Annotated in this window: 93 protein-coding genes and 1 pseudogene (2 of these 94 cut by a window edge); 62 read left to right on the top strand and 32 right to left on the bottom strand. The window is 58.9% G+C overall.

Features of this window, described 5'->3' with window-relative positions:
- The 5 genes from ACUXHH_RS00290 to ACUXHH_RS00310 form a co-directional block, all read left to right on the top strand.
- Nucleotides 1–390, top strand: partial view of a TetR/AcrR family transcriptional regulator gene (locus ACUXHH_RS00290; protein ID WP_279788237.1) — the 3' portion only. The gene continues 312 nt to the left of window position 1, outside the view; 390 of the gene's 702 nt are visible here — the last part of the coding sequence; the start codon falls outside the window, past its left edge; the stop codon is at nucleotides 388–390.
- Nucleotides 391–591: 201 nt separating this feature from the next.
- Nucleotides 592–3,387, top strand: a complete 2,796-nt coding sequence (locus tag ACUXHH_RS00295; protein ID WP_458390571.1) for an MMPL family transporter — start codon at nucleotides 592–594, stop codon at nucleotides 3,385–3,387.
- 72 nt (nucleotides 3,388–3,459) lie between these two features.
- Nucleotides 3,460–3,915: a fluoride efflux transporter FluC gene (locus tag ACUXHH_RS00300; protein WP_279790874.1), complete on the top strand. Its 456-nt coding sequence runs from the start codon at nucleotides 3,460–3,462 to the stop codon at nucleotides 3,913–3,915.
- The gene (locus tag ACUXHH_RS00305; RefSeq protein ID WP_279741927.1) at nucleotides 3,915–4,367 is read left to right on the top strand and encodes a fluoride efflux transporter FluC; all 453 of its coding nucleotides are present in this window, start codon (nucleotides 3,915–3,917) and stop codon (nucleotides 4,365–4,367) included. The genes ACUXHH_RS00300 and ACUXHH_RS00305 overlap by 1 nt, the downstream gene beginning before the upstream one ends.
- Before the next feature lie 223 nt (nucleotides 4,368–4,590).
- Nucleotides 4,591–5,232 carry a VanZ family protein gene (locus ACUXHH_RS00310; RefSeq protein WP_458390572.1) on the top strand — a complete coding sequence of 214 codons (642 nt, stop codon included), beginning with the start codon at nucleotides 4,591–4,593 and terminating at the stop codon, nucleotides 5,230–5,232.
- A gap of 133 nt (nucleotides 5,233–5,365) precedes the next feature.
- Here the strand turns inward: ACUXHH_RS00310 and ACUXHH_RS00315 are convergent, their stop codons facing one another.
- The 3 genes from ACUXHH_RS00315 to ACUXHH_RS00325 all read right to left on the bottom strand — a co-directional run bounded on the left by ACUXHH_RS00315 (nucleotide 5,366) and on the right by ACUXHH_RS00325 (nucleotide 8,325).
- Nucleotides 5,366–5,971, bottom strand: a complete 606-nt coding sequence (locus tag ACUXHH_RS00315; RefSeq protein WP_458390573.1) for an aquaporin — start codon at nucleotides 5,969–5,971, stop codon at nucleotides 5,366–5,368.
- Nucleotides 5,972–6,417: 446 nt separating this feature from the next.
- Nucleotides 6,418–7,647: an acetylornithine deacetylase gene (gene argE, locus ACUXHH_RS00320; protein ID WP_458390574.1), complete on the bottom strand. Its 1,230-nt coding sequence runs from the start codon at nucleotides 7,645–7,647 to the stop codon at nucleotides 6,418–6,420.
- 135 nt (nucleotides 7,648–7,782) lie between these two features.
- Nucleotides 7,783–8,325 carry a flavin reductase family protein gene (locus ACUXHH_RS00325; RefSeq protein WP_279741923.1) on the bottom strand — a complete coding sequence of 181 codons (543 nt, stop codon included), beginning with the start codon at nucleotides 8,323–8,325 and terminating at the stop codon, nucleotides 7,783–7,785.
- Between the two features lie 399 nt (nucleotides 8,326–8,724).
- Here ACUXHH_RS00325 and ACUXHH_RS00330 point away from each other — a divergent pair, with 399 nt between their 5' ends.
- The 6 genes from ACUXHH_RS00330 to ACUXHH_RS00355 all read left to right on the top strand — a co-directional run bounded on the left by ACUXHH_RS00330 (nucleotide 8,725) and on the right by ACUXHH_RS00355 (nucleotide 15,876).
- Nucleotides 8,725–10,725 (top strand): DUF6541 family protein, encoded by a 2,001-nt coding sequence (locus ACUXHH_RS00330; protein ID WP_279790819.1) that lies wholly within the window; start codon nucleotides 8,725–8,727, stop codon nucleotides 10,723–10,725.
- 194 nt (nucleotides 10,726–10,919) lie between these two features.
- Nucleotides 10,920–11,663: a glycosyltransferase family 2 protein gene (locus tag ACUXHH_RS00335; RefSeq protein ID WP_279790818.1), complete on the top strand. Its 744-nt coding sequence runs from the start codon at nucleotides 10,920–10,922 to the stop codon at nucleotides 11,661–11,663.
- A gap of 2 nt (nucleotides 11,664–11,665) precedes the next feature.
- Nucleotides 11,666–12,049 (top strand): DUF2304 domain-containing protein, encoded by a 384-nt coding sequence (locus tag ACUXHH_RS00340; RefSeq protein WP_279790816.1) that lies wholly within the window; start codon nucleotides 11,666–11,668, stop codon nucleotides 12,047–12,049.
- A 54-nt stretch (nucleotides 12,050–12,103) separates the two neighbouring features.
- Nucleotides 12,104–12,979, top strand: coding sequence for a glycosyltransferase family 2 protein (locus ACUXHH_RS00345; RefSeq protein ID WP_049345952.1), 876 nt, complete (start codon nucleotides 12,104–12,106; stop codon nucleotides 12,977–12,979).
- Nucleotides 12,980–13,134: 155 nt separating this feature from the next.
- Nucleotides 13,135–14,334 carry a hypothetical protein gene (locus ACUXHH_RS00350; RefSeq protein ID WP_458390575.1) on the top strand — a complete coding sequence of 400 codons (1,200 nt, stop codon included), beginning with the start codon at nucleotides 13,135–13,137 and terminating at the stop codon, nucleotides 14,332–14,334.
- Between the two features lie 249 nt (nucleotides 14,335–14,583).
- Nucleotides 14,584–15,876, top strand: a complete 1,293-nt coding sequence (locus ACUXHH_RS00355) for an MFS transporter (RefSeq protein WP_458390576.1) — start codon at nucleotides 14,584–14,586, stop codon at nucleotides 15,874–15,876.
- An 82-nt stretch (nucleotides 15,877–15,958) separates the two neighbouring features.
- Here ACUXHH_RS00355 and ACUXHH_RS00360 read toward each other — a convergent pair whose 3' ends face one another.
- The gene (locus tag ACUXHH_RS00360) at nucleotides 15,959–16,873 is read right to left on the bottom strand and encodes a shikimate dehydrogenase (protein ID WP_458390577.1); all 915 of its coding nucleotides are present in this window, start codon (nucleotides 16,871–16,873) and stop codon (nucleotides 15,959–15,961) included.
- Between the two features lie 270 nt (nucleotides 16,874–17,143).
- On the opposite strand from ACUXHH_RS00360, the gene ACUXHH_RS00365 reads away from it, so the two are divergent.
- The 3 genes and pseudogenes from ACUXHH_RS00365 (at nucleotide 17,144) to ACUXHH_RS00375 (ending at nucleotide 24,089) form a co-directional block, all read left to right on the top strand.
- Nucleotides 17,144–22,033 (top strand): NAD-glutamate dehydrogenase, encoded by a 4,890-nt coding sequence (locus ACUXHH_RS00365; protein WP_279754430.1) that lies wholly within the window; start codon nucleotides 17,144–17,146, stop codon nucleotides 22,031–22,033.
- A gap of 391 nt (nucleotides 22,034–22,424) precedes the next feature.
- Nucleotides 22,425–23,497 (top strand): annotated as a pseudogene (locus ACUXHH_RS00370) (hypothetical protein).
- Nucleotides 23,487–24,089, top strand: coding sequence for a putative glycoside hydrolase (locus tag ACUXHH_RS00375; RefSeq protein ID WP_458390578.1), 603 nt, complete (start codon nucleotides 23,487–23,489; stop codon nucleotides 24,087–24,089). The pseudogene ACUXHH_RS00370 and the gene ACUXHH_RS00375 overlap by 11 nt, the downstream one beginning before the upstream one ends.
- Before the next feature lie 232 nt (nucleotides 24,090–24,321).
- Here ACUXHH_RS00375 and ACUXHH_RS00380 read toward each other — a convergent pair whose 3' ends face one another.
- Nucleotides 24,322–25,758 carry a glyceraldehyde-3-phosphate dehydrogenase gene (locus ACUXHH_RS00380; protein ID WP_279790801.1) on the bottom strand — a complete coding sequence of 479 codons (1,437 nt, stop codon included), beginning with the start codon at nucleotides 25,756–25,758 and terminating at the stop codon, nucleotides 24,322–24,324.
- Between the two features lie 289 nt (nucleotides 25,759–26,047).
- Between ACUXHH_RS00380 and ACUXHH_RS00385 the strand changes: the two genes are divergently transcribed.
- From ACUXHH_RS00385 to ACUXHH_RS00395, 3 genes are all read left to right on the top strand, one after another.
- Nucleotides 26,048–26,983: a carbohydrate kinase family protein gene (locus ACUXHH_RS00385; RefSeq protein WP_458390579.1), complete on the top strand. Its 936-nt coding sequence runs from the start codon at nucleotides 26,048–26,050 to the stop codon at nucleotides 26,981–26,983.
- Nucleotides 26,984–27,066: 83 nt separating this feature from the next.
- Nucleotides 27,067–27,612: a YbhB/YbcL family Raf kinase inhibitor-like protein gene (locus tag ACUXHH_RS00390; RefSeq protein WP_458391025.1), complete on the top strand. Its 546-nt coding sequence runs from the start codon at nucleotides 27,067–27,069 to the stop codon at nucleotides 27,610–27,612.
- An 85-nt stretch (nucleotides 27,613–27,697) separates the two neighbouring features.
- The gene (locus tag ACUXHH_RS00395) at nucleotides 27,698–28,510 is read left to right on the top strand and encodes an HAD family hydrolase (RefSeq protein WP_279741902.1); all 813 of its coding nucleotides are present in this window, start codon (nucleotides 27,698–27,700) and stop codon (nucleotides 28,508–28,510) included.
- Between the two features lie 299 nt (nucleotides 28,511–28,809).
- On the opposite strand, the gene ACUXHH_RS00400 is transcribed toward ACUXHH_RS00395, so the two are convergent.
- The 5 genes from ACUXHH_RS00400 to ACUXHH_RS00420 all read right to left on the bottom strand — a co-directional run bounded on the left by ACUXHH_RS00400 (nucleotide 28,810) and on the right by ACUXHH_RS00420 (nucleotide 34,434).
- The gene (locus tag ACUXHH_RS00400) at nucleotides 28,810–30,141 is read right to left on the bottom strand and encodes a uracil-xanthine permease family protein (protein ID WP_458390580.1); all 1,332 of its coding nucleotides are present in this window, start codon (nucleotides 30,139–30,141) and stop codon (nucleotides 28,810–28,812) included.
- A gap of 257 nt (nucleotides 30,142–30,398) precedes the next feature.
- The gene (locus ACUXHH_RS00405; protein WP_458390581.1) at nucleotides 30,399–31,484 is read right to left on the bottom strand and encodes an acyl-CoA dehydrogenase family protein; all 1,086 of its coding nucleotides are present in this window, start codon (nucleotides 31,482–31,484) and stop codon (nucleotides 30,399–30,401) included.
- 30 nt (nucleotides 31,485–31,514) lie between these two features.
- Nucleotides 31,515–32,039: a DUF4242 domain-containing protein gene (locus ACUXHH_RS00410; protein WP_458390582.1), complete on the bottom strand. Its 525-nt coding sequence runs from the start codon at nucleotides 32,037–32,039 to the stop codon at nucleotides 31,515–31,517.
- A 310-nt stretch (nucleotides 32,040–32,349) separates the two neighbouring features.
- Nucleotides 32,350–32,703 carry a hypothetical protein gene (locus tag ACUXHH_RS00415; RefSeq protein ID WP_458390583.1) on the bottom strand — a complete coding sequence of 118 codons (354 nt, stop codon included), beginning with the start codon at nucleotides 32,701–32,703 and terminating at the stop codon, nucleotides 32,350–32,352.
- A 270-nt stretch (nucleotides 32,704–32,973) separates the two neighbouring features.
- The gene (locus tag ACUXHH_RS00420) at nucleotides 32,974–34,434 is read right to left on the bottom strand and encodes a peptide MFS transporter (protein WP_279741897.1); all 1,461 of its coding nucleotides are present in this window, start codon (nucleotides 34,432–34,434) and stop codon (nucleotides 32,974–32,976) included.
- Nucleotides 34,435–34,667: 233 nt separating this feature from the next.
- On the opposite strand from ACUXHH_RS00420, the gene ACUXHH_RS00425 reads away from it, so the two are divergent.
- The 5 genes from ACUXHH_RS00425 to ACUXHH_RS00445 all read left to right on the top strand — a co-directional run bounded on the left by ACUXHH_RS00425 (nucleotide 34,668) and on the right by ACUXHH_RS00445 (nucleotide 39,409).
- Complete coding sequence (locus ACUXHH_RS00425; protein ID WP_279741896.1) at nucleotides 34,668–35,000, top strand: rhodanese-like domain-containing protein; 333 nt, start codon at nucleotides 34,668–34,670, stop codon at nucleotides 34,998–35,000.
- 27 nt (nucleotides 35,001–35,027) lie between these two features.
- Nucleotides 35,028–36,608: an anthranilate synthase component I family protein gene (locus tag ACUXHH_RS00430; RefSeq protein WP_458390584.1), complete on the top strand. Its 1,581-nt coding sequence runs from the start codon at nucleotides 35,028–35,030 to the stop codon at nucleotides 36,606–36,608.
- A gap of 65 nt (nucleotides 36,609–36,673) precedes the next feature.
- A complete protein-coding gene (pyrE, locus tag ACUXHH_RS00435; protein WP_005507935.1) occupies nucleotides 36,674–37,255 on the top strand; it encodes an orotate phosphoribosyltransferase in 582 nt (193 codons plus the stop codon).
- Nucleotides 37,256–37,370: 115 nt separating this feature from the next.
- On the top strand, nucleotides 37,371–38,141 hold the full coding sequence (locus ACUXHH_RS00440) for a TrmH family RNA methyltransferase (protein WP_458390585.1): 771 nt from the start codon (nucleotides 37,371–37,373) through the stop codon (nucleotides 38,139–38,141).
- 410 nt (nucleotides 38,142–38,551) lie between these two features.
- Complete coding sequence (locus ACUXHH_RS00445) at nucleotides 38,552–39,409, top strand: hypothetical protein (RefSeq protein ID WP_458391026.1); 858 nt, start codon at nucleotides 38,552–38,554, stop codon at nucleotides 39,407–39,409.
- Nucleotides 39,410–39,615: 206 nt separating this feature from the next.
- Here ACUXHH_RS00445 and ACUXHH_RS00450 read toward each other — a convergent pair whose 3' ends face one another.
- From ACUXHH_RS00450 to ACUXHH_RS00460, 3 genes are all read right to left on the bottom strand, one after another.
- Nucleotides 39,616–40,668, bottom strand: a complete 1,053-nt coding sequence (locus ACUXHH_RS00450) for an ornithine cyclodeaminase (protein ID WP_279788272.1) — start codon at nucleotides 40,666–40,668, stop codon at nucleotides 39,616–39,618.
- Between the two features lie 279 nt (nucleotides 40,669–40,947).
- Nucleotides 40,948–42,543, bottom strand: coding sequence for an amino acid permease (locus ACUXHH_RS00455; RefSeq protein ID WP_279741891.1), 1,596 nt, complete (start codon nucleotides 42,541–42,543; stop codon nucleotides 40,948–40,950).
- Between the two features lie 306 nt (nucleotides 42,544–42,849).
- Nucleotides 42,850–43,236, bottom strand: a complete 387-nt coding sequence (locus ACUXHH_RS00460; RefSeq protein ID WP_279741890.1) for a cobalamin ABC transporter ATPase — start codon at nucleotides 43,234–43,236, stop codon at nucleotides 42,850–42,852.
- A 261-nt stretch (nucleotides 43,237–43,497) separates the two neighbouring features.
- Between ACUXHH_RS00460 and fbaA the strand changes: the two genes are divergently transcribed.
- Complete coding sequence (gene fbaA, locus ACUXHH_RS00465) at nucleotides 43,498–44,523, top strand: class II fructose-bisphosphate aldolase (protein ID WP_012902702.1); 1,026 nt, start codon at nucleotides 43,498–43,500, stop codon at nucleotides 44,521–44,523.
- Between the two features lie 203 nt (nucleotides 44,524–44,726).
- Here fbaA and ACUXHH_RS00470 read toward each other — a convergent pair whose 3' ends face one another.
- Nucleotides 44,727–45,311, bottom strand: a complete 585-nt coding sequence (locus tag ACUXHH_RS00470) for an arsenic metallochaperone ArsD family protein (RefSeq protein WP_279754446.1) — start codon at nucleotides 45,309–45,311, stop codon at nucleotides 44,727–44,729.
- Between the two features lie 337 nt (nucleotides 45,312–45,648).
- Here ACUXHH_RS00470 and ACUXHH_RS00475 point away from each other — a divergent pair, with 337 nt between their 5' ends.
- The 3 genes from ACUXHH_RS00475 to ACUXHH_RS00485 all read left to right on the top strand — a co-directional run bounded on the left by ACUXHH_RS00475 (nucleotide 45,649) and on the right by ACUXHH_RS00485 (nucleotide 48,796).
- Nucleotides 45,649–46,161: a PTS sugar transporter subunit IIA gene (locus ACUXHH_RS00475; RefSeq protein ID WP_279741888.1), complete on the top strand. Its 513-nt coding sequence runs from the start codon at nucleotides 45,649–45,651 to the stop codon at nucleotides 46,159–46,161.
- Nucleotides 46,162–46,503: 342 nt separating this feature from the next.
- Nucleotides 46,504–46,947 carry a glycerophosphodiester phosphodiesterase family protein gene (locus tag ACUXHH_RS00480; protein ID WP_371567888.1) on the top strand — a complete coding sequence of 148 codons (444 nt, stop codon included), beginning with the start codon at nucleotides 46,504–46,506 and terminating at the stop codon, nucleotides 46,945–46,947.
- 187 nt (nucleotides 46,948–47,134) lie between these two features.
- Nucleotides 47,135–48,796, top strand: a complete 1,662-nt coding sequence (locus ACUXHH_RS00485) for an NAD-dependent succinate-semialdehyde dehydrogenase (protein WP_458390586.1) — start codon at nucleotides 47,135–47,137, stop codon at nucleotides 48,794–48,796.
- Between the two features lie 215 nt (nucleotides 48,797–49,011).
- Here the strand turns inward: ACUXHH_RS00485 and ACUXHH_RS00490 are convergent, their stop codons facing one another.
- Both ACUXHH_RS00490 and ACUXHH_RS00495 read right to left on the bottom strand, forming a co-directional pair.
- Nucleotides 49,012–50,121 carry a sucrase ferredoxin gene (locus ACUXHH_RS00490; protein ID WP_458390587.1) on the bottom strand — a complete coding sequence of 370 codons (1,110 nt, stop codon included), beginning with the start codon at nucleotides 50,119–50,121 and terminating at the stop codon, nucleotides 49,012–49,014.
- A gap of 286 nt (nucleotides 50,122–50,407) precedes the next feature.
- On the bottom strand, nucleotides 50,408–51,235 hold the full coding sequence (locus ACUXHH_RS00495; RefSeq protein ID WP_458390588.1) for a UDP pyrophosphate synthase: 828 nt from the start codon (nucleotides 51,233–51,235) through the stop codon (nucleotides 50,408–50,410).
- Nucleotides 51,236–51,583: 348 nt separating this feature from the next.
- On the opposite strand from ACUXHH_RS00495, the gene ACUXHH_RS00500 reads away from it, so the two are divergent.
- The 3 genes from ACUXHH_RS00500 to ACUXHH_RS00510 all read left to right on the top strand — a co-directional run bounded on the left by ACUXHH_RS00500 (nucleotide 51,584) and on the right by ACUXHH_RS00510 (nucleotide 54,307).
- Complete coding sequence (locus ACUXHH_RS00500; RefSeq protein ID WP_458390589.1) at nucleotides 51,584–51,976, top strand: RNA-binding S4 domain-containing protein; 393 nt, start codon at nucleotides 51,584–51,586, stop codon at nucleotides 51,974–51,976.
- A gap of 88 nt (nucleotides 51,977–52,064) precedes the next feature.
- Entirely contained in the window at nucleotides 52,065–53,525 is a 1,461-nt protein-coding gene (locus tag ACUXHH_RS00505; protein WP_458390590.1) for an MATE family efflux transporter, read from the top strand.
- 125 nt (nucleotides 53,526–53,650) lie between these two features.
- Complete coding sequence (locus ACUXHH_RS00510) at nucleotides 53,651–54,307, top strand: NAD(P)H-dependent oxidoreductase (protein ID WP_458390591.1); 657 nt, start codon at nucleotides 53,651–53,653, stop codon at nucleotides 54,305–54,307.
- Between the two features lie 191 nt (nucleotides 54,308–54,498).
- Here the strand turns inward: ACUXHH_RS00510 and ACUXHH_RS00515 are convergent, their stop codons facing one another.
- The 7 genes from ACUXHH_RS00515 to ACUXHH_RS00545 all read right to left on the bottom strand — a co-directional run bounded on the left by ACUXHH_RS00515 (nucleotide 54,499) and on the right by ACUXHH_RS00545 (nucleotide 62,402).
- Nucleotides 54,499–57,009 carry a heavy metal translocating P-type ATPase gene (locus ACUXHH_RS00515; protein ID WP_458391027.1) on the bottom strand — a complete coding sequence of 837 codons (2,511 nt, stop codon included), beginning with the start codon at nucleotides 57,007–57,009 and terminating at the stop codon, nucleotides 54,499–54,501.
- Between the two features lie 192 nt (nucleotides 57,010–57,201).
- A complete protein-coding gene (locus ACUXHH_RS00520) occupies nucleotides 57,202–57,588 on the bottom strand; it encodes a hypothetical protein (RefSeq protein WP_005504270.1) in 387 nt (128 codons plus the stop codon).
- Between the two features lie 29 nt (nucleotides 57,589–57,617).
- Complete coding sequence (locus tag ACUXHH_RS00525; RefSeq protein ID WP_279754460.1) at nucleotides 57,618–57,833, bottom strand: heavy-metal-associated domain-containing protein; 216 nt, start codon at nucleotides 57,831–57,833, stop codon at nucleotides 57,618–57,620.
- A gap of 63 nt (nucleotides 57,834–57,896) precedes the next feature.
- Nucleotides 57,897–58,334, bottom strand: coding sequence for a metal-sensitive transcriptional regulator (locus ACUXHH_RS00530; protein WP_256500171.1), 438 nt, complete (start codon nucleotides 58,332–58,334; stop codon nucleotides 57,897–57,899).
- A gap of 265 nt (nucleotides 58,335–58,599) precedes the next feature.
- Nucleotides 58,600–59,265, bottom strand: coding sequence for a hypothetical protein (locus ACUXHH_RS00535; RefSeq protein WP_458390592.1), 666 nt, complete (start codon nucleotides 59,263–59,265; stop codon nucleotides 58,600–58,602).
- A 499-nt stretch (nucleotides 59,266–59,764) separates the two neighbouring features.
- Nucleotides 59,765–60,475, bottom strand: a complete 711-nt coding sequence (locus ACUXHH_RS00540) for a DUF6318 family protein (protein WP_279741878.1) — start codon at nucleotides 60,473–60,475, stop codon at nucleotides 59,765–59,767.
- Nucleotides 60,476–60,899: 424 nt separating this feature from the next.
- Entirely contained in the window at nucleotides 60,900–62,402 is a 1,503-nt protein-coding gene (locus ACUXHH_RS00545) for a Sau3AI family type II restriction endonuclease (RefSeq protein ID WP_458390593.1), read from the bottom strand.
- A gap of 193 nt (nucleotides 62,403–62,595) precedes the next feature.
- Here ACUXHH_RS00545 and dcm point away from each other — a divergent pair, with 193 nt between their 5' ends.
- Nucleotides 62,596–63,915, top strand: a complete 1,320-nt coding sequence (dcm, locus tag ACUXHH_RS00550; protein WP_458390594.1) for a DNA (cytosine-5-)-methyltransferase — start codon at nucleotides 62,596–62,598, stop codon at nucleotides 63,913–63,915.
- A 77-nt stretch (nucleotides 63,916–63,992) separates the two neighbouring features.
- On the opposite strand, the gene ACUXHH_RS00555 is transcribed toward dcm, so the two are convergent.
- Complete coding sequence (locus ACUXHH_RS00555; protein ID WP_458390595.1) at nucleotides 63,993–65,075, bottom strand: HNH endonuclease; 1,083 nt, start codon at nucleotides 65,073–65,075, stop codon at nucleotides 63,993–63,995.
- Between the two features lie 335 nt (nucleotides 65,076–65,410).
- On the opposite strand from ACUXHH_RS00555, the gene ACUXHH_RS00560 reads away from it, so the two are divergent.
- Entirely contained in the window at nucleotides 65,411–65,848 is a 438-nt protein-coding gene (locus ACUXHH_RS00560) for a hypothetical protein (protein WP_279741876.1), read from the top strand.
- A gap of 147 nt (nucleotides 65,849–65,995) precedes the next feature.
- Here the strand turns inward: ACUXHH_RS00560 and pta are convergent, their stop codons facing one another.
- Together pta and ACUXHH_RS00570 are read right to left on the bottom strand one after the other, a co-directional pair.
- Nucleotides 65,996–68,086 (bottom strand): phosphate acetyltransferase, encoded by a 2,091-nt coding sequence (gene pta, locus ACUXHH_RS00565; RefSeq protein WP_279754465.1) that lies wholly within the window; start codon nucleotides 68,084–68,086, stop codon nucleotides 65,996–65,998.
- 226 nt (nucleotides 68,087–68,312) lie between these two features.
- A complete protein-coding gene (locus ACUXHH_RS00570; protein WP_279741874.1) occupies nucleotides 68,313–68,936 on the bottom strand; it encodes a GNAT family N-acetyltransferase in 624 nt (207 codons plus the stop codon).
- A 140-nt stretch (nucleotides 68,937–69,076) separates the two neighbouring features.
- Between ACUXHH_RS00570 and ACUXHH_RS00575 the strand changes: the two genes are divergently transcribed.
- The 14 genes from ACUXHH_RS00575 (at nucleotide 69,077) to ACUXHH_RS00640 (ending at nucleotide 88,516) form a co-directional block, all read left to right on the top strand.
- Nucleotides 69,077–69,955: a spermidine synthase gene (locus ACUXHH_RS00575; protein WP_279788299.1), complete on the top strand. Its 879-nt coding sequence runs from the start codon at nucleotides 69,077–69,079 to the stop codon at nucleotides 69,953–69,955.
- A gap of 131 nt (nucleotides 69,956–70,086) precedes the next feature.
- A complete protein-coding gene (gene pheA / locus ACUXHH_RS00580) occupies nucleotides 70,087–71,034 on the top strand; it encodes a prephenate dehydratase (RefSeq protein ID WP_458390596.1) in 948 nt (315 codons plus the stop codon).
- A 101-nt stretch (nucleotides 71,035–71,135) separates the two neighbouring features.
- Entirely contained in the window at nucleotides 71,136–72,446 is a 1,311-nt protein-coding gene (gene serS / locus ACUXHH_RS00585) for a serine--tRNA ligase (RefSeq protein ID WP_314078134.1), read from the top strand.
- 15 nt (nucleotides 72,447–72,461) lie between these two features.
- Nucleotides 72,462–72,617: a hypothetical protein gene (locus ACUXHH_RS00590; protein ID WP_193389033.1), complete on the top strand. Its 156-nt coding sequence runs from the start codon at nucleotides 72,462–72,464 to the stop codon at nucleotides 72,615–72,617.
- Nucleotides 72,618–72,914: 297 nt separating this feature from the next.
- The gene (locus tag ACUXHH_RS00595; RefSeq protein WP_458390597.1) at nucleotides 72,915–75,767 is read left to right on the top strand and encodes a hypothetical protein; all 2,853 of its coding nucleotides are present in this window, start codon (nucleotides 72,915–72,917) and stop codon (nucleotides 75,765–75,767) included.
- Between the two features lie 490 nt (nucleotides 75,768–76,257).
- Nucleotides 76,258–77,445 (top strand): alpha/beta hydrolase family protein, encoded by a 1,188-nt coding sequence (locus ACUXHH_RS00600; RefSeq protein WP_458390598.1) that lies wholly within the window; start codon nucleotides 76,258–76,260, stop codon nucleotides 77,443–77,445.
- A 195-nt stretch (nucleotides 77,446–77,640) separates the two neighbouring features.
- Nucleotides 77,641–78,729 (top strand): diacylglycerol/lipid kinase family protein, encoded by a 1,089-nt coding sequence (locus ACUXHH_RS00605; protein ID WP_458390599.1) that lies wholly within the window; start codon nucleotides 77,641–77,643, stop codon nucleotides 78,727–78,729.
- Between the two features lie 630 nt (nucleotides 78,730–79,359).
- Complete coding sequence (locus ACUXHH_RS00610) at nucleotides 79,360–80,496, top strand: acetate/propionate family kinase (RefSeq protein WP_279742242.1); 1,137 nt, start codon at nucleotides 79,360–79,362, stop codon at nucleotides 80,494–80,496.
- A 252-nt stretch (nucleotides 80,497–80,748) separates the two neighbouring features.
- On the top strand, nucleotides 80,749–82,395 hold the full coding sequence (locus tag ACUXHH_RS00615; RefSeq protein WP_458390600.1) for a M48 family metalloprotease: 1,647 nt from the start codon (nucleotides 80,749–80,751) through the stop codon (nucleotides 82,393–82,395).
- A gap of 247 nt (nucleotides 82,396–82,642) precedes the next feature.
- On the top strand, nucleotides 82,643–83,638 hold the full coding sequence (locus ACUXHH_RS00620) for a bile acid:sodium symporter family protein (RefSeq protein ID WP_399536661.1): 996 nt from the start codon (nucleotides 82,643–82,645) through the stop codon (nucleotides 83,636–83,638).
- A gap of 875 nt (nucleotides 83,639–84,513) precedes the next feature.
- Nucleotides 84,514–85,314 (top strand): exodeoxyribonuclease III, encoded by an 801-nt coding sequence (locus ACUXHH_RS00625; RefSeq protein ID WP_279742239.1) that lies wholly within the window; start codon nucleotides 84,514–84,516, stop codon nucleotides 85,312–85,314.
- A gap of 323 nt (nucleotides 85,315–85,637) precedes the next feature.
- Entirely contained in the window at nucleotides 85,638–86,600 is a 963-nt protein-coding gene (locus tag ACUXHH_RS00630) for a metal ABC transporter substrate-binding protein (protein ID WP_458390601.1), read from the top strand.
- Nucleotides 86,601–86,812: 212 nt separating this feature from the next.
- Nucleotides 86,813–87,631 carry a metal ABC transporter ATP-binding protein gene (locus ACUXHH_RS00635; RefSeq protein WP_279742237.1) on the top strand — a complete coding sequence of 273 codons (819 nt, stop codon included), beginning with the start codon at nucleotides 86,813–86,815 and terminating at the stop codon, nucleotides 87,629–87,631.
- Nucleotides 87,632–88,516, top strand: a complete 885-nt coding sequence (locus ACUXHH_RS00640; RefSeq protein ID WP_279742236.1) for a metal ABC transporter permease — start codon at nucleotides 87,632–87,634, stop codon at nucleotides 88,514–88,516.
- Between the two features lie 87 nt (nucleotides 88,517–88,603).
- On the opposite strand, the gene ACUXHH_RS00645 is transcribed toward ACUXHH_RS00640, so the two are convergent.
- The 5 genes from ACUXHH_RS00645 to dacB all read right to left on the bottom strand — a co-directional run bounded on the left by ACUXHH_RS00645 (nucleotide 88,604) and on the right by dacB (nucleotide 97,050).
- Nucleotides 88,604–89,335, bottom strand: a complete 732-nt coding sequence (locus ACUXHH_RS00645; protein ID WP_279742235.1) for a metal-dependent transcriptional regulator — start codon at nucleotides 89,333–89,335, stop codon at nucleotides 88,604–88,606.
- Nucleotides 89,336–89,529: 194 nt separating this feature from the next.
- A complete protein-coding gene (locus ACUXHH_RS00650) occupies nucleotides 89,530–90,150 on the bottom strand; it encodes a recombinase RecJ (RefSeq protein ID WP_279742234.1) in 621 nt (206 codons plus the stop codon).
- A 241-nt stretch (nucleotides 90,151–90,391) separates the two neighbouring features.
- Nucleotides 90,392–91,633, bottom strand: a complete 1,242-nt coding sequence (locus ACUXHH_RS00655; RefSeq protein WP_279742233.1) for an MFS transporter — start codon at nucleotides 91,631–91,633, stop codon at nucleotides 90,392–90,394.
- A 591-nt stretch (nucleotides 91,634–92,224) separates the two neighbouring features.
- Complete coding sequence (locus ACUXHH_RS00660; RefSeq protein ID WP_458390602.1) at nucleotides 92,225–95,299, bottom strand: DEAD/DEAH box helicase; 3,075 nt, start codon at nucleotides 95,297–95,299, stop codon at nucleotides 92,225–92,227.
- A gap of 212 nt (nucleotides 95,300–95,511) precedes the next feature.
- Nucleotides 95,512–97,050 (bottom strand): D-alanyl-D-alanine carboxypeptidase/D-alanyl-D-alanine endopeptidase, encoded by a 1,539-nt coding sequence (gene dacB, locus ACUXHH_RS00665; protein ID WP_314077653.1) that lies wholly within the window; start codon nucleotides 97,048–97,050, stop codon nucleotides 95,512–95,514.
- 319 nt (nucleotides 97,051–97,369) lie between these two features.
- On the opposite strand from dacB, the gene ppa reads away from it, so the two are divergent.
- The 6 genes from ppa to folE all read left to right on the top strand — a co-directional run bounded on the left by ppa (nucleotide 97,370) and on the right by folE (nucleotide 103,388).
- Nucleotides 97,370–97,855: an inorganic diphosphatase gene (gene ppa / locus ACUXHH_RS00670; protein WP_279742230.1), complete on the top strand. Its 486-nt coding sequence runs from the start codon at nucleotides 97,370–97,372 to the stop codon at nucleotides 97,853–97,855.
- Nucleotides 97,856–98,125: 270 nt separating this feature from the next.
- Entirely contained in the window at nucleotides 98,126–98,350 is a 225-nt protein-coding gene (locus ACUXHH_RS00675) for a helix-turn-helix transcriptional regulator (RefSeq protein ID WP_458390603.1), read from the top strand.
- Between the two features lie 31 nt (nucleotides 98,351–98,381).
- Nucleotides 98,382–99,515, top strand: a complete 1,134-nt coding sequence (gene tilS, locus ACUXHH_RS00680) for a tRNA lysidine(34) synthetase TilS (protein ID WP_458390604.1) — start codon at nucleotides 98,382–98,384, stop codon at nucleotides 99,513–99,515.
- 181 nt (nucleotides 99,516–99,696) lie between these two features.
- Nucleotides 99,697–100,248, top strand: coding sequence for a hypoxanthine phosphoribosyltransferase (gene hpt, locus ACUXHH_RS00685; protein WP_279742227.1), 552 nt, complete (start codon nucleotides 99,697–99,699; stop codon nucleotides 100,246–100,248).
- Between the two features lie 364 nt (nucleotides 100,249–100,612).
- A complete protein-coding gene (gene ftsH / locus ACUXHH_RS00690) occupies nucleotides 100,613–102,817 on the top strand; it encodes an ATP-dependent zinc metalloprotease FtsH (RefSeq protein WP_458390605.1) in 2,205 nt (734 codons plus the stop codon).
- Complete coding sequence (gene folE / locus ACUXHH_RS00695; RefSeq protein WP_005504347.1) at nucleotides 102,804–103,388, top strand: GTP cyclohydrolase I FolE; 585 nt, start codon at nucleotides 102,804–102,806, stop codon at nucleotides 103,386–103,388. Before ftsH ends, folE begins: the two co-directional genes overlap by 14 nt.
- 149 nt (nucleotides 103,389–103,537) lie before the next feature.
- Here the strand turns inward: folE and ACUXHH_RS00700 are convergent, their stop codons facing one another.
- Complete coding sequence (locus ACUXHH_RS00700) at nucleotides 103,538–103,738, bottom strand: hypothetical protein (RefSeq protein ID WP_280925884.1); 201 nt, start codon at nucleotides 103,736–103,738, stop codon at nucleotides 103,538–103,540.
- 236 nt (nucleotides 103,739–103,974) lie between these two features.
- Between ACUXHH_RS00700 and folP the strand changes: the two genes are divergently transcribed.
- The 11 genes from folP to ACUXHH_RS00755 all read left to right on the top strand — a co-directional run.
- Entirely contained in the window at nucleotides 103,975–104,934 is a 960-nt protein-coding gene (gene folP / locus ACUXHH_RS00705) for a dihydropteroate synthase (protein ID WP_279788327.1), read from the top strand.
- A 53-nt stretch (nucleotides 104,935–104,987) separates the two neighbouring features.
- Entirely contained in the window at nucleotides 104,988–105,392 is a 405-nt protein-coding gene (gene folB, locus ACUXHH_RS00710; protein ID WP_279742224.1) for a dihydroneopterin aldolase, read from the top strand.
- On the top strand, nucleotides 105,392–105,997 hold the full coding sequence (gene folK, locus ACUXHH_RS00715) for a 2-amino-4-hydroxy-6-hydroxymethyldihydropteridine diphosphokinase (protein ID WP_279742223.1): 606 nt from the start codon (nucleotides 105,392–105,394) through the stop codon (nucleotides 105,995–105,997). Before folB ends, folK begins: the two co-directional genes overlap by 1 nt.
- A gap of 45 nt (nucleotides 105,998–106,042) precedes the next feature.
- Nucleotides 106,043–106,561 carry a DUF3180 domain-containing protein gene (locus ACUXHH_RS00720; RefSeq protein WP_279742222.1) on the top strand — a complete coding sequence of 173 codons (519 nt, stop codon included), beginning with the start codon at nucleotides 106,043–106,045 and terminating at the stop codon, nucleotides 106,559–106,561.
- Complete coding sequence (locus tag ACUXHH_RS00725; protein WP_314077634.1) at nucleotides 106,548–107,246, top strand: PH domain-containing protein; 699 nt, start codon at nucleotides 106,548–106,550, stop codon at nucleotides 107,244–107,246. Before ACUXHH_RS00720 ends, ACUXHH_RS00725 begins: the two co-directional genes overlap by 14 nt.
- Nucleotides 107,246–109,117, top strand: coding sequence for a PH domain-containing protein (locus ACUXHH_RS00730; RefSeq protein ID WP_458390606.1), 1,872 nt, complete (start codon nucleotides 107,246–107,248; stop codon nucleotides 109,115–109,117). Before ACUXHH_RS00725 ends, ACUXHH_RS00730 begins: the two co-directional genes overlap by 1 nt.
- Nucleotides 109,118–109,210: 93 nt before the next feature.
- A complete protein-coding gene (locus ACUXHH_RS00735) occupies nucleotides 109,211–110,173 on the top strand; it encodes a Rossmann-like and DUF2520 domain-containing protein (RefSeq protein WP_458390607.1) in 963 nt (320 codons plus the stop codon).
- Nucleotides 110,170–111,117 (top strand): pantoate--beta-alanine ligase, encoded by a 948-nt coding sequence (panC, locus tag ACUXHH_RS00740; protein ID WP_458390608.1) that lies wholly within the window; start codon nucleotides 110,170–110,172, stop codon nucleotides 111,115–111,117. The genes ACUXHH_RS00735 and panC overlap by 4 nt, the downstream gene beginning before the upstream one ends.
- Before the next feature lie 52 nt (nucleotides 111,118–111,169).
- Nucleotides 111,170–112,753: a lysine--tRNA ligase gene (gene lysS, locus ACUXHH_RS00745; RefSeq protein ID WP_371567960.1), complete on the top strand. Its 1,584-nt coding sequence runs from the start codon at nucleotides 111,170–111,172 to the stop codon at nucleotides 112,751–112,753.
- 691 nt (nucleotides 112,754–113,444) lie between these two features.
- Nucleotides 113,445–113,798 (top strand): histone-like nucleoid-structuring protein Lsr2, encoded by a 354-nt coding sequence (locus tag ACUXHH_RS00750; protein WP_458390609.1) that lies wholly within the window; start codon nucleotides 113,445–113,447, stop codon nucleotides 113,796–113,798.
- 1,020 nt (nucleotides 113,799–114,818) lie between these two features.
- Nucleotides 114,819–115,343, top strand: the 5' end (the start) of a protein-coding gene (locus ACUXHH_RS00755; RefSeq protein WP_279754512.1) for an ATP-dependent Clp protease ATP-binding subunit. The gene runs 2,037 nt beyond the window's last position; 525 of the gene's 2,562 nt are visible here — the first part of the coding sequence; its start codon is at nucleotides 114,819–114,821; its stop codon lies beyond the right edge, outside the window.

Consider the following 115,343-nt stretch of genomic DNA (forward strand, 5'->3'; position numbering starts at 1 on the left):
AAGGTCTTCATGAGCAACACCCTCGAAGAGTACATCGCACCCTTCGTACACCTGCTCTACGCCCTCGAAATGGACAGCCCCGCGAAGTTCGAAGAATACTCGCACGTCATCCTTGAGCGCACCTACGACATCTTCCTCGAACAGTACCTCGCGGCATACCCCGACCTGCCCTACCTGCGCGTGGCAGTCTTCGCCTCCAACCTCTCCGAAACCATTGGTGAAGGCATCTACTACTACCTCACCCGCGCCGAAGAAATAACCGCCAAGGTCTCAGCGGAAGCCCCCGAAAGCATCCACCCCGAAGCGCTCGCCATTGAAACAATGCGCCAGTGCGTACTCGAAGCACTCGATTACCTGGGTCGTCTGGTCCAGGGCGAATTCGCAAGCTAAGCCCCATAGCTTCAACGCTCAAACACTCTCGCTCGGGCAACTCATGTACAGGTCCCCGGGGCGGGGTATTTTTTGCCCAAAACAGGTAGTAGCGTTCGTAGTGCGGGGCAAAACTGCTCGGTAAAACGGCAGGGCAAACACTACACGCACCCAACCACCTCACCGCTCCCTACTCTTCACTCAACTTCAAAGGACTAAATCATGGCTACATGGCTCTACCGTATCGGTGAAGCCGCTGCCCGTCGTGCATGGACTGTCATCCTCATCTGGGCACTCATCATTGCCGGTGTAGCGGGTGCCTATGCCGTGTTCCACGGCAAGCTCAGCAATACCTTCACCATGCCTGGAACGCAGACCCAGCAGCTCTCCGATGAGCTTGCACAGCGCTTCCCCAGCGCCAACCGCGGCTCCGGCCAGATCATTCTTACGACCGGTGATGGCACCGTCCTCACCGAAGAGCAGAAGCAGGCATTCTCCACCGCACTGCGTGCACTGCCCAGTGAGGTACCTTCTGTGGATGCGGTCACCGACCCGTTCACCACCACCTCCAAGCTTGCAGAAGCAAAAACTCGGCTCGACGAGGCGCACGCCAAAATTGACGCCGCCCCCTCCCAGATGGAGGACGGCAAAAAGCAGCTGAATACCGCCGCCTCGCAGCTTGAGGTAGGTATGAAGCAGATTGCCGACAACGAGAAGAAACTCGACGACTCACAAGCACAGATTAGTGCGGGTCAGGAGCAGGTCGCCTCTGCACAGAAGCAGCTGGATGACGCGCAGGCACAGCTGAAGGGCGGCTACGCCCAGGCGGAGGCGGCAGGCTCACCCGCCGCCACGATCGAGCAACTCGATGCTCAGCAAGCGCAGCTGACCGAGCAGCAGGATGCCCTCAATCAGCAACGCGATACCCTGACCGAGAGCCAGAAGCAGGTTGATGCGGGCCGTGCAGAAATTGCCTCTAAGAAGGACGAGCTGGCTGAGGGCCAGAAGAAGCTGGATGAGCAACGCAACCAGCTGCAGAAGACTGAGAGTGAGCTGCCGGCGCAGCGTGAGCAGTTAGAGCGCCAGCAGAAGCTCTACGACTTTGCCTCCGGCTACCGTATGGTCTCTGAGGATCAGTCCACGGCGATTGCGACTGTCTCGTTTAAGAAGAAGATTTACGAGGTGCCTTCCACTGAACTGCAGAAGGTCATGTCCAATCTCGAGTCGGCGAACCTGCACGGGGCGATCATCCAGTTTGACGTGAATCTGAGTGAATCCGCGCTAGGCGGCGGCTCACACACCGGTGAGGTTGCGGGCATGGTCATCGCCTTCATCGTGCTCATGGTCATGCTCGGCACCCTCGTGGCTGCTGGCCTGCCGATTCTCATGTCTCTGGTGGGGGTGGTGGTGGGTGTGCTCGGTACGCTTTCCCTCTCTTCCGTTGTGGAGATGAGCTCCACAGCCTACACCCTGGGCCTGATGCTTGGCTTGGCGGTCGGTATCGACTATTCGCTGTTCATTCTGAACCGCTACCGCACGAACCTGCTGGACGGTATGCCGAAGATCCAGGCAATTGCCCTGGCGAACGGCACGAGCGGTAACGCCGTGATTTTTGCGGCGAGCACTGTGATTATTGCACTCGTAGCGCTAAATGTGACCGGTATTCCCTTCCTGGGCGTGATGGGTAATGCCGCTGCGTTCTGCGTGGTTGTTGCCGCCCTAATCGCGGTGACGCTTACCCCGGCGGTGCTGTCCCTGGCGAGTACCAAAATCATGTCGAAGAAGCTGTGGGCTTCCATAGACACCCCGCAGAAAATTGCGGAACGCCGCGCGCGGGATGCCGAACGTACCGAGAAGCCGAACGGCTGGTTGCGCCTCGTGCTGGCGCGTCCGCTACTGACCCTGGTGGTCGGTACGCTGGCGCTGCTGGCGGTTGCCGCCCCCATGTCTCAGATGCGCCTGGGCCTGCCGGACGCCTCGAACTACCCCTCCGATAGCGCCGCGTACAAGTCGTATGCGCTGGTCAAGGACAAGTTCGGTGAGGGTATGAGTGCCCCGCTGATTGCGGTCGCGCACACGCCCGCGAACATGAGCGAGGAGCATGCTCAGCAGGCGCAAATTGATATCGCCTCTGCGGTGAAGGAACGCGGCGGTGCGAACGTGCAGGCTGTGGTTCCCGGCGGCATGACCGATGACCGTACCCTCATGATTTTCCAGGTGATTCCTGCCTATAGCGCAAGCTCTGTGGAGACTGAAGAGCTCGTCCACGAGCTGCGTTCCGTGACCGTTCCGGTTCAGGGCTCTAAGGTGTCTCTCGGCATTGCGGGTCAGACCAGCGGCAATATTGACGTCTCCGAGGTGCTTGCCCAGAAGCTACCCCTGTACCTGGGCGTGGTAATGGGGCTGTCCTTCCTGGTGCTGATTCTGGTGTTCCGTTCGATTATGGTTCCGCTGGTTGCCTCGGTGGGCTTCCTTTTCTCGGTGCTGGCGAGCTTCGGCGCCGTGGTGTCGATTTACCAGTTAGGCTTCATGAGCTTCCTCTTCGGGGTTGACCACCCGGGTCCGGTGCTGTCTTTCCTGCCGACCCTGCTCATCGGTATTCTTTTCGGTCTTGCCATGGATTACCAGATGTTCCTGGTGACCGGTATGCGTGAAGCGTACGTGCACGGCAAGGATGCGACGACCGCCATTGTGAGCGGCTACAACCATGCGGTGCGTGTGGTGGTGGCTGCCGCGATTATCATGATTTCAGTGTTTGGTGGCTTCATCTTTGCTGATTCGACCATGATCCGCCCGATGGGCTTTGGTTTGGCGTTCGGTGTGCTCGTGGATGCGTTCATTGTTCGCATGACGCTGACCCCGGCGATTATGGCTCTGCTGGGCGATAAGGCGTGGTGGATGCCGAAGTGGCTGGATCGCCTCACTCCGAATATGGATGTTGAGGGCGCCGCACTGAGTGAGAAGATTCAGCATGGGCACGACTCTGCTGCTACTGACTCGGGTAACAAGCTCGGGTAAGAGTAAAGTATTTAGTGTGCGCTATAGCGCACACTAAATACTTATGCGATGTGAAAGGGCAGGTGCACGGTGATGAGGAGCCGCGCGAGTATCCGACAGAGGATAGGAAGCGTTCTGAACCGTGTGCCTGCCCCTTTTCTTGTCTTTCTAGGTGGTGGCACGGGTACGCTGTGTCGCGTGTATACCCCCGGCGGCGTGCTGGTGGCGAACCTGCTGGGGTCGTTCACGCTGGGTCTGTTGACGGTGGTGTGGAATGCCTACGCGCGCCGTGACGGTGAGGATCGGATTCATTCGTTCCGCCTACTGTTTGGTGCCGGTATGATGGGTGGATACACAACGTATTCTTCAATTGCGGCGGTAGTAGCGCAGACGATTTTTCTGCCGTACACGGTGCATAGCGGGTATATGGTGTTGGCGGTGCTGGTGCTGCTTGTGGGTGGTTTAGTTGCCGCCGCTGCGGGCATGCTGATGGGGCGTTTTGTGGCGTTCCGTCTGGTGCCTGCCAGTGATGTTGAGGAGGGCCGCTAATGTTTTTTGCTCTGATGGTTTTCCTCTGCGGCGGTCTGGGCGCTATGGCCCGCTTCTTTGTGGATAAGGCGATGTCGCCTCGCCTGCGTACGGAGTTGTCGATTATTAGCCCGGTGTTCGTCATTAACCTGGTGGGTTCGTTCTTCTATGGGTTGCTGATTATGCCGGTGTCTAATCCTCGTGCGCTGGGCGTTCACTATAACGCTACGGATCAGGTGGCGTTCTGGTGCACGGTGATTACGACCGGTCTACTGGGTGGCTTTACGACATTTTCGACTGCCATGGTGGAAGCACTGACTGCCCGCTCTGAGGGTAAGATGGTGAAGTTTCTGATGCTCTGGCTGGTGCAGGTGCTTGGTGCGATGGTGGCTGCGATTGCGGGTGCCTTCGTGTTCGTGTTGCTTTTTGGGCGTTATATTGCTCCGGTGTTTCCGTTGGATGTTTTGTACTGATGGGACCAGCTGTGGCGGTTCTCATGGCGTGTTGGGTGCCGTACAGCTTTTTCACAGTTTCGCCTAGGGTGAGCCATAGGGCAGTCTTTTACACTGGTGGTGAAAGATATGCGGCGGGTATGAACAATAACCCGCTATATACCATCAAGAATACATATTAGAACAGGCATATATACAGGTGGAGTTCATATAAATCACTCTCACGACCCAAGGAACACACAGCATGCAGGAACTACTCAGTAAACATATGATTGGCACCTTCGCTATCGAGATTGCGGCACTCACAGTCGCGCTCTCCATCATCGGATTTATTGCTATGCGCCTGCGTGCCAAGAAGACCGGTCGAGTGCACGGCGTCCGCCAGTACCTGCTGACTGCGTCCTTCGCGCTGTTCCTCGCCTCAATTCTTTCACTGACGCTAACTCCGATTGGTGGCGCAAATAGCGTCACGAACCCTGAGCTGTACTACCCGCGCTTCTATGTGGGCTGGAGCTGGCAGCAGGCGTGGGAGCTGACTGCCGGCATGGGTCTGAACCGCTTCGCAACCACCGTGTATGCGCAGCTCTTCTTCAATATTGCGATGTTCATCCCCCTGGGCTTCTTCACCGAGGGTTGCCTACGCTGGGGTCTGCGCGCTACGGCGCTGAGCGGCTTCGCGCTCTCAAGCTTCATTGAGTTGAGCCAGCTGACCGGTAACTGGGGTCTGGCGGGCTTCACCTACCGTACCTTCGATGTGGATGACATTGTGAATAACACTGCCGGCGCGGTCCTTGGCGCGGCCTGTATCTGGGCGGTGCGCACGATTCAGAAGCGCCGCACGGCTAAGCATGACCGGGTGCTGGAAATGGCTAACGCCGCCGCGTAGAATCCTCTGAAACTCCCCAAACTCCCTTCCGCGAGGGGTTCGCTGTTTTTTAGGTGCAACCTCGCCGGATAAATCTACTCAGATATACCCGGCTAGATGAAACCTTAGACAGGGAAGTTCCCAAACGGGAAGACTAGCCGTCTTCGGTCACCAGGTTGACGATGCGGATACTACGGTTGCCCTTGATCTCCTCAGGCATCAGGATCGGCATGGAACCGGTCGGCGTGTATGTTGCCGCGCGTGCCGCCGCGGTAGCGTGGGTGTCTTCATACTCGGGGATAACCTCGGAGCTGGGTGTGCGGTACAGGTGGCTATTGGCCCACCACGCAAAAAGCAGAATCGCAATCGTCAGAGCGCTGGAAACGAACAACCACGGGCTGACCTGACCCTCGTAGTAGAGCTTGAAGAACGCGCCACCCATGAAACCACCGGCAATCGGGCCGCAGATCGGAACCCACGTATAGAACCAGTGCGAAGTGCCTTTATCGTGGATGGGCAGCAGGGCGTGCATGAGGCGCGGACCGAAGTCACGGGCGGGGTTGAGGCGGCCGCCGGAGTATGCGTGGGAGGCGTAGACACCGAAGGTGACGGCGAATCCCCAACCGAAGGCGATGGTGAAGAAGTTGTCGCCGTGGCCTTTGGACCGGCGAAGTTCGACGTTGGCGATGACGCCGCAGCCGATGGTGCACATGATGAGCGTGCCGAGGAATTCGGCGAGGTAGGGGCTGATGGTGTACACGGGGTGTCCTTCAGGTAGTGAAGTGCAGGTGGTGCAGTGCCGAGCGCGAGGGGGTGTGGTTTTGTGTGGGCTATGCCACACGGGTAGCATGTGTAACCTTCGGCATCTATGGAATCCTGAATACCTTGGGAGGGCAATACTTTAGTGTTATTTCACCCTTATACATAAGCGATTTTTCGGGTTTTTCATTTAAAAATAAATGTGGAAGATGAGGGAGAAACCGGGCGTAGTCCATACCGTGGACTCACTCCCTCAGTTCGCGGTTTCTCCCCATGGTTGATTCCACGGCTCAATCAACACTCGCCCCCGCCATCAGCACAGAATGCCCGGGCACCCCAATGGGGTGCCCGGGCAGATTCTAGAATTTCTAGGTTATGGCGGTTTTGGGCAACTCGTGCGAGCCGCCGTGGACTGGCTGTTACGCTGCTACACGGTTGCTACTTGTACTACTTGGCGCTCGCCCAGTCGAGAATCGCCTCGAAGAAGCGCTCACATTCGCTCAGCTGCTCCAGCTCAATCCACTCGTTCGGAGTGTGCGCCTGGGCAATATCGCCGGGACCGCAAATGATGCTCTGCACACCGGCACGCTGGAACTGGCCCGCCTCGGTGCCGTAGGTGACCTTCTTCGGTGCATCGTCGGTGCCCAGCCACTCGTGCGCCAGGTGAATAAGTGGCGCGTCGTCTTCGGTACCCAGACCCGGCACGGCGGCGAGTAGCTCGTGCTTCACACCCACGCGGGAGGTAAGGCTACCGGGCTGTGCGCCGGTCAGCTTTTCGGCGCGTGCGGCGCGTGCCTGCAGATCCGGCAGGATCACCTCCGAAAGCTCACGGTCAATATGCTCCACGAAGGACTCAGTGGTCACCTGCGGCAGGGTGCGCACATCGTACTCTACGACCGCCTGCTCGGCGACGATGTTGTACTGCAGACCGCCAGTAGCCAGGTTCACGCTACCGGTGGAGTGGGGAATGATGAACGACTCGTCGTAGGGGCCTTCTTCTTCCCACCGGTCCGCCATGTCGGTGAAGAAGGTGATGAATTCGCCGGCTGCGGCGACCGCATTCACGCCGTGGGTTGCCAGGGAGCCGTGTTTGGGCACGCCGGTGAAGGTGACGCGGCCGCGGTGCGCGCCCTTGTGCGCGGAGATAATGCGCATGCTGGAGGGCTCACCAACAATCGCGTAGTCGGGGGCGAGGTCGCGCGCCACGAACTCCTCAATGAGGGAGGGCGCACCGATGCAACCGATTTCTTCATCGTAGGAGAACGCGAAGTGCAGGGGAGTGCGCAGCTTCGCCTCGGCAACGCGCGGCAGCAGCCAGAGCGCCACGGCGAGGAAGCCTTTCATATCGCATACACCGCGGCCGTAGGCGCGGGTACCCTCCACGCGCAGGGTGAATGGGTCGGCGTCCCAAGCCTGACCCGCAACGGGCACAACGTCCGTGTGGCCGGAGAGGATAACGCCGCCGCGGGTGGTGCCGTCAGCAGCGGGAATCGTGACCAGTAGGTTAGCGCGGGTGTCGTCCTCATTGTAGGTGCGCACACCGCTGTAGCCGTAGCGGGCAAATTCGGCTTCGACGAGCTCAATGAGTTCCAGGTTGGAGGTTCCGGAGACAGTGGGGATCGCGATGAGCTTTTCGAGCCAGGGGAGGGATGCGGGCTGGGTAGTCTGAGCCGTCATGACTGTTCCTTCTGAGCTGTATTGGGTGCGCTGTGCCATCGTGTGCCGTATGCGCTTTTATGTTTAGGGTACGCCGCAGGGCGGTATTCGTCGCTTCATGGTCGTCGAATACCGCCCCGTGACCCCTGCGCGGGGTTAGATGCTGTAGTTGTTCACGTTGGAGTGGTCACCCAGCGCGTGGAAGTTACGCGAGTGGTAGACCAGCGGGGTGCCTTCGCAATCGTTACGGATGAACTCTTCAACCTGCGCGGTGAAGACGATTGCGGGACCAGCCTCAACGCGGCTGAGCGGGGTTGCGCGCAGAACGCGGCGTACGCCGTGGACGAGTGGCTCGCCGGTGTGGACGAATTCCCAAGCGCTAGTGTCTTCGAAGCGGGGGTAATCGTGGGTGGCGAAGTTCTTGGCGATGGTGACATTCTCAGCGTCGAGCATGTGCACGAGGAAGGAGGAGGAGGCAGCGATCTTTGCTGCGGATCCGCTATTTGCCTTCAAGGAGAAGGCGATGATGGCGGGGTCTGCGGACACGGAGGTCAGGGAGGAGGCGGTGAAGCCTGCCGGTTCACCGTTTTCGTCGGTTGCGGTGATGATGGCGACGCCTGCGGGCTGGTGGCCGAAGGCTAGTTTGAATTGTTCGGAGGTATCGGCGATGAGCGCCTGTGCTGCAACGGTTTCGGTCATGATCGACCCTTTCTTCTGCGGCTGCGTTTGAGGGTTCGTCCTGTGGTGTTTGCTCTGGGCGACCCTTTAGTTAAGGGGGAGATATGTTCAGAGTAAAGGTAAAGGATGCCGAACACCTTATTTATTGCCCTATGTTTCTTAGGCGAACCTTTCGTGACATTGGGTGTGAAATATTACGTCATAATCTTCGTCTTTTGGGAGTTTCGAAGATGCACTCCACTGATTGCCCCGTATTAGAGCCTGAGTAGCGGGTTGTGGGTGCTTTCCTTCTCTCTCTCCTACGGGTTTTTGCGGGGTTAAAAGAAGCCTTTAAGTTATTCTTGCTAGGTACTCGAAAGCGCTTCGTGCCCCGTATTTGAGGGGTTTTTTGGTGCGTAAACTGTGGTGAGATGAGGATTAATGAGCTGGTTGGCAACTATTCCGCTGCTACTTTTTGCGGTCGTGTTGGCTTTTGGCCCCGGCTATGCGATGGGCTGGGCGTTGCGTGTTCCTGCACGTTTGCGCGTTTTTTATGCGCCGCTGCTGACTTTTGCCCTGGTGGCTGTCTCTGCGATTGTGCTGGGTAAGACCGGCATTCCGTGGAGCCTGATTTCTTTCGTGCTGGTCGCTGCCGTGATGGTGGCTGCGGCTGCTGGTCTCATGTGGCTGGTGGGTCGCCGTTGGCCTGCTCTGGCGTCTGCCTCGTGGCCGGGTAATGATGTTCCTGTGGCATGGCCGGTGGTGGGTGCTGTGTTAGGCGGATTCCTGGTGCTGCACATGACCGAGGACATGGTCTACGGGCCTGAGGCGTTCTCGCAGAGCCTGGATAACTCATTCCATATGAATGCAATCCGCTGGATTCAGGAGCACGGCGACGCCTCGAGCCTGACCCTTGGAGCAGTCGCTGCAGCAAACCAGGAGCCGACGTTCTACCCGGCGGGTTGGCATGATTTTGTGTCCCTGATTTATAGCACCACGGGTACGAGTATTGCGACCGCCACCATTGTGACCGTGCTACTGGCTGCCGGCATTTTGTGGCCCTGCTCACTGGTGGCGCTGAGCCTGAGCATCCCGAAGCTACGCCGCCTGCAGGCCCTAGCTATTCCGGCGATGATTTGCGGTTTTGCGGCTTTCCCGGGCCTGCTACTGCGCTGGGGTGTGCTCTTCCCGAACCTGCTGGGCTATGCCCTGCTACCTTCATTTGTGGCGCTCATGGTGTACCTGGTACAGGTGATGGTACGCCGCGAGTATTCGGCATCCCTATCGCTGGGTTTAGCCTCCCTGGTGGGTCTTGCGGGTCTGGCGCTGGTGCATCCGAATGCGGTGGTCTCTGCCGCAGCCTTTGCTGTACCCCTGCTACTGGCCGGGGTGACGTGGGTAGTGCGCTCGCGCGAGCTGACCTCTCGCCAGAAGTGGGTGGGTTCCATCCTGCTACTGGCTGTCCTGGTTGGTTGTGTAGGGGCCTGGCGTGTATTACGTCCCGCTGAGTTTGCAAGTAATACTTGGTCGCCGATTCTGACCGAGGGTGAGGCCCTCTATCAGTTCCTCTTCCTGGGCTTGGAGAACGCCAACCAGCTGGGTGATAAGTTTAATCCCTCCTACTTGGCGGGTTTCCTGGTTCTGTGGGGTGTGGGGTACCTGCTGTATAAGCGCCGTAACCTGTGGCTGATTGCCAGCTGGGTGCTGATTGGTTACCTGTGGATTGTATCCGCCTCGGTGCCGCGCGGTGAGTTCCGCCTGTTGATGGTTGCTCCCTGGTACACGGATCATTTCCGTCTGGCGGCTCTGGTGGTATTCCCCTCGGTGATTCTAGCGGGTATTGGCCTGGGTGGCTTCGTAGAAGGTCTGCTTACCTGGGTTGCGCGCCGAGCACCACGCCCGGCACGCTTGAAGGTCGCGACCATCGGCATGGGTGTCGCGATGATCCTGGTACTGGTAGTTGCTGGTCTTTCTTCGCGTGTTCCTTCGGTGCAGGAGACGACCCTGGCGGTCTCTCGTGAATACCGCCTGACCCCGACCTCTGTGGTGCTGAATCAGGACGAGATGAACGTCATTAATGAAATCCCGAAGATCGTACCGAAGGACGATGTGATTGTGAATAACCCCTGGGACGGTAGCGCCTATATTTACGCGCTGGCGGATCGTCACCTGACGGGATACCACTTCGAGTTTGAGACCTCACCCAAGTACTCGGCGATTATGCACAACCTCAAGGACGCTCGTACAAACCCGGAGGTGTGCCGCGAAGTGAACGAGTACAAGGCCCACTGGTACGTTCACCTGGAGAACCAGCTGAACTTCGGCCCGGACGCCCAGAAAAACTACGACGGCCTCGTGGCTGCTATTGATACGGACGTTCTGACCCCGGTGTACTCTTCGGGTCCGATGACTCTGTACCGTATTAGCGCGTGCGATAACTAATGCGATAACTAAACGGCGCCTCAGCGCTCCTACGGGGGCACGCATCTGCAGAAATTCGTGCAGTGGTCTGCATTCTGGCGCTAAATCTGAGATACTGCGGAACCACTGATATGATGAAAGTCGGTATGTCTACTAGGGCATGCCGGCTTTCACACGCACGGTAAGACACATTCGTTAGGAGGGGTAGCTGCCCTATGGGTTCTCCCACATCGCCTCTTACCCCCCGCACGTATCCTCGTACGCTGGTGATTATGCCCGCCTGGAACGAGGAAGAAGCACTGCCCGGCACTATTACTGAGCTGCAGGAGACGGTGCCCTTCGTGGATCTGGTGGTGGTCAATGACGGCTCCACCGACAACACCTCCGCTGTGGCTCGTGAGGCGGGTGCTTTTGTGATTGACCTGCCCTACAACATGGGTGTGGGTGCCGCTATGCGCACCGGCTACAAGTACGCGCAGCGCATGGGCTACGACTACGCCATGCAGGTCGATTCGGACGGTCAGCACCACCCCGAGAGTATCCCCTCGCTCATTGAGGCGGTGCAGGGTTATGACATCGTGATTGGTTCCCGTTTCGCTGATGGTGCGGCTGACTACGAGGTGTCCGGCCCGCGCAAGTGGGCGATGGGCCTGCTGTCGTTCCTGTTCACCCGCTCGGCGGGTACCCCGTTCACGGACGTGACGAGTGGTTTTAAGATTGCTAACCGCCGCGGTATCGACTTCTACTGCCGTAACCTGCCCGCAGAGTACCTGGGAGATACCATCGACATTACTGCCATGGCAATTAGTAATGGCCTGAAGGTGCGTCAGGTGCCGGTGAACATGCGCGAGCGTCAGGGCGGAACTCCCTCTTCCGGCCCGTTGAAGTCTGCTATCTACCTGGTGCGTTCGCTCTTTGCCTACGGCATTTCGGTGAGCCGCCGCCCCGAGGAGAAGTAATCATGAGCGCGAGTGTTTTTTTCCTCATTCTGTCCGTACTGGTGTGTGCCTTTGTGATTGTGCAGGTGCGTCACCAGCGCATGAAGGAGCGGTACGCCGCCCTGTGGCTGATTATCGGCGCGGTCATTATCGTGCTGGGCGCTTTCCCGAGTCTGCTAAACGGTGTGGCGGACTTTGTGGGTGTTGCCCTGCCGGTGAACCTGTTGTTCCTGCTGTCGATTCTTTTGCTCATGGGCGTCAGTATTCACCTGACCCTGGAGCTGTCGCGCCTGTCGGAGAAGACTCGCATCCTGGCTGAGGAAGTCGCCATTTTGAAGGCGCTTCAGGAGCAGCCGGAGGGTGCATCTGGCTTAGGCCGTAGATCCTCTGCACGGGGCGAGCAGTAGGAACCATAATTTTCTTTTAGTATTTTTTACCCCTTTGACCTGGAGTAATACCTTATGACCGTTGATATTCTGTTCCCCTACTACGGCGACGTCGCCATGATGAAGCAGGCTGTGCTGTCTGTGGTCGGCCAGACCAACCCGGACTGGCGCCTGATTGTTGTTGATGACGGCTACCCAGACGACTCGATTCCCGGCTGGTTCGAGTCGCTGAAGGATGAGCGCATCACCTACATGCGTAATGAAACCAACCTGGGCGCGAACGCGAACTACCGCAAGTGCCTGACCTTCGTGGAGAACGAGCTGGTCACCGTCATGGGTGCTGACGACGTCATGCTCCCCAACTATGTGCAGTGGCTCGTGGATGCGGCGGCTAAGCACCCTGAGGCGTCCATTTTCCAGCCCGGCGTGGTCGTGATTGATGAGAACAACGGCCTGTCGAACACTCTGGTGGAGCAGACTAAGGCGTTCTACCGTCCCAAGGGTGAGGCTGTTCTGCAGGGTGAAGAGCTGGCTACCTCCCTGCTGCGCGGCGCGTGGTTCTACTTCCCGTCCCTGGGTTGGCGTAAGGACGCTATCGTGGGCACCGGTTTCCGTGAGGGCCTGAACGTTATTCAGGACATGGCGCTGATCCTCGACATTACGATGCGCGGCGGCTCCCTGTACTACGACCCGCAGGTTGCGTTCATGTACCGCCGTCACGGTGGTTCTGACTCGTCTTGGCGTGCCCTGGAGGGTACCCGCTTTGAGGAGGAGCGCCGCTACTACAACACCATGGTTGAAGAGATGACTGCCCTGGGTTGGACGAAGGCTGCTCGTGTGGCTCGTATTCGCTTCTCTTCGCGTGCTCACGCGCTGACTTTGCTCCCGAAGGCGGCTCTGGCGAAGAAGTGGCAGGGTGTTAAGAACCTTGCCGAGCACGTCGTAAAGTAAAGACTTCAATTCTATAGGTGCGACCAGTAGAGAACGGAGATAGCGTGGAATCATCGGCAGAGTCCCAGCCGAAGAAAATGACTCGTGGTCATTCGATGGCAATTTTGGGATCGTCCGGTTTAGCTGCACTATCTTCTCTAGGAATTACCGTTGTTGTGAAACGGTTTCTGGAGGGCGAAAGCCTGACGGAGTTCCTTCTCTTCTGGTCGCTTCTTTTTGCCCTCTACGGTGTGGTGGTAGGTATCCAGCAGGAAGCTACCCGCGCTGTGGGCACTGCACGCCGCGACGGTAAAACTGGTGCGCGCATCGCTCCTGTGGGTGCTCTGGTGGGTCTTATTGTGGGCGGGCTGACCTTAGTGACGAGCCCTCTGTGGGCTTCCGCCCAGATTCCTTTGAGTGGGTTTAGCGGTGTGCTGCTCCTGAGTGCCGGTGTGGCCCTCTACGCCATGCACATGACTCTCTATGGTGCGTCTGCTGGCCAGGAAAGCTGGTACCTCTTCGCGAGTGTGTCGGGGTTCGACGCTATTTGGCGTATCGTAGCTATCTGTGCGGTCGGTCTGGTCTCTGCAGATCTAATCGGTCTTGAAGCAGCAGCGGTTTCTCCGGTACTTCTATGGTTGCTGATGGTGCTTCTGCTTCCAGAAGCTCGGCGAGTTTTTAGCTCTCGCGCGGATGTTTCCTCGGGCCGTCTGCTGTATAACTACACGCTGTCGATGGGATCGTCGACTGCTAACGCGGTTCTTATGATGGGCTTGCCGCTCCTGCTGAACGTTAGCATCGATTCAAACGACCCGCTACAACAGGTTATTTTGGCGGTTCTGATTCTGGCGATTTCGATTACGCGCTCGCCGATTATGATTCCTTTGCAGGCTTTTCAGGGCGTGGCGGTGTCTGCTTTCTTGAAGCAACAGAACCATCCGTTGCGTGCTTTCGCGAAGCCTGCTGGTGCGCTGTTGGGCGTGGGTCTTGTGGGTGCTGCGGCGGCTTATGTGCTGGGCCCGTGGCTGTTTGGTCTGCTTTACCCGCCGAAGCCTTCAGAGGTTGAAGCATACGCTCAGGTGGTAACTTCTCCGGTGCTTGCGCTTTTGGTGTTTGCTTCTGCTTTCCTGGCGCTTCTGGTGTTGTCGGGGTCACTGGTGATTGCGTTGAATATGCACCGTTCGTATGTGGCTGGTTGGGTGCTGGCGGCTGTGGTTGCTTGTATGGTGGCGGTGTCGCCGTTGCCTCTTCTGACTCGCACTCTTCTTGCCCTGTATACGGGGCCGATGCTTGGCCTGCTAGTACATTTGGTTGCGATGGTGGGGCATGCGCATTCTGTGTCGAATAGCGGTAACGCTGAGATGGAGAATATTTAATAAATAAATGATGAGGGGTTGAGCTGACAAATAGTTATGCTCAACTCCTCATTTCTTTATCGCTTATGAACTGGCTGGGGCTGGAGGTATCCGCCCGCTATTACTACTTCAAACCCTGGGAACTTAGGTAACCCTATGGAAAATGGGCGGTGTGCTCCTTACACTAAAAGAGCACATTGACAGACCACGCGGGCCGCCCACGCCGCGACCCCGCCCATCCCAACGGGTATAGCACCGAAGGAGCCACCCATGAGCCGACGCACCGACGCGCCTGCCCGATCACCACGACGAGCCGCCCTCGCCAGCTGGATAGGCTCCGCCCTCGAATACTACGACTTCGCGGTCTACGGCACCGCTGCCGCAATCGTGCTCAACCGTATCTTCTTCCCCGAAGACACCGCAGCCATTGGCATTCTCAAATCCATGGTCGTTGTGGGCGTCGCTTACGTTGTGCGACCTTTCGGTGCCATGATCGTTGGACCCCTCGGTGACCGCTACGGCCGCCGATTCGTCCTGATGCTCACGCTCTTCCTGATGGGTAGCGCCACCTTCGCCATCGGTTGCCTACCAACCTACAACCAAGCGGGTATTATCGCACCGATTTTGCTGGTCATCTGCCGTATACTTCAGGGCCTCTCCGCCGCCGGTGAGCAGGCAAGCTCCATCTCCATCTCCCTGGAGCATGCCAACGAGCATCAGCGTGCCTTCACTACCAGTTGGACCCTGCAGGGCACCCAGTTCGGCTCGCTGCTGGCAACTGCTGTGTTCATTCCCTTCGCCGCCCTGCCGGACGAACAGCTGCTCACCTGGGGCTGGCGCGTACCCTTCTGGCTCTCCGCCTTCGTGGTGGTGACCGCCTGGCTGATTCGCCGCACCCTCTCTGAACCGCCCGCCTACCTGCAGCGTGAAAAGCTCACCGAATCCCCGCTCGTGCTGGTCTTCAAGCACCACAAGCGGGCCGTACTCACCATCGCCGTGTGCGCCATGGTCAACACCGTGAACATGGTCTTCACGACCTTCGCGCTTTCCTTCGCCACCAAGGGTTACGGCCTTGATCGCAGCACCATGCTGCTGGTGCCGGTCGCCTCCAATACCCTCGGTCTGATTGCGATTCCGCTCGCCGCCATGCTTGCCGACAAGATTGGTCGTAAGCCCGTGTTCATTACCGGTGCGGTTGCTTCTTCCCTGGTGATGTTCCCGTACCTTGGCGCGATTGCCGAGGGTAACTGGGTGGGTATCTTCGCCTACGGTGTGCTCATGCACGGTGCGCTCTACTCCATGGCGAATGGCGTGTGGCCCGCCTTCTACGCGGAGATGTTCCCCACTCGCGTGCGCGTGACCGGTCTGGCGCTGGGCACCCAGATTGGCTTCGCAATTTCCGGAGGCGTAGCACCCGCCGTGGCAACGAGCCTCGCTGGTGCCGACCTGCACAATGCGGTGTTGCCCGCCGTGTTCACGGTCGCCATGTGTGTGCTCGTGGCGTTGGGTGCGCTGACGGCTCGTGAGGGTTATAAGAAGTCCCTTGCGGAACTGGATGCATAGCCCATACAATATATTTCGTATATAGAATAAATACAGGTGGGGCTGGATAGATGACTATCCAGCCCCACTTGTATGTGGTTTTCTAAGCCCCCTGCTGTGCCGCAATCAGTGCCTCAAAATGCGCCGCCATACGCTCAGCATTCGGCTCTAGTTTGGTAAAGAGGCGGAACGCATCCACCGCCTGACCCACCGCCATGTAGCCACCCGTCAGCACCTCGCACCCGGCGGCACGCGCCGCATGCACCAGCTGCGTTTCTTGTGGCAGGTAGATGACATCCGCAACCCACAAGCCCTCACACAATACCCCGGCGCTCAGTGCCGATTCACTCAACGGCATGCCCGGATGCACGTGCATACCCACCGGGGTTGCATTCACCAAACCCTGAGCTTCCAGTAGAGATTCAATGAGGCGCTCATCGTCGCTCAGCACCTCGATTCGGGTCTGCGGGAAGAGCCCACCCAGCTGCTCCGCAAGCCCCTGAGTCTTCGCCGCGTCACGCTCAAAGAGACTCAGGCGGCGCACCCCCAGACGGCACAGTGCGTACGCCGTGGCGCTACCGGCACCGCCAGCACCCATCTGCACCACGTGCTCCAGACGCGTTGGATCCTCCGCCACCTGTGGCAGACCGCGCTTCAATCCCGCAATGAACCCCGAGTAGTCGGTGTTATCGCCGTAGAATGTGCCATCCTCGCGAATCACCACGCAATTGACCGCTCCCAAGGCGCGTGCCGCATCCGAAAGCTCGTCCAGATGCTCCATGACCGACTGCTTGCACGGGTGCGTGATGTTGAACGCGTTAAAGCCAAGCAGTGCTGCCGCATCCAGAAGCGCCGGGGCGGAAGCCCCGTCCAGGTCCAAGGCGTCCAGGTCGATGGGGCGGTACAGGTAACGCACCCCGTGCGCGTCCGCCTCCGCTTCATGCATAGGAGGGGTGAGGGAGGAGGTGATGCCGTCACCGATGAGGCCCACCAGGAAAGATTCAGTACGCAAACTCATATTCCCACTCTAAACGTCCGCTCCTCGAGACGGAACCCTGGTGTTCCGTTATTCCATAAGGGACTTCATGTCTTTGAGCCGGTGCCAAATATGTGCTGGAGTTGGGGAGAAGAGAAAAATAATTTATACCCCTAAGAGCACAATGTATCTGACTTAAACATCTCAAAGGTATAAGCTTGGTATAACTACTTGTGCGCTGGAGCGCGCACGTGAGACTACACAGACACCGTCACAGTGAAGTGATACCGATATTCGGAGGATAGATTGTCAATGACTGACAAGGCTATGGCACACTTCGCTGGCGCCGATGAATGGGTCGAGCAGTATTTCCTGAACAGTCCCGAAGACGAGCGTGAAGAATTCACCCCGGCAGAGTTAGAGGATTTAGCTCGCACCCACCGTGCGCTGGCTCGAATCCGCATGCCTAAGACCCCCGTTGTTGCTGCCCGCAACGACGAATACAACACCACCCTATACGTCACGACCGACGACATGCCGCATATTGTCAGCTCCCTGACTGCGTGCCTCGCAACGAACTTTGGTGGTTTCGTTACCATTCTTCACCCCACCTTCCTCGTAGAACGTGATCCGGAAGGTGCCATCCTGAGCCTGCGCGGCACCGGCATGCGTGGCAACCTCGCCAGCGGTGATACCGCTACCCTGGGCGTGCCCTCCCTGAAGCTCAGTGAGAACGCCCCCGAGGGCGCCACGGTCGCTATTGAATCCTGGATTGCAGTCCGCCTGACCCGCTACCTCACTGAGGAAGATCAGCGCCGTTGCGAGAAGGAAGTTGAGTGCGTCCTTGCTGACGTGCGTGCCTGCCACAGCGACCTGGATGCCATGGTCACCCGCGTTTTCGACATGGCTCAAGTAATGTACGAGCTGCGTGGTGCCACCCTGGGTCACGGCGAGGAATCCTACGCCGCCAACCCGCGCGGTGTGGAGCCTGCCTCCCGCGTGGAGGTGGCACAGGACTTCCTACGTTGGCTGACCCGCGGCAACTTCGTGTTCATGGGTGTCAAGGAGCGCGTTCTGGACGGCTCTTCCGGTGCTATCTCCCTGGTGGACCGCCCCGGCTCGGCGCTCGGTATTCTACGTGCCACCGAGGGCCGTAACCGCATTCAGCTCTCTGGTGAGACTCTCGAACGTGCACTGTTCCCCCGCCCCGTGTACATCACGAAGGCGAACTCCCGCTCCACGGTTGCCCGCAACGACTACCTAGACTACATTGGTGTGCGCCGCTTCGACCTGAACGGTCGAGTCATCGGTGAGTACGTCATCCTGGGTCTGTTTACCCGCCAGGCGTACTCCCTGCCCGCCATTGAGACTCCGCTGGTGCGTGAGCGTATCGCCATGGTGCGCCGCCGCCTCGGCTACCATCCCGGTTCTTACTCTGACAAGGCGCTTCTGGGTGCCCTGGAAGATTACCCGCGCCTGGAACTGCTCCACGCCTCCGCTAATGACCTGACCGAAACTTTCGGCGGCATTATGGGCCTGGAGGAGCGCCGCAAGACCCGTCTGTTCCTGCGCGCAGACCAGTTCAACCGGTTTATTTCCGCCGTGGTGTACCTGCCTCGGGACCGCTACAACACGAACGTGTGTGCGCGAATCCAACAGGTTTTCCAACAGGAATTTGATCTTAGTGCCATCGACCATGAAGTGTACCTGTCCTCCTCATCGTTGGCGCGTCTATTTTTCCGCATTCGGCTCACCAACCCTAATGATGTGCCGAAGACGGATCATCAAGCTCTCGAAAAGCGACTGCAAGAAGCCGCCCGCTCCTGGGTGGAAGCAACCGCAGCTGCTATTGAGGCATGGAAACCCGGAGCGGAAGGCCGCCGACTCGCATCAGCCTGGGCAGATGCGACGAGTGCAGCCTACCGAGCCGATTACACAGTAGAACAAGCAATCGAGGATATCGTGATTCTTGAATCTCTCTCGGGCCAGAAGCCCGCCGCAATCAAGGTTGAAGCCGGCGAAGCCAACACTACCCGACTGAAGACCTACCTGTCCGCACCTCACACCCTCACCGAGCTGCTGCCGGTTATGCAGAATATGGGTCTGGTCGTTGTTGATCAGAAGCCCTACGAGTTCAAGCCTGAGGATGGCGAAGACTACGGCTACCTCTACGACTTTGGGGTCCAGTTCCCCGAAGGTGTAGACGCGAACGCTGTGGCTTCCCTTTACGAGGATGCACTGAACGCCTACCTGCTCGGTGAGCGCGAGTCCGACACCCTGGACCGCCTGATTCTAGCTGAGGGCTTGACCTGGAAGGAAGTACGTCTGTTCCGTGCCCTGAACCATTACCTGATTCAGCTGGGCCTGGGCTACACTCCGTCCTTCATGTCAAACACCCTGCTCGCTAACCCGGCCATCACCAAGCACTTGGTCGAGTTCTTCGAGGTCAGCTTCGACCCGAACAACGGTCTCAACGATGAGCAGCGCAACGCACGCCGCGAGGAAATCGAAGCCGACCTGGTTGAGGAACTGAACCAGATTCCCACCCTGGATGCTGACCGCTATCTGCGCTCCCTCGGTAAGGTCATTCGCGCTATCCTGCGCACTAACGCATACCTTGCTGGCCGCCCCGCACTCGCATTCAAGGTGGCACCGCAGGAGATTGACTTCGCACCCCTGCCCCGCCCCAAATTCGAGATCTTCGTCTACTCCCCGCGCGTTGAGGGTGTTCACCTGCGCTTCGGTAGCGTCGCACGTGGTGGCCTGCGCTGGTCCGACCGCCGTGACGACTTCCGTACCGAGGTTCTGGGCTTGGTCAAGGCACAGATGGTGAAGAACTCCGTCATTATCCCCACCGGCGCGAAGGGTGGCTTCTTCCCCAAGCAGCTGCCCGACCCCGCAGTGGATCGCGATGCATGGATCACCGAGGGTCGCGAGTCCTACAAGGTCTTCATCGGCTCCCTGCTGGACGTCACCGACAATCTCTCCGTTGGCGCTGACGGATCCGAGACTGTTGTCCGCCCCGAGGGTGTTGTAGCACGCGACGCTGACGACTACTACCTGGTGGTCGCAGCGGATAAGGGCACCGCAGCATTCTCCGACACCGCAAACGTAATCAGCCTGGAGCGCGGCTTCTGGCTGGGCGACGCCTTCGCATCCGGCGGCTCCGTCGGCTACGACCATAAGGCAATGGGTATCACCGCACGCGGTGCATGGGAGTCCGTCAAGCGTCACTTTGCTGAGCTCGGCCACGACGCTCAGACCGAAGAGTTCACCGCAGTCGGTATTGGCGACATGTCCGGTGACGTATTCGGTAACGGTCTGCTCCGCTCCAAGGCAACCCGCCTGGTCGCAGCATTCGACCACCGCGATATCTTCCTGGACCCGAACCCTAACGCGGCAGCATCCTTCGACGAGCGTCAGCGCCTGTACAACCTGCCCCGTTCCTCCTGGCAGGACTACAACCGCGACCTGATTTCCGCCGGTGGTGGCGTGTACTCTCGCGGCCTGAAGTCCATCGAGATCACCCCCGAGGTACGCGAGGTTCTGGATCTGGACGAGTCCGTCACCGAGCTGGCACCGACCGAGCTGATTTCTGCTATCCTCAAGGCACCGGTCGACCTGATTTACAACGGTGGTATCGGTACCTACGTGAAGGGATCCACCGAGACCAACGCACAGGTAGGCGACAAGGCTAACGACGCACTGCGTGTCAATGGTAAGGACCTGCGCGCCAAGATCGTTGGCGAGGGCGGTAACCTCGGTTTCACTCAGCTGGGCCGTGTTGAGGCTGCGCTCAACGGCGTTATCCTCAACACCGACGCAATCGACAACTCCGCAGGTGTGGAAACCAGTGACCGTGAGGTCAACATTAAGATTTTGGTGGACCGCCTCGTGGCACGTGGTGAACTACCCGTTGAAGAGCGTGCTTCCTTCATCGAGTCCCTGCAGGACGAGGTTGGCGGCAAGGTACTCGGCACCAACGTTGAGCAGAACGTGCTGCTGCAGGGTGAGTTCCACGGTTCCTTCCTGGGCATCAACCTGTACAAGCGCCTCATGCACGACCTGGAAGAGCACGCCGGTCTGAACCGCGCCGTCGAGTTCCTGCCCACCGATGAGGAGTTGGATGCACGTCTGGAGACTACCGGCGAGCGTCTGACTCGCCCCGAGCTGTCTGTGCTGGCTGCGTACGTGAAGATTTACCTCACTCACGCACTGGAACAGACCGACTTCGCGGACGACCCCTACCTGGAGGGCGTGCTGCGCAGCTACTTCCCGGCAGCACTGGTTGAGCGTTTCGGCCAGCACCTGAACTCGCACCCGCTGCGTAAGGAAATCCTCTGCACCCGCGTCGCTAACGAGCTGGTCAACATCGGTGGTATCACTTTCGCATACCGCGTGATGGAGGAGTTCAACGTTGGTATCGATTCCGTCGCACGCGCCTTCATTGTGGCTCGCGAGCTCTTCGAGCTGGGCACCGCAGCTAAGCTACACCGTGAACTGTCCCCGAAGACCCCGCTGGATGCATGGTTCACCGTTCTGCGCGATAACCAGCGCGTTCTGGACCGTGCCGTCCGCTGGTTCATCACCGAACGTGGTGTGGTCGCTGGCACCAGCATCTCTGAGCTACTGGAGACCTTCGGTTCCGTCGTCGAGATGCGCCGTAACCTGCCCGAGTACCTCTCCGGTACTTCCCGTGACCGTGTTCGTGCAAAGCGCGATGCAGGCGAGGCATGGGGCCTGCCTGAGGAACTCATAGTCATCTGGATTCGCGGCTTTGAGGGCTACGCCCTGATGGACGTTATCCGTTCCGCACGCGACCACGACTTCGAGGCAACCTCGCTGGCACCGGTCTACTTCGCAACCTACGACCGTTTCAAGGTGGACGAGCTGCTCGGCCTCATCTCCGACCTGCCCCGCAACGACCGCTGGGAGATTCTGGCACGTCAGGCACTGCGCGGCAGCCTCTACGAGACCGCTGCAGAGCTGGCACTGTCCGTGGCAGAGGGCGCCAAGGGCGACTTCTCCACTGTAGAAGGTGCACAGCAGGCTCTGGAAACCTGGGTTGAGGAGCACCCGACCCGCGTGGGCAACATTGACCGCGTTCTGAAGGAGATCCGCGAGGCTGCTCCGGACGTTACCGGTCACCCGCGCCTGGCTGTGGTGTCCGTGGCTCTGCGTACTCTTTCGAGCGCATCCTAATGAACTAAGACCCGTTAGGGTCGCGTAGAGCATCCCGGTTCCTTCGCTGTTGAAGGGGCCGGGATGCTTTTATGCAGTGGGTGGGATGTCGCAAAATCTATGCAGAAAAACCTTCTCTGACAACGAACGATGCGTTTTTACACTAAATGCAGTGTGAGACTTTGTTCTAAATCCCGCCAAATATCAGGTAGAGGGTTAAGGAAACCTAAGGTTTTAATCGATATATGGAGTATATTGATTCCCGGCGGCATCGCGGCAAGCTCACTGTAAGCCAAAGGGACCCGGCACCATCATCATGACGAACCCCCACCCTGCGGCACGTGATGCGGTGCTACCAACCAAAAACACACTGCCCCTAATCTTTACGATTATCGACTGAAAGTCTGCAAGATTGTCCACCAGCCACGGTACTGAGGAAAAAAAAGTAACAGCGCATGGCGCCTCCTCATTAACTTTCTGCTTTATGTCTCTCCGGTTGCACTGCTGACCACCGTCTTCCCCGCGGTCACCCCGACCATTTACCGGTACAACCTCGATGGTATACCCCTAATCCAGGTGATTCTGGCAGCGTCCATTACCGTTCCTTAGCTCAGTCAGGCGGCCTGCCTGCCCCTTTACCGTGCTATCAAGATGGAGCACAAGAAGATTGCGGGCGCCTGCGAAGGCCTGCGTATTCACGCTGAAATCCTTCAGCACCGGCTCAAGTGCGCCGAAGCACGTGCTGTACGCGCACGCATGTCCGAACCGCAGTTCCAGGACATGACCGCGTTCACTCCCAACTGGCTCTACCTCTTCTTCATGACCATGCTGCTGGTACTGCTTTTCGCCGTACCGTTCGCCCTCGTCCTCCACTGGATCCCGACTGCATTCGGTGACTTCTTCATCCTGGGCGTTCTCAACATTGCGTTCGCACAGCTGCTGATCATCCCGAACCTCGTGAAGAACCGCATCATCTGGTTCTTGCTGCCGCTGGTTGGTTCGTTGAAAATGGGACGCTTCTGCTACCCCAGCGCCGATATGGCAACCTACCTGTACCCTAAAGCTCTGGAAGAGGCACACGGTATTGGTGCGCCCATCGACCAGATGAATGAGGGCGAGAAGGACTGCGCAGTCATCCTGCCCAGCGGTATGCTCATCGAGTCCGTGGCGGAAGCCTATTACGTCTGCCAGGCAGCGCGTGCCTACATCCTCGCTGAGGGTCGTGGCCACGTGTGACGTTTCGTGTTCATTGCCCGCGTGGTGCCCATTAAGGGCCTGACTGACCTGATTCGCTCCCTCGCGGTGCTGCGCCCCCTCATGGAGGAGCCCAGCATCTACAAACGTTACTGTGTGAACGCCTACGACCGTATTGTCAGCTTCTGTCAGCTGTGACTGGTCATGGACCGCTACAACACGATCTACCGCGAGCTGGGCAAGCTGTCTCCTCGCGCCCCTGAATTCGACCTGGAGTACGATGGCGAATAAACTCACCCGTATGGGCGGACCCGGCAAGTTTGGTGCATGGGTCCGCTACGGCGGTAAGCCCATTACCCAGCAGCAGCTCGATTTTGCGGTCAAGAACTACTCTGTCGCAATCCTGTATCCCTGGGAACTGGATGCGGTACGCTACCTGAAGAAGCGTGCACCTCAAATGGTAGTGCTGGCGTATAAGTGCATGTCCTCCACACGCTCTTATGAGCCCGGCCCAATCTATTCTTTGGATGTGTCTTACCCGCTGGCGCAGTCAATGGCGAATTCCGGTAAGGATTTCTTCGCCCACCGCCTCAATGGCGACCGTATCGAGTGGAAGGGCTACCCTAAGCACTTCCAGCTGCAGGTGTGGAACGCTGACTACCATTGGCACTGGGTGGACGCTGTGGTGCGCGAAATGCGTAACTCACCCTTTGACGGGGCCATGGCTGATAACGACGTGGAGAACGACTACTACGGCCTGAACCTACCCATTCAGGGCGTTCCTTATTATCGCTCAGAAGACCGCTCATACCCGTGCCTTTACTCGCGGTTGGGCTGCCCTGAATACCAGCTCGAAGGATGTGACCCTGAAGGTTCCCTCTAATCTGGTGGATGCGGCAAACCACCCGGTACCCTCGAGCTTCACGTTGCGGGCGCATCAGGGGGTGGTGTACCGCCATAAAGCGTAATTTACCGCTCGCATATCTCTTCGGAGCCTCTGCGCGACACCGCGCATTTGCGTATATAACCTCATATACAAACCCACCAGCAATATAGCCAATTGGCTATATGTACCGGTGGGTTTGTTATATGTGTGCTAGATGAGCTGGGATAGCTTACTTAGCGGGGTAGGAGGGGACGTCGTAGCCGCCCATACGCTCCAGAACGCGAATCACCTGGCAGGAGTAACCGAACTCGTTGTCGTACCAGACGTAGACAATTGCGGAGTCATCGGTCACCACGGTAGCCAGCGAGTCCACAACACCTGCGGTGCGGGAACCCACGAAGTCGGTGGAAACAGCCTCGGGGGAATCCGAGTAGCCCACCTGGCGGCGCAGCTCGCCGTCGATGGATTCGCGGCGGAACAGCTCGTTCAGTTCCTCAGCGGAACCTGCGGGCTTGGTCAGCTTCACGTTCAGGATTGCCATGGAGACGTCCGGGGTGGGAACGCGGATAGCGTTACCGGTCAGCTTGCCTTCCAACTGCGGCAGAGCCTTAGAAACAGCCTTTGCAGCACCGGTCTCGGTGATGACCATGTTCAGCACAGCGGAGCGACCGCGGCGGTCACCCTTGTGGAAGTTATCGATCAGGTTCTGATCGTTGGTGAACGCGTGAACGGTCTCAACGTGGCCGCGCTCCACACCGTATGCGTCATCCAGAACCTTCAGCGCCGGAGTGATTGCGTTGGTGGTGCAGGATGCTGCGGAGAGGATCTTGTCCTCATCAGTGATGACGCTGTCATTGACACCGAACACAATGTTCTTCATGTCGCCCTTACCGGGAGCGGTCAGCAGAACACGAGAAATGCCGGGGCAGTTCAGGTGCTGCTCAAGGCCCGGAACGTCGCGCCAGCGGCCGGTGTTGTCCACCAGTAGAGCGTCGTTGATGCCGTACTCGGTGTAGTCAACGGTGGTCGGGTCAGAGGAGTAAATGAAGCGAACCGGAACACCGTTAGCGATGATGGTGCTGTTCTCTTCGTCTACCTCAATAACGCCCTTGAAGGGGCCGTGAACCGAGTCGCGCTCCAGCAGGGATGCACGTTTGACCAGGTCCTGATCGCCGTTCTTACGCACCACAACAGCGCGCAGGTTCAGACCAGAACCCAGTGGCGAGGAGGAACGCTCCAGTAGAATACGAGCCAGCAGGCGACCAATACGACCGAAGCCGTACAGCACAACGTCCTGCTCCTTGGGCTGGTTGCCCTGGTGGTTCACGGAGGAACCCAGCTGCTCGGGCAGCCACATGGACAGCTCGGGGGAGCCAGCCTCATGGTGAGCCTTGTGCAGAGCAGCAATGTTAATCGAGCATGCACCCAGGTTCAGCTCAGCCAGAGCACGCACCAGCTCCAGGGAGTGTGCGGGGTTCAGAGGTGCACCATCAATGTGAGATACAAAATCGTGCAGCTTCAGCAGCTCAATGACAGACTTGTTGACCAGGCTACGGCCGTGAATGCTCAGCACCACGCCGTTCTCACGGTGCAGCTTACCGATGAGAGGGATCAGTTCCTCTGCGGTAGCCTCACGGTTAACCCAGGTAGCGGTTGCAGTCGTCACGTATGACCTTCTTCCTAACTTCGTCGTTGGAGGGTAGGCGCGACGGTGCTGTCGCGTCAATACCGTGCCGGGCGTTAAAGACCCGGCGTCGGTTTAAGTCTAACCCGTGCGAACCCCTCCAGAGCCTCAAAATTAGCGATATTGGGGCTAAAAGTCAGAAGAGGTAGAAGTCAGTTCCTGCACCCGCCCGGCAAGCCAACACAAGCCCTCAAAAGGAAAAGTAAAACCACTTTAAATACCCACAAAAACACACCCCACGACACGGGAAAACATAGGTAAAATTGGAACCATGTTGACTGTAATCGGTGAAGCACTCGTAGATGTCGTCCACCAGTACGACGGAGAAACCCGCACCTACCCCGGCGGATCGCCCATGAACGTAGCCGTCGGCACACGCCGCCTCGGCCACTCTACCAACTTCGTCGGCCACTACGGCCCCGACGCCTACGGTGAAAGCATCAATGCACACCTGCAGGCATCGCGGGTGACCCAGCCCTTCGAACCGACTGCCGAACGCACCTCCATTGCCCAGGCAACCATTGGTGCCGACGGTGCCGCAGAGTACGAATTCGACATCACCTGGTCCCTCGACTCCATCGCCGAGAAGCTCACCGAACTGGCACGCACCTCCGATGCAGTGCACACCGGCTCCATCGCCGCCATGCTCGAACCCGGCGCGCACGTGGTCGCCGTAGCCTTCGAAGCCGCCCGCGACAGTGCCCTGCTCAGCTACGACCCGAACTGCCGCCCCACCCTCATCCACAACGTTGATGAGGGCCGCGCCTGGGCTGAAAAGTTCGTGTCCCTCTCCAGCGTCGTCAAGGCCTCTGATGAGGACCTGCAGTGGCTCTACCCGGACCGTTCTCTCGACGACAGCGCACGCGCATGGCTTGACCTCGGCGCCGAGCTGATGGTCATCACCCGCGGCGAGGACGGCCCCATCGCCTTCACCAAGAAGTACCCTGAGGGCATTAGCCAGCCCGCACACCGCGTTGAGGTTGCGGACACCGTCGGTGCCGGCGACTCCCTCATGGCGGCGCTCATTGCGGCTCTACTCGACCGCGGTATCGCCGGCGCTGAGGCGCGCACCAAGGTAGCCGCACTGACCGCCGAAGACATCGCCGACCTGCTGCGTTTCTCTGCAGCCGCAGCCGGCATCACCGTTTCCCGCGCGGGCGCTAATCCGCCTACCCGCGAAGAACTCGACGCCGTACTCAACGGCTAAATAATCTATGCCTCGCCGGTGGATAGCTCACTCTGTCCGCCGGCGTCGCCATACCCACCCGCACCCCACCATTGAGGAGCATGATGAGCAACCTTGGCACCGCACCCCTGCCCCGTGAACCCTACGCGGGCTTGCCCGAACTACCCGAATTCACCCTGACCTCCACCGACATTCAGGACGGCGGCACCGCCCCTGAATGGATGTGCTCCGCCCTCTTCGGCGTGGCAGGGGGTCAGGATCGCTCCCCGCAGCTGTCCTGGAGCGGCTTCCCCGAGGGTACCAAATCCTTCGTGCTGACCTGCTTTGACCCGGATGCGCCGGTTCCCAGCGGCTTCTGGCACTGGACTATCTCCAACATTCCCGCCAACGTGACCAGCATTGACACTGGCGCGGATGCACCCGCCGGCGCTCTGATGCACCGCAATGACGCCGGCGTGGCGGGCTTCCTGGGTGCTGCCCCTCCGGCTGGTCACGGCCCGCACCGCTACATCTTCTGCATCACCGCCGTGGATGTGGAGAAGCTCGACATTGATGAGAACGCCAGCCCCGCCGTCGTGAACTTTAACCTGCTCGGCCACGGTCTGGGTCGCGCATTTCTGACCGTCACCTACGCGGAACCGGCGGCATAGCGGCATACCGGCTCGCTGGCGCAGTCTAACGAGCTCCGCGCTTTATCCCGTACCGATACACCCCACGACTGAAGGCAAACACTGCATGATTAAACTCATCGCCAGCGACCTGGACGGCACCCTCATCGGGCACGATTTCCGGTTCCGCCCGCGCACCCTGCGCGCCCTTGAGGCTGCCCGCGCCGCCGGGATCAACATCGTCTTCGTGACTGGCCGCCCAAGCCGCTGGCTCACACCCCTACGCGAGCAGACCGACTTTGACTCCTACGCAATCTGCTCTAACGGTGCCGTGGTGTATCACCTGGGCGCGAATGAGGTAGAAGAGATCAACGGCGCAGATCCCGCGGTGATTGCCCGCACCCACGAACTCCTAGAACCCATATTCCCCGATGCCACCTACACCCTGGAAACCGTAGACACCGTCTATATTCAGGGGCCGCACGACAGTGGTGAGGTGCTTGAGGGTGCCCGCGTTATTGAGTCGAGTATTGCTGATTCCCTGGAACGAATCGGCTCAACCCCGGTGATCAAGTATCTGATCCGTGTGCCCGGCATGGACCCCGATATCCTGCAAGCGCGCGTGCATCAGGCGGTAGGTTCGCTGGTCGCAGTTACCCGCGGGGTGGTCGGTGAACCGCTCGTTGAGATGGGCTCTAAGACCGTGAATAAGGGACGGATTTTGGAGAAGTTCGCGGCACGCCACGGCATTGAGGCGCACGAGGTGATGGCATTTGGCGACATGCCGAATGACGCGGAGATGCTCTGCTGGGCGGGGGAGGGCTTCGCTATGGCCTCGGGTCAGCCGGCACTCATCGCGAAGGTGGGGCGTACCTGCCCGCCCTTCCACGAGGATGGTGTGGCGCAGACGATTGAGGCGATGCTCGCCGAACGGTCCTAGTCGCCTAGCACTAGTCATCCAGCGCTAGCGGCTGTGTGAGCCCTTGCAGATATAACTCAGACATAAACTTTTATGTCTACACATAAAAAATTTGAGTCTAGACATAAAAATTTATGTCTAGACTCAAATTTTTGTGTCTGATTTACATCTGTTTTGTGTCTAAGCAGGGTGGCAGTTGTGTGTAATACCCAGAAGACGTAAAAAGCGGCCCGGATGGAATCTAATCCATCCGGACCGCTTTTTACACCCTGCGCCTCAGGAGCATTACTCCAACGGGCGCAAGCGTGAGGGGCTAAAACCTAGTGTCCTTCAGACTTCGACGGGTCATAAGGCTCCAGCGGGTCGCCAGTAGCCTTCGTGTACTTCGCGATGAAGGTCATCAGGTGGAAGATAATTAGGGTCGCAGCGGTACCCAGAGCAATACCGGCGAAGGACAGCTCACCGAAGGTCCAGGTGTAATCCGCAATACCAACAATCAGTGCCACAGCAGCGGTGGTCAGGTTGATCTGGTTTGAGAAATCAACACGGTTCTCGCTCCAAATACGAACACCGAGCATACCGATCATGCCGTACAGAACGGTTGCGGCACCACCCAGAACACCTGCCGGGACGGTCGCAATAGCAGCACCGAACGCGGGGAACATGGATAGGCCAATCGCGAAGATAGCTGCCACCCAGTACGCCGCGGTGGAGTACACTTTAGTCGCTGCCATCACGCCGATGTTCTCAGCGTAGGTGGTGGTACCCGAACCGCCACCGAAACCGGCGATGGTGGTTGCCAGGCCGTCCGCCATGAGGGCGCGGCCGGAGTAGTCGTCCAGGTTGGTGTCAGTCATTAACGCAACGGACTTCACATGGCCAATGTTCTCAGCCACAAGCACCAGAATCACGGGGATGAACAGACCAGCGAGCTCCCAGTGGAACTCGGGAGTCTGGAAGTGCGGCAGACCAATGATGCCCTGAGTCTCAACGGTCTTGTGAATGGTGGAGAAGTCCACCTCGCCGCGAATTACCGCGGTGATGTATCCGATAATGACGCCTAGCAGGATAGACAGACGACCAATGATGCCCTTGAACAGTACCGAAATTAGCACAATAGAGCACAGGGTTACCAGCGCGGTAATCGGTGCCTTCATGAAGTTGTCTTTAGCGCTGGGCGCCAGGTTGAAGCCAATCAGTGCCACAATCGAACCGGTGACGACCGGGGGCATGAGCTTGGTCAGCCAGCCGGTGCCAGCGAACTGAACAATCATACCGACGAGGAACAGGGCGATACCCGCCATGACGATGCCGCCGAGCGAACCCGCGGGGCCGTGCGAGGAGCTCGCAGCGGCCAGGGGTGCAATAAACGCGAAGGAAGAACCCAGGTACGAGGGGACGTGTCCGCGAGTAATGAGCAGGAACAAGACCGTGCCGACACCCGAGAAGAATAGGGTGGTTGCCGGCGGGAAGCCGGTCAGCAGCGGAACGAGGAAGGTCGCGCCGAACATTGCAACCACGTGCTGTGCGCCAATGCCGATGGTAATCGGCCAGGCGAGGCGCTCGCTCGGTGCTACGACGGAACCAGGCTTTACGGTGCGGCCGTCGCTGTGGATTGACCAGTCAAAGCCGAGAAGTTTAGAGATGCTCAAAAGGGAGCTCCTGAGATGAATATGGTGGTGTATAAAATTCCACATAATTCTACGCGTATACAGGTGTAGGTCACAGCTAAACGCCTATAAATATGAGCAGGGATACGTTAATTGGGGCATAGTATTCTTTTATCGTGGGCCCCATATCCCGTATATAGCCCATAATGCATCAATACCCCGTATATGCAATTCAAAGGATATACGGGGTATTGATGCAGAAAGTGAATAAAAACACTCGCTACACGGAGCTCATTAGCTTAGAGAGCATCACGCAGATTCTCCAAGTGATCATAACGCGCCAACTCATATCGCAGGTGGCCTTCAGTCGGGGACTGAACCGGCAGGAACGACGCCTCACGCAGGCGACGAGCAGTCGGGGAACCAGCCACGTAACCGGCGCCTCCAACAACCTGCAGCTCAAAGTGAGTAGCAATGGTTGCAAAGTGCGAAACACCCAAACGCAAACTCAGCAGGTCACGACGCTCAGCACGCTCCGGCTCAGACGCCAGGCGAACCAGCTCCTCACGCAGGCTCTGGTACTCCGCCAGAATCAGTGGGAACTCAGGGCGGAACACGCCCTGCGAGACATCCAGGTGCTTAGCAGCCTCCTGCAGAGCACCAGCGGCAAGACCCAGGCAGAACGACGACTGAACCAACAGGAACGGTGCGGTCACATCGTGCAGGAACGCCTCAATGTTGTCGCTCAGAATGTCCTCGCTCGGAACGAAAACGTCCTCAAACTTCAGGGTGCCGGACTCGGTGCCGTTCAGCGCCAGCAGGTTGCGGTGGTAGTCAACGCTCAGACCCTCGACGTCCTGGCGAACCGTCACGATGTAGCGGTTCGGGTGGCTTTCCGGTGCGTTCTGCACCGCCACCGGAAGCACAATCACGCCGCCCGGGTACAGGTTCGACGCCCACGACACGGAACCGTTCAGCTTCAGACCGCCCTCAACGAGGGTACCCTCCACCTTGATCGGTGCTAGACCCGAAGCCTCCTTGTACGCCGCCGCCATGGCGGTGGTGCCGCTGACGGTCGCATCCGCCAGACCGGCGGGCAGCTCGCGGCCCACAGCGTCAAAAAACGCAATGGTCGAACGGTGAGCCCACAGGGAGAACGCCGTGGAGGCGTCCTCGGTGGCAAGGTCGAAAGCCACCGAAACCTGGGGGACCAGGGAACCGCCGTCGCGGCCCAGGGTAATCAGGCCGTCCTTAGCGATTTCGCGCAGGTTTTCGAAGGGGGAACGCTCGCCGTGGTCAACAGCATCTGCGTGGGTTCGGGCGAGTGCGAGCACCTGCTCGCGCTGGGGGTAATCGTAGAGGGGTTCGAGAGTGAACTCGGACATGGGGTTTCTCCTAAGCGGGGAGCATCGCGTCTATGCGTGCAGCTTGAACAGTCGGTCAATGGGGGTGCTGACGGCCTTACGGGCGCGAACAACAGCTTCTTCGTCGGGTGCGTCGTAGAAGCAGAGGCACTTTGCGGTGTCTTCGCGAATGTAGGTGCGCAGGAAGGAAACCTCGGGTACTTCAGCGTACTTGGGGGCGTTTGCCTTCTTGCGGGTCAGGTACTGTTCCATAGTAATCTCTGCGGGGATGTCCCACTCAACCAGGTAGTCTGCGTCCTTCTTGAGCTTCTTGATGTCTTCGAGCTCTGCTCCGACCAGGCGGACTGCGTCGGGACCTGCGACGGTTGCGCGCTCACCGATGGCTGCGGCGAGGTCGGGGCCGAATGCGGTGTTCTCAGCTTCGACGATGACGAAGACAATCTTGTGGTCTGCGGAGACCTGGGTTTCGATGAGCTCGGCGCCGTGGCTCAGGGATGAGTTGATGGTCTCGATGAGTGCGGTTGCTTCGTCCTTGGACGGCTGGGCGGGGGTCAGTTCTACCAGGTAAAGTGCCATGATGTTCTCCTCGGCTAAGGGTTGAAGGATCGTCCCGGAAGGGGTCTTCCGGTTCGTTATGGAATCACCTTAGACCTGTGGTTGAGGACTGTCTAATAGATTTCGGTTCGTGGCTTAATGCGTCCTTATTTGACTCTAATGTTCGTCATGCGTGTTCATGCGGAGACATAAATCGTCACAGTTTCGTGCCTTGGAACGCGCCTACAGCTGTAGAATTTTCGCGCGGGTTATCGTGCCCAATGGCGCATCTATCCGCGCCGTCCCGCTCGTGCCGCAAAATCGTCAAGGGCGCGGTTGAGAGCGGGGACAGTCAACACTTTTGCCCCTGAATTTTGACGCGTTCTTCACACAGAATTTGTAGCTCCACCATGCGGTTGAGAAGGTGATACGCACTAGCTCGGGACCCCTGCGTGTGCTCCTCCACCATGCGTGCGGTGAAGTCGGGCTCGGTACAGCACAGGTCGGTGAGGGAACGCAGGAGAGGGGTTTTAGGCTGGGCAATGGACAGTACCTCACCGCGTAGGGTTTCAATGTCTTGCGCTAGGATTTCTGCGTTGATAATTGCCTTCTGTGTGGCGTCGATGAAGAGCTCGATGATGGGCCCGGCATCGCCTGCACGGTAGTCGGTGAGCGCCTGAATGTACCCTTTGGTATCGTGCAACACACTTTGATTTTGATATTAAGGCGCCTAATAAGAAAATCAGCGCGGAATGTCTCATTAAGGAAAACGTCCCGAACGCCCCTAAACCCGCCCTCCTGAACCTCCCCCAAACATTCCTAGGCTCCGGGTACCGGTGTATATGCTGGGGCATGTACCCCGGCGTACAGTAGGGGCCCCGAACCCTTGGTAATTCAAGGATTCGGGGCCCTATGCCTATAAACGCTCACGCTGCCCGAAGCAGTGAGTTGGCGGTGTAGGCAAGCAACCGTGTGGCTACTTCACGCCGCGCATCATCTTCTGAACCGGCTTGTGCACCAGGAACAGCAGCACACCGGTCGCGATGGTGATAATACCCATCCACGTGAAGTAGGGAACCTCAGTTTCCATGCTGTAGAACTGAGCCAGCCAACCCGACAGCACGGTGCCCATTGCCACGGAGGTATAGTACAGCGCCATCATGTTCACGCGGTGCGCCTTCGGTGCGAGCTTGGTCGCCAGCGAAATACCCACCGGGGAAATAATCAGCTCAGCGATGGTGCAGACGAATAGAATCAGTACAATCCAGCCGACGTTCACGCTCTGAACGCCCGCCTGAGCGAGGAAGATCCAGAACGCCAGGCCAATAATAATTAGCGCTGCGGAGAATTTCACGGTGGTCACCGGCTGACGTTCACCCCACTTGGTCCACAGGGTGGAGAACATCATGCCGAAGATAATGATGAAGATCGGGTTGATGGAGTTGACCAGGTTCGGGCTCAGCTCCATGCCCAGAATGTTCCAGTTAAGACGCTCATCCGAGTACACAGCCATCACGGTGAACTGCTGTTGGTACAGTGCCCAGAACACAGAGTTAGCAATCCACAGGGGAATGAATGCGGTGACGCGGGAACGCTCATCAGAGGTGACGTCCTTAGCGCTCAGCAGTTGAGCAAACAGGGCGATAGCGCCGATGAAGATGAAGCCCATGACCCAGTTCTTGAGGTTGCCTGCGGTCATCAGGCCGGTTGCCAGCAGAATACCGAGAACGACCATGATACCGACCAGTGCCAGGAAGAAGTTACGCTTCTGAGCGCTGGTGAAGGGGGTGGCAATCTCGTGCACGGAGGCGGGCAGGTTCTTGCGGGTCAGTGAGTACTGAATCAGGCCTGCAGCCATACCGATAGCAGCCAGGCCAAAGCCGAGGTGGAAACCGCCGGTGGTCCAGCCCCAACCGGTCAGGATTGGGCCGATCAGTGCACCGGTGTTCACACCGATGTAGAAGATGGTGAAGCCTGCGTCGCGGCGGTGGTCGTTGTCCGCGTAGAGGGAGCCGACCAGCACGGCGGCGTTACTCTTCAAACCGCCGGAGCCGATAGCGACCAGCAGCAGACCAATCACCACACCCGGAATTCCGGGGATGAGGGAGAGGGAGATGTGACCCGCCATGATGCCGATGGCGGAATAGAAGAGGGTACGCTCGGGGCCGAGGAGACGGTCACCGAGGATGCCGCCAAGAATTGTCATGAGGTACACGACTGCGCCGTACGCGCCGATAACGCCGGTGGCGAGGGCCTGGTCGAGGCCCAGGCCACCCTTGTCGGCGGTGTAGTACAGGTAGTAGATCATGATGCCCTGCATGCCGTAGAAGGAGAAGCGCTCCCACATTTCTACGGTGAACAGGTTTGCGAGCATGCGTGGGTGGCCGAAGAAGGTCTTGGTTTCCTTGGGTTCGGCACCTGTGGTGGTGTGAGACATGTTGGAAATCTTTTCTCTGAAAGCCCAGGGTTCTGTGTGACCCGGGCAATATGTGTTTAATTCTATATCCTTATAGGTGCATACGTATGCACCACGTCCGAATCTCACGCCCCCACATACCGGGCTAGATGCATCACGCACCCCCAAAGCGCTAGAGTGGAACCACAACTATGCCCACCCGGCACCCCGCCGTGCCGACCGGCTCATCCTAGTTCAATTCAAAGGAGAACCCCATGACCGCTGTACCCCAGGTTGACCCCCGCGACGTTCCCGCAGACGCAACCATCATCGACGTGCGTGAAGACTACGAATGGGAGGGGGGCCATGCGACCGGTGCCAAGCACATCACCCTCGGTACCCTCACCGAGCGTCTAGCAGAACTGCCCGCACCCGGCGAAGACTTCTATGTCATCTGCCACGGTGGCGGCCGTTCGAACCGTGCGGCAACTTTCCTGCGCGAGCACGGCTACGCCGCACACAACATTGCAGGCGGCACCAGTGCGTGGTTCGCAGCTGGCCTGCCGATGACCAGTGAAAACGGTGAAGCACCCGCAGTCGTTCACTAAACCGCTAGTTCGCCTGCACGCCATACAATGGAGTCCGTGACTGAAAATTCCGCGGACCGTATTTTTTCTACCCCGAACGCTCCCGCTTCTGCGTCCCCGCATGCCCTGCCGAGTATTCTGCAGAGCACCCCGTGGGATGCGCAGACGCGGGAGCTTGCCGTGCGCCCGCTGCCTTTCGCGGTGAACTGCGAGGAGGCATACCCGCTGCTGACCGGTGGCGCCGAGTATTCCTTCTGGCTGGATTCGGCGCGCGAGGAGTCGCCCATGTCGGTCGCCTCGTATGTGGGTGTGATCCCGGCGCAACTGTCGCCCCTGCGCGTGGATTCGGCGCGTGCGGCGGCTGAGTCTGGCGGGGAAGACCCCTTCGCCCAGCTGGAGGCGGCGCTCGCCTGCGCCCCGCGTGTGCACCCGGATACCGCGGCGGCAACCGGCCTGCCCGCGGGTTTGCGTGGCGGTTACGTGGGCTATTTCGGCTATGAGGCGCGTGCCGCTATGGGCATGGAGCACGACCACCCGGTGCCCGGCTACCTGCCGGCGCATGAGGCGCCGACCCCGGATTCTCTGTGGTTGCCGGCGGTCCGCTACCTGGTGCATGAGCATGCCCGCCCGGGTTGTGCGGCGCGTAGCTGGCTGGTGGGCGATGAGTCGTGGTGTGAGGCAGCGGAGCGGCTACTGAGCGCGGCGCTGACTCCGGAGGGGGAGTGCGCCTCCGAAACTACTCCCGTAAATACTCCCGGCAATGCCCCCGAGCTTACCGAGCCTCTGCTCTTCCCAGCACCCGCCGCGGAAGCCTACATGGACGCCGTTCGCGCTAGTCAGCACGAAATCTACGAGGGTAACAGCTACGAGGTGTGCCTGACCGCGCAGACGAATGCGCGCATCCAGAATCCGAGCCCGGAGCTTTTCTTTGAGTTGTACCGCCGCCAGCGCGCCCACAATTCGGCGCCGTATGCGGCGTATCTGCGGTGCGGTGATTTTTCGGTGCTTTCTTCCTCGCCGGAGCGTTTTTTGAGCGTGGATGAGCAGCGTAACGCCCAGACGAAACCGATTAAGGGCACGATTGCTCGTGGCGCCACTCCGGAGGAAGACGAGGCTGCTGCAGCTTGGTTGCGTACCGATGAGAAGACCCGCGCCGAGAACCTCATGATTGTGGATTTACTGCGTAATGACCTGTCCACGGTATCTGACCCGGCGTCCGTGCGCGTGCCGGTGCTCATGGGTGTGGAGAGCTATTCGACGGTGCATCAGCTGGTGTCTACGGTCAGCTCGCGTCTGCGTGAGGGTGTGAGCGCGGTGGCTGCCGCGCAGGCGTGCTTCCCGGGTGGTTCGATGACGGGTGCCCCGAAGCCCTCGACCATGCAGATTATTGAGCGCCTGGAGGATCGCGCTCGCGGCGTGTATTCGGGTGCTCTGGGCTTTGTGTCGGCGGATGGTTCGGCGAACCTGTCGATTGTGATTCGCACGCTCGTGGCGCACGATGACGGCGCGGTGACTCTTGCCGCCGGTGGTGCGGTGGTTGCCGATTCGGATTCTGCCGCCGAGTATGAGGAGATGCTGACGAAGTTGCGCGCCGCGTTGCCGCCGTCGGTGGGACGCGTGGTGGAATAACTTAGCGCTGAAATAGCACAGGGAATAGCCTGCGCCGCCTGCGCGTGAGCCGCTACACTTGAACTATGACTAAGCTTTCTGAAAACCTCCCTATTGAAGAAGCCCGTGAACGCCTGCGCCAGCTGATTTCTGAGCTGGCTGTGGTGCGCGGGCACGTGGTCCTCGCCTCCGGCAAGGAAGCCGACTACTACGTTGACCTGCGCCGCATTACCCTGCACCACGAGGCTTCTCGCCTTGTCGGTCAGGTCATGCTGGACCTGCTGGATAAGAACGGCATCGAATTTGAGGCTGCTGGCGGCCTGACCATGGGTGCTGACCCGGTGGGTACCGCGATTATGCGTGCTGCTGGTGATCAGGACCGTGCGATTGACGCGTTTGTGGTGCGTAAGGCTCAGAAGTCTTACGGCATGGGCCGTCAGGTGGAGGGCCCGAGCGTTGAGGGTCGCCGCGTGGTTGCTGTTGAGGACACCTCCACCACCGGTGGTTCTGCGCTGACTGCTGTTGAGGCGCTACGTAAGGCTGGTGCTGAGGTTGTGGCGGTTGCTGTGATTGTTGACCGTGCGACCGGCGCTAAGGAGCATGTGGAAGAGGTTGCGGGCGTTCCGTGCCTGTACGCATACTCGAAGGATGAGCTGGGCCTGGACTAGTCTCTACTGGCTTAGACTAGGACCTCGTGAATTTTTAAGACGTTCCCGTTGCGGCGGGTGAACCCGTGCCGCTGGCTACTGTGTGTGGCTGGTGGCGCGGGTTTTTGTCTGTAAGATGGCTCTGTGGGCGCCGGTCGTGGCGCTGGTTGTTGGCGTGAAGGTGGTTGTGATGGTTGAGAATCGTGAGGCGGCTGAGGCTGTACCTGCTGAGGCTGTGCCTGCGGAGGCGGCTGTAGCTGAGGCTGTTGAGGGTACTGAGCAGGGTACTGCTCGTTTTGAGGTGGGTGTGGGTCCGTGGGAGGGCCCGTGGCCTGAGGGGGACCATTGGGATGAGGAGCTGCTGCGTGAGGGCGACCGCCGTAACGTGGTGGATAAGTACCGTTACTGGTCGATGGACGCGATTATTGCTGACCTGGATACGCGCCGCCATGATTTTCATGTGGCGATTGAGAATTGGCAGCATGATTTGAATATTGGCACGGTGGTGCGTACTGCGAATGCGATGTTGGCGAAGGAGGTCCATATTATTGGGCGTCGCCGTTGGAATCGTCGTGGTGCGATGGTGACGGATCGTTATCAGCATGTGCGTCATCATCCGACGATTGAGGATTTTGTGGCGTGGGCGCAGGCTGAGGGTCTGGAGATTATTGGTATTGATATTTTTCCGGATTCGGTGCCCCTGGAGACGTATGATCTGCCGAAGAAGTGTGTGCTGGTTTTTGGGCAGGAGGGCCCGGGTTTGTCGGAGGAGCTGCATGCGGCGGCTAAGGATACTCTGTCGATTGAGCAGTTTGGGTCGACGCGTTCGATGAATGCGGCGACGGCTGCGGGTATTGCGATGCATGCGTGGGTTCGCCGCCATGTGTTTGGCCAGATCCCGTCGTAGTTTGGCGGCTGTTTATGAGGTGTTTAAAGGTTCCGATGCGTTGTGTGCGCGTCGGAACCTTTTTTGTTGGGGGTTTTTATTGGGGATTGGGTGATTTTTTGTTTGGGTGGGGTGTTGAGTTTTTCATATGAATGTGGGTACCCACGGGGTTTGATGCGTTGTTTGTGGTGGGGTTGTATGATGTTATCTGGATTTTTTGTCTTGTAAATGTAGTAAATAATATTTAAATATATCTAAAGTGGGTAAATCACATATTATTACATAAGTGATTTAAATCACTAAATAAATAGTCTAGGTGTGCTAGTGTTAATTCAAGTCACAGGGAATATGAGAATCGCACTCTCAAATTCGGTTTGGGACATGCGATGGATTTCCTGACTTCGGCTCGCTAATGATTGCGGGTTGTGGGTATGAATGACCGCGACGTCATTCCCCTGAAAGGGTTGGTAACAATGAAGAAATCTGCTGCTCTGTTCGCCTGCTTTGCTTTAGCTTTAAGTTCCTGTGCCGCTGCGCCTAAAGATACTAGCCTCAAAGCCCAGCTGGATTTTGAAAATAACTATATTACTCTTCCGCTCGACGAATACGACAGGAGTGACCAGGCCGAAGATATAACATATAGGGCGTATTTGTTGATTCTTAAAGAGTGCTATGCGAAAAAAGGATACGATTTTGAAATTCTAGAAAATGGCTTGGTTTCTGGCAACGCCTCCCAGTACGGCTCCTGGAACGTGAAGCATGCGGCGAATCATTTTACGTCCATCCAAGTCAGAGATGAGCAGGAAAGGATTTATAAGAGCATCCCTGAAGACGTCAGGGCCAGCTGCCGCGAAGAGCATCGGGAAGAACTGGATATGCTCTATTTTGATGTGGCTGATGAGGAAAAGTACCGCCCCGTCGAGCGTATCCGTGGCGAAGCGTACCAACGCGCGCAGGCTGACCCTGAATGGAAGAAAGCCCGCTCAGATTGGTGGGACTGCCAGCGTCAGGAAGGGTTGACGCCTCGCACCGGGGACGGTGAATGGACGAGCAAAGAAACGGCCAATCTGAATGCTGATGATCCCAAAGTGTTGGAGGAGGTTATCCGCCTGGCAACCATTGAAGCTCAATGTAGTGAGAAGGTGAGGTTGGCTCAGCGTCTGGGTGATCTTGAGGCGTCCTATCAGGGTCCTTTGATTGAGAAGAATCAGGCGTTGCTGAATGAGTTGAAGGCCGATCGTGATGCGAAGATAGCGAAGGCGCGCGAAATTATTGCCACCCGCCAGTAGCCGCAGCCACCTGAAAGGCAGAACGGGCGAACCAGCCGTGGATAGCCTCCAAGAAAATCCGTGCATACGAAAATTTCACAAGAAGGAGCCGGGGAGTGTCACCACTCCCCGGCCCTCACTTTATTCACTCTCAACCTCGCAGCCTACGCCGACGCACCTACAGGCTCGCCAGCTCAAGGCCACTCAGCGTCAGGTTACTGAGCCCTTTAGCCCACCGGAACGTTAACGTTCACCAGCGAGTACAGATCCTTCGGATCATCCGGGCTAGCAACCAGGTCAATGAACTGCTGCAGGTCGGTGTCCTGCGTAGCCGCACGGGCATAACGCAGACCCGAGAAGTCAGCAATCGCGAAGCCCACCGAATCAAACAGGGTAATCTGCTCATCCGACACGCGGCCGGGCTCCTCACCGGTCAGAACCTTCCAGAACTCCACCACGGGGAAGTCCGGGTCCTTCTGCTGAATCTCGCCCTCAACGCGGGTCTGCGGCGGGAACTCAACGAACACGGTGGAGCGGTCCAGAATTTCGCTTTCCAGCTCAGTCTTGCCGGGGCAGTCGCCACCAATAGCGTTCAGGTGCACGCCGGGCTTTACCTGGCGGTCCAGCAGAACCTTCGCCTGCTGCTTATCTGCGGTGCAGGTGGTGATGATGTCGGCATCCTGAACAGCCTCGTCCACGTCCTTAGCCAGGTGGATGCGGAAGCCCAGCGGCTCCAGGTTACGGCGGAACTTCTCCATCGCGTGCGGATCAACGTCGTAGACGGACAGGTCCTCAATGCCGAGCACCGCGCGCATACCCAGCGCCTGGAACTCAGACTGGGAGCCGGTACCAATCATCGCCATCTTCTTCGAATCCTTGCGTGCCAGGTGCTTAGCAACCATGGCGGACACGCCAGCGGTACGCAGCGCGGTCAGCAGGGTCATCTCAGCCAGGAACACGGGGTAGCCGTTGTCCACGTCAGCGAGCAGACCGAACGCGGTCACGGTCTGGAAGCCGCGTGCCGGGTTGGACGGGTGGCCGTTCACGTACTTGAAGGAGTAGGTGATGTTGTCGGAGGTGGGCATCAGCTCAATCACGCCGAAGGGGGTGTGGGAGGCGACGCGCGGGATCTTGTCGAAACTCTGCCACTTCTTGAAGTCTTCTTCGAGGAAGTCGACCATGCCGGCAATGATGTTGCCTACGCCGTCCTTCTGAATCCACTTCGCCATCGAGGCGACGTCAACAAATTCCACCGCGTGTGCGCTAGGACGTTCAGTCATGATTTTCTCCTTTGAATATCTGCACAAAACTTCTTTGTGCATCTGATGGTCACTGCGGATATCTATTATCTCAAAATATATTGCAGGACACACCGTATTAGAAATGCTGTAGATATATACTTTGCTTTATGTATTACACGGATGTAATACGGAAGCGAACACGAAAAGACGTACGGGGAGGGGGTTCTAGAGTCTAGAGCTCCTAGACTAGGGCTAGGGTCTAGAACCCCTCATTCGCCTTCGCCGGGATATTACCGGGATTACAGGCAACCGGTCGGGTTAGCTGCCCTTCGGGTTGTCCTCGTCCTCAAACTCACCCAGGTCAATGTGGGTACGAGGCTCTGAAACGAGCTTCTTCACCACGGGGCGGGCAGCAATCACAGGCACGGAACCGGTGTAGCCTTCACGGATGCGAGCAATCTCGTTGACGCGGTCACGAACCGTGTACCAGCCGATAATCAGCAGCGGGATAACCAGCAGCAGCGATGCCAGGGTGTAGGTGCCCACCGGGTAATCCAGAGCCATCAGCACCAGCACAACAGCCAGGAAGCCCATCACAGCCCAGTCGCTGAAACGACCGCCGGGTGCACGGTAGTTGGGGCGCTTGTACTTGCCCTCGCCGACCAGCTTCAGGTATTTCTGGTGCGACATTGCGATAGCCGCCCAGCTAGCCATGGTGCCCACAGATGCGATGTTCAGCACGACCTCGAACGCCTGCTCGGGAACGAAGAAGTTCAGCACAACACCGAAGAGGCCCACCACACCGGTCAGCAGAATACCTGCCACCGGAACGCCGGAGCGGGACACCTTGGTGGCGAACTTCGGTGCCGAACCGGCAACACCCATCGAGTGGAGGATACGGCCGGTGGAGTACAGGCCAGCGTTCAGTGAGGAAGCAGCCGCGGTAATCACGACCAGCTGCATAATCGGTGCGGTGCCTTGAATACCGATAGCGTCGAAGAAGGTCACGAACGGCGACTCTGCGTCCTTGTATGCGGTGTAGGGCATGAGCAGGCAGAGCAGAACCACGGAACCAACGTAGAAAATCGCGATACGCCAGATCACGGTGTTGATAGCGCGGGGGATAACCTTCTCAACGTTCTTGGTTTCACCACTGGTGGTGCCGACCAGCTCAATACCGGCGTAGGCGAACACAACACCCTGAACCACGATAAGAGCGGGAAGAATGCCGTTGGGGAAGAAGCCGTCATTGGCTGCAATAAGGCTCAAGCCGGGGGTGACGCCGTTGATGGGTTCACCGAAGACCAGGTACCAGATACCTACCGCCATGAAGGACAGCAGGGCAAGAATCTTAATGAGCGCGAACCAGAATTCCAGCTCACCGAAGAGCTTCACGGAGATGAGGTTCAGGGCCACGGTGACGATAACGACGATGAATGCGCTAAGCCACTGGGGAATGTCTGCGAAGAACTGGTTGTATCGACCGAACCAGCTGATGTAGATGGCGATAGCGGTGGCGTCTGCAACGGCGGTCATTGCCCAGTTCAGCCAGTAAAGCCACCCGGATACGAATGCGGCCTTTTCGCCGTAGAATTCGCGGGTGTAGGAGACGAAGGAGCCCGAGGAGGGGCGGTGAAGAATCAGCTCGCCGAGGGCTCGAAGAATCAGGTAGCCGAAGAAACCGATGACGGCGTAGATGACGGCGAGCATGGGGCCTGCGTCCTGCAGGCGGCTACCGGTGCCCAGGAACAGGCCGGTACCAATTGCGGAACCGATGGCAATCATCTGGAGCTGACGTGCGCCAAGCCCCTTGTGGAAGCCTTCCTGTTCGTGTGCAAACGGGTCGTCTGTGGGGGGCTTAGTGTATTGATCCGCTGCAGAAGTCTGCGGATTCTTGTTCGGTGAGGTGCTCATGCTATACCTCCTTGAATAGTTACATCTGGAGCACGTGCTACATGAAATGTGGTTGGGAACACGCCTGTGAGTTGTAATGACTATAGCACGACAATTTGGTTAAATATAATCCGCGTCACGTAACAATTTATATACATATAATGCATATCTTATGAATATATTTGGTTCATGTTGTATTGTGTGGTTTTCATTGTTTTGTGAAATAGATTAATTGAACTCTGAGTTTAAAAAATCAATTCCCCCACCAGTGCACAGCACAAGAGCACCCACAACGGGGTGCTCCAGCAACCTATTCAGAATGGGGAGTTAGCCCTCTAGCAGGCGGTCAATCTTCGCCCGCAACGCACGCTCACGACGATTCAACCACCACCAGCTCGGCCAACGCATCAATGACTTACGACCCACCTGCACGACCGAGGGGAGCTTCGCCTCCGCAAGCGCCACATCAATCTCGTGGTCGCTCGCACCCTCATCACGCATTTTCTCTATTAACTCAAGGGATTTCGCCATATCGCCATGCCCCAAAACATGACGACTCTTACGTTCCAGAACCTCATCCAACAGGGCGCGCACCGGGGCAATAGCCGCCGCATTCGGGTGCTCACGCTCAGCACGACGCTGTGCCTGGCGGGCACGCTTCTCACGCTTCGCGTCGAGCTGTTTCGGATTATTTTTAGCGCTCGCCTTGATCATGGGAGGATCCTTTCGCTGCGTCCGGGTGATGTGTATGCTGACCTGCGCACAGAATACATCAAGTCATTAACACCTCTACTTTACCGCGGTATTTGGCAGAACTTTTATTGCGGTAAACCCAAAAAAACCCACAAAAAATTAGCGATAAATAAGTCGTATCTTGGTAAAATGGTGTGAGTAGGAGGCGTCTCGCGCGCCAACAAAATACGGTGAACCGGCCCAATATCGGTAACCGGTCGCATCTATCCAAGGAGTCAGCATATGGCTATTGCAACCCCCGAAGTTTACGCAGAAATGCTGCAGACCGCGAAGGAAAAGGGCTTCGCGTACCCCGCAGTGAACGTGACCTCCTCCCAGACCCTGAACGCTGCTATCCGCGGCTTCGCAGAGGCTGGCTCGGACGGCATCATCCAGGCATCCACCGGTGGTGCAGCATACTGGTCCGGCGCTTCCAAGAAGGACATGGTCGTTGGCTCCCTGGCCTTCGCAGCATACGCACGCGAGGTTGCTAAGCAGTACGACGTGAACATTGCACTGCACACCGACCACTGCCCCAAGGACAAGCTGGAAGGCTTCGTTCTGCCCCTGCTGGCAGAATCCGAGAAGGCTGTTGCTCGCGGTGAAGACCCCATCTTCAACTCCCACATGTGGGACGGCTCCGCAATCGACCTGGATGAGAACCTGAAGATTGCTGCTGAGCTGATTGAGCGTACCTCCAAGGCAAAGCTCGTTCTCGAGGTTGAGATTGGTGCCGTTGGCGGCGAGGAAGACGGCGTTGAAGGCGCTATCGACGACTCCCTGTACACCACCGTTGCAGACGCAATCAAGACCGTTGAGGCAATCGGCCTGGGCGAGAAGGGTACCTACATGGCTGCTCTGACCTTCGGTAACGTTCACGGTGTGTACAAGCCCGGTAACGTTCACCTGCGCCCCGAGCTGCTCAAGGAAATCCAGACCGAGGTAGGCGCTAAGTACGGCAAGGGCGACAAGCCCTTCTACCTGGTCTTCCACGGTGGCTCCGGCTCCACCGAGCAGGAGATTGCAGACGCAGTGTCCTACGGTGTTATCAAGATGAACATTGACACCGACACCCAGTACGCGTTCACCCGCCCCGTTGCTGGCCACATGTTCAGCAACTACGACGGTGTGCTGAAGGTTGACGGCGAGGTCGGCAACAAGAAGACCTACGACCCCCGCGTTTGGGGCGCAGCTGCAGAGGCAGGTATGGCCGCACGCGTGGTCGAGGCTTGCCAGCAGCTCGGTTCCGTCGGTACCTCCATCAAGTAAGGTACTGTTCGCCCGCCGCAACCTCCGTAGGTGTTGCCGGGTGCGAACCTAAGCTTCTTTAAGCGAAAACGGTGCCCGCTTCCTCATGACGAGGAGGCGGGCACCGTTCTTTTAAATTTCAGGTGAGAGTCAGCCGGGGCAGGGACTCGCGTTAGTTCCTGTGCTGGGTCTCAACAGGGCTCTTAGTTGGGTAGGGGTGGGGTTTACTTGCCGCAGCCGCAACCACCGCAGCCGCAGCCGCCGGACTTCACAGCCACTGAACCAGAGGTGGGAATACCGTCGCCGGTGTCGCCGCCCATGAGGTTCACACGGTTGCCAATCTCGGGGCCGCCAATCGGCTGGGGTGCCTTACCCGCCAGGGTCGCCGCGAAACCTGCAGGCTCCGCCAGAGGGCTCAGGTTCGGGATCATTGACGCTGCCGGGGAGCCGGAGGGGCCGCACGCAGCCGCTGCCGCATTAGCCTTCGGCTGAGCAACCAGGTGAGCGCGGGAGAAGCGCTTAATCTGCTCGGCGGTCGGGTACGCGAAGGACACCTTCACCTCACCGTTGACGAGCATGAGCGGCAGAACCTCGCGGCCGTTCATCTCAATCTGCTCGGCGACCGGCGCGCACTCTTCAAATGCGGAAGGGTAGGAGTCGGTGGAGTACACCTCAATGTCCACGCCCGAATCCAGCGCCTCCTGCGCGGCACCCAGGAAGATGGAACGCTCCATATCCTGCGGATCCTCCGGGTTCTCGCCGGGGCCCGGAATAAATACTTCAAGAACGGTCTCAGCCGCTTCAGTCATCAGTTCAGCCTTTTCTCTCTTATGGGCACCGACTCGGGGGAGGGTGCCACTCCTTCACTAAGTGTACTCGCGACCTCAAGAGTGTAGAAGTGTGAGTTGAAGTTCCAGATTTGCGGAATATTTGCAGAATTCGAGTCGAATGACTCTCAGCTCATGAGCTGCAGGTTCAGGTGTTGTATTCTGAGTGCATATGCACCGGAGTGTGCGAACCCTGCAATATCCAGACAGGCGCCGCCCGATGCGACACTATAAGGCAACGACGCCCGCATCCGACGCGGACGCATCAGCGCTACAAATACACGCTATTCATAGCGCCACACGACCAGAAGGAGCATATATGTTTGGTTTCGGTAAGAAGAAGAAGGAAGCTGCCGCACAGGAAGCATCGTCCGCAGACGTCTACGTCGCACCTGCTACCGGTGAGTACCTGCCGCTGAGCGAAGTTTCCGACCCCGTTTTCTCTCAGGGCGTTATGGGCGATGGCTACGCAGTGAACCCCACTGCAGGCACCATCGTCGCACCCGTTGCAGGCACCATTGCACTGATTCAGGACACCCTGCACGCATTTATGCTCCGCACCGAAAACGGCGGCGAGGTACTGGTCCACATCGGTATCGACACCGTTGAGCTCGGCGGCGACGGCTTCACCAAGCTTGCTAACGTAGGTGACAAGGTTGAGGCAGGCGCCCCCATCATCGAGGTCGACTGGGCAGCTATCGAGGGTCGCATCCCCTCTAAGGAAACCATGGTGATGATCACCAACACCGCAAAGTTCAACATCTCCAAGGACTCTGAGTCCCGTCGCCCCGTCGCAGCCGGTGAACGCGTTGCTCAGGCATCCAAGAAGTAAGCTGAACCAGCGAAAATAGCTCAGCTTCAACAGCGGCGAAAACCCGCGAAAATACTCAACGCAAAAGGTCGCGTCCTGCAGGCTCAATCGGGCTACAGGCGCGGCCTTTTCCGTTATACGAGAAATTTTTTAACGCCGCATGAAATACCGCTATTAAAAACAGCGGAAAAGGAGGAACACATTCACCCGTATGGCACAGTGGGTAAGAATGAGGTGCATGTAATACCCTATTTGCCTGTGAGCGCAGTGAATCACCGATAAAAATCTTTATCCTACATGGAGTTGCAGCTTGAGTTGAGGGAATCCGGACCCTCAACTCATAAACGAAAAAGAACCACTACAGTGACTGCATTCCCGAAGATCTCCAAGAATCTGCTGAGCCGTCGCGGCTTCATCGGTGCCTCCGCCCTGGCACCCGCTGCCCTCATGTTCCAGGCAGGCGAAGCCCGCGCCGTAGCCAGCACCCGCGCACATCAGCTGCTCTACAAGACCGATGAATTTTTCATCGCCCACCGCGGTGACGGCAACATCAGCCCCGAGCACACTGCCTTCGCTTACGCAGAGTCCGTACGCCGCGGCGCCCTCGCCGTCGAAATTTTCGTACGCACCACCAGCGACGGCCAGTTCGTCTGCATGCACAACACTAACATCAAGCACACCACCGGTGCGTCCATGGACGTGCGCGGCCACACCCTCGCCAAACTGCGCCAGCACAAGGTCAACATGCGCAAGAACCTGGGTGAAAAGACTGACCTGTACGACATCCCCACCCTCGAAATACCATGAAGCTGCGCCAGAAGGTCACCACCGGCCAGGTAGTGAACTGCAAGGTGGAGAGAGCGGGCGAGGGTGCGTAGGGACGCGGGGATGTGTATGTGGGCGGGGAAGACTCGCAGGGTAGGGGAGCGCGCGGGACTAGAATTAAAAGCGTCAGAGTCGACCGCACCGGCCGCCCCAACCCGAAAGGCACGCCATGACCACCTCACCCGAAAGCTCCGCCGAGAATCCCGCCGCAAAGACCGCTGCGAAATCCGCCTCGCTGCGAGGCCGCACCGAACCGCACATGCAAAGCATCAACATGCCGCAGCGTGAACCTATCGACCCCTACGAGCGACCCTCCTACCCCTTCTTCTACGTGCCCACCGATCTGCTCATCGGCGGCAGTTGGGTCACCGGCGACAACGGCTCCTTCCCCGTACACAACCCCTCCTGCGGCCAAATCCTCGCGCACGTCGCCGACGCCAGCGTCGAACAGGGTATCGAAGCACTCGACGCCGCCTGCGACGCCCGCACCTCATGGGCGGCAACCAGCGTCCGCGAACGCGCCGACATCCTCAACCACGCCTACACGCTCATGACGCAACGCACCGAAGTCATCGCCCGGCTCATGACCCTCGAAATGGGTAAGCCCCTCGACCAGTCCCGCGGCGAAGTCGCCTACGCGGCAAACTACCTGCGTTGGTACGCCGAAGAAGCCGCCCGCAACTTCGGCCGCACCGCCGTCGCCCCCGAATCCGGGCTGCAAATCACCACCGTACGCCGCCCCGTCGGCCCCTGCCTACTGATTACCCCCTGGAATTTCCCGCTCGCTATGGCGGCACGCAAGGTCGCCCCGGCGCTCGCGGCGGGCTGCACCGCGGTGCTCAAGCCCGCCTCCCTGACTCCGCTCAGCTCCCTGTACTTTGCCTCCCTGATGCGTGAGGCGGGCCTGCCGGACGGCGTGCTGAACGTGGTGACTACCTCCCGTACCGGTGAGGTTGTCTCCGCGCTGATGGCTGATGAGCGCCTGCGGAAGGTCTCGTTCACCGGCTCCACCGCAGTGGGCCGCACCCTGCTTGCGCAGGCCTCACAGAACGTTCTGCGCACCTCCATGGAGCTGGGTGGTAACGCACCGTTCATCGTCTTTGAGGATGCGGACATCCCCGCCGCCGTGGAGGGTGCCTACGCGGCGAAGATGAGGAACATGGGCGAGGCGTGCACTGCCGCCAATCGATTCATCGTGCACGAGGACATTGCTGAAGAGTTCACCCGCGTCTTCGTGGAGCGTATGGAGGCGACCGTCGTGGGTGACGGAGCCATTGACGGAACCGAATGTGGACCGCTTATTCAACCTTCAGCGGTTGAATCCATGCTTTTTATGGTGGAAGATGCCCTGGGTAAGGGTGCGCTCCTTGCCTGCGGCGGTTACATTCCCGAGCTTGAGGAGAACGTTCCGAGCGGTACCGGCGGCATGCCCAAGAACCTGAACAAGGGCAACTTTGTGACCCCCACCGTGCTGACCGGCGTGACCGATTCGATGCGCGTGTGGCGTGAAGAAATCTTCGGCCCCGTCGCCCCGATTGCCACGTTCAGCGGCTACGGCGAGGAGGGAGAACGCACCGCCCTGAAGCTCGCCAACGACACCGAGTACGGCCTGGCGGCGTACGTGTACACGAGCAACCACCCGCGCTTTACGCGCATGGCGGCTGGCCTGGAGTTCGGCCTGATCGGTTACAACTCGGGTGTCATCTCGAACGCCGCCGCCCCGTTTGGCGGTGTGAAGCAGTCCGGTATGGGTCGTGAGGGCGGCCCCGAGGGTTTGGAGGAGTACACCGAGCTGCAGTATATCGGCGCGCCGAACCCGTTCGCCGGATGAGCCTGTTTGCCGGATACAGCGAGATACCGGCTGCGACGAACCCTGGATGACGAGCTCTGGATGACGAGCTCTGGATGCAGTGAAGCCCCGGCGGGCACCCGAGAAGGTGCCCGCCGGGGCTTTGCGCTGTCTAATCATGCTCGGGTGCTAGAGCTGGTACTGCCTAGAAATGACTCTGCCTAGAGCTGGCCCAGTGCTTAGAGTTGGTGCGGGGGTTATATCTGGTGCAGCGCGAGCAGCTTGCGGCTGAAAGCCTCTGCTGGACCCTTGCCGCAGGAGTTGGGACGCGGCTCCAGGGCGACCTGCTCGAAGAAGGTGACCCAGGTGCGTCCGTCGGTGTGGGAGGTGAGTGCCGCCTCCAGGGTGGGGTGTTCGATGGTTTCTGCCGGGGGCTCAATGCCCGCCTCGAGGAGCGTACTTAGTGCCTCTGCTACCGATGTTTCACGTGAAACCAAACCTCCAGAGGTTACTTCTTCGCCCTTTTTCTCTAGTTCGAGGCGTACGGCAACCTCCGCGGCTTGCTCCACCGGGGTATCCGTGCTGCGCCCACGCAGACCGTGCAGCGACGGAATAGCGCGACTCGCCAGAGATAGGTACGCCGCCAGTGCCGAAGGCTCCGAGAGGCGACCGTAGGTGTAGCCGGTGGGCAGCATAATGCCGACCGGGGCGAAGCGGTGACCACCCGTATGTGAGCACTCCCAGACCGCATTACCCGGCAGGATATCCGCCAGGTGCGCCGCAATGGGGCGACCACGCAGGGCACAGCAGCGGTCACGCTTGGAGTGGGTGCACACGAGAATAGCGGGGGAATCAATGAGCTCCGCGCCGGTCACCTGAATCAACTCCTCCGGATTGCCCAGGGGTAGGTCGAGGAGCTGTTCGGGGGTGCTCACGCTGAACGAGTAGAGCTTCTCCTCGCCCGGGGTGCAGAGCGCGTAGAGCACCCGGTGGGTCGGGTTGCCGGATGCATCCGGCGCGCCGTGCAGCACGCGCCCCGCCCTGCCCGTCTGGCGGATCAGTAGGAACTTCAAACCCGCCTGCGAGACTGCCTCACCCAACGCCTCCGAAAGCTCCTCGCCGAGGGCGGAGCCGTCCAGCACGTCGCGACCCCACTGGCCCACGTGCTCGAGCGCCAGCCAAGCGGTGGCGCGTCCGGCGGTGCCGCCGAGAGCCTCGTCGCCGTAGAGGGAGCAGGAATCCGTCGGGATGCTCGTGGCGCGGGTGCGTGAAGAGAGCTCATCGGCGTGTGCGGCACGCAGGTTGTTCAGCTCGGCGGGGTTGGTGGCGCGCGGCTCGGGGGTTGCGGGGGTGCAGGATTCAGTCATGGTTCCTTGATTCTACGCCTGCAGGATGTGAATGACCTATGTTGCTCCTGCACGGTCTAAATGCTGAAAAACAACCGCACAAGGGTGATTTTTGGGGGCTATCGGATGGCAACTACTCGGGAAGGAGCGCCGCACCGCAACGGTGGAGGCATAACCACCGCGGGTTGGATAACCGGCGCAACGTAGCCGGCACAATATGGCCGGTACAAGGTAAGAAGGGTGTGTGCCATGTTCACTGAACACGGCACACACCCTTTTCTGTCGACTTACCGACTGTTATGCGCTGTTACTGGTTGTCGAGGACGTACTGCTTGAACTGCTCGTCCCGGCGCTTGAATTCTTTAAGCTCATTCTCCAGGGCTGCCTGGTTCTTGGCGACGAGCGGCTTCTGGTACTGCGCCTCCAGGTCGTAGAGCTTCTGCGAGCGGCCTACATCCTGATTGCACTGTGCCTGGATGGTGGCGATTCGAATTTCTTCTTCGGAGGCGACGGCACTCTGAGGAATATTCTTTTCTTCCTTAACGGTCACCTCACTATCGGGGGTGAGGCCCTTATCCTTGATGCATCGCTTCCACTCGTCGTCGAGAGATTTTTTGAGTTGCCTATCGCCTGCGGCATTTCGGGCGTCGGTCTCCAAACGCGTAAACGTGCTGCTTCCGAAGGGTATCTCTCCAATTTGCTTCATCTCATCGACGGCGCGCTGATAGCATTCGGTGCGGACATCCTTCCCAGGGTCGGATGAGGCGGCAGGGGAGGAGAGGTCCAGCGTATTTGAGTCTTCGCGCTCGTGGAGGCCGTATTTTTGGGCGCGCTCAACATTCCAGATTCCGTAGGTCCTGCCGAAGTTCCTGCCGGATCCCTCGGTGCGGACAAACATCTCGTAGTGCTGCCCGTGTTCGGCAAAGCACTTTTTGCGTGCCAGCTCAAGGGCTTTGGTAAAGTATTCGTCTTTGCCGGCGGTGTTGTAAGCGTCCAGAGGCAGGATCACCCGGTCATTTTCTACGTCGAAAATCGCGCGGGCGCTTTCATCTTTCTCCAACGTGGGACCGAAGGAGCAAGAAGACAGCACAGTGCTGATGAGGGCAGCCGCCAGAAGCTTTTTCAAAGCTGACATGGTGTATATCCAATCTGTTACGGGGAGCCCGTGGCGTCGCGGCCATAACCCCCTGTAGACCACGCGAACTAGGTGGCCTTGAGAACACTTCTTGAGAAGGTGACTTAACAATACCCCTAGTGGATGCGGGTTTGCGCTCAACAGGCTGGTGCGTGCAGTAGAAAATTTTCTGCCGCATGGTGGTTTGTCACGGCTCAGCCCCGTAAAACCATAATGGAGCCCTGGCAAAAATACGGCAAAAATACGGCGGAATCACTGCAGAATCACGACGAAAACAACGCAAGCGCAGGACGGGTAGGCGGGCGTACCTGATTTGGTGCCCCGCCCGCCTCGCGCCACAATGAACACATGACCGCAGAAGACACCACCGCACTAACCAGCGCCAGGCTCGACCTCTGGCTCTGGTCAGTGCGCATCTTTAAAACCCGCTCCCTCGCCGCCGACGAATGCAAAGGCGGCCACGTGCGTGTCAATGACGCCCCCGCCAAACCCTCCCAAAAACTCAAAAAAGGCGACATCGTCAAGGTCCGCTACCCCGGCTGGGAACGCGTCTTCAAAGTTGAAAAACTCCTCATCAAACGCGTAGGCGCACCCATCGCCGTCACCTGCTACGAAGACCTTTCCGGCCCGCGCCCCGCCTACCTCTCCATGCCGCCGGTCGCCAAACGCGAACGAGGCAGCGGCCGCCCCACCAAGAAGGAACGCCGCGCCCTCGACGAACTGCGCGGCCGAGGCGCCTAGCCGCGCCCATCTCGCGTGCCCATCTCGCAGAGTGCGCCCCACCCCGCGCGCAGGCACCCGCCGCGGCGCCGGGGAGTAGCCTAGAAGGATGAGCACACAGAAGCACCCGAATACTGAACCCGGCGATACTGCACCCGGCTCGCCCGCTAAAAATGCCGCGAGTACCGCCGCGAGCCCCAGCGCCAATGCCGGCGCCAACACCGCCGAACCTTCGCTGAACCGGCGCATCCTCGCCCTCGCCGTACCCGCCTTCGGCGCGCTCATCGCCGAACCCATCTTCGTACTCACTGACTCCGCACTCATTGGCCAACTCAGCAAGGAGGAACTCGCCGGCATGAGTATTGCCGCCACGCTCGTCACCACGGTTGTGGGCCTCATGAACTTCCTCGCCTATTCCGTCACGCCCGCCGTGGCGCGCGCCTTCGGTGAGAAGAACCTGCGCCGCGCCTGGCAGATCGGTGTGGACGGCGTGTGGGTCGCCTTCGGCCTCGGCATGCTCCTCATGATCGCCGGATACGCCTTCGCAGACCCGCTGCTGCGCGGCCTCGGCGCGACCGACGAAACCATGAGCTACGCCCTCGACTACCTGCACCACTCACTGTGGGGTATTCCGCCGATGATGATTATCCTCGCGCAGGTCGGCACGCTCCGCGGACTTCAAGACACCGTCACCCCGCTCAAAGTCGCCACGGTCGGCACGCTTGTCAACATTGTGCTGAACTGGCTGCTCATCTACCCGGTCGGCTGGGGCGTTGCCGGTTCAGCGACCGGCACCTCCCTCACCCAGTGGGGCATGGCTGCCGCGCTCGGTGTGGTCATGATGCGCGGCACCCGCGAACACGCCGTCCGCTGGGCACCCGATACAGCCGGTATGCGTTCGGTGCTCTCGCTCGGTTCCTGGCTCATGCTGCGCACCCTGTCCATGCGCATCGCCTCCCTGCTGACCGTGTTCGTCGTGGCACGATTCGGCACCGAACACACCGCCGCCTACCAGCTCGGCATGGGCGTATTTAACCTCTTCCTCTACGCCCTGGACTCCCTCGCCATCGCCGCCCAGGCGCTACTCGGCAAGGAACTCGGCGAACGCGACCTCAACGTAGAATCCGAACGTGCGAAGGTGCGCCAGCTGAAAAACCGGCTGCTCCGCATGAGCCTCATCTACGGTGTTATCACCGGCCTGATCTGCCCGCTCATCGGCTTCTTCGGCTCCTGGATTTTCACGCAGGACGCGCAGGTGGCGTTCCTTTTCACCATCGCCACCGTCATCATCGCCCTCGGCCAGCCCATCGCCGCGTACGTGTTCACCCTGGACGGCATCCTCATGGGCGCGCAGGACGTGAAATACCTGGCGATTGGCTGCTTCATCATGCTGGTGATGTACGTGCCCGTTATGCTCGGCCTGCACTGGGCTGTCGGCAACGGCACCATGGATGCGCTCGCCGGCTATTGCGGCTTGTGGGCGGCGTATATTCTGTACTTCCAGGGAATCAGAGCGGTCATTTTCGGTCGCCGCGCCTCCTCTGATGTGTGGATGAAAGCCGGTGACTAAACCCTTCGACCCTGATTACTTCGAGCATACGTGCTCTGGGCGTAATGGCTTACATTTGGAACGCCCGCACCCTCCGCGGGTGTAGCATGACAGGGTATTGAAACCCTCATGCAAAGGATGAAACCGTGACCGTAACCCGCGAAGAAGCCCTCGAAATTTTTGCCCGCCGCCGCGCAACCCGCGCCTACGACCCCGACCGCCGCATCAGCGACGAAGACTTCGCCGCAATCCTCGAATTTGCGCGCCTGTCGCCCAGCTCCGTCGGCACCGAGCCGTGGAAGTTCCTGGTCATCCAGGACCCCGAACTGCGCGAAAAGCTCAAGCCGATCGCATGGGGCATGGCGGGCTCCCTCGACGACGCAAGCCACCTGGTCGTACTGCTGGCGAAGAAGGGCCTGCGCTACGACACCCCGTGGATGCGCCGCACCCTCGAAGGCCGCAACCTCACCGAAGAGCAGATGCATGCTGCACTCGAACGCTACGGCAGCTTCCAGAAGAACGACATGAAGATCCTGGAAGACGACCGCGCGCTCTTCGACTGGACGTCCAAGCAGACCTACATTGCCCTGGGCAACATGATGACCGGTGCCGCAATGCTCGGCATCGACTCCTGCCCCATCGAGGGTATGAACTACGAAGCAGTGAACGAGCTGCTCACTTCTGCCGGCCTGTTCGATCCGAAAGAATACGGCGTGTCCGTGGCTGTGACCTTCGGTTACCGTGCCCACGAAATCGCGCCGAAGAGCCGCCGCTCCATCGAGGACCTGGTCACCTGGGCGTAAGGTTCTGCCGGGCTTGCGACGAAATTTTCAAGCCGCCGCCCGTGAAAACTAAATATAAAGAAATGCACCGCCTTTACACGGGCGGTGCATTTCTTTATATCTTTTACCGTGCAAAAAGCACGGTGAGATGCGTTTTTGAATTTTTCGTTTGAAATCGCGCGGGGCAATTCATTCTGTATAACGGCAGGGCGCTACTTCCTAAACGCCGTCAGACGCATAGAATTCAGCACCACAAATACCGAACTAAACGCCATTGCCGCAGCCGCAATCATCGGGTTCAGCAGACCCGCCACAGCGACCGGAATAGCCGCCGAATTGTAGGCGAACGCCCAGAACAGGTTCGACTTAATGGTGCGCAGCGTAGCGCGGGAGAGACGTAGCGCCGTCACCACCGAAGCAACATCCGAACGGGTCAGCACAATATCGGCTGCCTCCGCGGCAACGTCCGTGCCCGAACCCATCGCAATGCCCAGCTCAGCAAGAGCCAGCGCCGGGGCGTCATTCACGCCGTCGCCGACCATCGCCACGCGGTGACCGGCAGCCTGCAATTTCTCAATCACCTGCGACTTACCCTCCGGGGTCACGCCGGCGTACACGTTCTCAGCCGAAATGCCGACCTTCGAGGCGACCGCCTGCGCAACCTGCGGGGCGTCACCGGTGAGCAGGATCGGCTCCAGGCCGAGCTCACGCAGCTGCGCCATGGTTTCTGCCGCCTCCGGCTTGGGAGTGTCGGCAACCGAAATCATGCCGACCGGCTGCAGAGCGGAGGTGCTGCTCGGGGCTTCACCGTTCGGGGCCTCGCCGCGGGCGACAACCACCGTCGTCAGACCCGCCCGGCGAGCCTGATCCAGCAGGGCCAACTGAGCCTCGCTCAGCTGCGCACCCGCTGCCTGCAGGTACTCGGGAGTACCCACCACAACCAGCTGGGAGGTGCCATACTCGGCGCCTTCACCCGCGCCGCTCAGCACGCCGCGCACGCCTCCGGGAACACCCTCAAAGCCGCTCACACTCGGCGCCGAAGCACCCTCCGCCAGCACGCCCTGCTCACGGGCAAAACCGGCAATCGCGCGAGCAATCGGGTGCTCACTCAGCGCCTCCACGGCGGCGGCATCACGCAGAACAGACAGGGAACGCTCGTTCTTGGAACCGGTAGAATCCGACGAAATACCGGACAAGTCACCCACCGACTCATAGTCACCAAAGGTGCCGTAGAACGCCACAGACATCTCTCCGGTCGTCACCGTACCGGTCTTATCCAGCACCACGCGATCAACCGTGCTCGTCGCCTCCAACACCTGCGCATTACGAATCAAAATGCCCAACTGCCAGCCGCGACCCGTACCCGCCAGCAGCGCCGTCGGAGTAGCCAAACCCAAAGCGCACGGGCACGCCACCACCAGTACCGTCACTGCCGCATTAAACGCCGCCGCACCGTCACCAGAAACCAGCCACCAACCGACCAGTGTCAGCGCCGAAATCACCAAAACCACCGGCACAAACACCGCAGAAACACGATCTGCCAAGCGAGCAATCGGAGCCTTCGTCTCCTGCGCGCTCGCCACCAGCTCACCCATCTTCGCCAGAGTCGTCTCAGCGCCCACGCGGGTCGCACGCACCGTCAACGAACCAGACGTATTCACCGTCGCACCCGTGACCGCATCACCCGGATGCACCTCAACCGGCACAGACTCACCCGTCAACAGGGACGCATCCACCGCCGACGAACCCTCAACCACCACACCATCCGTGGCGATCTTCTCACCCGGGCGCACCAAGAACAGGTCATCCGGCATGAGGTCCTCCACCGGAACCTGCACCTGCTTCGTCACGCCCTGCTTATCGGTGCGCAGCAGAGTCGCCTCCTTCGCACCCATACTCAGCAGGGTGCGCAGCGCCTCCGAAGAACGATCACGAGTACGGTGCTCAATCGCGCGACCAATCAGCAGAAACAGCGTCACCATGGACGCCGAATCAAAATACAGCGGCGCATGGTTGCCGGTAAACATCGACCAGAAACTACCGTCTGCATGATGCACATGCGCCGTCAACTCCGGGTTCATGAGCAGCTGCGCCAGCGAATAGAAATACGCCAACACCACACCGAGAGACACCAGTGTATCCATCGTGGACGAGCCATGACGCGCATTAATAAGCGCCGCACGGTGGAACGGCGCAGCACACCAAAATGCAACCGGCGCCGTCAGAACCGCCACAACCCAACCCCAATTCGGGAACTGGAACGACGGGAACATCGAAATCAAGAAAATCGGCACACCCAAAATCGCCGCATAAATAATGCGGTCAGTGAAGCCGCCATTCATGCTCGGAGTGCTGTGATGGTTGCCGCCGCCGGATGCGCTCGCGTTCGTTCCAGCGCCCGCGCGCGGCCCGTTCTTAAGGTGCGCCGCGTAGCCGGCATTGTTGATGGTCTCAACGATCTGTTCGTCGCTCACGCCCTCAGGTACGATGACGCGCGCCGACTCCAGCGGCAGGTTCACCGCCGGGTCAACGCCGGGGATTTTGCGGAGCTTACGCTCCACACGACCCACACAGGATGCGCAGGTCATACCCTGAATATCCACGTGAATGATTCGGGTGGACTCCGTTGATTTTACGGTTGTTCCGGCAGGATTAAAAAGAGAGCGCTCACTCTGTGATGAGGGTTCACGGGTGGTTGGTGAAGGCTGTGTAGAAGACACAATACTTCCTTAAACTTAAAAAAGGGGGGTAGAAGAAGGTGCACGAAGCCGGGGGAGGGGCCCCGAAGGACCCCGTCCCGGATAGTGTATGGTGTAGTGTTTAGGGTGCAGTACTGAGGGTGTCGCGCGAGGGCGAAAGCTGCGGGTAAAACAGCGAGGCTGTAAACGCGGCGGCGGGAGTAATGCTGTGGTGGCTTAGTGGTCGCCGGGCAGCCCATCCGGCCTGCTCGTATGCGGGCGAATACCGGTCACCTTCGCGCCACGATCAGACACACCGTAGGCACGTTTCACGGCAGCCCGCGGGAACGGTGAAGCGTTCGCCTTCTCGCGCGCTTTCACGCCCTGCTCGTGCTCGGCGGAACGTTTATTCGCGCTCGTGCCGCTACGTCGTGCGGCGCCGGGCGCATCCTCACGCGCCGTATATTCGGGGCTCTGCTTCACCCACGAATCGACCAGCGCCGCATCCAGATTCATCTGCCTGGCCACGCGGGTGATCGCGTCGCGCAGGTGCATGTTTTCGGTGCCGACAAGGGTGCGGACCGCGCCAACAACCATCGCAATGTACTGCGGAGGGTAAGCCATGATGACTCCTAATCGAGCCGGTTGCCGCGCTAGACGGTAGGGGTGTAGCCAGCCTCCACGATAGCGTCTGCAACAGCCTGAGTGTCGAGGGTGCCCTCGTGCTCAATGGTCACGGTGGAGATGCCGTCCTTGACGACGTCCACGGTCACGCCGGTCACGCCGGGAACTTCGCTGACCTCTTCGCTGACGCTCATAGCGCAGTGGTTGCAGGTCAGGCCGGTTGCCTTAACGGTGGTGGTGCTCATGATGATTTCCTTTCGATAATGGGTTAAAAACTTGGGCCCGCCCGGTGTTTAGGTGCGGGGCGTTTAGCTGCGCATGAGGCGGGAGATCGCGGCGGTTGCCTCTTTGACCTTGGCTTCTGCGATGGTCGGGTCGCCGGTGCGTTCGGATTCGACGGCGGCGCCGGTTACGCAGTGACCGATGTGCTCTTCGAGTAGGTTCAGAGAGACTGCGTGGAGCGCCTTGGAGACCGCAGCAACCTGGGTGAGGATGTCAATGCAGTACTTGTCTTCATCGACCATGCGGGCGATGCCGCGAACCTGCCCTTCGATGCGGCGCAGGCGCTTGAGGTGCGCCTCTTTGTTGGAGGTGTAACCGTGCTGGGTTTTGGGTGCCTCGCCGCTGCAGCATGCGCCGGTGTGCGCCTCGGTGGGTTCCTCAGTGGGGTTTTCAGTGGGCGTGCCGGATGCGGTGCTGACCTGGGTGGATGTGCTGTGACAGCACTGGTTGCTAGTGGTTTCCATGGCTCCATTATATACCCTAGGGGGGTATGCCACAAGGGGGTGTTACGGGTTGTTACGCGGTATGGGGGGTGGGGGTTTGTCGATAGGGGGGGTTCTTCGATAGGTTACGGCCCTGTCGATAGGTTAGTGACTTTAATGCGGGTTAAAGACCCGCGGCGAAGGCACTAACCTATCGAAAACTTCTGTCGAAAAAGCAGGCGGCCCCGAATGCTTAAACATTCGGGGCCGCCTGCTGCGGTTATTTATATGTTGGGTTAGAGTTGGTTTACATATCGGGCCAGTCGCGGTGCAACGAATATTCCGTATCCCCATCACCGCTATCATTCAGGTGCCAACGCTGACCAGTACGAATATCAGCCTTGCGCAACCTGGGGTTCGGGTTATCCGGCTTGCCCATCGTCGGGTCGTTCTTACAACCCCACCTGGTGTCGTCGTAGCTGCAGTCACCTGCCACGCGGCCAACATCGGTCCACCACACACGAATCAGTAGCGGGTCACTGGTCGCCTGCGGAGTCACCTCCATCATCTGCCACGGGCCACCATCCACACGGAAACGAGCCGTATAGTGCACGGTCGCGTACGCGTGAAAGTTGCCAGAACGCTTGTAAGCGTAGCTGGTATCCGTTCGGCGTGGACGTTCGCGAGCGTAGGTGAGGGAAGGTTCACCAGCGGTGTAGTGGGTTGCCTGGTCGCCGTTGCCGTACTCGATGACATAGGAGGAGGGCATGAGCTCAATTTCGACGTGTCCGGCGAGCATATCTGCTTCGAGACGGTAGGGGCCTCCGTCGTTCACGTAGAAGTTGATCTGGTCGCCCTTGTAGATGTTGGGGTCGCCTTCTGCTCGTCCGGTGCCTGTGGGGTTGTTGTAGGACTGGTGCAGGGTGGGCTTGCCGGGTTCTAGCGATTCTGCTGCATGACGGATTTCCTCCATGACTTCTTCGTAGGTTGGGCCGGTGGGGCCGGGGCTGTCGGCACTGGTGAGGGTGCGGGTATCGTTGGGAACGCAGGTTTCTGAGGTGGGGCTATGCTTGCCGAGGCCACCATCGATATAGGTCCCATCGTCACGAACGATGAGATTGTTGAGTTTTACGTGTCCAATCTTCCCGCCCTTACCTACGCAGCCAAGGATGTTAGAGTCACTTTTGGAACGAATTAGGGTAAGGCCGTTGGCGCCTTTGGTGGTGTAGGTGCTAGGTTCTGAATTGGATTGCTGAGATGGATAATTTTCCCTAGCAATATTCCCTCCGGTAGACTGATTACCGCCAGATTTGTTATTACTCTTTTGGGTTGTCTGTATCTGGCAAATTTTTGCGCTATTATCCGACGAACACTCGCTGGTATTTACAGCTGCTGTGGCAGAAATAGGAAAAGAAGCAAGAAATAACAGAGCAAAAGTCTGTGATTTAAATAATTTATAACTTTTCATGCTTTTAGTCCTCAACGGGCTCATAATTCATGATTTCCCATTTTTTCCCGTTGTGCTTCATCTCAAATTTAAAGGTATCATCGGTCTTATCGTCATTACTCCATTTGCGCCAGCTACCGTCGGATTCAACATAGGTTTCGTAGTCCCACTCGCGGTACGCCTTCCAGAAGTAGGTTTCACCATCCTCGGACCATGGGTTCCCGTCAGCTAGATAGTGGTTTATACCACCAATGACCCATCCACCCCTTTTGTAAAGGTCCTCGACATCTGAATAGGCCCTAACTTCGTTCTCAAAAATAGGGGACATGAATTTGAATGCCATCGAGTAATCGCCAGTTTGAGTACCGTAATTACCCCACAAGATCCAAGCGTCCAAAGTCTTGCGGAGACCCTCCAGAGACTTTTCGTTGTAGCCGTCCTCCGGAGCATTAGGTTTCGGTACATTCTGTGCCGGACCGTACTTATCAGCAGGGCGATACTCTCCATCGGGCGCCTTCGATCCACCCGAATAGCCTCGAACAGTAGACGGGGTTGCACTCGCCGAAGGCGATCCAGACGCAGCGGCAGTAGCCGAGGTGGTCTCACTCGGCGCCGCGGAGGCGGTGGCTGCCGCCTCGTTATTTGCCTGCTGGCCGCACGCCGCAAGCAGGGCGCCAAGGCCCATGAGTGCGCCGCTGCCCAACAGGGTGCGGCGATTGAGAATGGTCGAATCCATAGAAGATACGCTCCTATCGTCGGTGATGGTGTGTTATTTAGCTACTGGTCAGGCCGTCTTTCGCAGGTCAAACTGACTGCCGGAAGAAAAACAGCCCCGTAGTGCACCCAGCAAACGCGTCAATGCGCTATGGAACACTACAGTTACCACCCTACCGCATGTTTGTCGTCGTTTGTATTATTTTGAGGATGGTGACGGTGGTTGGTCATTATTCGGGCTTCTCAATGTTTTATGCATCAAATAAATCTGCGCCCTCGGAGGTGCCGCCTCAGCAGAAATTGGACCATAGGCTAGTATCTTCGACCATGGTTTTTAACTACGACCAAAGACGCTAACCTATGGCACAATTTTTCGGCACGGTAAAACAAAAACGGCCCCGGACGCACACGCATCCGGGGCCGCCTGCTGCGGTTATTACATTCGGTTATGAGTCCCATTCACCGCGCAAAATCTGCTGAACGAATTTTTTGGGTAGCCAGAAGGAGTGCTTCGTGATGTGGCGACCGTCGGGCAGTTCGTCGGTGTCCTTGAGTTTGCCTTTTCCGACAAACTCGCCAGGCTTAACTTCGTAGTAGGTCTGGGAGGCGTGAACCTTCGTAAAAAGGTATTCGTTCACCTTGCTCTGCGGGAAGTTAGTGGAAACCTTAAACCCATCCTTACCGTTCGGTTTGACCGTTAGTTCAACACCTCGATTAATGATTTCCTTCGTCTCTTGCCATACCCTCATCAGCTCAGATTCGAGGGAATCGGGGAAACCCCAGAACTTGACCTGATCCAAACAGAAATCACCGAATCCGTTCTCGCGGAAAACAACAAACATGAATTTCCTCGAGAAAATCTCGGCGTAAATATGGGACTCTTCCCACTCTTTTTCATTCGCTAGTTCAATAAAACGGTAGTTCTTAAAGGGAGAATCCTCCTTAGGGAGCCCGTTTTTGTCAACACGAATAGCGCGAATATTCATGTTTGCCTTTTTAAATTCGGCAGTACTATCAATATCTGAGGAAAGGCCTAGAATTTTTCTTACAAGAGTACTGTTGCGCCCCTTGGTGTTAAAGTTAACATCAAACTCCTTGCAGAGTTCTTTCTCGCTCTGGCCCCGGTACTTCAAAAGCTTTTCTTCAATAATCTGGGTAAAAGGCTTAGAGGTATCCTGGGCTGCTTTAGCGATACTTTCCTGTTCCTCCTGGCTGAAAACCTTGGTGCGGAGGAGGGTTGTCATATAGCTACTCTTGAGCGACCAGGCGCGCCTATTGGCCAGCTCAGGGCCATGGGGTTGGGTAGTGCGGTCCTTGTCTTTACCGGCACCCTTGCGGCAGGTTGAAAGGTACATGCCGTCAGATTCGGAAAGCTCGTGTGCGCGTCCGTCCAGGACTTTCTGGGTAATACGTTTATAGTCCTCGAGAATGGTAGGCATATCCTCTTCGGGCCAGTCAAAAAGGAAAAATTTATCGGCGATATTATTCAAAATATCGCGATTCTTTTGATATTTATAAAATAGAAGTAAAATATTTTGGCACTTATGCCAAAGATGCGTCTGATAAAAATCGTCTAGGTTTTCCTCGTGAAAATTAAACATGCTGAGGACTAGGCGTTCTTTGGCGGAAATAGTGCCGTTTGCGTTCACTCGGTAAGGGGTCGTTTTGATTTCGACCTTTGCGGTGGGAATATCGGGTTCCGGGGAATTATTGGGGTCAATCCCATAGGACAGCTTTTCAACGAGGTTGCCGTAGATTCCCTTGGAGAACTCACTAATTTCCTTGCGGGCGACCATTGAGGGAGTGCCCTTTTTCTTATCTTCATAGGTTTTGTACTCGGAGTTCTGGAATTCTTCCAGGATGTCACGGAGCGTGCGGTCGATGAGATTCTCCTCTGTGTATTTGAGGATGCTATCAATATTCGAATTGTCGTAATCGAAAAGGCCCATGGTCGGTTTTCCTTTCGGAAGTAGAGGGGTAGCGGCGGTGCTGTTTCTTGCTCTCATGCTACGCCAGATACGATTGCTGTGCTCTTTGGCTCATCACGGATTCTTGTATAACCCACTTGATCTGAATAGCTGTTCTATGCTATGGTATTAGTATTCGAATATATTTACAGAGGACTATAAGGACTACTGACTCATGGATCAGAAAGCCACCAGCAGTAGCCAGCCTATCCGAGTTATCGAGCTTTTCGCCGGTGTAGGTGGCTTCCGCTTAGGATTTGAAGGCTATTACGCCAACGGCATGACCCTGCCCTCCGCAGGCCCCTTCACGACTGTCTGGGCGAACCAGTGGGAGCCCCCGGGAACGGTCGGCCGCCAGTTTGCGGCCCGCTGCTACCAGGAACGTTTCGGTGAAGAAGCAAACCTCGAAAACCGTGATATTCACGCCGTACTTGATGATGTTGAGGCGGGCCTCTACGAAATTCCTGACGCTGACCTGCTCTGCGGTGGCTTCCCCTGCCAGGATTATTCGGTTACCAAGCCCCTTTCGCAGTCGCACGGCATTGAAGGTAAGAAGGGTGTGCTCTGGTGGGATATTCACCGCGCGCTCGAACTTAAAACCCCCAAATATGTTGTTCTGGAGAACGTTGACCGCCTGCTAAAATCGCCCGCTAAGCAGCGAGGTCGCGACTTTGCCATTATGCTCTCCTGCTTCTACGCGCGCGGCTACAGCGTCGAATGGCGCGTTATCAACGCGGCAGAGTACGGCCACCCGCAGAAGCGTAAGCGCGTCTACATTTACGCCGAACATAACGCCCCCGAATGGGATTTGTCGCGCCGTATCACCCACACCGGTGTTTTGGCAGAAGCGTTCCCGGTCAAAACTGCAGAATCTGAGGGTCTTCTCTCCGTCTTCGAAGAGCTCAATGAGGCCGATGAGTTCACCATCTCCGATGACCCCTACTACGAGACGGAACACTTCGGAATCGGTGCTAAAACCTCACCCTTCCAGATTGCCGGTGTCATGCAGAACGGCACCGTGCTCACCAGCAAGGTAGAGCCCGACTATCGAGGTGAATTTAAGACGCTCGGTGACGTGGTTCTTCCCGACTCTGAGGTGCCGGAACAGTTCTTTATTGCCCCTGACAAGGTTCCTTCTTGGGAGTACCTCAAGGGCGCGAAGAAGGAAAAGCGCATCAATAAGGCAAGCGGTTTTGAATACTTCTACACCGAAGGTTCAATGTCTTTCCCGGATCCGATCGACCGCCCGGCGCGTACCATTCTGACTGGCGAAGGAGGCTCGGGAGCTTCCCGTTTCAAGCATGTTGTGATTGGTGATTCTGGCGCGTACCGCCGTCTTGTGCCCGATGAGTTGGATCAGCTGCAGGGCTTCCCCCGTGGCTGGACTGACACCGGTATAAGTGACGGTAACCGTGCTTTCTGCATGGGTAATGCCCTCGTGGTGGGTATCCCGCACGAAATCGGTAAGGCTATCGCCCGCCGACACAACCAGTAAAAACGCACAGGAGGTGCAGTAGCCCAAAAGCTACTGCACCTCCTTTTGCATGCCCGGCGGCCTAAGCCAGAGCCGATCTAGACTAGCGCCTCATCAAGCCAGTTCAAGCCCGAGCGGTGCTCATCCAACAGTTCAAGAGCTCGGTTAGGCAACTCGACCTTCAGACGGGCACCCGCCAATGACTGGTACTGCGTATTCCCCAAACCGGGGTGCAGAAGAAGAGTCCGCGAAGAACTCACGCCCACCAGCTCACTATCAAAAAGCTTATGCAGATCCTTGTGTAGAAGCAGACCCTCATCCACACGGTGCTCACCCTCGCGCGCATAGCTGTACAGGTGCGCCGCATCCAGTGCCGCAGTGTGGCAAGCGCCTGTAAACGCACACATGCTTCCGAAGCGGTTTAGTAGCTGCTGACGGAACTGCGGCTGACCTTTGCGAGCCCTGACGGTGCGCATCGTAAAACCGCCACGAGGATTCACGGGTACCCCATGAGCATCCCCCAGAGGAAGCAGGTGAATACCCGAAGTGTTCAGGCTTTCAAGCCAGTCAAGGACTTTCCCGGTATGGAGGGCAACAATGCTGTTCTGAGTGTTGTACTTGCCCGGCACACTCAGGTCCTTGAATGAGTCCTTATCCGCTGCGCCGATAAGCTCAGTCCAGGTATCACCGTAGTAGGCGATAAACCGCTGAACCTTCTCGGTTTTCTGTGGCGGATTCTTATGCAGGCGTTGCTCCGGCTTGAGATTGTCTCTTCTCAGGCACTTTCCATCGCAACGCCACAGCCCATCGGATTTGAAGGTGATGCGGGTACTCCCACAGGTAGGGCAATACGTCATGACCTTATCGGCTTCGTATGACTCAATTTTTCGGATAACTGCTGATCCGAGAAGAATCGAATTATCTCGAATCAGCACGAAGTCACCCTCTCGAACGTTCTTGTGATTGGGAACTTTCGAGTCGTAAACGTAGCGGAATTCTAGGGCGTCATCGTAGATTTTTCCGCTGGCGGCGCTGCGGTTCTCTTCGTCGGGAACGGAACGTAGCAGCCACGCCTGCGGGAGCCGCATGTCAGTTGCGGCGTGTTTGCTCGGGAGGCTGAGGGTCGTCACCACGGACGGGAGAACGAGGTCCGGCAGTGAGGGCGTTGAGTTGTTATCCATAGCAGCAGCCTAGCAGCCCGGGTGGTTTGCCGCTGCTTGGGTGGTCACCGGTTCACGGGGTAGGGGAGGTGGGTGGTGGAATCCTGTAATTACAAAAATTCTGCCCCGCATCCTCCTTCACACACCCTCCTCGAAAAGCCACATGTGTTTCGAGAAGCCACGTAATATGTTGCTTTTCGAAACACATGTGGCTTCTCGGCGCTTAAACTTAGCGCCCCACATGCACAACATTCACCAGTAAAAATGCTATTGATTCGCATCACACGCCGGTATTTTTAGGTATCCTTGGGGTAACACTCAGACAGAAGCCCGCCCTCCACCTCGAAAGGGGCCGCATGAAAACCTTCTGGACCAACCTCCCCCTCACCATCCGTGCGGCAGTCATCTTCTGCTACGGCTACGCCGTGGTGCGCATCCTCAACCTCTTCGCTGAGGCGGGCACCGCACCGCTGACCCCGCGCACATTCTTTGACGGTGCCCTCACCGCCGTGGTCGTCGTCGGTGCTCTCGCCCTGTACCTGGGTAACGCGCTGGGTGCCGCCCTCCGTGCCCGGCGAGAAGGCTACGAGCCCCGCCCGGTCGGCATCATCGTCGCCTACGCGCTCTTCGTGGCGGCGTGTGCCTACCTTGCCTACCGCCTCATCGCTTACACCGTGGAGGCGGGGCTCACCTGGCTCTTCTCGCCCGCCCTCGGCCCGGTTCTGACTGCCGTAGGCATGGCTGTTCTTGGCGTGATTAACTATGTGCGCCTCCGCCGCACCCGCAAGGACTAACCGGGGAATGGCGCTACAAGAAACCCTGTAATTACAAAAAATCTCCCGCACCGGGTAGAGCACACCTTCACGGCATGCCCCCCCAGTGCGGGAGATTTCTATGTCAACGGAACGCCGCAGCCTTCACGCTACAGCGCCGCGTGCACCTTACAGGCTCTGTGCCTGAATTGCGGTGATCGCAACGGTGTTGATGATGTCCTCAACGGTGGTACCGCGCGACAGGTCGTTCACGGGCTTACGCAGACCCTGCAGAACCGGGCCCACAGCGGCAGCACCCGAAGACTGCTGAACAGCCTTGTAGGTGTTGTTACCGGTGTTCAGGTCGGGGAAGACGAATACGGTAGCCTGACCAGCGACCTCACTGCCGGGCAGCTTGGTCGAGGCAATGGACATGTTCGAAGCAGCGTCGTACTGGATCGGGCCCTCAACCGCGAAGTCGGGGTTCGATGCGCGCACGAGCTCGGTTGCCTCACGCACAACGTCCACGTCTGCGCCAGCGCCGGAGGTGCCGGTCGAGTAGGACAGCATAGCAACCTTGGGGGTGACGCCAAACTGGCGTGCAGTCTCCGCGGATGCCTTCGCAATGTCGGCGAGCTGCTCTGCATTGGGGTTCGGGTTCACTGCGCAGTCACCGTAGACCAGAACGCGGTCTTCCATCAGCATGAGGAATACGGAGGAGACGATCTTGGTGCCGGGGCGGGTCTTGATGAACTCGAGCGAGGGGCGGATGGTGTTCGCGGTGGTGTTCACAGCACCGGAAACCATGCCGTCGGCGATGCCCTTGTAGACGAGCATGGTGCCGAAGTACGAGGGGTCGGTCATGCGCTCGCGAGCAGCCTCGATGGTAACGCCCTTGTGTGCACGCAGCTCAGCGTAAGTTGCTGCGAAGTCCTCGGAGTACTCGTTGTTGTCGATGTCGATGATACGAACGGTGCTGGGCAGTTCGATACCTTCGGCCTGGCAAATCTCTGCGATCTTGGCGGGGTTGCCGAGCAGGATCAGGTCGCAGAAGTCGCGGCGTGCAATGATTTCGGATGCACGCAGGATTCGTACGTCGTAACCCTCGGGCAGGACCACGGAGCGGCGGTTTGCGCGTGCGGTCTCGATGAGGTTGTGCAGGAAGCGCAGCGGGGTCATGGATGCGGGGCGCTCAATTTCGAGGCGTGCGAGCAGTTCGTCCTTGTTGACGTGCTCATCCCAGCCGCCCATTGCTGCTGCAAGCTTGCGATGGTGGCCGCTTTCGAGGGTGCCGCGGACGCGGGAGACTGCGCGGGCAGACTTGAAGGTGTCCTTGGTGGTGGACAGCACGGGGAACGGTGCGTTGTCGATGAGGGAGCCGACCGCGGTGTTCTTGCCGGGCAGTGCGTCCAGGCCGCCGGTGAGCAGCACGCCGGAGGGTGCGGGGAAAGTCGGTGCCAGTGCGGATGCGAGGGTTGCTGCGACGATGTCTGCGCGGTCGCCGGGGACGATGACGAAGTCGCCGTCAACGAACTGGTTCAGGAAGTTGGAGACGTTCATTGCTGCGACCTTGATGCCGTGGATGTCGCGGCTGAGGTCTTCTGCCTTGATGCCTTCGGTGTCGAGCTTGAGGGCTTCGGCAACCTCACCGACGGTGGGCGCGGTCAGTTCGGGGATTTCGGGCAGTACGTAGACGGGCAGGTTTGCGTCGCCGCGCTTGACGGACTTTTCGATTTCTTCGCGCAGTTCGGGTTCTGCACGGCCGACGATGATTGCGAGCAGGTCTGCCTTAGATGCGAGCAGTTCGGTGCGTGCCACGTCGACTGCGGTGACTGCTTCTTCGACGGCTGCCTCGTGTGCGCCAACGATTGCGACGACGGGCAGGCCGAGGTCACGTGCAACCTGGACGTTTAGGTCAAATTCGACTGCGAGCGCGTTGGCGGGCAGGTAGACGCCGTCGACGATTACGACGTCGCTGTGTGCTGCGACCTTCTCGTAGGCGGAGACTGCGCGTGCGGAGATTTCTTCGGTGTCGCCTTCTGCGATGAGTGCGAGTGCGTCGGTCATGGAGACTGCGCCGCCGACCTGCTCTTCGGCCAGGCCGAAGTGTTCACGGATGAGGCGTGCCATGGGGTCGTCGGCGATGGTTGCGCCGTCGAAGACGGGGCGGAAGAAGCCGACGCGGTCTGCGCGCTTGATGAGGGAGTCTGCTAGGCCCAGGGCAACGAGGGACTTGCCCGAGTTCTGGGACATAGCGGAGAGGTAAAGACCGGTGGTCATTGTTTTACTGTCCTTCTATGCGATGTTCGGCGCTGGGTCCCGCGGTTGCGCAGGGGTGTATGTGCTCCTGTGCGCGGGTGCGTCGAGCTTATATGTCATCTTCTATCTTAAGGCGTAGTGGGGATGGTGCCTAACAGGGGTGTTGCGTGCTGTATCGTGTGGGGTGGATGCGCGGCTGTTGGGAGATGGGTTATTTTGTGTGTCGCCTCCTGGTGTGGCGTACCGTTTAGGGGTTGAGGATGCGTGTGTATCGGAGGCTGTGGCCGGGTTCCCAGGAGCCGCGTGCCGCGAATTTGATGCTGCTGCGCTGGTAGCCGAGGCGCTCATAGAAGGAGAGCGCTCGTTCGTTTTCTGCCATGACCCACAGGTAGGAGTTTTCGTCCGGGTAGATGACGGATTCGTAGAGTGCCTGTCCGAGGCCGGTGCCGTGAGTGTGGTTGAGGGTGTACAGGTGCGTGAGTTTGCGGGTGCCTGCGGGCAGTTCGGGGAGGTTATCTGCGCGTTCAAGTTCCCAAGCGGATTGTTCGCATAGGGAGAGCACCAGGCCGACCGGCTTATCCCAGTCGATGCGCGCGCCGATGGAGCAGGAGAGCCGGCCGTCGGGAGTCCAGCCGGGTACGTCGTAGGCGAAGAAGCCGCGCACGGTGGGGGAGGCTAGGTGGCGGTGGAAATCTTCGAGGTATTCGTTGCGTTCGGCGCGGTGGCGGGCGGTGAAGCTTTCCCCGAGCCTGTCGAAGTAGATCGGGTCGTAGGTTTGCTCCATGCAGTCCAGCTGCAGGTTGACGTATTTTTCGGCGTCAGCCGGTTCAATCGGTGCGAGCGCGTAGCGGCCCTGACATACAAATCCCATGGGGTCTAGTCTACTCAGCTAGCCTCTGTGGAGGCGGTTTGCCGTGGGTGCGTACGCTAGGGGCGTGCGGGTGGCAGCTAGTGGGGTGTGGCGATGAGGCGGCTCTGTTGCTTTGGGTCTTGTCGGTTAGGCTAGTGGGTATGGCGAAAAAGAGCAGGGCACCGAAGAAAAGCCAAAGGGCGCAGAAGAACCGCATTGACGATACTGAGAAGACCCCCATGCAGGGTGCCACCGCTGGCGTGTACCCCATCTCTACGGGTGAGGCGGAGCTGGTCCCCGACGGCTACCACGCCGACGGCTGGCTCCTGCTCATTAATGGTGTACAGTCCTCCCACGTAATTGTGGGCGAGCCCCGTCAGCTGGATTTTGAGTACATGCGCTGGATTGCTGCGGTCGTCTCCTCGCACGTGGAGGAGCACCTGGACGCTGCGAAGCTGCGCATCACTCACCTGGGCGGCGGCGCGTGCTCCATGGCGCGCTATTTCGCTGACCTGTACCCGACCAGCCGCAACACGGTCGTTGAGCTGGACGCCAAGCTCGCCGAGTACGTGCGCGCCTGGTTCGACATTCCCAAGGCACCGCGCGTGAAGATCCGCGTGGGTGAGGCGGGTGCCGTCACCGCAACCTTCGCGCCCGCATCCCGTGACGTGCTGATCCGTGACGTGTTCGCCGGGGACACCACCCCCGAGGCGCTCACCACCGTCGAGTTCACCCGCACCGTTGCCGAGTCCCTGGCACCCGGCGGCCTGTACATCCTCAATTGCGGTGACGGGCCGGCGCTGACCGGTGCCCGGGCCGAGGCGTCCGCCCTGCTTGAGGTGTTCGAGTATGTGTGCATTGTGGCGGATTCGGCAATGTTGAAGGGCCGCCGCCGCGGCAACGTCATTATTGCTGGCTCCCACGCGCCCCTGCCGGAGGCTGGTTCCGTGCAGGCTGCCGCTATCGCCCGTGAGCTCATGGGTGGAGGCGTACCCGCCCAGTACTGGGACACCGCCCGTGTACGCCAGTTCGTGAGGTAGCGGTTTCAGCTGCTATATAGATTTTTCGGCCATAGGTTAGTGACTTTGGTGGGGGCTTTTAACTACCGCCAAAGACTGTAACCTATCACCGAAATCGGCGGCCCCTCCACAGCAGACGCTACTATAGTGGCATGCGATACACCTACCTTGGCCCCTCCGGCACCTTCACCGAATCCGCCCTGCTGAGCGTCCCCGGCGCATACGACGCCGAACGGATCCCCGCCACCAGCGTGCCCGACGCGCTCGCACGCCTGAACGCGGGCGAGGCGGACGCCGCCATGGTGCCCATCGAAAACTCCGTGGAGGGCGGCGTGAGCGCAACCCTGGACGCTATCGCAGCCAGCGAGGGTGTACGCATTATCCGCGAGGTGCTCGTGCCGATCCGCTTCGTGCTGGTCGCCGCGAAGCCCATCAGTATTGAAGACGTCAAGACCATCTCCACCCACTCGCATGCCTGGGCGCAGGTGCGTGGCTGGGCGCAGGAGAACGTGCCCACCGCCGCCTACCTGCCCGGCTCCTCTACCGCCGCCGCAGCTGTCGGTCTGCTCGAAGAGGGCTGCACCTATGATGCGGCAATCTGCTCCCCGGCACTGCTGAACTACCACCCGGAATTGCACGTGTTGCAGGATAATATTGGCGACAACAAGAACGCCGTGACCCGCTTCGTGCTGCTCTCCCGCGCCGCCGACATCCCCGAACCGACCGGATCAGACAAAACCACCCTGACCGTGCCGCTACCCACCAACCGCGCTGGCGCCCTACTCGAACTGCTCGAACAGTTTTCCGTGCGCGGCGTGAACCTCTCCCGCATCGAATCGCGCCCCACCGGCGAAGGCATGGGCTCCTACTCGTTCAGCATCGACGCCGACGGCCATATTTATGAGGCACGCATGCGCGACGCCCTGCGCGGTCTGCACCGTGTCTCCCCGACGCTGAAATTCCTCGGCTCCTACCCGCGCGCCAACCACGAAAACACCGAAGTCGATGCCATCCACTCCGACGGCTCCTTCGACGCCGCACACGAATGGGTCGAGTCGCTCTTCCCGAACGGCCGCCCCGCACACCTGCAGCGCCACTAGCGGCACCGGCGGTACCACCAGCCGCCCACCGCTAGACACCCCCGCACCTACCCGCGAAAACCCCGCCCACAACCCACCGCAAGATTAGGTAGGATAAAACAGTGATTGATATTAACCTCCTCCGCGAAAACCCCGACCTCTTCCGCGCCTCCCAGCGAGCACGCGGTAAGGACGAAACCCACGTCGACCGCATCCTCGAAGCCGACACCGCACGCCGCACACTCATCGGCGAATACGAGACCCTGCGCGCCGAACAGAACGCCTTCGGTAAGACCGTCGCAAAGGCACCCAAGGAAGAAAAGCCCGCCCTCGTTGCACAGGCTAAGGAACTAGCAGCCCGCGTCAACGAAGCAAAGGCAGCCTCCGAAGCAAAAACTGCTGAATACGAGGAACTAATCAGCAGTATCGAAAACCTCATTATCGACGGTGTACCCGTTGGCGGCGAAGACGATTACGTAGTCGTTAAGAAAGTCGGCACCCCCCGCGACTTCACCACTGAAGGCTTCGAACCGCGCGACCACCTCGAAATCGGCGAACTCGTCGACGGCATCGACATGGCACGCGGTGCAAAGGTCTCCGGCGCACGCTTCTACTTCCTCAAGGGCCAGGTAGCACGCCTCGAACAGGCACTCATGTGGATGGCGCTCGACCTCGCAACCGAGCACGGCTTCACCATGATGACCACCCCCACCCTGGTACGCCCCGAAATCATGAACGGCACCGGCTTCAACGTCAAGCACGATGACGAAATCTACCGCCTCGAACGTGACGACCTGTACCTGGTCGGCACGTCCGAGGTGGCGCTCGCCGGTTACCACACCGACGAAATTCTCGACTTCGAGAAGGGCGCGAAGAAGTACCTGGGCTGGTCCTCCTGCTACCGCCGCGAGGCAGGCTCCGCAGGTAAGGACACTCGCGGTATCATTCGCGTGCACCAGTTCAACAAGGCTGAAATGTTTGTCTATTGCCCCGCTGAGCAGGCAGAAGAGATGCACGAGAAGCTGCTGTCCCTCGAAGAGGAAATGCTGCAGCGTTGCGGCCTGGCATACCGCGTGATTGACACCGCCGCAGGTGACCTGGGCACCTCCGCAGCACGCAAGTTCGACTGCGAGGCGTGGGTCCCTACCCAGGGCACCTACCGTGAGCTGACCTCCACCTCGAACTGCACCACCTACCAGGCGCGCCGCCTGAACATCCGCGAGCGCACCCCGGACACCGTAGATGAGGCAGGCAACGTGCGTAAGGGCCGCACCCGCTCCGTAGCGACCCTGAACGGTACCCTGGCGACGACTCGCTGGGTGGTTGCCATCCTGGAGACTCACCAGCAGGCAGACGGCTCCGTGCGTATTCCTGAGGCTCTTCGCCCGTACATGGGTGGTGCCGAGGTCATCCCGGCAGTAGCTGCTGAATAAAAGATTCCTGCTGGAGTGAGTCTCCACTCCGGCGGGGGATTTGGTGCCTCGCGCGCTCGGAATCCCCCACCTCCGTCCCACCAGCAGGCTGACGGTTCTGTTGTGATTCCGGAAGCACTGCGCCCGTACATGGGTGGTGCCGAGGTCATCCCGGCAGTAGCTGCTGAATAAGGGAAACCCTGCCCGCTGAGTAATCTCACAACCAGCCGAAAAACCCGCTCACCGCGTAAACGGTGGGCGGGTTTTCGCGTATCCCGGTAGTCTAAGAACTATGCCTCTATACCGTAAAATCCTTGGTGTTTCCGCGGCGGCGGCCCTCAACGACCTCCAAGCCCGTTTTCCAAACGACGAACTTATTAACGAGGCCGTACACCTGAACTCGAATACCGAATGACTGGAAACATAATGGTGATTAATCACAAGCGACAGGGCGAAGCACAGAGCGCTCCTAGCCTGCATCTGAGAGACATGCCCATCGAGCACTTGTATGTGCGCTATCAAAGGATAGCGCGGAACCTGCCGAGACGGATTCGCTGGCTTGCTTTGGTATTCGCGCCAACGAGCACGAGTTTCACCGTCTTCACTGCTGGCCTACTGAGTGTTGCAGGGGCTCTGATGATTACGGCAGGTATCGGCCGGGTAACGTCAGGTGAGAGGACCCCAGGCAGTGCTATTTGGTTACTCATCTTCGCTTTCTTGGCTGAAAGCCTAGGGTACTGGGTGAAGGAACGCCAAGAGATTATTCTCACGATCGCGGTTCGACAGCTTACATACCGCCGTTTCCGGGACATCTTTGGTAGGTCATCCCATCCGCCGGAAGCTCACGGGCATGTTCTCACATACCCAGCACAGATCAGCCAGTTTGCCTTCGTTGTTGATTTCGCCGTTTCAACCGTTCAGATTATTGCCTTTCTCGCGGCTTCGCTCGCGCTATATGGTGCAAGCGGCGCAATCGCTGCGTTGCTCATCACTGGATTGGTATTCGTCAGCGTCCGTCTCATCAACTTGGTGGGCCGACTATGGGAACAGTACGTTGCTCTAGAGGGAGAGCGTAGGCAGTGGATCCAGCGTGTAGCAAACGCGATGCCTCGAGGGCGAAGCATCCCCAGCTGGGGTACCGCCCTGGACAAGGTCGCTAGCATCCGAAACACCGAAGAGCATCTTCTGCGCAGACGGGTCCCGTTGCAGATCCTGAATGGATTCCTTGAACGGGGAGCACTAACTGCGGTGCTCGCTGTGGTTGCGGTTCTCGGCGCGTGGCTCTGGCCATCCGCTCATTTCGGTATTGGAATTATTTTGGCAGCCCGCTACCTGTACGCAGCGGTGCAGAACAACATCGTAAACTATCGGGTTATTCGGCTCGCTGTGCCAATGATGCGTGAGCTCGACAAGCTCGAGTCGTCTCCAAATTGCACGGTTAAACAGCAGGACTGGGTGGGGCAGCCTTCAAACTCTAGAGAGGTGCTTGCAGCTACGTCTGAGCGCGCTGAAGCATTGCGCACATCCGTGACCACCCCTGATTCCGCTTTCGTACCACGCAACCCGGAAATGTCCCATTCGGTGTTGTCAGCGTGGCGAGCTTCTGCTTCTCCACATCAGGTATCCCGGTTCACTAGCCTCGCTTTAGATATGGGGCTCACTGAGGATGTGATCGGGCGGTTCTGGCAAGACGCAACAACCTTGTCGTCAGGAGAGAGACACCGTGCTGCTGTCGCTATCGTTTTGGCAGACAAACCGGACTGGCTAATTTTGGACGATACGTTCGCAGCGCTTGATCCTGTAACACGAGAAGTGGTTGCCGAGAGGATCTTAGAGTGCGTGCCAACGTGCACACTTCTGGCAAGCTCGGAGGAGTACGTACCGAGTGCCTTCACCCCCGGCAATGATGCGAGGGTAGACCCTCTTGAGTTGCAGGCTCATAGCCCCGGGGCAGCTAAGGAGGCAGATGCTGGTTCGATGGAGGTGAGCGAGGGACAGGACCTTCCTGACCCTGAGCCGAAGCGTGCCACATTCCGACGATCGGCCCTGTTGTTGTTTGGACCGCATTTGGTGTGGATTACGTGTGGCGCCCTACTCTTGAGCGGATCAGAAGTTGCTTTTGCATTGACGATTGCTCACAGTGATGGGCTGTCTGCTCAGGTTGCTGGAGTGTCAGCTGCTTGCGCACTGGCAGCAATTGTTGGGTCCGTCATGTTCTTTGGCCCGCTCTACTGGGCTCCCATCGCTAGGCTGAGCGATTTGCATGACCGGGTTATACGCAGGCTCGATCGATTCGCTAGTCCTAGAACAAGCGGTGCGGTCATGGGGCGGATGGGTGAAGACTTCTCCGACCTTCAGATGTCGGTGCCTAGCGCCCTGGGTTCGGTATTTATGGTCATTCTACAGACCTCTATGCTCATCGGAGGCGCAGTGGCCGGCGCCCCGCTGTTCATAATCGTTGTGTTGGCGGTAGCACCCCTAGCGATGCTTGCTATGCGTCAGGGTTCAAAATGGATTCTCCCTGCCTCGACGACGGCTGCCAATCGCCGAGGTGACTTCATCGGGGTGGCTGGTGCCCAGGCTGGCTTACACGCTGCGCCCGTCAGTGCAGGGCTGCGTCGGGCTGGAGAAGAAGCCTACGCTCATTCGGAGGCTGCATACGTCAGTAGCTCGATTCAGTTGGCGAACGCCTACGCACTGCGTACGGGACTGATTCAGTTGCTTGTGTTGTCACTGAATGTTTCTGCAGTGGTATTGGCACTGATGGTCGAAGGATCGAACTCAGTGGTTGCTCCCGCGGTCGTAATATATTTTGCAGTAACTCTGTCATCTGGTATCCAATCTACGGTGGAGACGTTGCAAAAGGTTGGTGTAGTCAGCTTGACTGCGGAGCGTGTTCGGATGCTTGAAGAGTACCGGGCCGACCGTTCTTATCCGCCCGTACGGTCTGCTGACCTGGCTCTGCTTGAGAGTGTTCTTAACTCTGGGTGTTCTATGGTTGCCTTGATTGGACCAACTGGCGCGGGGAAGTCCGTCATGCTTGATGCTCTATACCGCCGGTATCCCCAAGGAGAAGTGGTAATCGTACCAGATATCGATCCGTTCGCATCTGAAGCATCGGATTCGAGCGGGCTCATGCTTGCGCGTTCCGTGTTACGTGAAAGCGCCGTCCGGCTTGTGTTGCTTGATGAGACCTTGAAGGGTCTCACTCCGTCAGAGGAGCGCGCTGAGCTCGAATCGATGGCGTGCGCTATCGAGGGCAGTGACAAGCAGGTTGTGATTGTCCTTCACTCGCGCTCTAACCTTGATTGTTTCAAAGAAGTGGTGAATTTAGATGAGTGAGCTGACCCAAGTACTACGTTTTTCTCCAAGAACTATCGAGGACGAAATACGAATCTATAGGGCCAAACCTATAGCCTGGACCGATTCGTCGGTGGCACTTCTGAACGAGTACGGCGCCACACTGTGTACACCTGACCGCGAGGCGACACCGCTGGACTTACCCGAGGCGGATGAGATTGTATTGAGCCCCGACGGTGTGATGTATGCATGCTGGTTTGAGAACGAAAGCTTTCGGGTCCAGGCGTATCGATTTGAAGCTGAGGCATTCAAGCCTGCTGGGTAACCGTGCGTGGTAAATATTCACAGCCTACACGGTGAGGACCTTGTAGTTCTCGGTATCCCTGGCGGTGTAGAGCTGTGGCTGGACACCGCGGAGCAGTGCCAGAGAATCTGGACGATCTCGAACGGCGGTGCAAGAAGGAACCCAGCGACGGTAGACCCAAGACCCAGGGGTGAACTGTTGTTCAGCTCCGGCACGGTCGCAGGATTCGTGGAGGACCTTGGTGTCCAAGGCACGTTCCTGAACGTTGTGGATATGGCGAGTTCGGCAACATGGCGAGTCCGGGCTGCGTTCGCTTTCGTCGCTTTAGGTCGAGTTCTCGCCATCTCCAGTAATGATCCGACAGACGAGGATGGGCTGCATGGCCTGCACGTTTTCGCTGATGGACAGGCAACGTTCCTGGAATCCGACGGGCCTGTATTAGAGGCAGGAGGCGATTCCACCCGCGTTGTGATGTCGGTATTCACGGGCAGTGACACCCAGTTGTGTGAAATCACTGAAGATGGCGTCGGTGACTTAGTGGTGCACCATGTGGATACCCTCAGTGGATATAAAGCACTGTCTCTTGACGGCAGCCTCTACACCGTACGCGGGTTCACGGATACGCTTACGGTCGCCTCTGTCCCCAGGCGGAATCGAGTGCTGCAAAGTCCTCGTCCAGTTATTACAGGGTTGACCTTCCCTTCACCATATGGGGAATACGTGGTGTCTCGTGCACCGGAACGAGCAACGGGTGCAGTGATCCATTTTCATGGAGGTCCTGAAGGCTACGAGGTGCCGGAGGGTCGCTTCTTCGGACTTCCTCAATGGTGCAACGCGCATGGCCTAGACTGGATTGGTGTGAACTACCAGGGATCACTTATGCCGGACCGTCTATATACGCGTTCGGCTTGGCACAGGTGGAGGTCCGCGATGCAGGAGGATTTCTTGGGGGCTGTCGAACTGACCTCTGGACCTCTCGTGCTAGCAGGCTGGAGCTTCGGGGCGACTTTGGCTCTGACGCTCGGCGCATCCACTGAACGGACAAAAGGCCTATTGTTGGGGGCGCCTACAGGCAACCTAGCAAAGCATGTTGAGCATGCGGTGACTATAGATCCAGGGCATCTCGACTGGTTTGCACGACGATTCGATTTGGAAGGCGATGATGCCAAGTTCTTCAGCAGCATGAACGGGTTCAACGCAGACCTGCAGGTGCTGGAGATACACGGCGAGAACGATATTAATTGCCCTGCCTACCTGGCGAACGAAGTAGCAGAGCGCTGGAAGGAACAAGGGAATCCGTGGGAACGGGTGTGGCTTCCGGGACGAGGGCATTATGCTTCAATCCCGGAGGATGTTGAACTCATCTCCGAGTCGGCCCGCAACTTCCTAACTCGCGTACTACTCGAAAAGGCTTGATTCGAGCATGAGCTATAAAGAAGCAAGGGGTATCGCAGACAGAGACCGCATCAGCTGGATGCCTTGGGTGTTCCCAAGATGGCTATCGCCCGCAAGATGGGCTGTAGCCGCTGAGTAATCTCACAACCAGCCGAAAAACCCGCTCACCGCGTAAACGGTGGGCGGGTTTTCGCGTATCCCGGTAGTCTAAGAACTATGCCTCTATACCGTAAAATCCTTGGTGTTTCCGCGGCGGCGGCCCTGACCGCCTCCGTCACTCGTGCCCGCCGTGAAGCCCGCCGACGCGCTATCGAACTGGGTGCACCCTTCGGCGTTCTGCCGACCCTGCCCACCGGCGAGGCGCAGCGCGTGGGCGTGGTGTACAACCCCAGCAAACCCGGCGCTGCGGCGGCTATCGAGATTCTGGAACGTACCCTCGCGGCGAACGGCCACCCGCAGGCGCTGGTGCGTACCACCCGCGTGGACGAGCCCGGTTCCGAGGCTGCCCGCGAGCTGATCGCTGAGGGTGTTGACCTGCTGGTTGCTGCCGGTGGTGACGGTACGGTGCGCGCTGTGGCGGCGGCGCTGGCGCATCATGAGGGGACCAAGCCGCGTCTGGGTATTCTGCCGATGGGTACCGGTAACCTACTGGCACGTAACCTGTACATTCCGGTCAGTGACGTGGCGGCGTGCGTGAATATTGCGCTCAATGGTGCAGGTCAGGCCGTTGATGCGATTGAGATGACGACGACGAGCACCCCCGGCGAAGAAACCGAACACACGTTCTTTGTGATGAGTGGTGCAGGCTTTGATGCGCTCGTCATGAGCTACACGAACGAGGACATTAAGGCGAAGTTCGGGTGGGTGTCGTACGTGCAGTCCGGCATGAAGCACATGCTAGGCGGGTCGCACCCGGTGCGTGTCAGTCTGGATGGTGCACCGTTCCGTACTCTGCTGATGCGGTCGGTGCTGATCGCGAATTGTGGCCGCCTGCAGGGTGGTATTCGCCTGGCTGATATGACGGATGTGCATGACGGCAACCTTGAGGTGATTGTGGCGTCGCCGCGTGACCTGATGGAGTGGGGCCTGCTGATGGCGAAGGTTGCTCGCCGCACGATTCTGGGTTCGCCGCGCATTGAGCTGCCGGTGATTCGCCATATGGTGGGGTCTGAGGTGGTGTTGGAGTTCCCGGATGGTGTGCAGCCCGTTGAGGTGGATGGTGACCCGGCACCGTCAGCGTACCGCATTAGCGCGCGGGTGCTGCCTGCCGCCGTGGAGGTGGCGGTCCACCCCGAGGTGCTATAGCGGGCGTGGTGAAGGTGCTGGGGGAGAGGTCGGCACCACCCCGAATCACCAATTTGTGACCTGGATAATGAAAAAAATCGCGGATTTTTTCACTATTTCCTGAAAATTAGGGGGATAGTGAAAAAATTAGCGATTTTTTACACTATTTTTCTTGCTATTCCCGTATTCAGGGTGGCAACCTCCGGCACCCGAATACCCTGGAACAGTCATCGTTTCTAGATGCTACGCCCCAACAAAAACCCACGTATCGGTTCGGTGGTGTTGGGGGATGTGGCGTTGGATGCGTCAAGGCCAGCCGCCACTGGCGGCGGGTCACCGTAGACGAGTAATCGTCTACTCATCCCTTTTATATATGTATACGTGTGGGAAACTGAATATTTTTAGGCTTCTGCTAGGCATTGTGCCTTGTGGCTAAGTGTATTCCCGTATGCGCGGGGATGAGCCCTGGCGTGTCCCTAACCATTCATCCTTCGGTAGCTTCTGGCACCCCACCACACCCGCACCTCACTAACCCCACGGCTGCCCCCTAGTAAAAACCCCCGGTAAAAACACTGTCGGGGCCGTCTCGCACGCAGGCTCGAAAAGTGCGAGAATGGAGCGGAAAAGAAAACTACGAAAGAAGATACTTTCATGCTTATTCTCGTTGTGAACGCCGGTTCTTCCTCCCTGAAGTACCAGGTGCGTGACACCTCCCTGCCCGAGTCAGAGCAGATGCTGACCTCCGGCCTCGTCGAAAACATCGGCACCGATGTGCCCAACCACGAGGTCGCATTCGACATCATGTCCGAGAAGCTTGAGCCCGTCCTGCACGGCCGTGAGCTGCAGGCAGTCGGCCACCGCGTGGTGCAAGGTGCAGAGAAGTTCACCCACCCTACCCTGCTGACTGAGGAAGTTGTCCAGCAGATTGACGACCTCTCCCCGCTGGCACCGCTGCACAACCCCGCACACGTTCAGGGCATGCGCGCAGCAATGCATAAGTGGCCCTCCCTGCCGCAGGTCGCTATCTTCGACACCGCGTTCCACTCCACCATGCCCGAAGAAGCATGGCGCTATGCAATCCCCTACGACCTGGCAGATAAGTACAGCATCCGCCGCTACGGCTTCCACGGCACCAGCCACGAGTATGTCTCCCACGTTGCAGCTGACATGCTCGGCGTGGCTCGCGACGAGTTCAACGGTATCGTCGCACACCTCGGTAACGGCGCGTCCGTGACCGCTGTGAAGGGCGGTAAGTCTGTTGACACCTCTATGGGCTACACCCCGCTGGCTGGCCTGATCATGGGTACCCGCTCCGGCGACATTGATCCCTCGGCACTGACCACCATCCTGATCCGTGAGGGTATTGACGGTGCCCGCCTGGATACCATCCTGAACAAGGAGTCCGGCCTGCTCGCACTGGCTGGCTCCAACGATATGCGTAAGGTCTTTGAGTTTGCAGAGTCCGGCGACGAGCGTGCACAGCTCGCACTGAACATGACCGCATACCGCCTGGTGAAGTACATTGGCGGCTACAACCTGGTTGTTGGCGGCGCGCATGCGCTGATCTTCACCGCTGGTATCGGTGAGAACTCCGGTGATTTCCGCAAGCTGGTCCTGGATCGCCTTGGCGCATTGGGTGTCAAGTACAACGAGGAAGAGAACGCTAAGCGTTCCCCCGAGCCGCGCGTGATTTCCACCGAGGATTCCGCTATTAAGGTGCTGGTCATCCCCACCAACGAGGAGAAGGCTATCGCTGAGGCTACCGAGGAACTCGTCAAGAGCCTCTAAGCCCCACGCACCCCGCCGTGTAGGTGGCTCAGCGTAAAGTGATCCGCCGTGGCGCCCATTCTGTATGGGTGCTACGGCGGATTTCTTATGCCCGTAAGGCTGTGTGCCCCGGCGCTGTGTATTCCGCTACTGTGATGTACCGTAGCGTCGCGAATGGGCATTCTATGAGAAAAAGCCCGTTCACATTCACTAGTAAGTACCCAAAAACGATAGAGTGGAATCAGATAACACTCGATACGAAGCAGACGAGACATGACTCAACCCCCTGAAAACCACCAGCAGCCTGGCGGGCAGTTTAACGCCCAGCCCGGCCAGCAGGCATTCCACGCCCCCGGTGAGCCCCTCCCGCAGGACCTCTCCGCCGGCTGGCTCCCCGAAGACGAGCGCCAGAAGCCGGTCAGCCCCCTGCCCCAGCCGAAGCTCTTCGCCTACCAGTCGATGCTGCCGCCGAAAGTGCTGCACGCGTTGCGTCACCCCTCCGAAATTCCGTGGCTGGTCGCCGCCTACGCGGTCACCGCGGTCGGCTACATTGTGCTGTTCATGGCGCTGGCTGACCTGTTCAGCTCGATGATGCATTACATCTTCAGCTCAACCGGTGAAGGCTCGGTTCGTGTACCTTCTTCCGGTAGCACCACGGCAAGCATGGAAGACCTAATTTTCCAGACGGTTAGCCTGCTCCTCCTGGGCCCGATTGCCATCTTCATTGTTCGTGCAATCTACTACGCGCAGCAGCGTGTGCGCGGTGTGCGCATCACCCCCACCCAGTTCCCTGAGGCGTACCAGATGCTCGCCGAAGCAGCTGAGGCGGCAGGTCTGCGTCGTGTACCGGATGCGTACGTTGTTCTCGGTAACGGCACCATGAACGCTTTTGCGGCAGGTCACGGCTTCCGCCGCTACATTTGCCTGTACTCTGACCTGTTCGAGATTGGCGGTAAGTCCCGTGACCCGCAGGCGCTACGCTTCATTATTGGCCACGAGGTTGGCCACATCGCCGCAGGTCACGTCGGTTATTTCCGTCTGATTTTCACTATGCTGTTCAGCCAGATTCCGGTGCTGTCGAGTGCACTGTCCCGCTCGCAGGAATACACCGCCGACAACTTCGGCTACCGTTTCTGCCCCGAGGGTGCTGAGGGCGCTGTCAAGGTGCTTGCGGCAGGTAAGTACCTGAACAAGCAGGTTAACTTCGATGAGCTTGCCGACCGTGCCGTCACCGACCGCGGCCTTGCCGTCTGGTACGTGAACCTCATAGCAAGCCACCCCATCCTCACCTGGCGTGCGCATGCGCTGCGTGACCGCACCCAGCCCGGCCGCCTGTTCTGGCGCCCGACTGAGAACCCGGTCAAGGACACCGTACCGCGCGTTCCTGTCCTGATCCCGGCGGCGGAGCCGGTGCACATGTGGCCCGATCCGATTCAGTCCACCGAGTTCATGCGTGAACACCAGGACATTTGGGCAGACCACACCCTGGAAACCGTGGATGTGTACTCTAAGCCTGAGAACGCCCCCGAGTTCGATGCGAATGCTACGCTGTTCGCTGGCTGGCTCACTGAGCAGGCTCGTGCCTTCCACGGCCAGCGTTGGGATGCGTACGCTGCCGCCGGTGGCGCTCCGGCACCGGGTGCTCCCGGTGGCCCGCAGGTGCCCGCACCGGGTCAGCCTGCACCCAATCAGCCTGCGTACGGTCAGCAGCCTGGCTTCGGTCAGCCTGCCGCAGGCCAGAATGGTGCAACCCAGAACGGCGCAGGCCAGCCCGCCCCTGAGCAGCCTTCTAATGGCCAGCCTAACGGCCAATCTTCTAATGGTCAGACTGCTCCCGAACAGTACGGTTACGGCCAGTACGGTAGCGGCCCCTCTGAGGGCGGCCCGTACGGTTACGGCTTTGACGGCGATAAGAAGTAGCCAGTAGCCGCCCGGGTGCGCTCTAAGCGCCTGCCTGAGCCGCACAGCTCAATAACCTTCACGAACCCGTCGGGGTGCCTGAGGCGCCCCGACGGGTTCTGCCGTTAACCGCCTCCTCACAGGCTCGTAGCCGGTTGCTACAGCCATTCGGGTTACCTGGCATGAGACGCCCGTAACCTTCAACTACCCCGCCTACAGCTGAGATACACCCGGCACTCCCGAACCTGCACATAGACACAGGTCTAGAATGGTCAGCATGCTTTCATCCCTTCGCTCTATCAAGCTTGACCCGCTACTGACCATGCTCATTAGCGCGGTTATTCTCGCAATTATCGTACCGGCACGCGGCGACTTCGCAGAATGGTTCAGCACCGGAACAAAGTTCGCGGTCGCCCTGCTGTTCTACCTGTATGGCGCTCGCCTCTCCACCACGGAGGCCATTCGCGGCCTAACCCACTGGCGTCTGCACCTGATGATTTTGAGCTGCACGTTCGTGCTGTTCCCCCTGATTGGTTTGGCGCTTTCACCGCTGCGTTTTGTACTTGGTGATGGGCTGTACATGGGCATACTGTTCTTGACCTTTGTGCCCTCGACTGTGCAGGCGTCAATCGCGTTCACTTCGATTGCGGGCGGTAATGTGGCGGCGGCGATTGTGAGCGCCTCGCTCTCCTCGATTGTGGGTGTGGTGGCGACCCCGCTGCTCGCCATGCTGCTGATGAACACGGGCCATATTGAGTTCTCCGGAACGGTCTTCCTGGATATTGCTATTCAGCTATTCTTGCCGTTCGTGCTCGGCCAGCTGACGCGCCGCTGGGTGGGCGAGTTCGCCAAGAAGCCGACCACCAAGTGGCTGGATAAGTTCTCGGTCATGATGATCGTCTATTCGGCGTTCTCCGCTTCGGTGGTGCAGGGTGTGTGGACGCGCGTGGAGTGGTGGCAGATCGCGTTGCTGGTCGTCCTCATGGCGATTATTGTGGTGTTCATGCTGTGGCTGACTGACCAGCTGGCTAAGCGTCTGGGCTTCAACCGTGCCGACCGCATTACAATTCAGTTCTGTGGTTCGAAGAAGTCGCTGGCGGCTGGCCTGCCGATGGCAATCATTATTTTTGGTGCGGGCTCGCTGGGTCTGATGATGCTGCCAATCATGATTTTCCATCAGGTTCAACTGATGATTTGTACCTGGCTTGCAGGCCGCTATGCGCGGCTGGATGTGGTGGGTGTCGCCTCCGCGAAGGAATCTTAGTAGGGGATTGAAGCTAATCTGCTGGGCGCTTGCCGGGTGTCTGTTAGAAGTGGCTGCCGGGGGAGTGCTCATTGGGCGTTCTTCTGGTAGGTGCCCGACGGGTGCTATTCGGGGCCTCTGATCCTGTGAGATAAGCCTTGGATGAGGGGTTTTAATGGAGGTGCTTCGGATAGTATCAACCGGTTTATGAAGTGATATGGCGCGCACCGATAAAAATTCACCAATTAGTGCATTTATGTGCAAAATATGGTATTTGCACTGGTCGGTTGGTTTTCTATGGATTATTTTCACTCCATTGCATAAAAGTAACCGGGGGAGACAATCAACACTATAGGGTGTTGAGTGACACAAGCTCCCTAATTTTTGCCCTAAAACATTTTGTCGAGGGTTATATAGATGTGCATCTTGCTTGCAAGAATTTAGACTCACATGGGAACGGTTGAGATTCACTCCCCGCCCGTTACGTGCCTAAGTCAAGAAGACTGAACATACCAAGCCCGAAAACCGCTGGGCATCTCGCACGCTCCGTGCCTACCCCGAAATTGACCGTGACGGTGACGGCGTAGCCGACGTGGTGAACCCCCGCCAACCCCTTGTACTTCTCCGATTCCCTGTACATGCTCAATGCGTACGGCGATAGGGGCCTGAAGGTTGTGGACACTCCCGTCGTTGACTAGGAGTAATACCGACCAGCTTTTTAGTGCTGACTAGAGCATATATTCACCGCCCGCCGGTGCGACCCGAAGGTTGCGCAGGCGGGCGGTGCTCTGTTCCGGGTGCTGTGCTGTTCTGGCAGGTTGTGAGTACCCATGCCGCTACACAATCGCCTGCGTACACTGAAAGGCGTCTGCGCTGCACCCGCTAAGCTAGAAGACATGAAGATTGCCACCTGGAACATCAACTCAATCCGCGCCCGCGAAAACCGCGTCGAAGACTGGCTCGACGAACACGATGTTGACGTGCTCGCCCTGCAAGAAACAAAAACCAAGGACGAAACCTTCCCCTTCGACCTCTTCGAATTCATGGGCTACGAGGTCGCGCACTTTGGCCTGAATCAGTGGAATGGCGTGGCAATCGCCTCCCGCGTGGGCCTTGAGGATGTGCAGCGCGGCTTTGACAACCAGCCGCACTTCGGCAAGCCCGGCGAACCCGAAGTGCTCGAGGCGCGCGCAATTGGTGCGACCTGCGGCGGCGTGCGCGTCTGGAGCCTCTACGTGCCTAACGGCCGCGGCCTGACCGACCCGCACATGGACTACAAGCTCCGCTGGATGGAGGCGCTGCGCCAGAACGTGCACAACGAACTTGCCGCTAACCCGCAGTCGCAGCTCGCCCTGGTCGGCGACTGGAATGTCGCCCCCGAAGACACCGACGTGTGGGACATTGACTACTTCCTGCGTAACGAGCTGACCCACGTTTCCGAGCCTGAACGCCGTGCCTTCGCCGCCCTGCTCGATGAGGGCATGGTGGACGTAGTACGCCCGCACACTCCCGGCGAGTACACCTACTGGGACTACCAGGCGGGCCGCTTCGCCAAGGATGAGGGTATGCGCATTGACTTTCAGCTGTTCTCGCCCGCGCTTGCCGCACGCGTGGAATGTGCCTGGATCGATAGGGTGGAACGCGCCGGTGAGGGCGCGAGCGACCACACGCCGGTCGTGGTTGAGATTGCCGACTAAATAACCGTCATATACCTGTTGCAGGGGGGCAAGGAGGCGAGAGTGAGGCTCTCGCCTCCTTGCTCTATCTGTAGGTGCTTCTTTCTCTGTGCGCCTGTCTCTGCACGTCGACCCCTGTGTTTCTGCCAATATTTTGGGGTTTTCTGTGTGGCTTAGTTGAAAAGTTCGCCTTGCCGAACTATTGTTAAATTCCGCCCGGGACGATAGGCAAAAGCGCACCATGATGCCTGCGCAGACACAACTGTGTCCCTATCGTCCCGGCGCGACAAATTCCACATATCAGCCACATGCTCAAACGCGTGACTTCCAATGAAGGATGCCTCATGAATGCTCTCACCCCCGCAGGCAGCAATGCACGCCGCCTCGTCCAGGCGCTCTGCGCCGCCCTCGCACTCACCCTGCTACTCGTGCTCACCGGCTGCGGTAACACCGCCAGCACCACCGATGGTGCTAAGAGCAGCAACGGTAAGAAGACCGTGCTCACAACCTTCACCGTGCTCGCAGACATTGCCCGCAACGTGGCAGGCGATGACCTGAATGTCGAATCCCTCACCAAGCCCGGTGCTGAAATCCACGAGTACGAGCCCACCCCCTCCGACCTGAAGAAGGCGCACGCCGCCGACCTGGTGCTCGACAACGGCCTGAACCTCGAATCCTGGTTCGCCAAGTTCGTTGAAGAATCTAACGCTAAGCACGTGACCGTCTCCGAGGGAGTCACGCCCATCTCTATTACCGAGGACGCCTACGCAGGCAAGCCCAACCCCCACGCCTGGATGAGCCCCAGCAACGTACAGAAGTACGTGGACGTGATGATTCGTGAATTTAGCGCCCTCGACCCCACCCACGCCGCCGACTACAAGTCCCGCGGCGAAGCCTACAAGAAGCAGCTGCAGGGCGTGCGTGACGAGCTTGTCAAGGAAATCTCCACCCTGCCCGAGAACCAGCGCGCACTCGTCACCTGCGAAGGCGCCTTCTCCTACCTGGCGGCAGACGCGGGCCTGAAGGAAAAGTACATTTGGGCGGTCAACTCCGAACAGCAGGCGACCCCCTCACAGATTTCCTCCGCAATCGATTACGTGCGCCAGAACCAGGTGCCTGCCGTGTTCTGCGAATCCACCGTCTCCGATAACCCGATGCGCCAGGTAGCCGACGCCACCGGTGCGCGATTCGGCGGCGTGCTCTACGTGGACTCGCTCTCCGAGGCGAACGGCCCCGTGCCCACCTACTTGGACATGATCCGCTACGACGCACGCACCATCGTGGCCGGCCTCAAGGGCAACTCTTAAACCCGGTATAAACCAGGGTCAAACCCGGGCCAAACCCCGCATCGAAAACCCCGGGTAAATCCCACACCACCGATAGGGTAGGAGGGGCGGTCGCCTTCTTGGCTCCGATCCTCCCACGTCGTTAACACTCGCTCACACAGCACCCACTCACTACCACATAAGCAAGTACACCCGCCGCACGCATACGGTGACCACCAGAAAGAACACAAGGAATGAGCACTCTTCTCAGCTGCGACAATGTGCACGTGAACTATGGGCCAGTCCGCGCCCTCACCGGCGCATCCTTCACCCTGGACACCGGGGGTATCTGCGGCCTGATCGGTATGAACGGCTCCGGCAAATCCACCCTCTTCAAAGCCATCATGGGGGTCGTGCCCGTGCATGCCGGCAGCATTACTCTCGACGGGCAGTCCGTCGGCGGTAACCGCGGCAAGAACGCGCACCACCACCGTGCCGGACTCGTCAGCTACGTGCCGCAGAGCGAAGAAATCGACTGGGCCTTCCCCATCTCCGTGCGCGAGGTCGTCAGCATGGGGCGCTACCGCAACCTCGGCATCACCCGCCGCCTGCGTGCCGCAGACCGTGCCGCCGTGGATGAGGCGCTTGTCCGCGTGGAACTGACCGACCTTGCCGACCGTCAGATTGGGGCGCTCTCGGGTGGTCAGCGTAAACGCGCCTTCGTGGCACGCGCTATCGCCCAGGGTGCCCAGCTGCTGCTGCTTGATGAGCCCTTCGCCGGTGTGGATAAGCGTAGCGAGGCAATGCTCATTCAGGTTATTGAACAGTTGCGCGACGAGGGTGCGACCGTGCTGGTTTCCACGCACGACTTAGCGACCCTGCGCCAGTTCGCCGACGAGGCGCTGCTGCTGCGCGGTGAGATTTTGATGCACGACACCCCCGAGAAGGTGCTCGCCCCCGAGAACCTGGTGCGTGCCTTCGGCATGGAAGTAGACACCGGCACACCGGTCGCTGCCTCCACAGCTACTACCTCCGGCAATACTACAAACAGCTCTGCGGAAGGGAAGAACTAAATGGACATCCTCAACTTTCTGGTAGAGCCGCTGACCCTGCCCTTCATGCTCCGCGCATTCGTGGTTACCATCATTGCCGCCGCCGTCTGCGCCCTGCTCTCCTGCTGGCTTGTGCTGCTCGGCTGGTCGCTCATGGGCGACGCCATCTCGCATGCGGTGCTGCCCGGCGTGGTGCTCGCCTACATTTTCGGTGCACCCTTCGCGGTGGGTGCGGTCATTGCCGCGCTCGTGGCGGTGGCGCTCATCGGCGGGGTGCGGCGCAGCGGCCGCGTGCGCGAAGACGCCGCAATCGGCATCGTGTTCACGACCCTCTTCGCGTTCGGTCTGGTGCTGATTTCGGTCACGCCGTCGAATACCGACCTGAACCATATTCTCTTCGGTAACGTGCTGGGCGTGTCCTGGTCGGATGTCTGGCAGGTAGCCGTCCTCGCGGTGGTGGTTGCCACCGTGCTGCTGGTCAAGCGCCGCGACTTCGTGCTGTACGCCTTCGACCCGGGCTTCGCGCAGGCGGTTGGGTTGCGTCCGCGTCTGCTCGGTGCGCTGCTGCTGATTATGCTGGCACTGACCTCTGTGGTGGCGCTGCAGATTGTGGGTGTGGTGCTGGTCGTGGCGATGCTCGTCATCCCCGGCTCTACCGCGCGCCTGGTCACTGACCGGTTTGTGCCCATGCTTCTGGTGAGTGTGGGTGTGTCCCTGGTGGGCACGCTGACCGGTCTGTACGTCAGCTACCACGCGGATGTATCCCCCGGCGGTGCCGTGGTTGTTACGCAGGGTATGCTGTTCGCCCTGGCGTATGTGTTTGCCCCGCGCTACGGTCTGCTGGGCAGGATGCGTGCCCGCCGGCTCAACACTGCTGCAACGAAAACTGAGCTGTCAGCTTCCTAAGAAAGCTCACCACATACAGCAATAGGCGGAAAGTCTCACCGTGGGGTTTTCCGCCTATTGCTGTCTTCTGAAGGTTTAGTCGCGCTTCTACCGCACCGTGCGGGACACGAACAGGGAGGCGGTCGCCTCCGCACCCAACGGAATAATCGTGCCGCCGGGCTTTACCACGCCGGCTGCGTCCGTCTCGTGCAGGTTGCCGGAACCGGCACCGACCACGCTCACATTCACCGCCTCAGAGAAGGGCGCACCCTCCTCAATGTGCAGGCGCACGCCGGGCACAAAACCTTGGCCCTGCAGGTAACGCAGCAGGCGTGGGTCGTCATCGTTAATGCGTTCGAGCACGACCGTTTCGCCGGGTTCGCATTGGCTCAGCGGCACGGTCTGCGGAAAACTAATATGCCCTGAAGCGTCCGGGATCGGGTCGCCATGCGGGTCGCGGGTCGGGTGTCCCAGCAGGGTGTCGATGCGGTCCACCATGAAGTCGGATACCGCGTGCTCCAGAACCTCCGCCTCGTCGTGCACACGGTCCCAGGTGTAGCCGAGAGTCTCAACCAGGAATGTCTCAATGAGGCGGTGGCGGCGAATCATCGCCAGCGCGTAGGAGCGGCCGGTTTCAGTGAGCTCAATGGCGCCGTAGGGCTGATGCTCAATCAGATCGGCGGCAGCCAGGCGCTTAAGGCCGTCAGATACCGAAGAAATGCGCAGGCCCATGCGCTCTGCCAGGGCGGATGCGGTGGCAGGGGTTTGGGTCCATTCTTCGAGGCTCCAGATTTCCTTGAGGTAGTTCTGGGTGCTGACGGAAAGTTCTGAGAGAGGCATAAAGATAAGTTTACCTTTTCTCTGGTTTTGCCCGTCGAGTTGCAGGGTATTCAGTGCGGGCTTAAAGAGCATCCCGCCCGGCGGTTCAGCCCTGGCAGGGGGCGACCATCACGGGCGGGATCAGGTGTTCGATTCTGCGCTGACAGGTACGAAAGGCTGGCAGGCGCGAAAAGAATGAGGGATGCGCGGCGGCGTTAGGTGGCGCGGCGGCGCGAACGGTCAATACGGGTCAGTAGTTCGATGAGCGCACCGCGTGCCGCCTGCTCCTCATGCCAGAGGGAGCGGACGAGGGCACGGCTGACCGCCTGGGTAGTGATGCCGAGTGCGGTTGCGGCTGCTTTCTGCTGGCCGCGCACGCCGGGTACGAGCAGGTTTACCACGCGCCATTCGGCTTCGGTGCGGTCGGCGCATACGCGGTAGAGCAGACGTGCGGAGCCTGCGGCAAGGTCGGCAAGGTGGCGGTTATCGGCGCTGATGCTGATGCAGCGTACGGGTGCACCTCCCTGTGCTTCTTCGACGGCGAGGCGTGAGAATTCGAGGGCATCGCCGGTGCAATCGGTGGTGCTGACGGCGCCGAGTGCGCCTGCGAATCGGGGGATGTTGAGCTCGCCGATTCCGATGCCGACCCAGAAGCCGTTATCGCGCGCGGCAATGAGCGCCGCGTGTAGTGCGTCGCTGGCGCGGTCGAAAGCGCCCTGAATTTCGTCAGGGTATGTCTGGGCGAAGGCAACACGCGGGTTGAGCTTTGCGAGTTCGTCCGACAGTGCAGTGAGTGAGTGCTGTGCGGAACGTTGAATGAAGGTTAGAACGAACACCTTCCTATTATGCCGTAAAACCTTCAACAAGCGGCGTAAGGTTCGCCGTAATACCGGCAACATTTAAAACCCCAAAAATGCGCATTGATAAGGGGAATTATTGTAAGCGTGCACTGTGTGCAGAAATCCTCAAAAGGACGTAGAACACCCCCGAAAGGAAAATAATTTTCATGCAAGTGCACGTTGAATTATTCGCTTTCGGGGGTGTTGAGTGGAGTTGATAGACGGGGCTATCGTGGAACTACTGTGCGTTCGTTACCTGCGAGATATGGGGCAGCTGACGTAGCGGCTTCTGGAATACCATCACCACCAGCGACAGGAAAATGAACACCGCGTAGAACAGTGCCGTGTACGTAATGCCCCAATCAACAATGAGGAAGCCTGCCAGCAGAACAGCCAGCGGGGTCAGCGCCATGTTCGGGATGCCCTGCACCGAGTGCACGCGACCGATCATATGCTCCGGGGTGGATGCGTTAATGTACGCAATGATGCTCGAATTGAAGGAGGGAAGCACAATACCCGCCAACACAATCAGCAGGCACACCGCCCACAGCATCGAATGAACCACCGGCAGCAACAGGTAGCAGGCCGACATGATAGCCAGGGAGGTGATACCGAGCGGGCCGAGCGCAAACTTCTCGGTCAGCGGGCCGACCAGGAACGAACCAAGCAACACGCCCACACCGAAGGCGCTCGCAAAGATGCCGATGAAGAGCGGGTGTGCGCCCTCCAGGGTGTAGTAGTAGATGAAGGTGAGCGGAATGCCGACCGTTCCAAAGTTTGCAAGCGTTGAAACGAACGCAATGGACACCAGCACCTTGTTTTTCAGGATGTACTCGAAACCGGCTTTTGAGTCCTGCCAGAAGCTGGTTTTCTCGCTCTCCTCCTCTTCCGCGGGCTGCCGACTAGCGCCGTAGCTCTTGGGTGCGACGATGAACGCCAGCAGGTTGACGACCGCGTGAACTGCGGTCATGAGCACGGTCGAGAAGCCGATAATGATGCCGGCGACCGGGCCGCCCAGCAGGTTGGCGGTGGACTCGCGCGTCTCACCCATACCGGATGCGTACCCTAGGTGTTCCTTGGGGACTACGCGGGTGATGATGGACTGTTCACTCGGGTAGTCGAAGGTGGAAATGATGGCGGCGAGAGAGATCGTAATCACCAAAATGTAAATGTTGGTGACGTTGAAAACGAGGTAGAGAAGAATCGCTATCCAGGACAGCGACTGGCCGATACAGGACAGTGCCAGGCACTTTGAGGGGCCGATTCTATCGACCCACGTTCCAGATACTGCTCCGGCGCAGGTGGCGAGAACACCCGCGACGAAGAGGGTGATACTCGCAGCTTCGGGGGAGCCGGTTAGCGCCAAAATAATGATGGGCGTGGTGATATAGCTCATCGAGTCTGAGAGCTGGTTGGCTCCAATGGCGAAGAGAGTATTTCGAAAATCTCTATTCTTGAGTAGCTCGGTGTTGACACTCATGGGGGACCTCCACTATGTATGAATTACTGTAATCGAACATATTTTGATGTATTGATTTACCTAAACTTTGCGGCTTAAGTTTGGCAAGATACCTAATTCCTTCATATGCGGCAAGTGATCCAGATATAAGGACTATAGGAGATATTGCAGCATTTATCTCTGGAACTTTATCTGTATGAGCTTCCTCGTAACCTAGACGAGGGTCGCTACTTCCTGAAGTGTCAATCCAAGAAAAGAATTCACGACTTCTTGGGCTCATCTTCGGATGAGGTAATCAAATCCTGAATATCGAGTTCCATTGGTGTTTCTTTCGACAGATAGTCATCTATGGCTATCGAATCTTGGTTGAGTGATTCAGCTCAACCCCCAACATCTGTTGGTGTCTTAAATCATAGTGGAGATATGAGTCATATGCATGAACTCATGTTGAAAAACTTTCCTCATTTTGAGTATTGATATTAGGGTTAGATTGACTATAACTTATTCTTGGTGCTTCCACCCAACCGAACCCGATTCCGGGCACGCCAAAGACGCCCGCCACCGGTCAGCCCCGCAACGCAGCGGGCAGGGGCGGGGGAGTGCAGAAGAGCACTACTCCACCAGGCCCGCGAAGCCCGACAGAGCCAGCACCTCCTCAACATCCTGTGGCACCGAACGCGCCACCCACGGCGAATGCACCAACACCGCCTGCCACTGACCGCGCGACACCGCCACATTCAAACGATTCGGCGAGAGCACAAACCCGGCACCGCGCCCAGAATCAACCCGCGACGACGCCAACGACACCAACACCACCGCAGCCTCCTGACCCTGGAACTTATCCACCGTACCCACACGCACGCCAGCACCCGAAGAATCAGCCAAATCAGCCGCAATCAGCGCCTCACGCACACAATCAACCTGTGCGTTATACGCCGCCACCACAATGCAATCCTCCGCCGCCAACGGGCGCGGCGCAGCACCAGCTGCCGGAACCCACTCACGGCCCAACAACTCGCGCACACAATCCACCACCGCCTGCGCCTCCTGCACAGAACGCACCGAACAGCCCGCATGCTCCACCGGATACGACACCACACCCGGCTCAATGCCCTGCAGGGCACGACCAGCCGTCGCCGCAGCGCTCGCCAACGCGCCATCATAGGACAGCCACGAAACCCGCTCGCACAGTGCCGAATCCATGCGCCACGACTCACCCAAGAAATAGCCACAACGAGGATCCAACGCCGCCGCACCATCAGACAACCAACCCAACGCCGAAACATCCACCGGGTACGGATGCACACCTGTCGACACCTGCGGCAACTGCTGCGGATCGCCCAACAGCAGCACCGAACGCGCCGCACGAGCTGCCGCCACCGTATTCGTCAGAGAGAACTGGCCAGCCTCATCAACCACCAGCACATCCAACGACCCGGCAGGCACGCGACGCTCACTCACGTAATCCCACACCGTGCCGCCAAACAGCAGGCCACCCGCACCAGAAATCAGCTCCACCAGCTCAGAATCAGACACCTCAGACCACGGAGCATCCGGGGTTACTGACTTGCCGCGCAGACGCACCGCACGTGAAACATCAAAACCATCACGGGCGTAGCACGCCAACATAAGATTCTCAATCACCGCATGCGACTGAGCCACCACGCCCACCTTCGCGCCCTCCGCCACCAGGCGCGCAATCACATGCGAGGCGAGGAAAGTCTTGCCCGCACCGGGAGGGCCCTGAACCGCCACATAGGAGTGGTCGAGAGCGCGAACCGCCGCGTGCACGGCATCCACCGTGGGCAGGTCAGAGGCGGAAAAATCAACCTCAAGGGGTAGATTTTCTGCATTTTTGGCGTTCGAGGCGCCCTTCTTTAGGCGCGGTGCGCGGCGGAACAGCAAATCCGCGGAGGCGCTCTGTGCCCCCGTCAGCGAAGCCGCCGCATCGAGTACGCTCGGCAGGGCGCGGGACGAAGCGGGGGCATCGGAAGGCTCAGAATCTTCACCGGATGTGGGGAGGTCAGATATCAGCGCGCTAGGCATGAGGGCACCGTTGAAAAGCAGTCCGTGCACATCAGACTGCAGAGCCGTCTCAATCGTCGCCGTAGACACCGGATCACCAGGACCAATACCCGAAGGCAGGGCGCCGTGCGGCTCATCCTTCACGCGGATGCGCTCCTGCAGAAGCACCTCCAAGAACTTGCCAGGCGACTCTTCGACAGCCTCTGCGGTAGCCTCTGCGGGGTCCGCAGAACCCTCAGATCCGGCACCAAAACCGCCCTGCGCCACCGCCAGAACACGCATGCCAAAGAAACCCGTCGCCGCCAACTCGGTGGGCATACGCTCACCCGGATTCGACGCACGGAAATAATTCAGCTGCGACTCCATACGGTCCAGCGCAATCTGCGGGCTCAACCCCGCCTCATACGCACAAAAAACCGCACGGTCAGAGGGCGCAATCACCAGGCTCGGGTCAGCCTCAATTCGCGCACGCAGCAGGCGCACCTGTGCCCCGCGCACACGATACCAGCCGGGGGCGTCCTCAACCTCGGTGGACTCCTTCATGGCGGCGGCAAGCGCCTCCAGGTCTGCGGGGGCATTCAGAAGAGCATGCGCATGCTCCGCCGAAAGCACCTGCACCCGATCAAGGTACGCGTAATCGCGGCTCGCCACCCACGCCGTCGGGCCGTCCTCCAGACGGCGAATGTGTTCACGCCAGAACGGGGCGCGCTCACGGCGGTGATAATTCGTCATGGACAGTAGCATCGCCGCCTCAAGTTCACCGGCACCCCAGCCGTGCTCCGCCGCGTGCTCTTCGAGGGAGGCGAGCTGGGCATCTAGTAGGCACTGCAGGCGGTACTGTTCGCTGTCGTTCTCGACTGCGGCGGGCACTCGGTACATGGCCGGATGCTCCTCAGTTTCAGGGTTTTCGGCAGTGTCTTCGGTGACGAGCTCCGGGGTGTCGGTCGCGAGGGCAAGAGGTGCCGCCGCGTTCAGGCAGGCCGGGCATTCGCCGCAGGTCAGTAAATATGGGATGTGCTGGGCAAGTTCCGCCGGTTCTAAACCCTCGTTCAGTGCCTGGGTGAGTAGTAGGAGGCGCTGCTCCTGCAGGCGAATCAGCGGCAGAATACGCGCCGAATCAACCCGGTGAGGTTGACCAGTGGGGGAGGAGTGCGCAGTATGTTCGGTGGGCTCAGCGGGCTCTGATTTGGACTCATTTTCGTGCTCTAGATAGAGATCGAGGCGCACCGCGTTCTTAGCACTCTCGGTAGTGCTCTCGACGGTACCGGCGGTCAGCAGGTGCGCCGCCAGGGCACCGCGCAGTAGCGCACGATGCGCCGCCTCACTCGGGTGCGGGGTGCAGATGATTCGCGCGGCGCTGTCCGCGGTTGGGCATTCCAGGCGGTCAAGCTCCACCGTGTAGGTCAGCCCCTCCTCAGAGGTCGCCACCAGGGACACCGAGCGTGCTGTGCCGCCTGCGTGCTCACTGCCGACTACTCCACTGCTGACCATGCCACCTTCGGTCAGCACTCGTAGACACTCGCGGTACGCTTCGCGGGCACGCTCGGACTTCTCAGGGGGGAGGGCTGACTGCTTCTGCGCGCATTCCCGAAGCTCGGTGTAGAGCCGCAGCTCGCATGCGGAGGTGGCGGTCAGATCAGCGAGGGTGAAGGTAAGGTCCATGGTGACTTTTCTGCTGGAGGAGAGAGAAACAAGGCGAATATAAAACTCCCGTCGCAGGGAGTGGGCGAGAGCACCGGTGGAGGAGTCTATCGGTACCCCGTGCTACCCCCTCGCCCCGAGAGGTTGATTTTTAGGTTTCACGTGAAACAGTACAGAAAATCAACCTTTAAGCAATGATTTAGAGGGCTTTCGGGGCTATCCGGGTGCACATGTTAGGAGGCGGTACCCGCCGTAGCCGCGGTAGAAGCAGCCGGTGCTACCGCAGAGGGATCAGCAGAAGCACTCGGCGAGGTCGAGCGGTTCGCAATCGCTGCCGCCGCGGCGTCCACGCGTTCCTTCGCGGCGGGTAGTGTATCCGAACCGCCCAGACCATTCAGAATAATCGCGAAAATCAGGCGGGTTCCGTCGGGTCGGGTTGCCACACCGCACAACGATGACACTGTGTACAGGGTGCCAGTCTTCGCCCGCACAAAGGTGCGTGCGGGCACGGCGTTCGCCGCACCAAAACGATCGGACAGGGTGCCGCTCACGCCCGCGACCGGGAACGTGCTCATAAGCTGCTCGGCGTGCTCGTCGGCGTTCATGAGTGCCACAACCTGCACGAGGGTTCGGGCGGTCACGCGATCCGTCAGGGACATGCCGCACACGTCCGCCTGCACCAGGTTTTCGATGTTCACGCCGGCATCCACGAGTGCCTGGCGCACGGTCTGCTGTGCCGCTTCGCCGCTGCCTTCCTTACCGGCGGCGATGGCAGCGCAACGGCCGAGCACCTCGGCCAGGGCGTTATCGGATTCGAGCATCATGTGCTGCGCCTGCTCCAGCAGGGTTGCCGATTCGACCGCAGCGATTTCAACCGCCTCTGCGGGGGCGGTACGGCGCTCAGCCAGGGTGAAGCTCAGGCCGGACTCCTTGCCGGCGGTGTTGAGTGCATCCACGAACGCCTGCTGCGCTGCAACTGCCGCATCGTCCGGGCGTACCGGATTGCTTGGGGTCGACTTGCCCGGCACCGTGTGCGATTCGAGCGCAATCGGGTGAATGGGAGTGATCTGGCCGGATGCCAGGTCGGCAGTATCCCAGCCAGGGTTCACGCCGGGGCCGCTAAAGAAGGTGCCGTCAAAGTAGACGGGTAGCGCCGCGGCAGGTTTCTCACCCTGCAGGAGCGCCTTCACAGTCAGATCAGCGAGGGTGCCCAGGCCTGCGCGTCCCACAATCTGCTTCGGGTTGGAGGCCCCGGCACCGAGCAGGGTGTCGCCACCCGCCATGAGGTACAGTCCGGCGGTGTCGCGGGTGACGCGGGTGCGTAGGCGCGCCTGCAGGTTAGCGTAGTGGCTGAGCGCGAATAGCGTCAGCACCTTAAAAGTGGAGGCGGGCACGCGTGCGGTGTCGGCGTTGGCGGCGTACAGGTCGGCGGGTGCGGTGGCTGCTTTGATGTTGGGCAGGTTGCCGTCCATGCCGGTGACGAGCAGGCTGTACTGCGGGTAGGTGCCGTCCGCGAAGAGCGCGGTGAGGGCATTGCGTAGCTGCTCCTGCTCCGCCTCGGGCAGTGCGGGGGCGAGGGTTGGGCTCGGAGCGGCGGAAGTGGTTGCATTGGCGGTGCCGGTTGCGCTCTCAGTGGGGCTTGCGGAGCCTTCGGGGCGTTTCTGTTCGGTCGCGGCGGATCCGCAGGCGGTGAGGAGGAGCATGCCGCCGAGGGTGAGTGCGGCGCGGCGGGTGAGGGTGGTGCTCTGGGTGTTGTGCTTGTTGGAAGGCATCTTTTGAGCATAGCGGGCGGATGGGGTGCCTATCGAGTTTACGTGCCGGTGCCGTGATGCTCATGCTGCGCTCTTGCCGACCTTCACGAACCTTATCTGGGGTGCCCCGCACGGTGGCGGGGGTGCCCTGGCGGGCGTGGGACTAGGTGGAACGTTAACGGTGGTGTGTGCGTGGTAAATTACGCTGGTTTTGGTGCCGAATACGCGGTTTCGGTGTGCGTGAACGGGTTACAATGGGTGAGTTCAACACCTAACTTTCGCACCTTGCGCGCCGAAGTCGCCGCGAAAGTGACTCTAACTCACGAGAAAGAAGGTTCCGATGGAACTCGATGTCACTATTGAAATTCCCCGCGGCTCCCGTGTGAAGTACGAAGTGGACCACGAGACCGGCCGCCTGCGCCTGGACCGCGTGCTGTTCACCTCCATGCAGTACCCCACCGCTTACGGTTACTTCGAGAACACCCTCGGTGAGGACGGCGACCCGCTGGACGCAATGCTGATCCTGGACGTTGATGTTGTTCCCGGCGTGCTGGTTGAGGCTCGCCCGGTTGCTGTGTTCAACATGACCGATGAGGCTGGCGGCGACGCTAAGGTTCTGTGCGTTCCCACCGACAAGCGTTACAACCACATCAAGTCCCTGGCTGATGTTCCCGAACAGCTGAAGGCTGAGATTCAGCACTTCTTCGAGCGTTACAAGGACCTGGAGCCCGGCAAGTGGGTTAAGGGCGAGGGCTGGGAAGACCTGGCCGCTGCTGAGAAGATGGTCCAGGAGGCTATCGACCGTTTCGCAGCTGAGGGTCACTAAACTGCCGCACCGTTAGGTGCACCCGGTTTTTGTCAGGGGACGTGTTCCCCGTGTCTGGTTCGTGCGAGTTTCGTGCGTGCTGGAGGCGGTGGGCACGCCCCCTTTTTTGTTGTACTCCTTGATTGTGTTCGGAGGTTCCGGGAAGAGCATTTGCAACCGAACTATTCTTCGGAATACAGCCTCAGAGAGATTCTTGGGGTGCTATTATGGGCATATTACGAAGAATAGTTCGTATAAATTGAGATTCTGTAGCGGTGAGGAGGAAGCCCCATGGTATTCGACGCAACGGGGTTCGCGCAGGAATTTGGTGCCCAGGTTCGCGCCGTCCGCAAGTACGAAAAAATCACTCAAATGGAGTTGGCGTGGATGGTTGGGATCAGCGATAAAACGATTCGTGATATTGAACGTGGGCTACCCGGCCCATCAATTGGTGCGGTCCTCAAGGTCGCCCAAGAGCTCGGCATCGAGTTGACTATTGCCAACCCCCTCACCTAACCCTCCCGCACGCCTATATAAAGGAACCACCATGCAGAATGGACGCGCAGGACGCCTGCACCCCGCCGTCGGCACTGCCCGCCGCCACCTCGCCGCCGCCCTCGAAAAGCTCCTTGGCGCCGGAAGCATCAAAGCCACCGGACGCTCCCGCACCGCCTCTACCGCGGACGCCGCCGACCTACCCTTGCTCCTGGTCGCCTGCAGCGGCGGCCCCGACTCCCTCGCGCTGGCAGCCATTGCCGCGCACTTTGCCCGCCGCAGCGACGTACGCGTAGGCGCCATCATCGTCGACCACGGCCTACAAGAAGACTCCGCCGCAATCGCCGCGCAGACTGCGCAGACCCTTGCCGACCTGGGGCTTCACCCCGTCATCACCGAAAAAGTGCAGGTTCCCGCCGGTAACATGGGCCCCGAAATGGCGGCACGCACCGCCCGCTACAGTGCCTTCGCGAGAGCCATCGAGGCGACCGGTGCCCGTGCCGTACTGCTCGGCCACACCCTTGACGACCAGGCAGAAACCGTGCTGCTCGGCCTGAGCCGAGGCTCTGGCACACGCTCCCTAGCGGGCATGCCGCCTGTACGCGTCGAAGAGGGCGTCACCTACCTGCGACCCTTCCTTGACCTGCGCCGCACCGACATGCTCGACATCTGCGACGCCGAAACCCTCACGCCCTGGATTGACCCGACCAACACTGACCAATCCCTCATGCGTGCCCGCATCCGCCACAGCGTGCTGCCCTACCTGGAGAAGTATCTCGGGGGGGACGTCGCCTGCTCCCTGGCGCGCACCGCCTCCGTAGCTGGCCCCGATGCCGAATACCTCGACGAACGGGCACAGGCAGCCTACAAGCAGGCAATCCTACCCGCCGGAACCGCTGTGCGCGGCATCGAAGGCGAGGACGCCGTGCTGCTGGACCGTGCGCAGGTGGCGGCGCTGCATCCGGCGCTTCGTTTGCGTGTGCTTGCGACGGCCTGTAAAGCCGCCGGGGGAGAGAACCCGGGCTTCGAGCGACTGCGGGCGCTGGACTTTTTCACCGCCGAATATGCGGTAGCTGGACCCGTTCAGATGCCCGGTCACGTAAGCGCGTACCGTCGCCGCAAAATTGTGCATCCAGCAACTGGTAAATGCCTGGACGTGCTCGTATTAGTGCTAACTCGACCCTAACTAGGTACCCGCGGAGCCTCCTCAGCACACACTGTCTGCGTGGTAAGGTGCGCCGCGGCGCCGTTTTAAGCCATACTTAAGGCGAACATCATCCACATTGTCCGCTGGGGGAAAGTATGAAACCCCGTACCTGGGGCTCCGGCGGAGACGCAGAGCGTCTAAAGATACGAAGGAATACATCGTGCAGGCTATCGACGTGCAGGACGATATTAAGAACGTTCTCTTCAGCAAGGAAGAGGTTAATGCGAAGGTCGCCGAACTGGCGGCGCGCATCGACGAGGACTACGCCGGTAAGGACGTGCTGTTGGTGGGTGTTCTCAAGGGCGCCATCATGATTATGGCTGACCTTTCCCGTGCTCTCAAGGGCCACTACACCATGGACTGGATGGCTGTTTCTTCTTATGGTTCCGGCACCAAGTCCTCAGGTGTTGTGCGTATCCTCAAGGACCTGGATACCGACCTGGTAGGCCGCAACGTCCTGATTGTTGAAGACATCATTGACTCCGGCCTGACCCTGGCATGGCTGCAGCAGAACCTGATTTCTCGCGGCGCAGCTTCCGTTGAGATTTGCACCCTGCTGCGCAAGCCTAAGGTTGTCAAGGCTGACGTTGACGTCAAGTACGTCGGTTGGGACATTGAGCCCGAGTTCGTTGTTGGTTACGGCCTGGACTTCGCTGAGAAGTACCGCAACCTGGACTGTGTCGCAACCCTGCACCCGCACGTTTACTCCTAAGCCTTCACCTCAGCAACCATGCTGTTGGTGGTGACGCCTCGCTTCCTCACGTTTGTGGGGGAGCGGGGCGTTGCTGTACCCGACTGTGGATATATCCGGAGATGGACGCGGGAGACGCAGCCACCCAGACGTACCGTTGCCGCGGATACTAGCTACCAAAGATACCAGCCGCCGCGAATACCCGACGAAGAAGATGCACTTTCAGCCCCGCCGAATGCTACAACCCTTTAGCCCGCAGGTGAAATAGAGAAGCCCGGTACCTAGCCGCTCGCTGAGGTAGGGTACATTTAAGGTTGCATCGTAGGGTGTTCCGGCTAGCAGGCCGCACCCCAACGGGTAACAGCCGCAACGTAAGGACAAAGCATTGGCGCAAAACCCCAATACTCCGCAGAAAGGCTCGGAGGCCTTCCTGAAGAAGCTGATTCATAGCTCCTGGTTCTTTCCGGGTGTAGCTATTGTGGTCATGCTGGGTTTCCTCATGACCTCCTTCTTCACTCAGCCCTCGCGTCAGGTGGACACTAACGTCGGTCTTCAGCTGCTCAACGACCATCAGGTCAAGAGCGCAAAGATTTACGACGGCGACCAGCGCGTCGAGCTGCAGCTTAAGGACGACTACAAGAAGGGCAACGACAACTACGGTAAGTCGGTGCGCTTCTACTATGTGCAGCCCCGCGGCAACGAAGTTGCTAAGGCAATGGAATCCGCTGAGCTGGAAAGCTACACGGACCAGCCGGTTGAGCACAGCTTCCTGGGCTCCCTGGTGTCCCTGCTGTTGCCGATTCTGCTCTTTGGTGTGCTCTTCTGGTTCCTGATGGGACGAATCGGAGGCGGCTCCTCCGTGATGAGTTTCTCCAAGTCCCGCGCGAAGAAGTTTACCAAGGACAAGCCGGAGGTACGTTTTAGCGACGTCGCCGGTGTGGACGAGGCGCTCGCTGAACTGGAAGAAGTCCGCGAGTTCCTGGCTGAACCCGAAAAGTTCACCCGCCTGGGTGCAAAGATCCCCAAGGGCGTTCTGTTGTACGGCCCTCCCGGCACCGGTAAGACCCTGCTCGCCAAGGCTGTGGCGGGCGAGGCTGGCGTGCCGTTCTACTCGATTTCTGGCTCTGACTTCGTTGAAATGTTCGTAGGTGTGGGCGCGTCCCGCGTGCGCGACCTGTTCAAGGAAGCGAAGAGCGACCCCGCCGCCATCGTCTTCGTCGACGAGATTGATGCTGTTGGTCGCCGCCGTGGCGTCGGCATGGGTGGCGGTAATGATGAGCGTGAGCAGACCCTGAACCAGATGCTGGTTGAGATGGACGGCTTTGACGGTAACTCGAACGTCATCGTCATTGCGGCAACGAACCGACCTGATGTTCTGGACCCGGCGTTGCTGCGTCCTGGTCGTTTTGACCGCCAGATTGGTGTGGACGCACCCGACATGCAGGGCCGCGAACACATCCTGCGCGTTCACGCGGCAGGCAAGCCGATCGCTAACACTGTTGACCTGGCTCAGGTCGCGAAGCGTACCCCCGGCTTCACCGGCGCTGACCTGGCGAACGTCATGAACGAGGCGGCTCTGCTGACCGCCCGTGATAACGGTAACGTGATTGACGACCGCGCTATCGACGAGGCGATTGACCGCGTCATGGCTGGTCCGCAGCGTTCCTCGCGCATCATGAACGAGCACGAACGTAAGGTCACCGCATACCACGAGGGCGGTCACGCCCTGGTCGCGGCGGCACTGCGTAACTCCGCGCCGGTCACGAAGATTACTATTCTTCCGCGTGGTCGCGCCCTGGGTTACACCATGGTCATGCCGCAGGATGACAAGTACTCCACGACCCGCCACGAACTGCTCGACCAGATGGCGTACGCGATGGGTGGCCGTGCGGCTGAGGAAATCGTCTTCCACGACCCGTCCACCGGTGCTTCTAACGACATTCAGAAGGCGACCGACACCGCCCGCAAGATGGTTACCGACTACGGTATGAGTGCCGTGATTGGTTCCGTGAAGCTCGGCGGCGAAGATACCGAACCGTTCCTCGGCGGCGGCGGAGCTTCGGCACGCAACTACTCTGATGCAACCGCGGCAAAGGTCGACACTGAGATTCGCGCCCTGCTGGAGCAGGCACACGATGAGGCATTCCAGATTCTGTTGGAAAACCGTGATGTTCTAGACCGCCTCGCCTTCGCCCTGCTCGAGAAGGAAACCCTGCTCGAGAACGAGATTGCCGAAATCTTCAAGGATGTTCGCAAGCGCCCCGAGCGTGAGTACTGGTACTCCAAGCCGACCCGCGAGCGCACCGACATCCCGCCGGTGAAGGCACCGAGCGAGCTGGCGAAGGAAGCTGAAAAGGCTGAGGAAGCACCTGTCACTGCACCGGCAGCTCCTGCTACGGCACCTACTGTTCCTGTAGCACCGGCTGCACCTGCACAGCAGGCACCCGTACAGCCGCCGGTCACCAACCCGGATGCCGACCCGACCGTCGCAATGCCCACCCAGCAGTACCCGAACTACCCTGTGCCTCCGGCGCAGCGCCCGGAGAACGGCACCCCGAACCAGAATGGAGAAGAGAATGAGCGAGGCTAAGAACGCCGTCGACCAGCCGCGTATTGAGGCTGCCGTCCGTGAGATTCTGCTCGCGATTGGGGAGGACCCGGACCGTGACGGTCTGCAGCAGACCCCGGCACGTGTTGCGCGCGCCTACGCGGAGTTCTTCTCGGGCTTGCACCAGGACGCTGGCGAGATTCTGGGTACGACCTTCGACATTGCCCACTCTGAGATGGTGTTGGTGAAGGACATTCCGTTCTACTCCACCTGTGAGCACCACCTGGTACCTTTCCACGGTGTGGCGCATGTGGGTTACATTCCCGGTCCGGACGGTAAGGTGACCGGTCTGAGCAAGCTTGCCCGCGTGGTGGATATGTACGCTCGCCGCCCGCAGGTGCAGGAGCGTCTGACCACGCAGGTGGTGGAGGCTCTCGAGGAGCACCTGAACCCGCGCGGCGCGATTGTGGTGATTGAGGCTGAGCACATGTGCATGTCAATGCGCGGTGTGCGTAAGCCGGGCGCGAAGACCGTGACCAGCGCGGTACGCGGTGCGCTGATGAATGGCGCAACCCGTGCGGAGGCGATGAGCCTGATTTTCTCGCAGCGCTAAGCGCACTCTAGACACGTTAAAAGGGGCGGAGGTGAAAACCTCCGCCCCTTTTCGCATCGCCAAAGTGCTCCGAGAGTGTGTTGTGAGCTGTCGCCTCCTGAACGGCGGTGCAGTGAATACTATGCCTCAGAAGCTAGAAGAGCCCGCCACTAACGCTGCAGGCTATCCTTCGCCTCGCTCGGATCATCCCAACCCAGGACAAGCGTTACGATCAAGCCCAGGGCAATGAAACCGCAACTGGTTGCGGTGCCGAAAGCAATCCAACGCACGGCGGGAGCATTTTCAGCGAGCACAATAGTCACCAGCGCGGCAAGAGCCACCAGGGAGAGGATCCAAGCTCCAGTCTTCATATTCACAATGAGTCACTTCCTAGAGTATGTATGTGTGGGGGGCGCGCTGCCGACTAGGAATGCGCCCGGTGCGGTATGCGTGCTCTCCCAGCATACCCTTAAATAGGTATCTGTAATGCAAATATTGCATGTCGTGTCACCAGAATCGCCCCGTCGGTGTCCCGACCCCCGCCCAAATAGCGCTTCCAATCACAGCGGCACACATGGGAGCACCGCAGATTCGGTACGATAAATTTATGACTGAATCCACACACACCACTCGTGTAGCCTCTCTGCCCTGCGATGCGCTCGCTGCTGAACGCACCCTCGTGATGGGCATCCTCAACGTCACCCCCGACTCCTTCAGTGACGGCGGACAGCACTATGCCGCCACCGATGCTATCGCCCACGCCGCCCGCATGATCGCTGAGGGCGCCTCCATTATCGATATTGGCGGCGAGTCCACCCGCCCCGGTGCAATCCGCATCAGTGTGGAGGAGGAGCAGCGCCGCATCCTGCCCGTTATTGAGGCAGTCGCGCAGATGGGCACCACCATTAGCGTGGACACCATGAACCCGCAGACTGCCCGTGCCGCCATCGCCGCGGGTGCGCACATCATCAACGATGTGTCCGGTCTGAACGTGAGCGATGAAATGATTAAAACCGCCGCCGAACTGCAGGTGCCGTACATCCTCATGCACGCCCGCGGCACCTCCCAGACCATGAACAGCCTGGCGGAGTACCCGCGCGGCGTGGTCACCGAGGTTGTGGAGGAGCTGACCGGCCTGCGTGAGCGTTTCCTTGCCGCCGGTGTGCTGCCGCAGAACCTGATTCTTGACCCGGGTCTGGGCTTCGCGAAGGGTGGCATGCAGGACTGGGAGCTGCTCGCCGCTATTGATGAGCTGCACCGCCTGGGCCACCGCTTGCTCATTGCCGGTTCCCGCAAGCGTTTTATCGCTAACGCCCTGACCGCGGCGGATATGGCGCTGGCTGAGCGCCTGAATGCGAGCGGTTTCACCGCAACCGATGCGGGTGAGGCTGAACGTGAACTGTGGCAGCCGCTGTCGGAGCCGCGCCCGGCTCAGCATCGTGCCGTAGCTTCTGCGGCGGTGACCGCCCTGGTGGCGGCGCGCGGCGTGTGGGCGGTGCGCGTGCACGACGTGCCCGCCAGCGTGGATGCGGTGACGGTCGCCTCCGCGCTGCGCTCTGTCAGCTAATACCGTTAGCTGCTCGCCAACCCAACGCCCCAAATACTTTCTAGGAGACCCCAATGACCCAGGCAGATTACGCACGCCACGACCGTATCACTCTTACCGGCATTACCGCCAAGGGCTACCACGGCGTGCTCGACTTTGAGAAGCGCGACGGCCAGCCCTTCGTCGTGGACGCGACCCTGTACAGTAATTTTTCTGCCGCAGCTGCCACCGATGACCTGACGAAGACTACGAACTACGCGCTGGTAGCGGAGCTTATCAACCGCGAGATTACCACCGGCTCGCTGGATTTGATTGAGACCCTTGCCATGAACATTGCCGAGGGTATTTTGGCTGATTTTGAGCGTATTGACGCGGTGGAAATCAAGGTTTCTAAACCGCAGGCGCCCATTGAGGTGCCATTTGGGTGCGTAGCGGTGAGCGTGTTCCGTGAGCGTGTCGCCGGTGAGGGGGTCCGTTAATGGCGGGCACCCAGAAACTAGGTATACAGAAGCACCGTGCGGTGTTGGCGTTGGGCTCGAACCTGGGCGAAAGCGAAGATACCCTAGAGCGTGCCATCGCCGACCTGGTGGCGAGTGGTGTGCAGCTGGTGCGCGCCTCCGGGCTGTACCGTACCGCCCCGGTGGGTGGTCCAGCGGGTCAGCCGGATTTCGTGAACGCGGTCATTGAGGTGACCACTGACCTGGGGGCCTACGAGCTGCTGAAGCTGTGTAACGCGGTGGAGGCGGCGTATCACCGTGAGCGCCTGGTGCGTTGGGGCCCACGTACCCTCGATATTGACGTGATTGACTATGATGGCATGATCTCTGAGGATCCGGTGCTGACTCTGCCGCATCCGCGGGCGCAGGAGCGTGCTTTTGTGCTGGTACCGTGGGCGCAGATGGACCCGCAGGCACGCTTGACGGTGACGCATCGTGCGAAGCCTTCGGGGGAGCGTGCGGATGAGGTTCCTGCACCGCTGAGCCGCGAGGTCGTGAACGTTGTAGAGCTGTCCCGTACGCCGATTGAGGCGGATGAAGACGCTATTAGCTATATGCGTGAGATGCAGGTACCTGATCAGCCTTAAATATGGCACCCTGGAAGGTAGAGGAACCTACCGAAAGGAAACACCATGAAGCCCCTGAGCTATTGGGCGATTATTGTAGCGGCGGTGTGTGCTGCCGCTGTCGCTCTTATGGTGAATTCCGTGATGATTGGCGCCGGTTTTGGAGAGCTGAATTTTTCGTGGATGCTTGGCGCGGTGTGCCTGCTGGTTGCGGCGGGTGCCGTGTGGCTGGGTGTGCAGGTGGCTCGTTATCGTCGTATTCAGACGCGTGAGAAGGCGCCGCATATGGGCCCGATTCTTGCGGCGCGTGCGGTGGCGTATGCGCAGGGGTCCATTATGACCGGTGCCCTGTTGGCGGGCTGGTGTGGCGCGATTCTTGGCTACCATTTGGCGATGGTGTCTACGCGCGGTTTTTCGGTGGTCTTTTGGGAGGTTCTTGTTAATTGTGTGGGCAGTGTTGCCTTGCTGATTGCTGGCCTGTGGGCTCAGCATTGTTGTCGTATTCCGCCGGGTGATGATGAGGATGTGGCCTCCTCGTCCGGTGCCGTAAAGCCGCGAGAGGGAGGAACCTATGTCGGCTCCTAACCAGAATAGTTATTCGCCCAATGGCCAGTACGGGCAGGACGCCCAGCAGGGCCCCTATGGGCAGAACGGGCAGTATCAGCAGCCCTATGGTCAGCATGGTACCCCGTATGGACAGCAAACAGAGTACGGTCAGCAGGTTCCGTCCGCAGCCTCGTACCCGAATGCGTCTCAGCCAGTTCCCGCGCAATCCGTACTGGAGCCGCAATGGGTGCCCGCAGCTTCCCGCTACCTGACAGTTCGCTTTGTTCACACCATTTCTGCTTTGGCGTTCCCGATTCTTGCGGGTGTTGCCATGTATTGTGCGGGTGCGTTCTTCGGCGGCCCGGAGGTACTGCGCATTATCGGTCTGGCTGTGATTGGGGTGTTTGGCCTGTGGGGTCTGTGGTGGATCCTGACCACTCCGCGCCGTACTCGCGCGCTCAGCTACGCGCTGGAGTCTAATCACCTGATGGCTCGCCGCGGTATCATGTTCCGTTCGATGAGCTCCATGCCGTACGGTCGCATCCAGTATGTTGATGTGGATTCGGGCCCGCTGGAGCGCATGTGCGGTGTTGCCCGCCTGACGGTGCGCACCGCGGGCACGACCACCGGCACGATGGTGCTGTTTGGTATTCCGCTGAACGTGGCGGAGGAGCTGCGTGCGGATTTAGTGCGCCGCGCCGATGAGCGAATGGCGGCACTCTAATGAGTACCCCGGTTCCGAATAATAACGCTCCGAACTCTCAGGATCAGAAGTGGTGGCGTGCCGATATCCGCACGTTCATTATGAACCTCTGGTTTATTATTCTGCTGGCGTTCGGCTTCTTCCAGAGCATTATCCTGAATATTCTGACCACCCCGCCGAACGAGTGGGGCGCGCGCCTGACGCAGGCATTTGACGAGAACAGCAGCTATTTCAGCACGACGTACTCGCAGCTCATCGGCTTTGCCGTGCTCCTGCTGATTCTGGCTGCTGGCTCGATTGACTGGTGGTTTACTCGCTATAGCCTGGACGATTTGGCGATTCACCGCCGCAGCGGTTTTCTGTTCAAGAAGAACCGCACGATTCGTCTGGAGAGCGTGCAGAGCGTGGACATTTCGCGTCCTCTGGTGACTCGTCTGCTGGGTCTGTCGGAGCTACGTTTTGAGGTGGCTGATGGCTCTTCGGAGGCGCTGCACATCAAGTACGTTTCAGCCCGTAAGGCGGAGGTTCTGCGCCGCACCGCGATGGCGAGTATTAACCTGCTGCGTTCGGAGGCGGCTGGCCGCCCGGTCGACGTGTCGTCCGATAGCATGCAGATTTCGACGGAGCGTATGCTGGATGCGGATCAGATGCACCAGCCGTTCGAGGCGTCCTATGGTGCGCCCGTGCAGGACAGCACCCAGCAGGTAGTGTCTCAGCAGGGATTCCAGCAGCCCGCACCCGACCAGTTTGCACCCGAGCAGTCTGTACCTCAGCATCCCTCAGCATCTCGCCGCGGCGCTCGCGGTCGTATGCCAATGCCGGTCGCAGCCGACCTCTCACAGCCGCCGATTTTTCGCATCTCGAATGTGCGTCTGATTGGCTCTATCATACTGGAGCACCTGGTGTGGCTGGTGCCCGCCGTGGCCCTCATGGTTGGCATTGCGGTCTTAGCCGCAATGCTGGAGGGTGAGAGCCCGTTCCTCATTTTCATGGCGATACTGCCCGGTACCTTCGCGCCTATGGTCGGTTACGTGGTTGCCCTATGGACACGTTTTGATGGTGCCGCGAACTTCAAAATCACCCCCAGCGGTCAGGGTGGTGTAACCCTGCGGTACGGTTTCACCGGCACGCACACCCAGAACGTGATGGTTGAGCGTATTCAGGCGCTGGTCGTGGAGCAGCCCATCCTGTGGCGTGCGTTTGGCTGGTACCGCATCAAGATGACCATTGCCGGTATTGGTATTGAGAAGAACGAAAACCAGAAGCTGGTGACCCGCAATATTGCCCTACCGGTTGGCAACAAGCAGGAGACGGTGATGGTGTTGCGTCTGCTGTTGCCCGCCCTAGATGAGGTGCAGGCGCAGGTGCTGCTGGATACCGCCAACAGTTCGCTGGAGAGTCAGAAGCCGCAGGTTCCGGCAATGATTGTGACGCCCTCTTCGGCGCGCTGGATGGATCTGCTCACCTGGAAGCGTAACGGTGTGACCACGGTCGGTTACACCGCCGGTTCGGTGCAGGCGACCACTTGCATTGATTCTGATGCGGCGTGCTCGAGTGTTGGTGAGCATACGCGAGGTGACCTGCTGCTGATTCGTGGTGGCTACTTTATCCGTGCCCTGTCGATTGTTCCGGTCAGCCGTGTGCTGAGCGTAAGCTGGGGTCAGGGCCCGCTGCAGCGTGCCTTCGGATGCGCGAGTGTGCATTTCGGTACGGTGCCCGGCCCGGTGCGTACGCTCATGATGCACTCGCCGCCACGCGTCTGCGAGAACCTGGTGTGGTTGATGACGGTTCGGCTGGAGGGTATTGAGCCCTACTACCGAGTACCGGAACCCGCGCTGGGTTCTGCGCCTGCTGCGAATGTGCCCGGCGCGAATGGGTACGGTGTGCGTTAACCCGCTACTAAAACTGCAAACACACCCTACCGCCGGTCTCCTGTTGTGTACCGGCGGCAGGCGGTGTTGCCAAGGGAGAATATACTTAAAGCCGTGATACAGCATTCAAAACCTGCGCGTTTGGGCATTGGAATTATTTCAGCCGGGAGGGTCGGAGCCGTCCTCGGTGCAGCTTTGCGCGCCTGCGAGCACACTATTGTGGGTGTTCACGCGGTGTCTGAGGCTTCTCAGGAGCGCGCCGCGATGCTGCTTCCCGATGTGCCGTTGCTGCCGGTGGAGCAGATTGCTGAGCGCAGCGAATTGCTGATTCTTGCTGTTCCTGATGACGAGTTGCCGGGCCTTATCACCTACCTGGCGTCCTCGGGAAGTATCACCGCCGGTCAGATTCTGGTGCACACCTCCGGCCGTCACGGCACTGAGCTTCTCGCACCGGCGACCGCGCTGGGCGCTATCGGTTTGGCGATTCACCCCGCCATGACGTTCACCGGCATGTCCGTGGATTTGCAGCGTCTGAACGGCACCTGCTTCGCTGTGACCGGACCCGCGCCGTTCATCCCGATTGCTCAGGCACTCGTGGTGGAAATGGGCGGCGAACCCGTGCACGTTGCCGAGGCTGACCGAGCGCTCTACCACGCAGCCTTAGCGCATGCCGCGAACCACCTCGTGACCATCTTGGGCCAGTCCCAGCAGATGCTTGCCTCTATCGGTATTGAGGACCCGGCACGCTATATGGGGCCGCTCGTTCGAGCCGCCGTGGATAATGCGCTCGCCAGCGGTGAAGGTGCTCTAACCGGGCCCGTGGCACGTGGAGACGCCGGTACCGTGAAGGCTCACCTTCAGGCTCTGAATGAGTATTCAGAGCCTGAAAAAACAGGTGATATTACAGACTCTTATGCCGCTCTGGCACATGCAACTGCAAAAAAGGCGCATAATAGAGGTTTGTTAAACGATGAGCAACTGGGACGAATTAAAAATCTGCTGGGCGATTCTACGGAATGCAACCAGCCCGGCGATATTGATGATTCAACCCCCGAAAACAAGGAGTTCTCGTCATGACTGAGACTTCGAAGCCCCGAGTTGTGACCACCATTGCGGATTTCCGTACGGTAATCACCGAATCCCTTGCCGCAGCGCAGGAGGAACTGGACCAGGTAGCCCGCCAGGAGGCGGAGCAGAATGGCACTGATGTTCAGTACCGTACCGCCACGCTGGGTTATGTGCCCACCATGGGTGCCCTGCACGACGGCCACGCAACCCTGTTGCGTCGTGCCGCTGAACAGAATGATGTAGTGGTCGCCTCCATTTTCGTGAACCCGCTGCAGTTTGGCCCCGGCGAGGATTACGAGGCGTACCCTCGTACTCTCGAAGCGGATGCTGCTCTGGCCGGTGCTGCCGGTGTTGACACTATTTTTGCCCCCGAGGTTGAAGAGATGTACCCCGATGGTGACCCGCTCATCCGCATTTCGAGCGGTGAGCTGGGTACTAAGTTTGAGGGTGCGACCCGTCCCGGTCACTTTGATGGTGTGCTGACTGTGGTCAATAAGTTCTTCAATATTATTCGCCCCGCGGCCGGTAACCACCAGGTGAACGCGTACTTCGGGCAGAAGGACGCTCAGCAGTACATCCTGATTCAGCGTATGGTGCGCGATTTCAACCATGACGTGACCATGCGCCCGGTGGTGATTGTGCGTGATGATAACGGTTTGGCGTTGTCTTCGCGTAACGGCTACCTGTCGGATGAGGAGCGTGAGTCTGCTCTCGTGCTGTCCCGCACCTTGGCGATGCTGCGTGAGAATTCACTGAACCGTGGTTTCCACGAGATTGACTTGGATGGTGCGCGCGAGCGGATTAATTCCACTCCCGGCGTGCGCCTGGATTATTTAGAGTTGGTTGATCCGATGACTTTCGGCGAGCCGACTGAGGAGTCGGAGCGAGTGCTGGCACTGGTTGCTGCGTACGTTGGCCCGACCCGCCTGATTGACAACATGGACCTGCGCTAAGCGTTCGCTCGTTTAGAAGAGTCCCCAACACACTACACAGATAGGTATCACTGTGAGCACTGAGCACACTGCCGCACCGGCGATTGCTGATATGTCCGAGCAGATGCAGATTCGCCTGGAGAAGCGTGCGAAGCTGATCGAATCGGGTCGCGAGGCATACCCGGTGGGTCTGCTGGATTCTGAGGGTAATCGCGTGGAGCCCAACCACATTGAGGATCTGCGCGCCGAGTACGATCCGAAGCTGGCTGCTGAGGAGCTGAAGGCTGGGGAAGAGACTGACCGTGTGGTGCATGTTGGCGGCCGCGTGGTGTTCGTCCGTAACACCGGTAAGCTGTGCTTTGTGACCCTGCAGGGTGGTACCGAAGGCAAGCGCATCCAGGCGATGCTGTCGCTGGCTGAGGTTGGCGAGGAATCCCTGTCTGAGTGGAAGTCCCTGGTTGACCTGGGTGACCACGTGTTCGTGACCGGCCGCGTGATTGTTTCTCGCCGCGGTGAGCTGTCCATTATGGTGACCGACTGGAAGATGGCGTCGAAGGCGCTGCGCCCCATGCCGGTTCTGCACAAGGACCTGAATGAGGAAACCCGCGTTCGCCAGCGTTACCTGGATCTGATGGTTCGCGAGGAGGCTCGCGAGTTGGTGAAGAAGCGCGCCCTGATTACCCGTACCGTCCGCCGCGTGCTGGAAGATCACGGCTACATTGAGGTTGAGACCCCCGTTCTACAGCTGGTGCACGGTGGCGCGACGGCTCGCCCGTTCCGCACTCACCTGAACGCTTTTGACCAGCCGATGACGATGCGTATTGCAACCGAATTGCCGCTTAAGCGTGCAGTGGTTGGTGGTATTGACCGTGTGTACGAGATTGGCCGCGTGTTCCGTAACGAGGGCGTGGACTCGACCCACAGCCCCGAGTTCACCACCCTGGAGTGCTACGAGACGTACGCTGACCAGTTTGTGATGGCTGAGCGGATGAAGGAGATTATCCAGAGCTGCGCGAAGGCTGTCGGCACTGAGCGTATTGAGACCGAGAACGGCACCATTGACCTGTTCGGTGAGTGGAAGTGGGTTGGTGTGTACCCGGGCCTGTCCGAGGCTGTGGGAGTTGAGATTACCCCGGAGACTGACGCATCCGTTTTGCGTGAGATTGCTGAGAAGCATGAGGTGGACATTGACCCGAAGTGGGACGCTGAGAAGCTGGTGACCGAGCTTTTCGGTGAGATTGTTGAGCCGGCCCTGGTGAACCCGACCTTCGTGTACGATTACCCGCCAAGTGCTCAGCCGCTGGCTCGTCCGCACCGTTCCGGTGAGCCTCTGATCGAGGCATGGGACCTGATTATTGGCGGTATGGAGCGCGGTACCGCGTTCTCCGAGCTGATTGACCCGGTCATTCAGCGTGAGCGCCTGACCGCTCAGTCGCTGCTGGCTGCTGCCGGTGATGATGAGGCGATGGAACTGGATGAGGACTTCCTGCGCGCCCTCGAGCACGGTGCACCCCCGATGGGTGGCCTGGGCTTGGGCATCGACCGTCTGATTATGCTGCTGGCGGGCGACCAGGATCCGGAGCATCCGGGTACTGTGGTGCGTCAGCCCGGTATTCGTGAGACTATTCTCTTCCCCCTGATGAAGCCGGAGGCCTAAGCTTCCCCTTCACCTGTGAGGGTGTCAAAGCGGCGGGTGCCGCGGATACGGTTGTATCTGTGCCACCCGCCGTTTTCTGTGTGTTCTTTTGCGCGGCGTATAGCTTCTGGGGTTGGGTTTGTTGTTTATTTACACAGGTCAGGGGAGTTTTAGGGTGATTTTTTGCTTATTCTGGTGCTGATTTATGCTGTTCCATTCACTCTGGTGGGGTTTTCTGCTTATATACATGAATGTGTTACATAGAAAATAATGAAGGGATGGGAGGCGGCAGAATTTTGCTTTTGAATAGAGTTGAAATGTATGGTGCGAATGATCTAATGTGCAGGCTCGTACGGGCGCTATATTGCACTCAGATTGTCGGGGGATGAGGGGGTGCATTATTAGGTGTCTTTGTCTCTGAGGGCTGTGTCTGCTGTCTGGAAGATTCCAAAGTATTTGCACTCTGAACTTCACTTTAATGTTCTTGTAGTGAGTGCAGATTTAACGGGGGGAAGCAGAAGCGATATATCGCTGCGGGTGATTGGTCCATTGTTTCAATGCTCAGAATATTTTCGGAATCTTTAATATATTTCTGTTACTATATGAAAGAAAATTAGTACATAAATATATCCGGCGCCCTATTTTCTCAATCCCGATAGAGGTTTTTGGGTTTACCCCATAGGATATATGTAACAGATGAGGAGGCGCCTCAATGGCACAGAAGGTTCGCATCATCCTGGAAGACGATCTCGATGGCGGTCCCGCAGACGAAACTATCCGTTTTGGCCTGGACGGCGCTCACTACGAAATTGATCTGTCCTCTGCAAACGCAGCTCGCCTGCGTGACGCTATCCGCCCCTTCGTAGCGAAGTCCCGCCGCGTGCAGGGTGCCGCTACTCAGCGCACCCGTGCTCCCCGTGGCACCGCTGCTCCGGTTAAGCGCAACCCTGAGACCGCAGCAATCCGCGAGTGGGCTAAGGCTAATGGCCACAAGGTTTCTGACCGTGGCCGCATCCACCAGGATGTTCAGGACGCATACTACGAAGCAATGAAGGCTCAGGGCTAAAGGCTCTCAGTATTCACGCTGTCGGAGGGTTTGGTGCTTTAGGGCTCTAATTCTCCGGACGCTAAAGGCGGCTGGTTTTCTGACCATCCGCCTTTAGTTGTACCCCGGTATTTCTTGATATGTGTTGCATATCTGCGGAGGGTGGGGTGTTTTTATATCACCCACCCTAATTTACTACTTACATGTAAAACATATTGATCCTTTGCCCATGCTCGCTTCTGAATTATCAGGAGGAAGACTAGGGAATCGGATACCCAATCTGGTGTCGAGTTCAGGCTCCCCATTTAGATTTCATGTATCGGCAGGAACACTAAAGGTAATGGTGCATTCACCTCTTCTAAGCGGGGGTATGCTCTGTAGTATTCGTGCCGTCGTTGAGTCGAGTATTCCATTGAAGAGGATGGAATGTACTGACTGAAATTTTTCGAATAATTAGGGACTCTGCATCTTCGGTGGTACTTTCGGAAATTACGGATTATTTCTTGGTGTGGTGCCGAAATCATGCGGGAATTGTCTGGGAAATAAGTACCGTGTTGTCCGGCAAATATTTTTTGCAAATTATTGAAACTTCTCACTTAAGCGTATAAATTTTTAAAAATTTCTGCAATATATTCATGCACCTGCAGGAAACAATCAGTTTGGGGAGTTGGTCTATATGGGTTATTGTGCGTTCACCTCTTCAGTAAACCCTCGTATCGGCACCATGGTCTCTCAGAACCCACCCGTAGCACCTGCCCGCAGTACATCCGATGGCAATATGCACACACTCTGCACAGGCAGCCCCGGCAAAAACAGTCAGCACCGACCGGCAGCGCCCATCCACCTGCAGGGTAGGCCCACCTGCGTGAGCTAGCCCCCTCAAAACCACTCCCGTACCCCGCCAGAAGCCCCGAAACCGTGCCTAAAACGCTTCGAACAGCTCATCTGTTCTCTTGATGGCGAACAGACGCCCATCAGCCCGCCCTTTCAGCCGCGCTCAACGTACTCTTGTATCAATAGGAAAATGCAAGGAGTGCGTAAATGTTTGAACGCTTTACCGATCGAGCTCGGCGCGTTGTGGTGCTTGCCCAGGAAGAGGCACGCATGCTCAACCACAACTACATCGGTACCGAACACCTTCTGCTCGGTCTGATTCACGAGGGCGAAGGCATCGGTGCCCGCGCCCTGGAATCATTGGGCGTTACCCTGAACGCAGTACGTGAACAGGTTCAGGACATCGTCGGCCCCGGCCCCCAGGCACCTAACGGCCACATCCCCTTTACCCCTCGCGCGAAGAAGGTTCTCGAACTGTCCATGCGCGAGGCTATTCAGCTGAACCATGGCTACATCGGCACCGAACACATCCTGCTGGGCATGGTTCGTGCCAACGAGGGCGTGGCAAACCAGGTGCTGGTCAAGCTGGGCGCTGAACCCGCAGCCGTGCGCCAGGCTGTGATGGACCTGATTTCCGGCTACCCCGGCAACAACTCCGGTGATAAGGAAACCGCCGGCGTGGGTGCAGGTAACTCTCGCGAAGGCACTCCCGCGGGTTCGACCATCCTGGAT

It is taken from the genome of Rothia sp. 110740021-2 (assembly GCF_054263775.1).

Bases quoted from the DNA above. Each gene is read 5' to 3' on its own strand.
- ACUXHH_RS00555 (WP_458390595.1), bottom strand. From the start codon at position 65,075: ATGGATAACAACTCAACGCCCTCACTGCCGGACCTCGTTCTCCCGTCC.
- ACUXHH_RS00450 (WP_279788272.1), bottom strand. From the start codon at position 40,668: ATGACTGAACGTCCTAGCGCACACGCGGTGGAATTTGTTGACGTCGCC.
- ACUXHH_RS00560 (WP_279741876.1), top strand. From the start codon at position 65,411: ATGAAAACCTTCTGGACCAACCTCCCCCTCACCATCCGTGCGGCAGTC.
- ACUXHH_RS00360 (WP_458390577.1), bottom strand. From the start codon at position 16,873: ATGAGTTTGCGTACTGAATCTTTCCTGGTGGGCCTCATCGGTGACGGC.
- ACUXHH_RS00505 (WP_458390590.1), top strand. From the start codon at position 52,065: ATGAGCACACAGAAGCACCCGAATACTGAACCCGGCGATACTGCACCC.
- ACUXHH_RS00455 (WP_279741891.1), bottom strand. From the start codon at position 42,543: ATGAGCACCTCACCGAACAAGAATCCGCAGACTTCTGCAGCGGATCAA.
- ACUXHH_RS00305 (WP_279741927.1), top strand. From the start codon at position 3,915: ATGTTTTTTGCTCTGATGGTTTTCCTCTGCGGCGGTCTGGGCGCTATG.
- ACUXHH_RS00610 (WP_279742242.1), top strand. From the start codon at position 79,360: ATGCTTATTCTCGTTGTGAACGCCGGTTCTTCCTCCCTGAAGTACCAG.
- ACUXHH_RS00645 (WP_279742235.1), bottom strand. From the start codon at position 89,335: ATGCCTCTCTCAGAACTTTCCGTCAGCACCCAGAACTACCTCAAGGAA.
- ACUXHH_RS00530 (WP_256500171.1), bottom strand. From the start codon at position 58,334: ATGGAAACCACTAGCAACCAGTGCTGTCACAGCACATCCACCCAGGTC.
- fbaA (WP_012902702.1), top strand. From the start codon at position 43,498: ATGGCTATTGCAACCCCCGAAGTTTACGCAGAAATGCTGCAGACCGCG.
- ACUXHH_RS00330 (WP_279790819.1), top strand. From the start codon at position 8,725: ATGAGCTGGTTGGCAACTATTCCGCTGCTACTTTTTGCGGTCGTGTTG.
- ACUXHH_RS00410 (WP_458390582.1), bottom strand. From the start codon at position 32,039: ATGGCACTTTACCTGGTAGAACTGACCCCCGCCCAGCCGTCCAAGGAC.
- ACUXHH_RS00625 (WP_279742239.1), top strand. From the start codon at position 84,514: ATGAAGATTGCCACCTGGAACATCAACTCAATCCGCGCCCGCGAAAAC.
- ACUXHH_RS00375 (WP_458390578.1), top strand. From the start codon at position 23,487: ATGGCGAATAAACTCACCCGTATGGGCGGACCCGGCAAGTTTGGTGCA.
- folE (WP_005504347.1), top strand. From the start codon at position 102,804: ATGAGCGAGGCTAAGAACGCCGTCGACCAGCCGCGTATTGAGGCTGCC.
- ACUXHH_RS00345 (WP_049345952.1), top strand. From the start codon at position 12,104: ATGACCGTTGATATTCTGTTCCCCTACTACGGCGACGTCGCCATGATG.
- ACUXHH_RS00490 (WP_458390587.1), bottom strand. From the start codon at position 50,121: ATGACTGAATCCTGCACCCCCGCAACCCCCGAGCCGCGCGCCACCAAC.
- ACUXHH_RS00340 (WP_279790816.1), top strand. From the start codon at position 11,666: ATGAGCGCGAGTGTTTTTTTCCTCATTCTGTCCGTACTGGTGTGTGCC.
- ACUXHH_RS00445 (WP_458391026.1), top strand. From the start codon at position 38,552: ATGAATGACCGCGACGTCATTCCCCTGAAAGGGTTGGTAACAATGAAG.
- ACUXHH_RS00295 (WP_458390571.1), top strand. From the start codon at position 592: ATGGCTACATGGCTCTACCGTATCGGTGAAGCCGCTGCCCGTCGTGCA.
- ACUXHH_RS00675 (WP_458390603.1), top strand. From the start codon at position 98,126: ATGGTATTCGACGCAACGGGGTTCGCGCAGGAATTTGGTGCCCAGGTT.
- ACUXHH_RS00615 (WP_458390600.1), top strand. From the start codon at position 80,749: ATGACTCAACCCCCTGAAAACCACCAGCAGCCTGGCGGGCAGTTTAAC.
- ACUXHH_RS00485 (WP_458390586.1), top strand. From the start codon at position 47,135: ATGACCACCTCACCCGAAAGCTCCGCCGAGAATCCCGCCGCAAAGACC.
- ACUXHH_RS00640 (WP_279742236.1), top strand. From the start codon at position 87,632: ATGGACATCCTCAACTTTCTGGTAGAGCCGCTGACCCTGCCCTTCATG.
- ACUXHH_RS00700 (WP_280925884.1), bottom strand. From the start codon at position 103,738: ATGAAGACTGGAGCTTGGATCCTCTCCCTGGTGGCTCTTGCCGCGCTG.
- ACUXHH_RS00620 (WP_399536661.1), top strand. From the start codon at position 82,643: ATGGTCAGCATGCTTTCATCCCTTCGCTCTATCAAGCTTGACCCGCTA.
- ACUXHH_RS00540 (WP_279741878.1), bottom strand. From the start codon at position 60,475: ATGGATTCGACCATTCTCAATCGCCGCACCCTGTTGGGCAGCGGCGCA.
- ACUXHH_RS00520 (WP_005504270.1), bottom strand. From the start codon at position 57,588: ATGGCTTACCCTCCGCAGTACATTGCGATGGTTGTTGGCGCGGTCCGC.
- ACUXHH_RS00470 (WP_279754446.1), bottom strand. From the start codon at position 45,311: ATGACTGAAGCGGCTGAGACCGTTCTTGAAGTATTTATTCCGGGCCCC.
- dcm (WP_458390594.1), top strand. From the start codon at position 62,596: ATGGATCAGAAAGCCACCAGCAGTAGCCAGCCTATCCGAGTTATCGAG.
- pyrE (WP_005507935.1), top strand. From the start codon at position 36,674: ATGACTAAGCTTTCTGAAAACCTCCCTATTGAAGAAGCCCGTGAACGC.
- argE (WP_458390574.1), bottom strand. From the start codon at position 7,647: ATGACGGCTCAGACTACCCAGCCCGCATCCCTCCCCTGGCTCGAAAAG.
- ACUXHH_RS00660 (WP_458390602.1), bottom strand. From the start codon at position 95,299: ATGGACCTTACCTTCACCCTCGCTGATCTGACCGCCACCTCCGCATGC.
- ACUXHH_RS00605 (WP_458390599.1), top strand. From the start codon at position 77,641: ATGCCTCTATACCGTAAAATCCTTGGTGTTTCCGCGGCGGCGGCCCTG.
- ACUXHH_RS00655 (WP_279742233.1), bottom strand. From the start codon at position 91,633: ATGAGTGTCAACACCGAGCTACTCAAGAATAGAGATTTTCGAAATACT.
- ACUXHH_RS00460 (WP_279741890.1), bottom strand. From the start codon at position 43,236: ATGATCAAGGCGAGCGCTAAAAATAATCCGAAACAGCTCGACGCGAAG.
- folB (WP_279742224.1), top strand. From the start codon at position 104,988: ATGACCCAGGCAGATTACGCACGCCACGACCGTATCACTCTTACCGGC.
- ACUXHH_RS00425 (WP_279741896.1), top strand. From the start codon at position 34,668: ATGACCGCTGTACCCCAGGTTGACCCCCGCGACGTTCCCGCAGACGCA.
- ACUXHH_RS00405 (WP_458390581.1), bottom strand. From the start codon at position 31,484: ATGTCCGAGTTCACTCTCGAACCCCTCTACGATTACCCCCAGCGCGAG.
- ACUXHH_RS00500 (WP_458390589.1), top strand. From the start codon at position 51,584: ATGACCGCAGAAGACACCACCGCACTAACCAGCGCCAGGCTCGACCTC.
- ACUXHH_RS00475 (WP_279741888.1), top strand. From the start codon at position 45,649: ATGTTTGGTTTCGGTAAGAAGAAGAAGGAAGCTGCCGCACAGGAAGCA.
- ACUXHH_RS00300 (WP_279790874.1), top strand. From the start codon at position 3,460: ATGAGGAGCCGCGCGAGTATCCGACAGAGGATAGGAAGCGTTCTGAAC.
- ACUXHH_RS00325 (WP_279741923.1), bottom strand. From the start codon at position 8,325: ATGACCGAAACCGTTGCAGCACAGGCGCTCATCGCCGATACCTCCGAA.
- ppa (WP_279742230.1), top strand. From the start codon at position 97,370: ATGGAACTCGATGTCACTATTGAAATTCCCCGCGGCTCCCGTGTGAAG.
- ACUXHH_RS00630 (WP_458390601.1), top strand. From the start codon at position 85,638: ATGAATGCTCTCACCCCCGCAGGCAGCAATGCACGCCGCCTCGTCCAG.
- ACUXHH_RS00495 (WP_458390588.1), bottom strand. From the start codon at position 51,235: ATGTCAGCTTTGAAAAAGCTTCTGGCGGCTGCCCTCATCAGCACTGTG.
- panC (WP_458390608.1), top strand. From the start codon at position 110,170: ATGACTGAGACTTCGAAGCCCCGAGTTGTGACCACCATTGCGGATTTC.
- ACUXHH_RS00570 (WP_279741874.1), bottom strand. From the start codon at position 68,936: ATGGGATTTGTATGTCAGGGCCGCTACGCGCTCGCACCGATTGAACCG.
- ACUXHH_RS00730 (WP_458390606.1), top strand. From the start codon at position 107,246: ATGAGTACCCCGGTTCCGAATAATAACGCTCCGAACTCTCAGGATCAG.
- pheA (WP_458390596.1), top strand. From the start codon at position 70,087: ATGCGATACACCTACCTTGGCCCCTCCGGCACCTTCACCGAATCCGCC.
- ACUXHH_RS00725 (WP_314077634.1), top strand. From the start codon at position 106,548: ATGTCGGCTCCTAACCAGAATAGTTATTCGCCCAATGGCCAGTACGGG.
- ACUXHH_RS00575 (WP_279788299.1), top strand. From the start codon at position 69,077: ATGGCGAAAAAGAGCAGGGCACCGAAGAAAAGCCAAAGGGCGCAGAAG.
- folP (WP_279788327.1), top strand. From the start codon at position 103,975: ATGACTGAATCCACACACACCACTCGTGTAGCCTCTCTGCCCTGCGAT.
- ACUXHH_RS00335 (WP_279790818.1), top strand. From the start codon at position 10,920: ATGGGTTCTCCCACATCGCCTCTTACCCCCCGCACGTATCCTCGTACG.
- ACUXHH_RS00595 (WP_458390597.1), top strand. From the start codon at position 72,915: ATGCCCATCGAGCACTTGTATGTGCGCTATCAAAGGATAGCGCGGAAC.
- ACUXHH_RS00385 (WP_458390579.1), top strand. From the start codon at position 26,048: ATGTTGACTGTAATCGGTGAAGCACTCGTAGATGTCGTCCACCAGTAC.
- ACUXHH_RS00440 (WP_458390585.1), top strand. From the start codon at position 37,371: ATGGCTCTGTGGGCGCCGGTCGTGGCGCTGGTTGTTGGCGTGAAGGTG.
- ACUXHH_RS00430 (WP_458390584.1), top strand. From the start codon at position 35,028: ATGGAGTCCGTGACTGAAAATTCCGCGGACCGTATTTTTTCTACCCCG.
- dacB (WP_314077653.1), bottom strand. From the start codon at position 97,050: ATGCCTTCCAACAAGCACAACACCCAGAGCACCACCCTCACCCGCCGC.
- ACUXHH_RS00535 (WP_458390592.1), bottom strand. From the start codon at position 59,265: ATGGAGGAAATCCGTCATGCAGCAGAATCGCTAGAACCCGGCAAGCCC.
- ACUXHH_RS00750 (WP_458390609.1), top strand. From the start codon at position 113,445: ATGGCACAGAAGGTTCGCATCATCCTGGAAGACGATCTCGATGGCGGT.
- folK (WP_279742223.1), top strand. From the start codon at position 105,392: ATGGCGGGCACCCAGAAACTAGGTATACAGAAGCACCGTGCGGTGTTG.
- ACUXHH_RS00545 (WP_458390593.1), bottom strand. From the start codon at position 62,402: ATGGGCCTTTTCGATTACGACAATTCGAATATTGATAGCATCCTCAAA.
- pta (WP_279754465.1), bottom strand. From the start codon at position 68,086: ATGACCACCGGTCTTTACCTCTCCGCTATGTCCCAGAACTCGGGCAAG.
- ACUXHH_RS00395 (WP_279741902.1), top strand. From the start codon at position 27,698: ATGATTAAACTCATCGCCAGCGACCTGGACGGCACCCTCATCGGGCAC.
- ACUXHH_RS00390 (WP_458391025.1), top strand. From the start codon at position 27,067: ATGAGCAACCTTGGCACCGCACCCCTGCCCCGTGAACCCTACGCGGGC.
- ACUXHH_RS00720 (WP_279742222.1), top strand. From the start codon at position 106,043: ATGAAGCCCCTGAGCTATTGGGCGATTATTGTAGCGGCGGTGTGTGCT.
- tilS (WP_458390604.1), top strand. From the start codon at position 98,382: ATGCAGAATGGACGCGCAGGACGCCTGCACCCCGCCGTCGGCACTGCC.
- ACUXHH_RS00310 (WP_458390572.1), top strand. From the start codon at position 4,591: ATGCAGGAACTACTCAGTAAACATATGATTGGCACCTTCGCTATCGAG.
- ACUXHH_RS00525 (WP_279754460.1), bottom strand. From the start codon at position 57,833: ATGAGCACCACCACCGTTAAGGCAACCGGCCTGACCTGCAACCACTGC.
- ACUXHH_RS00365 (WP_279754430.1), top strand. From the start codon at position 17,144: ATGACTGACAAGGCTATGGCACACTTCGCTGGCGCCGATGAATGGGTC.
- ACUXHH_RS00635 (WP_279742237.1), top strand. From the start codon at position 86,813: ATGAGCACTCTTCTCAGCTGCGACAATGTGCACGTGAACTATGGGCCA.
- ACUXHH_RS00355 (WP_458390576.1), top strand. From the start codon at position 14,584: ATGAGCCGACGCACCGACGCGCCTGCCCGATCACCACGACGAGCCGCC.
- ACUXHH_RS00420 (WP_279741897.1), bottom strand. From the start codon at position 34,434: ATGTCTCACACCACCACAGGTGCCGAACCCAAGGAAACCAAGACCTTC.